Source organism: Lacicoccus kunmingensis DSM 17847 (assembly GCF_059568765.1).
The window spans coordinates 346,030-448,771 of record NZ_JCANUC010000001.1; the positions used below are offsets into that span (position 1 = coordinate 346,030).

At 40.3% G+C, this 102,742-nt stretch carries 115 protein-coding genes, 1 other RNA gene, 2 pseudogenes and 1 riboswitch; of the genes and pseudogenes, 103 read left to right on the forward strand and 15 right to left on the reverse strand.

Features of this window, described 5'->3' with window-relative positions; translation table 11 throughout:
* Nucleotides 1–50: 50 nt before the first annotated feature.
* From comGA to gcvT, 8 genes are all read left to right on the forward strand, one after another.
* Nucleotides 51–1,043, forward strand: coding sequence for a competence type IV pilus ATPase ComGA (comGA, locus tag BO48_RS01780; RefSeq protein WP_496365712.1), 993 nt, complete (start codon nucleotides 51–53; stop codon nucleotides 1,041–1,043).
* Nucleotides 1,003–2,061 carry a competence type IV pilus assembly protein ComGB gene (gene comGB, locus BO48_RS01785; protein ID WP_496365713.1) on the forward strand — a complete coding sequence of 353 codons (1,059 nt, stop codon included), beginning with the start codon at nucleotides 1,003–1,005 and terminating at the stop codon, nucleotides 2,059–2,061. Before comGA ends, comGB begins: the two co-directional genes overlap by 41 nt.
* 14 nt (nucleotides 2,062–2,075) lie before the next feature.
* Nucleotides 2,076–2,420 (forward strand): competence type IV pilus major pilin ComGC, encoded by a 345-nt coding sequence (gene comGC, locus BO48_RS01790; protein ID WP_496365714.1) that lies wholly within the window; start codon nucleotides 2,076–2,078, stop codon nucleotides 2,418–2,420.
* On the forward strand, nucleotides 2,410–2,829 hold the full coding sequence (locus BO48_RS01795) for a prepilin-type N-terminal cleavage/methylation domain-containing protein (protein WP_496365831.1): 420 nt from the start codon (nucleotides 2,410–2,412) through the stop codon (nucleotides 2,827–2,829). Before comGC ends, BO48_RS01795 begins: the two co-directional genes overlap by 11 nt.
* Nucleotides 2,830–2,863: 34 nt before the next feature.
* A complete protein-coding gene (locus tag BO48_RS01800) occupies nucleotides 2,864–3,091 on the forward strand; it encodes a hypothetical protein (RefSeq protein WP_496365715.1) in 228 nt (75 codons plus the stop codon).
* Nucleotides 3,048–3,482 (forward strand): competence type IV pilus minor pilin ComGF, encoded by a 435-nt coding sequence (locus tag BO48_RS01805; RefSeq protein WP_496365716.1) that lies wholly within the window; start codon nucleotides 3,048–3,050, stop codon nucleotides 3,480–3,482. The genes BO48_RS01800 and BO48_RS01805 overlap by 44 nt, the downstream gene beginning before the upstream one ends.
* A gap of 158 nt (nucleotides 3,483–3,640) precedes the next feature.
* Entirely contained in the window at nucleotides 3,641–4,144 is a 504-nt protein-coding gene (locus BO48_RS01810) for a shikimate kinase (RefSeq protein ID WP_496365717.1), read from the forward strand.
* A gap of 87 nt (nucleotides 4,145–4,231) precedes the next feature.
* Nucleotides 4,232–4,321, forward strand: a riboswitch (glycine riboswitch).
* Nucleotides 4,322–4,395: 74 nt separating this feature from the next.
* Entirely contained in the window at nucleotides 4,396–5,478 is a 1,083-nt protein-coding gene (gene gcvT / locus BO48_RS01815) for a glycine cleavage system aminomethyltransferase GcvT (RefSeq protein WP_496365718.1), read from the forward strand.
* A 49-nt stretch (nucleotides 5,479–5,527) separates the two neighbouring features.
* On the opposite strand, the gene BO48_RS01820 is transcribed toward gcvT, so the two are convergent.
* From BO48_RS01820 to BO48_RS01835, 4 genes are all read right to left on the reverse strand, one after another.
* The gene (locus BO48_RS01820) at nucleotides 5,528–5,914 is read right to left on the reverse strand and encodes a rhodanese-like domain-containing protein (RefSeq protein ID WP_496365719.1); all 387 of its coding nucleotides are present in this window, start codon (nucleotides 5,912–5,914) and stop codon (nucleotides 5,528–5,530) included.
* A gap of 203 nt (nucleotides 5,915–6,117) precedes the next feature.
* Complete coding sequence (locus BO48_RS01825) at nucleotides 6,118–6,336, reverse strand: SA1362 family protein (protein ID WP_496365720.1); 219 nt, start codon at nucleotides 6,334–6,336, stop codon at nucleotides 6,118–6,120.
* Entirely contained in the window at nucleotides 6,333–7,241 is a 909-nt protein-coding gene (locus BO48_RS01830) for a DUF1385 domain-containing protein (protein WP_496365721.1), read from the reverse strand. Before BO48_RS01830 ends, BO48_RS01825 begins: the two co-directional genes overlap by 4 nt.
* 17 nt (nucleotides 7,242–7,258) lie before the next feature.
* Complete coding sequence (locus tag BO48_RS01835) at nucleotides 7,259–7,825, reverse strand: hypothetical protein (protein ID WP_496365722.1); 567 nt, start codon at nucleotides 7,823–7,825, stop codon at nucleotides 7,259–7,261.
* Nucleotides 7,826–7,927: 102 nt separating this feature from the next.
* Here BO48_RS01835 and BO48_RS01840 point away from each other — a divergent pair, with 102 nt between their 5' ends.
* The 13 genes from BO48_RS01840 to recN all read left to right on the forward strand — a co-directional run bounded on the left by BO48_RS01840 (nucleotide 7,928) and on the right by recN (nucleotide 19,592).
* Nucleotides 7,928–8,983 carry a M24 family metallopeptidase gene (locus BO48_RS01840; protein ID WP_496365723.1) on the forward strand — a complete coding sequence of 352 codons (1,056 nt, stop codon included), beginning with the start codon at nucleotides 7,928–7,930 and terminating at the stop codon, nucleotides 8,981–8,983.
* Nucleotides 8,984–9,002: 19 nt separating this feature from the next.
* Complete coding sequence (gene efp / locus BO48_RS01845) at nucleotides 9,003–9,560, forward strand: elongation factor P (protein WP_496365724.1); 558 nt, start codon at nucleotides 9,003–9,005, stop codon at nucleotides 9,558–9,560.
* A gap of 94 nt (nucleotides 9,561–9,654) precedes the next feature.
* Complete coding sequence (accB, locus tag BO48_RS01850; RefSeq protein WP_496365725.1) at nucleotides 9,655–10,092, forward strand: acetyl-CoA carboxylase biotin carboxyl carrier protein; 438 nt, start codon at nucleotides 9,655–9,657, stop codon at nucleotides 10,090–10,092.
* Nucleotides 10,092–11,438, forward strand: a complete 1,347-nt coding sequence (gene accC, locus BO48_RS01855; RefSeq protein WP_496365832.1) for an acetyl-CoA carboxylase biotin carboxylase subunit — start codon at nucleotides 10,092–10,094, stop codon at nucleotides 11,436–11,438. Before accB ends, accC begins: the two co-directional genes overlap by 1 nt.
* 21 nt (nucleotides 11,439–11,459) lie before the next feature.
* Entirely contained in the window at nucleotides 11,460–11,810 is a 351-nt protein-coding gene (locus tag BO48_RS01860) for an Asp23/Gls24 family envelope stress response protein (RefSeq protein ID WP_496365726.1), read from the forward strand.
* Between the two features lie 18 nt (nucleotides 11,811–11,828).
* Nucleotides 11,829–12,224, forward strand: a complete 396-nt coding sequence (gene nusB, locus BO48_RS01865; RefSeq protein WP_496365727.1) for a transcription antitermination factor NusB — start codon at nucleotides 11,829–11,831, stop codon at nucleotides 12,222–12,224.
* Between the two features lie 2 nt (nucleotides 12,225–12,226).
* A complete protein-coding gene (xseA, locus tag BO48_RS01870; protein ID WP_496365728.1) occupies nucleotides 12,227–13,567 on the forward strand; it encodes an exodeoxyribonuclease VII large subunit in 1,341 nt (446 codons plus the stop codon).
* Nucleotides 13,560–13,766: an exodeoxyribonuclease VII small subunit gene (gene xseB / locus BO48_RS01875; RefSeq protein WP_496365729.1), complete on the forward strand. Its 207-nt coding sequence runs from the start codon at nucleotides 13,560–13,562 to the stop codon at nucleotides 13,764–13,766. The genes xseA and xseB overlap by 8 nt, the downstream gene beginning before the upstream one ends.
* Nucleotides 13,759–14,634, forward strand: coding sequence for a polyprenyl synthetase family protein (locus BO48_RS01880; protein WP_496365730.1), 876 nt, complete (start codon nucleotides 13,759–13,761; stop codon nucleotides 14,632–14,634). Before xseB ends, BO48_RS01880 begins: the two co-directional genes overlap by 8 nt.
* A 79-nt stretch (nucleotides 14,635–14,713) precedes the next feature.
* On the forward strand, nucleotides 14,714–16,603 hold the full coding sequence (gene dxs / locus BO48_RS01885) for a 1-deoxy-D-xylulose-5-phosphate synthase (protein ID WP_496365731.1): 1,890 nt from the start codon (nucleotides 14,714–14,716) through the stop codon (nucleotides 16,601–16,603).
* Entirely contained in the window at nucleotides 16,584–17,366 is a 783-nt protein-coding gene (locus BO48_RS01890) for a TlyA family RNA methyltransferase (RefSeq protein ID WP_496365732.1), read from the forward strand. Before dxs ends, BO48_RS01890 begins: the two co-directional genes overlap by 20 nt.
* Before the next feature lie 84 nt (nucleotides 17,367–17,450).
* Nucleotides 17,451–17,903: a transcriptional regulator AhrC/ArgR gene (gene ahrC / locus BO48_RS01895; protein ID WP_092984970.1), complete on the forward strand. Its 453-nt coding sequence runs from the start codon at nucleotides 17,451–17,453 to the stop codon at nucleotides 17,901–17,903.
* A gap of 18 nt (nucleotides 17,904–17,921) precedes the next feature.
* Nucleotides 17,922–19,592 (forward strand): DNA repair protein RecN, encoded by a 1,671-nt coding sequence (recN, locus tag BO48_RS01900; protein WP_496365733.1) that lies wholly within the window; start codon nucleotides 17,922–17,924, stop codon nucleotides 19,590–19,592.
* Here recN and BO48_RS01905 read toward each other — a convergent pair.
* A complete protein-coding gene (locus BO48_RS01905; protein WP_496365734.1) occupies nucleotides 19,589–19,849 on the reverse strand; it encodes a DUF2627 domain-containing protein in 261 nt (86 codons plus the stop codon). The two genes, recN and BO48_RS01905, sit on opposite strands and share 4 nt — an antisense overlap.
* Before the next feature lie 153 nt (nucleotides 19,850–20,002).
* On the opposite strand from BO48_RS01905, the gene BO48_RS01910 reads away from it, so the two are divergent.
* The 8 genes from BO48_RS01910 (at nucleotide 20,003) to BO48_RS01945 (ending at nucleotide 28,322) form a co-directional block, all read left to right on the forward strand.
* Nucleotides 20,003–20,893 (forward strand): phosphate acyltransferase, encoded by an 891-nt coding sequence (locus BO48_RS01910; protein ID WP_496365735.1) that lies wholly within the window; start codon nucleotides 20,003–20,005, stop codon nucleotides 20,891–20,893.
* A 27-nt stretch (nucleotides 20,894–20,920) separates the two neighbouring features.
* Nucleotides 20,921–22,015, forward strand: a complete 1,095-nt coding sequence (locus BO48_RS01915; RefSeq protein WP_496365736.1) for a Leu/Phe/Val dehydrogenase — start codon at nucleotides 20,921–20,923, stop codon at nucleotides 22,013–22,015.
* Between the two features lie 10 nt (nucleotides 22,016–22,025).
* Entirely contained in the window at nucleotides 22,026–23,090 is a 1,065-nt protein-coding gene (buk, locus tag BO48_RS01920; RefSeq protein WP_496365737.1) for a butyrate kinase, read from the forward strand.
* 12 nt (nucleotides 23,091–23,102) lie between these two features.
* A complete protein-coding gene (lpdA, locus tag BO48_RS01925; protein WP_496365738.1) occupies nucleotides 23,103–24,518 on the forward strand; it encodes a dihydrolipoyl dehydrogenase in 1,416 nt (471 codons plus the stop codon).
* A gap of 11 nt (nucleotides 24,519–24,529) precedes the next feature.
* Entirely contained in the window at nucleotides 24,530–25,525 is a 996-nt protein-coding gene (locus BO48_RS01930; RefSeq protein WP_496365739.1) for a thiamine pyrophosphate-dependent dehydrogenase E1 component subunit alpha, read from the forward strand.
* A complete protein-coding gene (locus BO48_RS01935) occupies nucleotides 25,518–26,501 on the forward strand; it encodes an alpha-ketoacid dehydrogenase subunit beta (protein ID WP_496365740.1) in 984 nt (327 codons plus the stop codon). The genes BO48_RS01930 and BO48_RS01935 overlap by 8 nt, the downstream gene beginning before the upstream one ends.
* A 28-nt stretch (nucleotides 26,502–26,529) precedes the next feature.
* Complete coding sequence (locus tag BO48_RS01940; protein WP_496365833.1) at nucleotides 26,530–27,783, forward strand: dihydrolipoamide acetyltransferase family protein; 1,254 nt, start codon at nucleotides 26,530–26,532, stop codon at nucleotides 27,781–27,783.
* A 107-nt stretch (nucleotides 27,784–27,890) separates the two neighbouring features.
* Complete coding sequence (locus tag BO48_RS01945; protein ID WP_052257037.1) at nucleotides 27,891–28,322, forward strand: BrxA/BrxB family bacilliredoxin; 432 nt, start codon at nucleotides 27,891–27,893, stop codon at nucleotides 28,320–28,322.
* Between the two features lie 34 nt (nucleotides 28,323–28,356).
* On the opposite strand, the gene prli42 is transcribed toward BO48_RS01945, so the two are convergent.
* A complete protein-coding gene (prli42, locus tag BO48_RS01950; protein WP_496365741.1) occupies nucleotides 28,357–28,458 on the reverse strand; it encodes a stressosome-associated protein Prli42 in 102 nt (33 codons plus the stop codon).
* An 82-nt stretch (nucleotides 28,459–28,540) separates the two neighbouring features.
* Between prli42 and BO48_RS01955 the strand changes: the two genes are divergently transcribed.
* From BO48_RS01955 to BO48_RS01970, 4 genes are all read left to right on the forward strand, one after another.
* Nucleotides 28,541–29,659, forward strand: a complete 1,119-nt coding sequence (locus tag BO48_RS01955; RefSeq protein WP_496365742.1) for a M20/M25/M40 family metallo-hydrolase — start codon at nucleotides 28,541–28,543, stop codon at nucleotides 29,657–29,659.
* A gap of 281 nt (nucleotides 29,660–29,940) precedes the next feature.
* The gene (locus BO48_RS01960; protein WP_496365743.1) at nucleotides 29,941–30,747 is read left to right on the forward strand and encodes a hypothetical protein; all 807 of its coding nucleotides are present in this window, start codon (nucleotides 29,941–29,943) and stop codon (nucleotides 30,745–30,747) included.
* 20 nt (nucleotides 30,748–30,767) lie between these two features.
* A complete protein-coding gene (locus tag BO48_RS01965) occupies nucleotides 30,768–32,231 on the forward strand; it encodes a TcaA second domain-containing protein (RefSeq protein WP_496365744.1) in 1,464 nt (487 codons plus the stop codon).
* 47 nt (nucleotides 32,232–32,278) lie between these two features.
* Entirely contained in the window at nucleotides 32,279–33,766 is a 1,488-nt protein-coding gene (locus BO48_RS01970; protein ID WP_496365745.1) for a hypothetical protein, read from the forward strand.
* A gap of 61 nt (nucleotides 33,767–33,827) precedes the next feature.
* Here BO48_RS01970 and BO48_RS01975 read toward each other — a convergent pair whose 3' ends face one another.
* The gene (locus BO48_RS01975) at nucleotides 33,828–34,691 is read right to left on the reverse strand and encodes a helix-turn-helix domain-containing protein (protein ID WP_496365746.1); all 864 of its coding nucleotides are present in this window, start codon (nucleotides 34,689–34,691) and stop codon (nucleotides 33,828–33,830) included.
* Nucleotides 34,692–34,784: 93 nt separating this feature from the next.
* On the opposite strand from BO48_RS01975, the gene BO48_RS01980 reads away from it, so the two are divergent.
* A complete protein-coding gene (locus tag BO48_RS01980) occupies nucleotides 34,785–35,720 on the forward strand; it encodes an MBL fold metallo-hydrolase (protein WP_496365747.1) in 936 nt (311 codons plus the stop codon).
* On the opposite strand, the gene BO48_RS01985 is transcribed toward BO48_RS01980, so the two are convergent.
* Nucleotides 35,653–36,606, reverse strand: a complete 954-nt coding sequence (locus BO48_RS01985; protein ID WP_496365748.1) for an alpha/beta hydrolase — start codon at nucleotides 36,604–36,606, stop codon at nucleotides 35,653–35,655. The genes BO48_RS01980 and BO48_RS01985 overlap by 68 nt on opposite strands.
* Nucleotides 36,603–37,514, reverse strand: a complete 912-nt coding sequence (locus BO48_RS01990; RefSeq protein WP_496365749.1) for an aldo/keto reductase — start codon at nucleotides 37,512–37,514, stop codon at nucleotides 36,603–36,605. The genes BO48_RS01985 and BO48_RS01990 overlap by 4 nt, the downstream gene beginning before the upstream one ends.
* A gap of 154 nt (nucleotides 37,515–37,668) precedes the next feature.
* On the opposite strand from BO48_RS01990, the gene BO48_RS01995 reads away from it, so the two are divergent.
* The 4 genes from BO48_RS01995 (at nucleotide 37,669) to deoB (ending at nucleotide 40,843) form a co-directional block, all read left to right on the forward strand.
* On the forward strand, nucleotides 37,669–38,217 hold the full coding sequence (locus BO48_RS01995) for an NUDIX domain-containing protein (RefSeq protein WP_496365750.1): 549 nt from the start codon (nucleotides 37,669–37,671) through the stop codon (nucleotides 38,215–38,217).
* Between the two features lie 105 nt (nucleotides 38,218–38,322).
* On the forward strand, nucleotides 38,323–38,784 hold the full coding sequence (fur, locus tag BO48_RS02000; RefSeq protein ID WP_496365751.1) for a ferric iron uptake transcriptional regulator: 462 nt from the start codon (nucleotides 38,323–38,325) through the stop codon (nucleotides 38,782–38,784).
* The gene (gene xerD, locus BO48_RS02005) at nucleotides 38,780–39,664 is read left to right on the forward strand and encodes a site-specific tyrosine recombinase XerD (protein WP_496365834.1); all 885 of its coding nucleotides are present in this window, start codon (nucleotides 38,780–38,782) and stop codon (nucleotides 39,662–39,664) included. Before fur ends, xerD begins: the two co-directional genes overlap by 5 nt.
* A gap of 6 nt (nucleotides 39,665–39,670) precedes the next feature.
* Nucleotides 39,671–40,843: a phosphopentomutase gene (gene deoB / locus BO48_RS02010; protein ID WP_496365752.1), complete on the forward strand. Its 1,173-nt coding sequence runs from the start codon at nucleotides 39,671–39,673 to the stop codon at nucleotides 40,841–40,843.
* Between the two features lie 155 nt (nucleotides 40,844–40,998).
* On the opposite strand, the gene BO48_RS02015 is transcribed toward deoB, so the two are convergent.
* Nucleotides 40,999–41,520, reverse strand: a complete 522-nt coding sequence (locus BO48_RS02015; RefSeq protein WP_496365753.1) for a DUF309 domain-containing protein — start codon at nucleotides 41,518–41,520, stop codon at nucleotides 40,999–41,001.
* Nucleotides 41,521–41,548: 28 nt separating this feature from the next.
* Here BO48_RS02015 and BO48_RS02020 point away from each other — a divergent pair, with 28 nt between their 5' ends.
* The 9 genes from BO48_RS02020 to BO48_RS02060 all read left to right on the forward strand — a co-directional run bounded on the left by BO48_RS02020 (nucleotide 41,549) and on the right by BO48_RS02060 (nucleotide 49,995).
* The gene (locus BO48_RS02020) at nucleotides 41,549–42,256 is read left to right on the forward strand and encodes a segregation and condensation protein A (RefSeq protein WP_496365754.1); all 708 of its coding nucleotides are present in this window, start codon (nucleotides 41,549–41,551) and stop codon (nucleotides 42,254–42,256) included.
* 5 nt (nucleotides 42,257–42,261) lie between these two features.
* Nucleotides 42,262–42,804, forward strand: a complete 543-nt coding sequence (gene scpB / locus BO48_RS02025; RefSeq protein WP_496365755.1) for an SMC-Scp complex subunit ScpB — start codon at nucleotides 42,262–42,264, stop codon at nucleotides 42,802–42,804.
* A complete protein-coding gene (locus BO48_RS02030) occupies nucleotides 42,794–43,519 on the forward strand; it encodes a pseudouridine synthase (RefSeq protein ID WP_496365756.1) in 726 nt (241 codons plus the stop codon). The genes scpB and BO48_RS02030 overlap by 11 nt, the downstream gene beginning before the upstream one ends.
* Nucleotides 43,520–43,607: 88 nt before the next feature.
* A complete protein-coding gene (gene resA / locus BO48_RS02035; protein WP_496365757.1) occupies nucleotides 43,608–44,141 on the forward strand; it encodes a thiol-disulfide oxidoreductase ResA in 534 nt (177 codons plus the stop codon).
* 11 nt (nucleotides 44,142–44,152) lie between these two features.
* Nucleotides 44,153–45,796 carry a cytochrome c biogenesis ResB family protein gene (locus tag BO48_RS02040; protein ID WP_496365758.1) on the forward strand — a complete coding sequence of 548 codons (1,644 nt, stop codon included), beginning with the start codon at nucleotides 44,153–44,155 and terminating at the stop codon, nucleotides 45,794–45,796.
* 5 nt (nucleotides 45,797–45,801) lie between these two features.
* Nucleotides 45,802–47,001 carry a c-type cytochrome biogenesis protein CcsB gene (gene ccsB, locus BO48_RS02045; RefSeq protein ID WP_496365759.1) on the forward strand — a complete coding sequence of 400 codons (1,200 nt, stop codon included), beginning with the start codon at nucleotides 45,802–45,804 and terminating at the stop codon, nucleotides 46,999–47,001.
* Nucleotides 47,002–47,019: 18 nt separating this feature from the next.
* Nucleotides 47,020–47,730, forward strand: coding sequence for a response regulator (locus BO48_RS02050; protein WP_496365760.1), 711 nt, complete (start codon nucleotides 47,020–47,022; stop codon nucleotides 47,728–47,730).
* Complete coding sequence (locus tag BO48_RS02055) at nucleotides 47,727–49,433, forward strand: HAMP domain-containing sensor histidine kinase (RefSeq protein ID WP_496365761.1); 1,707 nt, start codon at nucleotides 47,727–47,729, stop codon at nucleotides 49,431–49,433. The genes BO48_RS02050 and BO48_RS02055 overlap by 4 nt, the downstream gene beginning before the upstream one ends.
* A gap of 10 nt (nucleotides 49,434–49,443) precedes the next feature.
* Entirely contained in the window at nucleotides 49,444–49,995 is a 552-nt protein-coding gene (locus BO48_RS02060; RefSeq protein ID WP_496365762.1) for an ECF transporter S component, read from the forward strand.
* A gap of 32 nt (nucleotides 49,996–50,027) precedes the next feature.
* On the opposite strand, the gene BO48_RS02065 is transcribed toward BO48_RS02060, so the two are convergent.
* Complete coding sequence (locus tag BO48_RS02065; RefSeq protein ID WP_496365763.1) at nucleotides 50,028–50,282, reverse strand: ferredoxin; 255 nt, start codon at nucleotides 50,280–50,282, stop codon at nucleotides 50,028–50,030.
* Nucleotides 50,283–50,453: 171 nt separating this feature from the next.
* On the opposite strand from BO48_RS02065, the gene BO48_RS02070 reads away from it, so the two are divergent.
* Nucleotides 50,454–51,542: a LysM peptidoglycan-binding domain-containing protein gene (locus tag BO48_RS02070; RefSeq protein ID WP_496365764.1), complete on the forward strand. Its 1,089-nt coding sequence runs from the start codon at nucleotides 50,454–50,456 to the stop codon at nucleotides 51,540–51,542.
* 16 nt (nucleotides 51,543–51,558) lie between these two features.
* Nucleotides 51,559–52,536: a YpdA family putative bacillithiol disulfide reductase gene (locus BO48_RS02075; protein ID WP_496365765.1), complete on the forward strand. Its 978-nt coding sequence runs from the start codon at nucleotides 51,559–51,561 to the stop codon at nucleotides 52,534–52,536.
* Nucleotides 52,537–52,566: 30 nt separating this feature from the next.
* Here the strand turns inward: BO48_RS02075 and BO48_RS02080 are convergent, their stop codons facing one another.
* Entirely contained in the window at nucleotides 52,567–53,520 is a 954-nt protein-coding gene (locus tag BO48_RS02080) for an asparaginase (RefSeq protein ID WP_496365766.1), read from the reverse strand.
* Between the two features lie 121 nt (nucleotides 53,521–53,641).
* Here BO48_RS02080 and cmk point away from each other — a divergent pair, with 121 nt between their 5' ends.
* The 32 genes and pseudogenes from cmk (at nucleotide 53,642) to nth (ending at nucleotide 82,195) form a co-directional block, all read left to right on the forward strand.
* The gene (cmk, locus tag BO48_RS02085; RefSeq protein ID WP_496365767.1) at nucleotides 53,642–54,301 is read left to right on the forward strand and encodes a (d)CMP kinase; all 660 of its coding nucleotides are present in this window, start codon (nucleotides 53,642–53,644) and stop codon (nucleotides 54,299–54,301) included.
* Between the two features lies 1 nt (nucleotide 54,302).
* On the forward strand, nucleotides 54,303–54,875 hold the full coding sequence (locus BO48_RS02090; protein WP_496365768.1) for a lysophospholipid acyltransferase family protein: 573 nt from the start codon (nucleotides 54,303–54,305) through the stop codon (nucleotides 54,873–54,875).
* Between the two features lie 74 nt (nucleotides 54,876–54,949).
* Nucleotides 54,950–56,233 (forward strand): 30S ribosomal protein S1, encoded by a 1,284-nt coding sequence (rpsA, locus tag BO48_RS02095; protein WP_496365769.1) that lies wholly within the window; start codon nucleotides 54,950–54,952, stop codon nucleotides 56,231–56,233.
* Nucleotides 56,234–56,323: 90 nt separating this feature from the next.
* Nucleotides 56,324–57,637, forward strand: coding sequence for a ribosome biogenesis GTPase Der (der, locus tag BO48_RS02100; protein WP_496365770.1), 1,314 nt, complete (start codon nucleotides 56,324–56,326; stop codon nucleotides 57,635–57,637).
* Nucleotides 57,638–57,651: 14 nt separating this feature from the next.
* Entirely contained in the window at nucleotides 57,652–58,710 is a 1,059-nt protein-coding gene (locus BO48_RS02105) for an NAD(P)H-dependent glycerol-3-phosphate dehydrogenase (RefSeq protein ID WP_496365771.1), read from the forward strand.
* Nucleotides 58,711–58,740: 30 nt separating this feature from the next.
* A complete protein-coding gene (locus BO48_RS02110) occupies nucleotides 58,741–58,911 on the forward strand; it encodes a DUF2768 family protein (protein WP_496365835.1) in 171 nt (56 codons plus the stop codon).
* The gene (locus BO48_RS02115; protein WP_496365772.1) at nucleotides 58,912–59,637 is read left to right on the forward strand and encodes a YphF family lipoprotein; all 726 of its coding nucleotides are present in this window, start codon (nucleotides 58,912–58,914) and stop codon (nucleotides 59,635–59,637) included.
* Nucleotides 59,638–59,755: 118 nt separating this feature from the next.
* Nucleotides 59,756–60,028, forward strand: coding sequence for an HU family DNA-binding protein (locus BO48_RS02120; RefSeq protein WP_052256329.1), 273 nt, complete (start codon nucleotides 59,756–59,758; stop codon nucleotides 60,026–60,028).
* 24 nt (nucleotides 60,029–60,052) lie between these two features.
* The gene (locus BO48_RS02125; protein WP_496365773.1) at nucleotides 60,053–60,595 is read left to right on the forward strand and encodes a hypothetical protein; all 543 of its coding nucleotides are present in this window, start codon (nucleotides 60,053–60,055) and stop codon (nucleotides 60,593–60,595) included.
* Nucleotides 60,588–61,283 (forward strand): demethylmenaquinone methyltransferase, encoded by a 696-nt coding sequence (locus tag BO48_RS02130; protein WP_496365774.1) that lies wholly within the window; start codon nucleotides 60,588–60,590, stop codon nucleotides 61,281–61,283. The genes BO48_RS02125 and BO48_RS02130 overlap by 8 nt, the downstream gene beginning before the upstream one ends.
* A gap of 2 nt (nucleotides 61,284–61,285) precedes the next feature.
* The gene (locus BO48_RS02135; RefSeq protein WP_496365775.1) at nucleotides 61,286–62,239 is read left to right on the forward strand and encodes a polyprenyl synthetase family protein; all 954 of its coding nucleotides are present in this window, start codon (nucleotides 61,286–61,288) and stop codon (nucleotides 62,237–62,239) included.
* 63 nt (nucleotides 62,240–62,302) lie between these two features.
* Complete coding sequence (gene ndk, locus BO48_RS02140) at nucleotides 62,303–62,749, forward strand: nucleoside-diphosphate kinase (RefSeq protein ID WP_496365776.1); 447 nt, start codon at nucleotides 62,303–62,305, stop codon at nucleotides 62,747–62,749.
* Nucleotides 62,750–62,814: 65 nt separating this feature from the next.
* Nucleotides 62,815–63,981, forward strand: a complete 1,167-nt coding sequence (aroC, locus tag BO48_RS02145; RefSeq protein ID WP_496365777.1) for a chorismate synthase — start codon at nucleotides 62,815–62,817, stop codon at nucleotides 63,979–63,981.
* A 2-nt stretch (nucleotides 63,982–63,983) separates the two neighbouring features.
* The gene (locus BO48_RS02150; RefSeq protein WP_496365778.1) at nucleotides 63,984–65,036 is read left to right on the forward strand and encodes a 3-dehydroquinate synthase; all 1,053 of its coding nucleotides are present in this window, start codon (nucleotides 63,984–63,986) and stop codon (nucleotides 65,034–65,036) included.
* Nucleotides 65,033–66,319: a 3-phosphoshikimate 1-carboxyvinyltransferase gene (gene aroA, locus BO48_RS02155; RefSeq protein ID WP_496365779.1), complete on the forward strand. Its 1,287-nt coding sequence runs from the start codon at nucleotides 65,033–65,035 to the stop codon at nucleotides 66,317–66,319. The genes BO48_RS02150 and aroA overlap by 4 nt, the downstream gene beginning before the upstream one ends.
* A 13-nt stretch (nucleotides 66,320–66,332) precedes the next feature.
* Nucleotides 66,333–67,604, forward strand: a complete 1,272-nt coding sequence (locus tag BO48_RS02160) for a tetratricopeptide repeat protein (protein WP_496365780.1) — start codon at nucleotides 66,333–66,335, stop codon at nucleotides 67,602–67,604.
* Entirely contained in the window at nucleotides 67,585–68,061 is a 477-nt protein-coding gene (locus BO48_RS02165) for a YpiB family protein (protein WP_496365781.1), read from the forward strand. Before BO48_RS02160 ends, BO48_RS02165 begins: the two co-directional genes overlap by 20 nt.
* Nucleotides 68,062–68,065: 4 nt before the next feature.
* Entirely contained in the window at nucleotides 68,066–68,491 is a 426-nt protein-coding gene (locus BO48_RS02170) for a DUF2487 family protein (RefSeq protein WP_496365782.1), read from the forward strand.
* A gap of 149 nt (nucleotides 68,492–68,640) precedes the next feature.
* Nucleotides 68,641–69,141, forward strand: coding sequence for a Rieske (2Fe-2S) protein (locus BO48_RS02175; RefSeq protein ID WP_496365783.1), 501 nt, complete (start codon nucleotides 68,641–68,643; stop codon nucleotides 69,139–69,141).
* Nucleotides 69,142–69,153: 12 nt separating this feature from the next.
* Nucleotides 69,154–69,828 (forward strand): menaquinol-cytochrome c reductase cytochrome b subunit, encoded by a 675-nt coding sequence (qcrB, locus tag BO48_RS02180; RefSeq protein ID WP_052256318.1) that lies wholly within the window; start codon nucleotides 69,154–69,156, stop codon nucleotides 69,826–69,828.
* 22 nt (nucleotides 69,829–69,850) lie between these two features.
* Complete coding sequence (locus tag BO48_RS02185; protein ID WP_496365784.1) at nucleotides 69,851–70,654, forward strand: c-type cytochrome; 804 nt, start codon at nucleotides 69,851–69,853, stop codon at nucleotides 70,652–70,654.
* Between the two features lie 48 nt (nucleotides 70,655–70,702).
* Nucleotides 70,703–71,290 (forward strand): DUF1405 domain-containing protein, encoded by a 588-nt coding sequence (locus BO48_RS02190; RefSeq protein ID WP_496365785.1) that lies wholly within the window; start codon nucleotides 70,703–70,705, stop codon nucleotides 71,288–71,290.
* Nucleotides 71,291–71,330: 40 nt separating this feature from the next.
* Nucleotides 71,331–72,029, forward strand: a complete 699-nt coding sequence (locus tag BO48_RS02195; RefSeq protein WP_496365836.1) for a zinc metallopeptidase — start codon at nucleotides 71,331–71,333, stop codon at nucleotides 72,027–72,029.
* A 110-nt stretch (nucleotides 72,030–72,139) separates the two neighbouring features.
* Nucleotides 72,140–72,517, forward strand: a complete 378-nt coding sequence (mgsA, locus tag BO48_RS02200) for a methylglyoxal synthase (protein WP_496365786.1) — start codon at nucleotides 72,140–72,142, stop codon at nucleotides 72,515–72,517.
* A gap of 4 nt (nucleotides 72,518–72,521) precedes the next feature.
* Nucleotides 72,522–73,655 (forward strand): N-acetyl-alpha-D-glucosaminyl L-malate synthase BshA, encoded by a 1,134-nt coding sequence (gene bshA, locus BO48_RS02205; RefSeq protein WP_496365787.1) that lies wholly within the window; start codon nucleotides 72,522–72,524, stop codon nucleotides 73,653–73,655.
* 2 nt (nucleotides 73,656–73,657) lie between these two features.
* On the forward strand, nucleotides 73,658–74,860 hold the full coding sequence (locus BO48_RS02210; RefSeq protein WP_496365788.1) for a CCA tRNA nucleotidyltransferase: 1,203 nt from the start codon (nucleotides 73,658–73,660) through the stop codon (nucleotides 74,858–74,860).
* Nucleotides 74,820–75,788, forward strand: coding sequence for a biotin--[acetyl-CoA-carboxylase] ligase (locus BO48_RS02215; RefSeq protein WP_496365789.1), 969 nt, complete (start codon nucleotides 74,820–74,822; stop codon nucleotides 75,786–75,788). Before BO48_RS02210 ends, BO48_RS02215 begins: the two co-directional genes overlap by 41 nt.
* Before the next feature lie 16 nt (nucleotides 75,789–75,804).
* A complete protein-coding gene (locus BO48_RS02220) occupies nucleotides 75,805–78,321 on the forward strand; it encodes a helicase C-terminal domain-containing protein (protein ID WP_496365790.1) in 2,517 nt (838 codons plus the stop codon).
* A 44-nt stretch (nucleotides 78,322–78,365) separates the two neighbouring features.
* Nucleotides 78,366–79,554, forward strand: a pseudogene (locus BO48_RS02225) (pyridoxal phosphate-dependent aminotransferase).
* Between the two features lie 2 nt (nucleotides 79,555–79,556).
* Nucleotides 79,557–80,846: an asparagine--tRNA ligase gene (gene asnS / locus BO48_RS02230; RefSeq protein WP_496365791.1), complete on the forward strand. Its 1,290-nt coding sequence runs from the start codon at nucleotides 79,557–79,559 to the stop codon at nucleotides 80,844–80,846.
* A gap of 76 nt (nucleotides 80,847–80,922) precedes the next feature.
* Nucleotides 80,923–81,540, forward strand: coding sequence for a DnaD domain-containing protein (locus tag BO48_RS02235; RefSeq protein WP_496365792.1), 618 nt, complete (start codon nucleotides 80,923–80,925; stop codon nucleotides 81,538–81,540).
* Nucleotides 81,533–82,195, forward strand: coding sequence for an endonuclease III (gene nth, locus BO48_RS02240; RefSeq protein ID WP_496365793.1), 663 nt, complete (start codon nucleotides 81,533–81,535; stop codon nucleotides 82,193–82,195). The genes BO48_RS02235 and nth overlap by 8 nt, the downstream gene beginning before the upstream one ends.
* Nucleotides 82,196–82,244: 49 nt before the next feature.
* Here the strand turns inward: nth and BO48_RS02245 are convergent, their stop codons facing one another.
* Nucleotides 82,245–84,695, reverse strand: a complete 2,451-nt coding sequence (locus BO48_RS02245; protein WP_496365794.1) for a transglycosylase domain-containing protein — start codon at nucleotides 84,693–84,695, stop codon at nucleotides 82,245–82,247.
* On the reverse strand, nucleotides 84,695–85,306 hold the full coding sequence (recU, locus tag BO48_RS02250; RefSeq protein ID WP_496365795.1) for a Holliday junction resolvase RecU: 612 nt from the start codon (nucleotides 85,304–85,306) through the stop codon (nucleotides 84,695–84,697). Before recU ends, BO48_RS02245 begins: the two co-directional genes overlap by 1 nt.
* Nucleotides 85,307–85,398: 92 nt before the next feature.
* On the opposite strand from recU, the gene BO48_RS02255 reads away from it, so the two are divergent.
* The 22 genes from BO48_RS02255 (at nucleotide 85,399) to BO48_RS02360 (ending at nucleotide 101,837) form a co-directional block, all read left to right on the forward strand.
* On the forward strand, nucleotides 85,399–85,725 hold the full coding sequence (locus tag BO48_RS02255) for a hypothetical protein (protein ID WP_496365796.1): 327 nt from the start codon (nucleotides 85,399–85,401) through the stop codon (nucleotides 85,723–85,725).
* Nucleotides 85,722–86,264 (forward strand): SLOG family protein, encoded by a 543-nt coding sequence (locus BO48_RS02260; RefSeq protein ID WP_496365797.1) that lies wholly within the window; start codon nucleotides 85,722–85,724, stop codon nucleotides 86,262–86,264. Before BO48_RS02255 ends, BO48_RS02260 begins: the two co-directional genes overlap by 4 nt.
* Nucleotides 86,265–86,275: 11 nt before the next feature.
* On the forward strand, nucleotides 86,276–86,602 hold the full coding sequence (gene gpsB, locus BO48_RS02265; protein WP_462420822.1) for a cell division regulator GpsB: 327 nt from the start codon (nucleotides 86,276–86,278) through the stop codon (nucleotides 86,600–86,602).
* Between the two features lie 11 nt (nucleotides 86,603–86,613).
* Nucleotides 86,614–87,001, forward strand: an RNA gene (gene rnpB, locus BO48_RS02270) — RNase P RNA component class B.
* Nucleotides 87,002–87,098: 97 nt separating this feature from the next.
* Nucleotides 87,099–88,220, forward strand: a complete 1,122-nt coding sequence (locus tag BO48_RS02275) for a THUMP domain-containing class I SAM-dependent RNA methyltransferase (RefSeq protein WP_496365798.1) — start codon at nucleotides 87,099–87,101, stop codon at nucleotides 88,218–88,220.
* 3 nt (nucleotides 88,221–88,223) lie between these two features.
* Nucleotides 88,224–91,598 carry a dynamin family protein gene (locus tag BO48_RS02280; RefSeq protein ID WP_496365799.1) on the forward strand — a complete coding sequence of 1,125 codons (3,375 nt, stop codon included), beginning with the start codon at nucleotides 88,224–88,226 and terminating at the stop codon, nucleotides 91,596–91,598.
* Nucleotides 91,599–92,447 (forward strand): sulfurtransferase, encoded by an 849-nt coding sequence (locus tag BO48_RS02285; protein WP_496365800.1) that lies wholly within the window; start codon nucleotides 91,599–91,601, stop codon nucleotides 92,445–92,447. It begins immediately after the preceding gene.
* Nucleotides 92,440–93,312, forward strand: a complete 873-nt coding sequence (locus BO48_RS02290; protein WP_496365801.1) for a 5'-3' exonuclease — start codon at nucleotides 92,440–92,442, stop codon at nucleotides 93,310–93,312. Before BO48_RS02285 ends, BO48_RS02290 begins: the two co-directional genes overlap by 8 nt.
* A gap of 9 nt (nucleotides 93,313–93,321) precedes the next feature.
* Complete coding sequence (locus BO48_RS02295; protein WP_496365802.1) at nucleotides 93,322–93,717, forward strand: ribonuclease HI family protein; 396 nt, start codon at nucleotides 93,322–93,324, stop codon at nucleotides 93,715–93,717.
* A gap of 60 nt (nucleotides 93,718–93,777) precedes the next feature.
* A complete protein-coding gene (locus BO48_RS02300; RefSeq protein ID WP_496365803.1) occupies nucleotides 93,778–93,951 on the forward strand; it encodes a zinc-finger domain-containing protein in 174 nt (57 codons plus the stop codon).
* A gap of 13 nt (nucleotides 93,952–93,964) precedes the next feature.
* Entirely contained in the window at nucleotides 93,965–94,252 is a 288-nt protein-coding gene (locus BO48_RS02305) for a NifU N-terminal domain-containing protein (RefSeq protein ID WP_496365804.1), read from the forward strand.
* Between the two features lie 35 nt (nucleotides 94,253–94,287).
* Nucleotides 94,288–95,079, forward strand: a complete 792-nt coding sequence (locus BO48_RS02310) for a virulence factor (protein WP_496365805.1) — start codon at nucleotides 94,288–94,290, stop codon at nucleotides 95,077–95,079.
* A gap of 1 nt (nucleotide 95,080) precedes the next feature.
* Nucleotides 95,081–95,518: a BrxA/BrxB family bacilliredoxin gene (locus BO48_RS02315; protein WP_496365806.1), complete on the forward strand. Its 438-nt coding sequence runs from the start codon at nucleotides 95,081–95,083 to the stop codon at nucleotides 95,516–95,518.
* A gap of 186 nt (nucleotides 95,519–95,704) precedes the next feature.
* Entirely contained in the window at nucleotides 95,705–96,661 is a 957-nt protein-coding gene (locus tag BO48_RS02320; protein WP_496365837.1) for a thymidylate synthase, read from the forward strand.
* 14 nt (nucleotides 96,662–96,675) lie between these two features.
* Nucleotides 96,676–97,152, forward strand: a complete 477-nt coding sequence (locus BO48_RS02325; RefSeq protein ID WP_496365807.1) for a dihydrofolate reductase — start codon at nucleotides 96,676–96,678, stop codon at nucleotides 97,150–97,152.
* A gap of 12 nt (nucleotides 97,153–97,164) precedes the next feature.
* The gene (locus tag BO48_RS02330; protein ID WP_496365808.1) at nucleotides 97,165–97,719 is read left to right on the forward strand and encodes a DUF2140 family protein; all 555 of its coding nucleotides are present in this window, start codon (nucleotides 97,165–97,167) and stop codon (nucleotides 97,717–97,719) included.
* Between the two features lie 11 nt (nucleotides 97,720–97,730).
* Nucleotides 97,731–98,252: a peptide-methionine (S)-S-oxide reductase MsrA gene (gene msrA, locus BO48_RS02335; RefSeq protein WP_496365809.1), complete on the forward strand. Its 522-nt coding sequence runs from the start codon at nucleotides 97,731–97,733 to the stop codon at nucleotides 98,250–98,252.
* Nucleotides 98,252–98,680: a peptide-methionine (R)-S-oxide reductase MsrB gene (gene msrB, locus BO48_RS02340; RefSeq protein ID WP_496365810.1), complete on the forward strand. Its 429-nt coding sequence runs from the start codon at nucleotides 98,252–98,254 to the stop codon at nucleotides 98,678–98,680. The genes msrA and msrB overlap by 1 nt, the downstream gene beginning before the upstream one ends.
* Before the next feature lie 16 nt (nucleotides 98,681–98,696).
* Entirely contained in the window at nucleotides 98,697–99,203 is a 507-nt protein-coding gene (locus BO48_RS02345) for a PTS sugar transporter subunit IIA (protein ID WP_496365811.1), read from the forward strand.
* Nucleotides 99,203–99,424 (forward strand): YozE family protein, encoded by a 222-nt coding sequence (locus tag BO48_RS02350; protein WP_496365812.1) that lies wholly within the window; start codon nucleotides 99,203–99,205, stop codon nucleotides 99,422–99,424. Before BO48_RS02345 ends, BO48_RS02350 begins: the two co-directional genes overlap by 1 nt.
* 16 nt (nucleotides 99,425–99,440) lie before the next feature.
* Nucleotides 99,441–100,154: a purine-nucleoside phosphorylase gene (gene deoD, locus BO48_RS02355; protein WP_496365813.1), complete on the forward strand. Its 714-nt coding sequence runs from the start codon at nucleotides 99,441–99,443 to the stop codon at nucleotides 100,152–100,154.
* A gap of 123 nt (nucleotides 100,155–100,277) precedes the next feature.
* On the forward strand, nucleotides 100,278–101,837 hold the full coding sequence (locus BO48_RS02360; protein ID WP_496365814.1) for a S41 family peptidase: 1,560 nt from the start codon (nucleotides 100,278–100,280) through the stop codon (nucleotides 101,835–101,837).
* A 72-nt stretch (nucleotides 101,838–101,909) separates the two neighbouring features.
* Here BO48_RS02360 and BO48_RS02365 read toward each other — a convergent pair.
* A pseudogene (locus BO48_RS02365) lies at nucleotides 101,910–102,692 on the reverse strand (ISL3 family transposase).
* Nucleotides 102,693–102,742 lie beyond the last annotated feature (50 nt).

The following is a 102,742-nucleotide window of genomic DNA, read 5'->3' on the forward strand; positions in this document are numbered from 1 at the left end:
AAAAATCAAAATCGCAGTTTTTAGGATTATATATAGTAGGAGGGAAAATAATGAAAAATAAAATTATAACCATTTTAGAAAATGCACAGGAAATTAATGCCACTGATATTCATATTATACTCGAAAGCGAGTGTGGCAGAATTAAATTTCGGCGTAAAGGCAAGATGACTGATTTTCAGGAAATATCAAAAGAAGAGTTTAAGCGATTAGTGAATTTCTTAAAATTTATCGCTGAACTTGATATTAATGAACATAAAATCCCTCAGAGTGGAAAAACAACTTTAAAAGTTAACAATGAGGATTTTGCTTTAAGAGTCAGTACATTGCCGATAACACTGATGGATGAAGTCGTAGTGATCAGAATACTGGATGCACTGGATAAGCGACCTGCCAAATCATTATTCATAAATAATAAGGAATTTGATTTTTTTAAAGATTATATGGAGCTGTCACAAGGTCTGATTCTGTTTACGGGACCGACAGGCTCAGGAAAATCCACATTGATGTCCAACCTGATCAATGAAGTTGTAAAGGAAGGTTCGAGACAGATCATAAGTATAGAAGATCCAATCGAATATGAAATTGATGGCATGGTACAGGTGGAAATCAACGATAAGGCCAATATATCTTATGAACCTTTGTTAAGAGGAGCTTTGAGATGTGATCCGGATGTTTTAATGTTTGGTGAGATAAGGGACAAAACCATTGCGAGAGAACTCATTCGTGCGAGTTTATCAGGACATCTTGTATTCAGTACTTTTCACAGTAAGTCTGCTGTGAGCACAATCAGCCGGCTGAAAGATTTTGATTTATATGATGAGGAACTTAAACAAAGTATCTCATTAATAGTGAACCAGAGAATAATCCATACGAAGTCGAAAAGTTTTATCATTTATGAATATTTAACTGCTGCTGACATCAATGATTATTTGCTTGACAGACAGGTGAATTACAAAACTTTGAATCACCAGTTACTGACACTTAAAAATGAAGGACATTTAAATGATGAAGAATTTTCATATTACAATCAAAAATTCAAATAAACTCGGTATCTATGACGGTCACTTTTTATTAAAACTAAGCACATTGATGGAAAATGGTTTTACCATGTATGATGCTTTGAGATTTTTAATTGAACAGTATGATGTTTTAAAAACAACTACAAAAGAGGAGGCAGAGCATCTTATAGATAGTGGAGAAAAGCTCAGCGATATTTTAAAAATGCTCGGCTTTAGAAAATCGATTATCATCCAGGTCACCTTTGCTGAGATTCATGGGGAGATGATTAATAACTTGAAGGAATCTGCCCTTTATCTCGATAACAGACGGCAGACCTTTTCAAAACTGATTAAGTCAATACAATATCCGCTTCTTCTGGTCAGCATCTTCATCGTGATGCTGATCATTTTAAATTATACAGTCATTCCGCAGTTCCAGTCACTTTACAATTCCATAGGTACTGAGGCGGAGGGGATTGTCAGTGTACTTACAGTCATGCTTGAGCTGCTTCCCAACATCGTTATCGGATTGATAGCAGCATTTACTCTGTTGTCCGTTGTCATAGTCCTGATAATAAAATTTGCGCCGGTTGAAATGCAGGTCAGAATTTTACTTAAGGTGCCGCTGTTAAAATTTTATGTGGTCCATTACCACACATACAGGTTCTCAAGAGAGTTCGGCTATTTTATAAATAATGGGCTGGAAGTAAAAGAGATTATCGGGCTATTCAAAAACCAATCTTTAAGCGACTACTTAAACTACATTGCAATTAAAATAGAACAGAAACTCAACCAGGGCAACTCAATGTCGGCGGCGGTGAAAGACATTCCAATACTGGATGAAAAATTATCCGTATTCATCAGTCACGGAGAGTTAAACAGTGAAGTAGGTAAAGAGCTTGTTATTTTCAGTGAGTACACTCTCGAAAAAATAATCATGCGCATCGAAAACTTAACCAAGAGAATACAGCCGGTTATATTCAGCATTTTGGGAGTGCTGATCGTCTGTCTGTATCTGGTCATCATGCTGCCGATTTTTCAGATGATGTCTACATTAAACTAAAAAGGAGATTTACAATGAGAAAACTATTTATAAAAAAAATTATTAAAAATGAAGATGGATTTACGTTGATTGAGATGCTTTTGGTACTGCTGGTGATATCAGTACTGATCATACTCATCATTCCGAATATCGCCGCTCAGAGTTCAAATGTTCAGGACACAGGATGTGATGCTCAAGTGAAGATGGTACAGAGCCAGATTCAGGCTTATAAATTAAATGAAGGATCAGACCCTGCCGATATTAGTGCCCTTACTGGTAAAGGATATATCACAGCGGATCAGATAGAATGTGCCAATGGCGTAAAAATTACGATTATAAACGGAGAGGCACAGAAAGAAGGATCAGGAACTGGAAGTTAAAGGGTTCACAATGATTGAAATGATGCTGACACTTTTTGTGCTCAGCGTCATTCTACTTATCTCTGTCAATACGATACCTGACTACAACGGCGGTGATAAAGAAAATGAAATCAGCAATATTTCATACTTTTTTAAAGCGGCACAGACGAGAAGTATTCATCAGGAAAAGGTACATACTGTTTTAATCGATCACGCGAATAATAAATTAGTCGTCCGTTCCCAGGACCGTGAAGATATTTATGAATATCAATTGACGACATGCAGTCTGAAGAGCGGTGGTCTTAAAAGATTCAACTATCTTTCATCAGGTAATACAAATGCGTTTGGATCGGTAATCTTAAACTGCAGCGGGGAGGCTGTTCGATTTGTATTTCAAATTCAAAAAGGACAATTCAGAATTGAACAATGATGGGTTTCTATTGGTGGATTCTTTGCTATCGCTGATGACTCTGTTAATAATTACGAACATACTGCTGCCTGCACTGCTCGTTCTCGTGCAGTTTGACAGTACCAGTCAATCACAGTTGAAATTTAACCGAGAGGTGTACATTTCACTATCGGGTTATGAAACTTTTGAAAGTTTTAAAAAAGATAATGATAAATTTTTGGTGAGGCAGGGTGAGATTTGTGACAAAATTGATGGAAGTCTTTGCGTCAGCATTAAAAAATAATGGCTTTACTTATTTGGAAACACTATTTTCACTTTCAGTAATCAGTCTGATTGCATTTATCTTACCGGCAACATTCGGCGTCTTTTCACAATTTGGAATGATAGACACAGATCTTGAGGGGGACATCTTCATCATGGACATTGTTGAAACGTCGAGGTCTTCTAATGAAGTTGAGATAGATGATAAGAAGTCGATTACTTTTGAAACAGAAGCCGGAAAAATAGAATATCAGCTTAATAATTCAAGAATTATAAAAAGTATAAATAAAGAAGGATTTATTACGATGTTGTTTGGTGTGACGACATGGGAGATTACAGAAGAAAAGAAATTTATAAAAATTAAAATAAAAACCGATGGAGAATTCGATGAAAAAATTCTTATTAAACAATGACGGCTTTATCAGTTTTTCACTCTACATCATATTAATTTATTTGATATCTGTTTATTACCACTTCTATAATAGGTACATGATGGTGATTGAAATCAGAACAAATTTAATACTCATTTATGAGAATTACATCAATAGAATAATCGGAACAGGGTGAAAATATGATTTTAACAGGTTTTATGGGCAGTGGTAAGACGACGGTAGGTGAACTTCTGGCACATAGTACAGGTAAAAAATTCATAGATCTCGACCACTATATCGTCGAACAGGCTGGCAGACCGATTCCTGAGATTTTCGAATCGGACGGGGAGAGCGGCTTCAGAGAGATTGAGAGGGAGTCATTGAAAGAAGTGATCGAAAGCACTGATGTCGTTATCTCCACAGGCGGCGGCATCATTACATACGAAGAATCTAGAAACCTTCTTAAAGAAAATAACAATCATAATGTTTATTTTCTGTCAGCGCCGTTTGATTTACTATATGAACGAGTTAAAAATGATGAAGGACGGCCGATGCTGAAAAACGGTTATGATGCTACTAAAGCATTATACGATTCGCGGCTGAAATTCTATGAAGAAACTTCAAACTATCAGGTAGATGCCAGCCTGGATATAGGTGAGATAGAAGCGATACTGCTGGAAATGGAAGGTCTTGGCAGCAACTGATGACAATAGGAATGTTAAAGCTTGCCTAACAATTCGACTTATTGATATAATGAGGACGTATATTGTTGGAACAGCAACATTTTGCGTATGATCAATACTGGAGAGCACGTTGAGTCGTCGCCGAAGGAGCAAGCCCTAACAGGTGAATCTCTCAGGCAAAAGAACAGTATTGTGACGCTTTCCTGAAGGTTACTCAACAGGGCAACGAATCAGTTGTTCTGTTTCATTTATTTTAAGGAGGAAAACAATTTATGGCTGAATTAAAGAAAACACCATTGAATGAATATTATCATGAAAGTGGTGCAAAACTTGTTGATTTTGGTGGTTGGGAAATGCCCGTACAATTCACGAGCATCAAAGAGGAACACAATGCAGTAAGAGAAGATGTAGGAATCTTTGATGTAAGTCACATGGGTGAAATCAAAGTTTCAGGTAAAGAAGCTGTGCAGTTTCTAAACCATGTTCTTACAAACGACATCACTAAACTCACGGATGTTAAAGCACATTATACTTTCCTGTGTAATGAACAAGGTGGAGTAATCGATGATTTAGTTGCTTATAAATTAGGTGAAGATGAGTATATCCTTGTTGTGAACGCGGGTAATACTGATAAAGACCTTGAGTGGTTGAACTCAATCGAAGGTTTCGACGCAAAAGTTGAGAACGTATCTCCTGAATACGGCCAGATTGCTGTACAGGGACCGAATGCAAGAGCAATGGTTCAAAAGCACGTTGAAGAAGATATCAGCGATATCAAAATGTTCCAATTCAGAACAGATTACAAAGTTGACGGCAAAGATGTAATTCTTTCACAAACAGGCTATACAGGTGAAGATGGATTTGAAATCTACTGTAAGAGCGAAGATACTGTAGCACTTTGGAAATTGTTCAAAGAAGAAGGCGCTGTAGAATGTGGTCTTGGTGCACGTGATACTTTAAGACTTGAAGGCGGACTGCCACTTCACGGTCAGGATCTGACTGAAGAAATCACACCGGTTGAAGCAAAAATGGGCTTCGCTGTAAAAGTCGACAAAGGTGATTTCATCGGTAAAGATGTATTACAGAAGCAAAAAGAAGAAGGCGCAAAGCGTAAACTTCAAGGCTTTGAAATTACGGGCAAAGGTATCGCACGTACAGGCTATGAAGTGTTTGACAAAGAAGGCAACCAGGTTGGTGTAGTGACAAGTGGTACACAGTCACCAGCTACAAAACGTTCAATCGGTTTTGCGATGGTCGATACAGACTTCCATGAACTTGAAAAAGAGTTCATCATCAAAATACGTAACAAAGATGTAGAAGCTAAATTCGTTAAGGCACCATTTCATAAAAACTAATTGAATCAGAAATTAAAAAAGCAATTCTCCATTCATTGGAGAATTGCTTTTATTTATTTTTAGACTTGATTTTACCTGTCCATTTACTGATTCCATTTTTCAGCATGTATACATCTGTATATCCTTTTTTCTTCAACATCTTGGCAGCCCGGATTGAAAGCCTGCCTGTCTGGTCATATAAATAGATAGGTTTGTCTTTTCTCAATGAACCCATTTTAATCGACAGGTTCATCATCGGTATGTTTCTTGCCCCAAGAATATGACCGTGTTCATATTTCTCTTTTTCCCGCAGATCGATCAATTGTACTTTTCTCATATCTTTTTTAAATTCGTCTTCCGGCAATGACTTAACATTTCTCATGTTAAGAATACCATTGACCAATAACAGAGCGATGAGTACAACTAATACGATTAATATAATTAACCAAGTATCCAATTTTCGTCCTCCTCATAAATACATGCACACCTAACATTATAATTAACTTTTATATAATTTAAAAGAGGGAACTGAAGGAAGAAGTTTCGTAATGGTGAAATGAATCTGCATTAAAAGCATTAATAAGTATTATGACGATGGTTGAAGCATTGCCGGGTAAAATACGCATCCATTAAAAAAAGCATCCGGCCGGATGCTTTCAACTATTTCTTTCTGTATTTTCTTCTGGACTTTCTGAGTGCCCGTTTATATTTCCTCTGGCTCGGTGTCTGTATAAAGAAGTAATATATCCCGTAAAGGACAGCGCCGAGCACCAATATGAAAATGAGAGAGCTCAGAATCATATTCATAACCATATCAAGATTAAATATCAACCCAATGATGGCAACGGCTATAAACAAGTAGAGCAAAATTTTCTTCAAGCTTTATCCCTCCGTAATAATTGATTGAATGAATGGATTGCCACTTCAACCTGGTCATTCTCGGGCTGCTTTGTCGTCAGATACTGTAACCATAACCCCGGGAGTCCGAGCCACTTCAGGACCGGGATATCCCTTAATTTATTGGTCAACTGCAGCACTTCAAATGATAACCCTAAAACGACAGGTATTAATAATATTCTGTTCAGTATTCTAACGTAGAAAGGGTCTACAGGTACGAACATGTAAACGACAAAACCGACCAGTACTGTAAATAAAATGAATGAGCTGCCGCATCTGTAGTGCAGCCTTGAGTGTTCCTGTACATTATTTACTGTTAATTCCTTATCAGACTCGAATGTATTGATGACTTTATGTTCGGCTCCGTGATACTGAAACAGCCGCTTGATCATCGGTGTAAATGAAATTGCATAAATATATCCGAGAAGCAGCAGCAGTTTGAAAAAGGTTTCCAGAGCGACTTGTCCGAAATGGCTTGTTATGATGCCTGAAAAAAGTTCTGCTACGAAAACGGGAATGAGCGTAAATAAAAATTTGCCGATAAGAAAAGACAGTATCCCGACCAGGACGGTGGATAATACTATTTTAGCCATGTTCGCAGACTGTTTCTCGGACTCTATCTGAACATCATCTTCCGGATCTCTTTCATAGCGGTCTGTCGCGTATTCCATATGCTTCATGCCGAAAACACTCGACTCGATGATGGCAACATTTCCGCGTAAAATCGGTATTTTCTTTAATTTTTGCACCCAGTTCTTCTGGGGTCGCTTCATTTCAAAGTATTCAATTTCATCATTGTTTCTGCGTATCGCTGTGACCATGTCGTTTCCGGACTGAAACATTACGCCTTCGACGACTGCCTGACCGCCAAACTTAGTTTTTTCCATTTCCTCGCTACTTTCTATTAATAGAATTCACTAATACTGTTTAAAGCTGTTATGCCTTCTTTAACAGCTTTCGTATCATTGTTTGCAGCACCGGTTTTTATTTGTTCTAGAGCACCGGTCATGTCTGCGTGTGCAACATCAAGTGAGGTATGCTTCCTCATCAAGGTTTCATTCAATTCAAGATTGCCGACTTCGGATTCATAAGTGCTGATTGTGTCATCGATATTTTGAATGATCGGGTCGATGTTCTCATTTAGATTATTGTAATTGTCTGAACCACTGTCTTTCTGGATCAGGCTATTGAGTGATTCCAGCTCAGCGACTAATGAATTTGAATATTCATCAACGATATCTATATATTGTTTAACATTGTCATCATTTTGTGATGTCTCTGCCTGAGAGATTTCATTTTCCAATGTTTCCAGCTTCATGGAGTTTCTTTCCAGCTTAACTGTTTCGGTTTGAAGCAATTCTTCCAATTCTTCTTTCTCGGTCTCGGCAGATGACAGCTGTTCTTCAGCAGATGGGCTGCCGCACGAAGCGAGAGTGAATATTACTGTGAATAAAAAGATTGATTTTTTCATACTTTATCTCCCTAACATCATTTTATTATTTTAACATGTTATGTCATACTTATAAATGAAAAAGGATATTTGAAACTGCAAAATCTATTTTGAGGTGAAAAGATGATTAAATACGAAAAAGTACATGATTTGATTAAGAGAGAAAAACTGGATGCGCTGCTTGTGATGAGCCCGTACAACAGAAGATACCTTTCTAATTTCACAGGTTCCAGCGGCGCGGTCATCATAACTGAAAATGAAAAATATTTAATATCGGATTTCAGATATAATGCCCAGGCTCAAAATGAGGCTGAAGACTTTGAATTTGTATTGCAGCAAAAAGGTCTGATAGATTTCATCATCAAATTTCTAAAAGAAAAAAATCTAAAAACTGTCGGTTTTGAAGGCGCACATGTCAACTTCAACACATACAAGAAGTTTGCCGATAACTTCGATCTTGTGCCCTTGACTAATGAAGTGGAAAAAATCAGGATGTATAAAACTTCGGATGAATTGGAACTGATCAAGAAGGCATGTGAAATTGCCGATGAATCCTATGAGTATATTTTAAAGTATGTTCAACCGGGTATTAGTGAGATGCAGGTCAAGAATGAACTTGAAGGTTACATGACCAAATTGGGAGCAAGCGGTGCGAGTTTTGACACGATTGTCGCGAGCGGTTACCGCGGTGCATTGCCACACGGCGTTGCTTCGGATAAAATAATAGAAGTCGGCGATATGGTCACTTTGGATTTCGGTGCATACTACAAAGGATACGCCTCTGATATCACCCGTTCTTTCGGTGTGGGCGAGGTTTCCGATGAAATGGAAAAAATATATGATATAGTACTCGAATCACAGCTGAAGTCGCTGGATGATATTAAAAATGGAATGACAGGTTCAGAGGCTGATAAAGTTGCGCGTGATATCATCACATCTTATGGTTACGGAGATAATTTCGGACATTCACTCGGTCATGGTTTCGGGCTTGAAGTTCATGAAGGGCCGGCACTTGCCAAAAGCAGTGAAACCATTCTTGAAGAAAACATGTGCGTTACGATCGAACCGGGTATATATGTCGACGATGTAGGCGGAGTCAGAATAGAAGATGACTGTCTGGTAACGGATAAAGGTCTTGAAAAACTGACCCACAGTTCAAAAGATTTATTTATTATATAAACTTGAGGAGGAAGATACAGTGATATCAGTAAATGATTTGAAAACAGGATTAACAATTGAAACAGACGGCAGTATTTGGAGGGTTGTAGATTTCCAGCACGTAAAGCCAGGTAAGGGTGCTGCTTTTGTACGCAGTAAACTTAGAAACTTAAGATCAGGCGCGATTCAGGAAAAAACTTTCAGAGCAGGCGAAAAAGTAGGCAAAGCCCAAATTGATAACAGAAAGATGCAATATTTATATGCGGACGGAAACAGCCACGTGTTCATGGATAACAATACTTATGACCAGGTTGAGCTTCAGGCCGACCAATTGGAACATGAGCTGAAGTTTCTACAGGAAAATATGAATGTCACTATCATCATGTATGAAGGTGAAACTCTGGGAGTCCAACTGCCGAAAACGGTTGAACTGAAAGTGACAGAGTCTGAACCGGGCATCAAAGGTGATACTGCAACAGGTGCTACAAAAGAAGCGACACTTGAGACAGGTTTAACGATCCAGGTCCCACTTTTTGTCAATCAAGGTGATGTTTTAGTAATTAATACAGACGAGGGTGCGTACGTATCCAGAGCATAAAAGCAGAGTTTTCTCTGCTTTTATTATTTTTACTTGAATTGGTATGACCACTGAAGTAAAATTATATAAAGAAATTTCCTTAAGGAGTATTGCTATGAATATTGATAATCTTGATAAATTAATTGAACGTATGGAAAAAGCATCTTTGTCGGAACTGTCTTATAAAGACGGTGACGTCGATATCAAATTGAAAAAAGAAGCACCGCGGGAAGTAATGGAAGTACCTGCAAAACAGGCTACAAATGTCGCACCGCAGCAAACCAGTCAGGCGCCTGAAAGTGAACCGGCTGAAAAAGAAGGCAAGTTGATCAAAGCGCCGATGGTAGGTACTTTTTACAAGGCGCCTTCTCCGGAGTCTGAGCCTTTTATAGCAGTTGGCGACAATGTGTCCAATGACTCAGTAGTGTGTATTTTGGAAGCGATGAAACTATTCAATGAAATCCAGGCTGAAACTTCCGGTGAAATTGTAGAGATTCTTGTTGATGACGGAGATATGGTTGAATACGATCAGCCATTGTTCAGAGTCCTATGATTAAAAAAGTATTAGTTGCCAACCGTGGCGAAATTGCAGTACGAATCATTCGTGCATGCAGTGAGCTGGGGATTGAATCCGTAAGTATTTATTCTGAAGCAGATAAAGACAGCCTTCACCGGAAACTTGCCACAGAATCGTACTGCATAGGACCAAAGCTGTCGAAAGACAGTTATCTGGATATGATCAGCATCATTACCATCGCCAATAAAACAGGCTGTGATGCGATTCATCCCGGTTACGGTTTCCTTGCTGAAAACAGTGACTTTGCAGAAATGTGCGAAGCATCAAATCTGATATTCATCGGTCCGATGTATGAAACGATTTCGCTCATGGGCGTCAAAGACATTGCCAAGAACACTATGGAAAAGGCAGGCGTTCCGACGGTACCGGGAAGCGACGGGGTCGTGCAGTCGGTGGATGATGCAAAAGAGATTGCATCTTCAGTAGGCTATCCGGTCATAATTAAAGCAAGCTACGGCGGCGGCGGTAAAGGTATCCGTGTCGCTCGTAACGAAGAAGAACTCGTCCAGAATTATAAGATGACGGAGCAGGAAGCTGAAAGTGCCTTTGGCAATAAAAGCCTGTATATAGAAAAGTATATTGAAAACTTCCGTCATATAGAGATACAGGTGCTCGGTGACTACCACGGAAACGTCGTTCATCTGGGCGAACGCGACTGTACGATACAAAGAAGAATGCAAAAGCTTGTTGAAGAGGCACCGAGCCCCATCCTGTCAGAAGAAAAACGGAAAGCGATGGGCGATACTGCAGTGACTGCGGCGAAAAGCATAGATTACATCGGTGCGGGAACAATAGAGTTCATATATGATTTGAACGATGATGAATTTTATTTCATGGAAATGAATACAAGGATACAGGTTGAGCATCCGGTAACAGAGATGATTACCGGAATCGACCTGGTCAAAATGCAGATTAAAATCGCAATGAGGGAAGAGATTCCTTTCAAACAGGAAGATATCACATTCAACGGTCATGCAATCGAATATCGTATCAATGCAGAGAACCCGTCTAAAAACTTCATGCCTTCCGCTGGTAAAATTACAAACTTCATCACCCCCGGCGGGTTTGGTGTCAGAATGGATACGGCATGTTACAGCGGTTATACGATACCCCCGTATTACGACTCCATGATTGCAAAATTGATCGTCCACGGTGAATCACGTGAAGAGGTCGTTCAGATTTCAAAACGTGCACTAGGGGAGTTCATTATCGGCGGCATCGATACGACGATACCGTTCCACCTGAATTTATTGAAAAATGATGACTTTATCAACAATAATTACAACACAAATTTTTTAGCCTTAAATGATATCATGTTATAATAATATCAAGAGGTGATGACAGTGAAGATTTCAACACAAAATTCCAATTTAGGTGTTATTAATATTTCTCCTGAAGTGATAGAAGTGATAACAAGCATCGCGGTGACAGAGACACCGGGTGTACACAGTTTACAAAACAATTTCGCAAGTGGTAATATAGAAAAGCTCGGAAAAAAATATCGCGGCCGCGGTGTGCGTGTCGATATAAAAGACGATGAAGTTATCTTATCGGCATACGTAGTATTAAAAGAAGGTGTAAACGTTCATAAAGTTGCTGAGAACATCCAGTCTAATGTCAATCAAACTTTACACACTATGTTGGAGCAACAGGTTAAAGAAATAAATGTTCACATTGTGAATATCATTAAATAAAGATGGATTGGTGTTTTTATGAACAGACATGAACAACGGAAAAAAATATTTCAAATACTCTTTCAAATAGATCACGATGCCGTGCAGCTGAACGAAGCAGCATTTTATGATCTTCTTGACGACAACCCATATATAAAAGATGTTGTCAGTTATTATGTAGACAACAAGGAAAATGTTAATGACAATATCAGCAAACATTTGAAAAACTATACTTTGGAGAGAATCTCCAAAGCTGAACGAAATGTTTTACGAATGGCAATATCTGAATTATTGTTGCAGGATTCTCCGCCAAGAGTGGTAATTAATGAGGCGGTTAAAATCATAAAGTTATATGGCGATAAAGACAGTTATAAATTTGTAAACGGAGTGCTTAAAAACTTTCCTGATTTATTAGAAGAAATGGATGAAAAATAGTGATGGAAAACAATAAATATTTATCCGTAAAAGCTTTAACAAAATATTTAAAATATAAATTTGACCAAGACCCGTATTTACGACGGGTCTTTGTTACAGGTGAATTATCCAATGTTAAGCTGCATTCGAGCGGCCATTTATATTTTGCCCTTAAAGATGGACGTGCTGTCATCCGGGGTATAATGTTTAAATCCGCTGCGGACAAACTTACATTTGAACCTGTTGAAGGACAGAAAGTACTGATATCCGGCAGAATCAGCATTTTTGAAAACACCGGTCAATATCAGATTTATGCGGAAGATATCCAAATAGACGGCGTGGGCCAACTTTTTGAACAATTGGAAAAAGATAAAAAGGAGCTTTCGCAAAAAGGGTATTTCGATCAGGCGCATAAAAAGCCGATACCCGAATATCCTGAGAATATCGTTCTGATCAGTTCAGCCACCAGTGCGGCTGTAAAAGACATGATTACAACGTTTGAAAGACGTTATCCTCTCGTAAAGCTACAAGTGTTAAATACTCTTATGCAAGGTTCGGAAAGTAAAAATGATGTGATTGATCAATTGGCATACGCAGATACACTAGATGCTGATCTGATCATACTTGCACGCGGCGGCGGTTCTATTGAAGACTTATGGACCTTCAATGAAAAAGAAGTGGCGCTCACGGTCTTTAACACGACAACTCCTGTTATAACCGGCGTGGGACATGAAACGGATACAACTCTGGTGGATTACATTTCAGACTTAAGAGCGCCGACTCCGACTGCTGCTGCAGAACTGGCCGTCCCTTTCTATCAGGACATTATCCAGCGACTTAAAGAAACTGAACTGAAATTCACACGGGATATTATGCAGAGCATACAATATAAGAAGCAGTTGTTAAGCAGTCTTGCAGATTTTTATAAATTTAAGACGCCTTCATTGTTGTATGATCAGCAGACCGAGCGGCTCATTAATCAAAAGGACAAATTATTTTCAAACTTCAATCAATCTTTTAAAGAACATACATATGGATTGAAACATATTCAATCCAGTTTAAATCATCTGTCTCCAATGCCGAACATCAATGTGTATAAAAACGAGCTGTCGGGATTGTACGACGACTTAAATCATTCAATGGTTCAAATCAATAAAAACAGCAGAAGAAATTTATTGAATAAAATTGAAATGCTTGATTCATTAAGTCCGACATCTGTATTGAAGCGGGGTTATTCATACACTACTAAAGATGATGAAGTCATTAAAGATGCTGGTAATATTAAAGAAGATGATATGATTATGAGCCATTTCCATAGAGGAAATATACTATCCAAAGTAATAGAGGTGAACAATGATGAGTGAACAAAAGACTGAATCCTTTGAGGAAAAAATGAATAAGCTGGACGGTATTGTTAAAGAATTGGAAAATGATGATGTATCATTGGAAAAATCACTTGAACTATACAAAAAAGGTGTAGAACTGTCCCGTGAATGTGAAAAAATACTGAAAGATGCAGAGTTGAAAGTGGAGACTCTGAATAAGGACAGCAATGATGAATAATATCGATTACCATATTAAGAAAATAGACGATGTCATATTGACACACCTTGAAGAAAATCATGTTTCTAAGACTATAATGGATGCGAGTAAGTATTCCATTAAATCAGGCGGCAAAAGATTCCGTCCGTATTTGCTTTTTGCAGTCCTGGATGCTTTCGGTGTACCGCTTGATTCCGGGTTGAAAACAGCTGGTGCGATAGAAATGATTCATACATACTCTCTAATACATGACGATTTGCCGGCAATGGATGATGACGATCTGAGAAGAGGAAATCCAACCAACCATAAAATTTTTGGTGAAGCTGCCGCGATACTTGCAGGGGATAATCTGCTTACGGAGAGTTTCAATTTAATCGCCAATGATAAGAAATTATCCACAGCTGATCAATTGGAACTTATACAGATGATTTCAAAATCTGCCGGCCAAAATGGTATGATAGGTGGACAGATGCTTGATATAGAAGCAGAAAATAATAAAATATCATTTGAAGAGCTGGAACAGATACACAGCTACAAGACTGGTAAATTAATCAGCGCCCCTGTAAAAGCTGCTACAATCATTGCAGATGCAGATGAAAAAACAGCGTTTCATCTTTTGAAGTTTGCTGATCATCTTGGTATCATTTTCCAAATCAGAGATGATATTCTGGATGTCACCGGTGATGTTGAACTCACAGGTAAGAATATCGGCAGCGATGCGCGTAAGGATAAAGTCACTTATGTCAGCACCTTTGGACTTGATGGTGCCATGGAACAGATGGACAGGAGAGTTTCTCTCGCCAAAAAAGAATTAGAATCTGTCAGTGACGTAATTAATGTTGATGAACTTGAAAATGTACTTAATAAATTTGCAGTAAGAGACAATTAAATTGTCGGAACTTATTGTATCTTAGATACTGTTAGTAATGTTATAATTAAAAACAGTAAATTTAAAGGTTGGATGTATTATGAATCTTTTTAAAATTGAAGATCCAAAATTTTTGAAAAATATGAATGTAAATCAGTTGGAATCACTGGCTCAGGATGTCAGGGAGTTCTTGATTCAATCGTGTTCTCAAACCGGTGGGCACATTGGTGCAAACCTGGGAGTTGTCGAACTTTCAATCGCACTCCATAAGCATTTTAATTCACCAGAGGATAAATTTATATTTGATGTTGGACACCAGGCATATATTCATAAAATTTTAACAGGTCGTATCGATCAATTCGAGACACTTAGACAATATAAAGGTTTATGCGGATTTCCTAAATTAAGGGAATCTGAACATGATGTATGGGAAGCTGGGCACTCAAGCACTTCCTTATCAGCAGCAATGGGCATTGCCAAAGCGAGAGATATCAAAGAAGAAGATTATCAAGTCGTTCCGATTATCGGGGATGGCGCGCTGACCGGCGGAATGGCCCTGGAAGCTTTGAACCATATTGGTTCAGATAAGACAGACATGACAATCATTTTGAATGATAATGAAATGAGTATCGCCCCGAATGTCGGTGCAATGCACAATATGCTGGGCAGAATCAGAACAAATACCAATTACAACAGATTCAAATATGATATAGAAGATGCAATTCAAAAAATGCCGCAGGTCGGATCAAGGTTAAGAGATGTTGCCGACCGGATAAAAGACAGCTTGAAATATTTGGTTGTAGAGGGCATTTTCTTTGAGGAGCTCGGAATTAAATATATCGGCCCGGTAGACGGTCATGATTTTGAAGATCTTGAACAGGCGATGCAGTCTGCCAAGGATTATAAGGGCCCGGTAGTCGTCCATGTTATTACTAAAAAAGGTAAAGGGTATCATCCCGCAGAAGATGATAAACTTGGCACATGGCACGGCCTCGGTCCTTATAAAATTGAAACAGGTGAAGTGCTCGGCAGTAAACCGACTGTTTCCTGGAGTGAGTTTATGTCAAACTCCGTTCTGGATAAAGCGAAAGCTGATAAAAGGATTGTAGCAATTACGCCTGCAATGCCTGTCGGCAGTAAATTGACAAAATTTCAAAATGAGCTGCCGAACCAATTTTTCGATGTCGGCATTGCTGAACAGCATGCTGTTACAATGTCCGCAGGACTTGCGACTAATGGAATGAAACCTTACCTTGCGATATACTCCACCTTTTTACAGAGAGGATATGACCAGCTGCTGCATGACGTAGACCGTCAAAATTTGAATGTCTTCATCGGCATTGACAGAAGCGGTCTGGTTGGTGCGGACGGCGAGACCCACCAGGGAGTCTTTGATATAAGTTTCATTTCGCCGTTGCCGAATATGACATTAATGATGCCAAGGGATGAATTCGAAGCTGAACAGATGATTGAGCTCGCTTTCAGTCATGAGGGACCGGTTGCCCTAAGATATCCGCGAGGCAATGTAAAAGGTGTGGATATGAATATCCCGAGAGAACCATTCAGTGTAGGTGAGTGGGAAACACTGCAGGAAGGCTCTGAGGTACACATCATCTCATTCGGCCCGACCGTATCACTTGCAACAGAAGCTGCAAATTACCTTGAGAAGAAAGGTATTGAAGCAGGTGTGGTGAACGCAAGATTCATAAAACCGCTTGATGAGGACTATCTTCATAAAATCGGCCGGGCCGGAACACCACTCGTCGTCGTTGAAGAATCAATGCTGACGGGCGGACTCGGCAGTATGATAGCTACATTCCTGAGTGATAACCACTATACAAATAAAATTAAAAGAATTGGTATAGATAATGAGTATATCGAACACGGGGATGTCAACCTGTTACTTGAGGATATCGGCATAAGTGCCGGCAATGTTGCTGATCAGGCTGTCAGACTAGTAGGAACAAAACATGAAAAAAGTACGTATTGATGATTTTATCGAATCCAATTACAATATCGGCACAGTAGATGAAATCAGAAGGATCATAATGGCCGGCAAAGTATTGAACAATAACCAACCGGTTTATAAACCTTCTGAGATGATACGTCCGGACAAAGCAGATATCAGGTTTAAAAATATCAAACCTTTTGTTTCCAGAGGGGGCCTGAAATTTAAACATGCGATCGAGTCTTTTAATATAGAACTGGCCGGTAAGGTCATGGTCGATATCGGGAGTTCAACCGGCGGGTTCACCGACTGTGCCCTGCAAAATGGCGCATCACTTATTTACGCAGTGGATGTCGGTACAAACCAACTGGATTATAAATTAAGAGTGCATCCTGATGTCATTGTAAAAGAGCAGACGAATTTCAAAAGTACAGTAAGAAAAGATTTCATTCACCGCCCAGGTATAATGACGATTGATGTTTCTTTTACATCAATCGTTCCCATATTAAGGCATATCAGTGAGTTATTTGATCACGAATTTGAAATTGTTGCCCTGATTAAACCCCAATTTGAGAGTTTTCTTGAAGAACGGGAGGAAAGCGGCATAATTACATCTTTAACGACTCATAAAAATGTAATTGAACGGGTAATAAAAGAATGTAATGCGTTGGAATTTCATCCTGAAGCGATTGTCAGATCAAAAGTGAAGGGAACGAAAGGCAACCAGGAATACCTACTTTATTTAACTCATGAAAAAAGCATAAAAAATCATATTACTGATAAAGACATTCAATCTATTTTATAGGTGAATGTCTTTTTTAGTGCACTTTTTTAGTGAGCTGTGATATTATATGTATAAATATACATGCTTTTAATATGGGGGATAACGATGTCAAACAAATCAATCAGACAAATAAAGATCAGAGAGATCATTACAAACAATAAGATTGAAACTCAGGAAGATCTCGTAACAATGCTCAATGATTATAATTTTAATGTGACACAAGCAACTGTTTCAAGAGATATTAAGGAGCTTCAGCTGATAAAGGTGCCGACACCTACGGGGGCGTATGTATACAGTCTGCCAAAAGACCGCAAGTACCATCCTTTGGAGAAATTGGGGCGGTATTTGATGGATAGTTTCGTTAAACTGGATTATACTGAGAATCTCCTCGTTTTGAAGACACTTCCCGGCAACGCACAATCCATCGGTGCAATCATTGACCAGCTGGAATGGGAAGAAGTCATCGGAACAATTTGCGGAGATGATACATGCCTGTTGATCTGCCGTAACGAAGATTCACAAAAAGCAATCAGAGATCGGATATTTAATCTGATCTGATAAATAGGAGTGTTGTAAGTGCTCTTACGTTTAAATATTAAAAACTTTGCGATACTGGAGAATATAGAACTCGATTTTCATAATGGCCTGACAGTATTATCAGGGGAATCGGGCGCGGGTAAAAGTATGATTATCGAAGCGATCAATTACTTGTATGGCAAACGAGCTTCACAGGATGATATAAGATATGATACCGAAGGTTCTTTGATAGAAGGTGTGTTTGATTTTCCGGATACACCACGTATCAGTGATTTACTGGATCAATTTAATATTGGTCAGGATGAGCTTTATATCGTTCGTCGTGAAATAATGCAGAACAAAAAAAGTATTATAAAAATCAATAATCATATGATTACTTTGACCCAGCTGCGTACTATCATGGAAGAAGTTGTGAGTATTTTTGCGCAGTCTTCACAGCAGGATGCGCTCGATAAAGGAAAGCACATACTTTATCTGGACAAATTTTTGGATATTCAGAACGAAGCTATTTTTGACAGCTATCAGAAAGACTACAGTGATTATCTGGCCATCACACAAAAGATAGAGGAACTGGAATACAGGGACCGTAACAGAATTGAGTCGCTGGAACTTTATCAACATCAATTCCAGGAAATTTCCGCACTCGAATTGAAAGAGAATGAAGAGAGTGAGCTCGAAGAAGAACTGGAATATCTGATGAATTTTGAAAAAGTATTCGATTCATTAAGGTTTATAAAGGATATCCTTTCATCAGAGAGAAGCCCGCAGGGGACATTGTATGATTTGAATCAACAGCTGGAATCCCTGTCCCAATATAATTCAGAATTTAAACAGTACGGTCCTACGATTATGGACAGTTATTTCATCATTCAGGAACTGGAGTCACATATTACATCAAGTATTGCTTCGATGGACTATGATGAGCAGAGACTGAATGATATTCAGACGAGATTGAACAGTATCAACTTTTTAAAGCGGAAGTATAATAAAACATATGAAGAGTTAATCCTATATATGGATGAGTTGGATGATAATATTCAGGAGCTTGAAAACATATCCCATTCATTTGAAAAATTGAATTCTGAAAAAGAGGCGTTGCTTGATAATATGGAACAAAATGCCAAGGCACTTCATAATTTCAGGAATGAACGAAAGCACTTTTTGGAAAGCAGAATTCAAAAAGAGCTGATGGATCTGGAAATGTCCGAGGTTGATTTTGAGATAAAAATCAAGCAGGGCAAATTTCATCAATTGGGATACAGTGACATTCAATTCATGATTTCCACCAATAGAGGTGAGCCGTTAAAAGAGATGAATAAAGTCGCTTCAGGCGGTGAAATGTCCAGAGTAATGCTCGCCATCAAATCAATATTTACGGAGTATGATCAGCAGTCACTGTTGATTCTGGACGAAATCGATACAGGTGTCAGCGGCGGGGTAGCTACGAAGATGGCAGAGAAAATGAAGATTCTTTCAAGAGGCAGGCAAGTGCTTGTTATTTCTCATCTCCCTCAGGCGGCAGCCATTTCCGACCAGCATCTGTATATTTCGAAGGATAGTGAAAAAGGCCGTACGATCACCAATACTGAGTATCTGACGGATGACGACCATGTTTATGAAATCGCAAGAATGCTGAGCGGCCAGGATGTTACAGAAGCAGCACTCCTGAATGCCCGTTCTTTAATAAAAACAAACACAACTGTTGATTAATCTTTATCAACAGTTGTGTTTTCTTTTTTCTGGAAACGTTCTGCGGCCCGTTTATTTTTTTGTTCGCGGTGTAAAATATATCCGCCGATGAACCATATACCTGCGATTGACAAAACGAGCCCGACAATGAACTGCACCGCAGTCATTGTAAATGGATCATTCAGGACCCCGAACATGCTGTCACGCATTAATTTCACGCCCACACCTGCGAGTACCGCGGGTATGACCAGTATTAACAGTGCTATTATTTTTTGCATTCCACTCACCCAATCTTAATGTCCTAGTCATTATACAATGTTCAATTAATTTGTTCAATTCAACAAAAATTCTTAATATTCCACATATCGGGTTTTTTGTGTAATTTCCGGTTTGAGTATGTATAATAAAAATAAAAGGGGGGAAGGAAGTTAATGGAATTCGATGAAATTTTCAGTCAATTTAATACTGAAATGGTTGCGCTTTCAGTTTCTCGCGCAGCATCCGAAGATGTGCTCCGTCCGGTATTTAAGCTGGTCGATTCATATGGAATTATCGCTCATCTCGTGGATGATGAAAAGACGCTCAGAGAACTGATTGAGTCGATAGATGGAAAATACTTGAATCATCCAAATATTATTATACATAATGTTGAAAATGATCAGGAAGCAGCAACATATGCAGTGAAACTGGTGGCGGATAAAACTTGTAATATATTGATGAAAGGTCTGATTTCCACTTCGGCCATTTTGAAAGAGGTGCTGAATAAAGAACACGATCTGATTGACAGCAAACTGCTCAGTCATATTGCGGTTTTTGATTTGCCGAATTACCATAAATCAATTTTACTCACAGATGCTGCGATGAACATAACACCGGGGACGGAAGAGAAGAAATTAATTATAAATAATGCAGTGGATTTTGCTCGAAAATTAAATATTCAACTGCCTAAAGTGGCTATACTTTCCGCAGTTGAAAAGATTAATCCTAAAATATCGACTACTTTAGAGGCCGAAAATATAATTAATAGTTATAATGGAGATGAAGCACTTATAGATGGGCCGCTTCAATATGACCTGGCTGTCTCTAAAACAGCAGCGGCGACAAAAGGAATCCGGTCCGAAGTCGCGGGCGATGCCGATATACTCATCGCACCTCAAATTGAAGCCGGAAACATATTGTACAAGTCTTTAGTCTATTCTGCCGGTTCGAGAGTAGCCTCCACAATTCTTGGCGCTAAAATTCCAATTGTTTTAACTTCCCGGGCCGACAGTGCGGAAGATAAATATAATTCGATATGTCTGGCGATGAAATCTATAACTTAATTATTCATATACAAGGAGAGTTTTATAATGATATTCGAAGAAATGGCACACAATGATTATGAGCAACTGGTTTTTTGTTACGATGAAGTGAGCGGCTTGAAAGCAATCATCTGTATACATGATACTACTCTTGGACCTGCACTCGGCGGTGCAAGAATGTGGAATTATGAAACTGAAGAAGAAGCCATCACAGACGTTTTAAGACTGGCAAGAGGGATGACATATAAAAATGCAGCAGCAGGACTTAATCTTGGCGGCGGTAAAACTGTCATTATCGGAGATGCCAAAAAGGATAAATCAGAAGCGTTCTTCAGAGCGCTGGGCAGATATATAAACAGTCTTGGCGGCCGTTACATCACTGCTGAAGATGTCAATACCACTGTACAGGATATGGATCTTATTTATCAGGAGACGCCATATGTCTGCGGCATCAGTGAGTCATACGGTTCCGGCGGAGACCCGAGCCCTAAAACTGCACTTGGCGTATACATGGCGATGAAACGTACTGCCAAAGAAGCGTTTGGCGACGACTCGTTAAAAGGGAAAACCATCGCAGTCCAGGGGGTCGGCAATGTTGCTTATACGATGTGCGGATACCTGCATGAAGAAGGTGCAAAACTCGTCGTCACGGATATCAACCAGGAAGCCGTCGATCGTGCTGTTGAAAGTTACGGCGCTACAGCGGTCGGACTGGATGAAATATACGGTGTAGAAGCTGATATATTTGCACCATGTGCACTCGGCGGCATTTTAAACGACGACACAATTCCTCAGATGAAAGTAAAGGCAATTTGCGGAAGTGCGAACAACCAGCTTGAGGATGATGTGAAGCACAGTGAAAAGTTGGCTGAAAAAGGCATCGTGTATGCACCGGACTATGTCGTCAACAGCGGCGGCGTCGTTAATGTTGCAGATGAACTTGAGGGGTACAATGAAGAAAGAGCGGTTCAAAAAGTCAAAGAAATATACAATCAGATGGATAAAATCTTCAGCATTGCAAAAGAGGACAACATCTCCACTGCAGAAGCTGCAGACCGTCTGGCTGAAAACCGCATCGATCAGATGATGCGCGTGAAAAGCACATTCTCACTGAATGAGAAGAATCAATTCCACAAAGGATAATAAAAAGCTTATGACTTTTAAAATATTAGTATTGAACTTAGGAAGCACATCCACAAAGGTCGCATACTTTGAGGATACGAAAGGAGTCAGCAGTGATACTTTAAGACATGCGACATCACAGGTCAGGATGCCGCTGTTGGAACAGGTGCCCTTCAGGTTGAAATCAATCCATGAATTTTTGGAGGACAATAATATCGACATTGAACAAATGGACAGCATAAGTGCCAGAGGCGGGTTGTTAAAACCGATCGATGGCGGCACTTACGGGGTGAATAAACTGATGGTGGATGAACTGACAGGCTTTACCCACGGGGAACATGCGTCCAACCTGAGTGCCATCATTGCCCATGACCTCGGCAAGGAACACGATATCGAGGCAACGATAACGGATCCCGTAGTCGTCGATGAACTGATTGACGAAGTAAGGATGACGGGTTTAAAGGGTATTAACAGAATTTCCATATTCCATGCACTGAATCAAAAGGCAGTGGCACGTAATTTTGCAAAGAAAATCGGCAGGAATTATACTGAGGTCAACGTCATTGTTGTTCATATGGGCGGCGGTATTACTGTCGGGGCCCATGAAAAGGGCAGGGTCATTGATGTGAATGACGGCCTGTATGGTGATGGACCGATGAGTCCGACAAGAAGCGGTGCACTGCCAAACCGTGCTTTTGCAAAGTATGTACTGGATAATCAGCTGACTTTGGATGACATCAGTACAATCATCAGCAAACAGGGCGGTTTCATATCGCTTAAAGGCACAGAAGATGCCCTTGAAATAGAACAGGAAGCACTGGCGGGTGATCAATATGCACTTGATATATATCACTCGCTCAGTGTACAGATTGCCAAGGAAATAGGCTCCAGAGCCGCTGTATTAAAAGGGGACGTCGATGGTATTTTATTTACTGGGGGTCTCGCCTACAGTAAATTTCTGATCGATCTGATTACACCGTATATTGAATTTATCGGTGATATTGAAATTTATCCGGGAGAAGAAGAAATGCAGGCACTGGCAGAAGGTGCTTACCGTGTACTCACCGGAGAAGAAGAACTGAAAGAATATACCTAAGGGGGACAACATATGGCAAATCAGTATGATTTAGTCGTTTTAGGCGGCGGAACAGCAGGTTATGTCGCAGCAATCAAAGCCTCTCAGCTCGGGATGAAAACAGCAGTGGTTGAAAGCGCCAAATTGGGCGGGACATGTTTACACAAAGGATGTATCCCGACAAAATCATTTTTAAAATCAGCGGAAGTCGTATCTGTCATGAAGAATGCTTCTGAGTTCGGGATCGACAGTGAAAGTCCGACTTTTCAAATGAAGAATATTGTTGACAGTAAAAATAAAGTGGTCGACCAGATGTATAAGGGCATCCATTATTTGATGAAAAAAAATAAAATAGATATCTTTGAAGGCCATGGCAGAATTTTAGGTCCTTCACTGTTTTCTCCGATGGCGGGAACGGTTGCGGTCGAAGATCCGTACGACGATGAGGCCGAGAGTGAAATACTGGTCAATCAGAATGTACTGATCAGCACCGGCTCAAAACCGCGTGAACTGCCATTCCTGCCATTTGATCATGACCTGGTCCTATCCAGTGATGATATGATGGAGCTTGAGGACATACCTGAAAGGATTGCAATTATCGGTGGCGGCGTCATCGGCCTTGAGTTTGCAAGTTTATTAAATGACCTTGGTTCAGAAGTGACGGTGCTTGAAGCGGGCGATAATTTACTGCCGGCTGAAGATAAAGATGTGAGCAGCACGCTGAAGAAATCACTGACGGACAAAGGCGTTCACTTTGAGACCGGCGTCAGCCTGGATGAAAACAATGTGAAGCTTGAGGACCGCTCAGTAAAATTCAGCTTGGATAATGAAATGACATTTGATAAAGTGCTGGTGGCGATAGGTAGAAGTCCGAATATTGATGATATCGGTATTACCAATACTAAAATCGAAATGGACAATGGCTTTATTAAAACAAATGAGTATTATCAGACCAAAGACAAAAATATATATGCTGTCGGTGATTGTATAGGCAATCTTCAGCTTGCTCATGTCGCTTCAAAAGAAGCGATTAATGCGGTGACACACATGACTGACAGTGAACCGTACCAGCTGGATTACAACCAGGTGCCGAGATGTATCTACACTTCTCCGGAAGTCGCGTCGATCGGCCGCACCGAAGCAGATTTAAAGGCACGGGATGTCTCTTACAAGTCACATAAGATCCCATTGAATGCAATAGGAAAAGCTGTGGTCGAAGGTAATAAGAATGGGTTCGGAAAAATTCTGGTTGATCCGGAAACAAAGGATATACTGGGTGTCAGCCTGGTAGGGCCAAAAGTGACTGAATTGATAAACGAAGTTGCCCTCGCGCAATTTTTAGATGCTTCAGCATTGGAACTCGGAACCAGTGTTCATGCCCATCCGTCTATTTCTGAGATTTTAATGGAACTTGGGCTGGATGCTGAAGGAATGGCTATACATGTTTAAGGAGGTAAAGCATGAGAGATCATAAAGAAGTCGGCTTAACAACGGATGATGTTAAAGAAATGTACCGTACAATGTTACTGTCGAGAAAAATGGATGAAAGAATGTGGCTGTTGAACAGGGCGGGGAAACTGCCATTTGTAATATCATGTCAAGGGCAGGAAGCGACCCAAGTCGGTGCGGCTTATGCACTCGATAAGGAAGTGGATGTACTCAGTCCTTATTACAGAGATCTGGCGCTGGTCACACATTTTGGCATGACACCACTGGAAACGATGTTATCTGCCTTTGCAAAAGAAGGTGACATCCAAAGCGGCGGCCGTCAGATGCCCGGTCATTTCAGTAAAAAAGAGAACAATATTTTGACTCAAGGTTCAACAGTGACCACTCAGGTTCTCCATGCTGTCGGGGCAGCATATAAATTTAAGATGGATAATGAAAAAAGAGTGGCGCTGACCACTTTAGGAGAAGGTTCGACGAGTCAGGGTGATTTTCATGAAGGTCTGAACTTTGCAGGCGTGCATAAACTGCCTGTCATCTGTTTAATCGAAAACAATGAATATGCAATCAGTGTACCGGCGAAACTCCAATATGCCGCTGAGAAACTTTCAGACAGGGCCATCGGCTACGGCATACACGGTGAACGGGTGGACGGCAATGATCCGTTCGCTGTTTATGAAGTGATGAAAAAAGCACGTGAAAGAGCCATCAAGGGAGAAGGGGCTTCGCTGATTGAAGCAATGTCCACAAGACTGACTGCCCATTCATCTGATGATGATGACTCTTACCGTGCAATCGAAGAACGCGAGAAAAACAAAGAAGCGGACTGTATCGTCCATTTGAAAAAATACATGGTTGAAAATGATATAGCTGAAGACTCCTGGTTTGTGGAAATAGAAGATGAGCTGAAAGTAATTATCAAAGACGCGACCAAAGAAGCGGAAGCTGCACCATATCCAAAAGCGGAAGATGCGCTTAAGAATGTGTACGAGGAGGTAAACAATGGCTAAAATATCTTATCTCCAGGCAATTCATAATGCTTTGGATTTTGAAATGGGGAAAGACGATGATGTTTTCATCCTTGGTGAAGACATCGGTAAAAAAGGCGGAGTGTTCAAAGTCACAGATGGTCTGCAGGAAAAGTACGGTGAAATGAGGTGTATGGATACACCGCTTGCGGAATCAAATATCGTGGGTACCGGTATCGGTGCTGCCATGATGGGGAAACGCCCCGTAGCTGAGATTCAGTTCGCAGAATATATCTTGCCCGCAACCAACCAGATTCTCAGTGAGGCCGCAAAGATCAGATATCGTTCCAACGGTGACTGGAATTGCCCGATGGTCATACGCGCACCATTCGGCGGCGGTATTCATGGCGCACTGTATCATTCACAGTCAATCGAATCCATATTCGCATCCACGCCGGGCTTGAAGGTGGTTATTCCGTCAACTCCGAGCGATGCGAAAGGTCTGCTGATATCTGCAATCAGAGATAATGACCCGGTACTTTATTTTGAGCATAAGAAAGCCTACCGACTACTAAAAGAAGAGGTGCCGGAAGGGGATTACACGGTGCCGATCGGAAAGGCTGATGTTAAGCGTTCCGGTGAAGATATTACTGTCATCACTTACGGTCTGTGTGTCAATTATGCACTCCAGGCCGCCGAACGGCTTTCAAAGGACGGCCATGATGTTGAAATACTGGATTTGAGAACCGTTTATCCTCTGGATAAGGAAAGTATCATCGCTTCTGCTAAAAAGACCGGAAAAGTATTGCTGGTCACTGAAGATAATCTTGAAGGAAGCATCATGAGTGAAGTATCGGCCATTATCGGTGAAAATTGTTTATATGATTTAGATGCGCCGATTATGAGACTAGCCGGTCCCGACGTACCGGCTATGCCATATGCACCGCCAATGGAAGACTTTTTCATGGTGAATCCTGAGAAAATTGAAGAAAAAATGCTGGAATTGATCGAGCACTAGAGGAGGGGAAACAGTGACAGAAATTAAAATGCCGAAACTTGGTGAAAGTGTTACTGAAGGTACGATTGAAAAATGGCTTGTGTCACCGGGAGATACGATTGAAGAGTATGATCCGATATGTGAAGTCATCACTGATAAAGTGACAGCCGAAGTACCTTCAGTATTTGACGGGACTATCGGTGAAATACTCGTACAGGAAGGTGAAACGGTAGAAGTCGGTGTGCCGATCTGTACAATAACAACAGATGGTGAGTCTGAAGAAGAAACAGATACTGATGAAGGTCCCATTGATGCGATACCGGAATCAGAGCCGGCTGAAGAAGATGCTGAAGAAAAAACATCAGTATCAAAAGTGGAAAAGCCTGAAGGTGCACGGATTTCACCTGTAGTAATGCGTCTTGCAGGTGAGCATGATATCGATTTGAATCAAGTTAAGGGCACAGGCTTTAACGGCCGTATTACCAAGAAAGATATTTTAAAAGTAATCGAAGATCCATCATTGGCTAAAGGGAAAGCTGAAAAAACGTCTGAGCCGGTGAAAAGTGAAACTTCTCCAGTGACGGAAGAAAGTACCCGTGTAACGCCGGAAGAGGAAATCCCTGTGAGTGGTGTCAGGGCTGCGATAGCTAATAAGATGGTCCAATCCTCTACGGAAATCCCTCATGCCTGGCTGATGATGGAAGTGGACGCAACGAATCTGGTGAATACGCGCAATCAGTTAAAGAATAAATTCAAGGAGACTGAAGGTTTTAATTTAACTTTCTTCAGTTTCTTTGTAAAAGCCGTTGCAGAGACACTTAAAGAATATCCGATTCTGAACAGTTCGTGGCAGGGTGATAAAATAGTTGTCAATAAGGATATTAATATATCCATTGCTGTAGCAAGTGACGATAAACTTTATGTGCCTGTCATTAAAAATGCAGATGAACTGACGATTAAAGGCATAGCCAAGCAGGTGAATGAACTCGCATCTCTTGGAAGAGAACACAAGTTGACGAGCGCTCATATGTCAGGCGGAACTTTCACCGTCAATAATACCGGCGCATTCGGTTCTGTCCAGTCGATGGGGATTATCAATCATCCTCAGGCCGCAATTTTACAAGTCGAGTCCATTGTTAAAAAACCGGTAATCATCGATGATATGATTGCAGTCCGCGACATGGTGAACTTATGTCTGTCAATCGACCACAGAATTTTGGATGGTCTTGTTGCAGGTCAATTCCTGAAGACTGTAAAAGAAAAAATAGAAAAGATTTCAGCTGAACATACTTCGGTGTATTAACCTTTACAAAGCATATTTTTAAAGATAAACTAAATTTAAAGATAATATTATAAACCTTATCCTATGGTAAGGTTTATTTTTATAAGGAGAGATTCGATATGAGCAATATGGATTTTAATTTGTATATGAACGACATTGTCACTACAGCCCGCAGTGAAATGCGCGAGTCCGGATACACAGAACTGACAACACCTGATGAAGTTGATCAGTATTTGAATAAAGAGGGTACCTCACTTGTAATGGTCAACTCTGTCTGCGGTTGTGCCGGCGGTATAGCACGTCCTGCTGCAAAACATGCATTGAATTATGACAAGTTGCCAACACAGCTGCTCACTGTATTTGCAGGACAGGATAAAGATGCTACAGAACACGTCCGGGACAAAGCACCTGATTATTTACCGTCATCACCATCATTTGCACTGTTTAAAGACGGCAAAGTTGTCGATATGATTGAAAGACACGAAATCGAAGGTCATGAGACGATGAGCGTAATTACAAATTTACAGGCATGGTTCGAAGAACATTGTGAAGAAGTATAAAAAAAGAGGTCCTATAAGGACCTCTTTAATTTAGTTAAACAGCTGTCAGCATGCTGATACCGAACAATAAGCCGGATATAACAATCAGAAATACCATAAACCAGATAATAAACAGTCTTACTTTCTTGTTTTGCATTAATATCATCCTCAAATAAATTACTATAAATAGTATATTACACTCGTATATGACAATCAATATTTATCGGAAAGGAACTGCTATGAATAACGACCGTTTAATCAATCAATTTTTCGAAATGTTAAAAGTGGATTCAGAATCAGGGAATGAAAGGAAAATCGCGGATTATTTAAAAGACTATTTCAAACGATTTGATGTCGAAGTCATAGAAGATGACACGACAGAAGAGACAGGCCACGGTGCCGGGAACCTCCTCATCAGATTAAAAGGGGAGCCGGATATCGAACCGGTTTATTTTACAGTCCATATGGACACCGTCACTCCCGGACTCGGCATCAAACCACAAATTGACGGAGAATATATCGTTTCAGATGGTACAACTATTCTGGGCAGTGACGACAAAGCAGGGATTGCTGCAATTATAGAAGCACTTCACGTCATCACTGAAAACGATATGCCGCATGGAGACATTGAAATCGTCATCACTGTCGGGGAGGAATCCGGACTTGTAGGGGCGAAAGCTTTTGATACCAGTCTCTTAAAAAGTAAATTCGGCTACGCTATAGATTCAACTGGCAAGGTCGGCACTGTTGTAACGACAGCCCCGACACAAAGTAAAGTAGAAGCGCATCTTCATGGTAAAACAGCCCATGCCGGTGTAGCGCCTGAAGAAGGTGTCAGTGCAATCAATATTGCAGCTAAAGCGGTCAGTCAGATGACACTCGGAAGAATAGATGATGAAACAACCGCTAATGTCGGACGGATCGAAGGCGGCAGCGCAACGAACATCGTTGCCGATTACGCCTATGTTCTTGCAGAAGCACGCAGCTTGAGTCCTGAAAAGATGGAGCGGCAGGCAGCACATATGAAAGAGGCGTTCCAAAACGCAGCAGAAAACCTCGGCGGAAGGGCAGAAGTCAGTATTGAGCTGATGTATGATCACCTTCATGCAGAATTGGATTCAGAAGTGGTCGCCACAGTTCAGCAGGCTATTGAAAATATTGGCCGCAAGGCTGATTTCATCTCTCTTGGGGGCGGCAGTGACGGCAATGTCTTTAACGGCAAGGGAATTCAAACGGTAGTTTTAGGACTTGGGTACGAAAACATTCATACGACTTCTGAAAGGATTCCTGTTGAGGAACTGATCAAAGCATCAGAATTAGTTGTTGAGATAATAAAAGTTCAACATCAGAAAAAATAAAATTATATAACTTATCATAAAGTCATTAAAATCAGATAATCATCCAAAACTCATTGAGCGGCAATTCATATATTTCATGAATTGTCGCTATTTTTTGTCAGAAATTATATGCTTTCTTCATGCAATGGACATCATTAAATGTTTAAGATGCAACCTCCATATATAATTAACAGATAATTTATATCTTATTAATATAAAGACAAACATTAGTTTTATTTACATATTGTCCTGTAAATATTTTACTGGTATACTTTATCATGACTTTAATAAAGAGGAATATTATGATATGCCCTAATTGCAGTGCCGAAGTGTTTGAAGAGGATAAGTTTTGCGGTGAATGCGGTCAAGATCTTTCAAAGATGGAACCCCTCGAAGGTAATCCTGACCCTACTGTTAATAACAATAACCAGGATAGAAATTTAAAAGAATCAGAAAAAATTAATAATTATAATGCCTCGACAGGTCAGGGCAGTGAAAGAGCGAAAACATATTTTTCTGAAGTATTTTCATTTTACAAAGATGCAGTGCTGTCGCCAGGAAGATCAATCGGCCGTGGATATGATATTTCAATTGTTGCAGGTACAGTCGGCTTACTGATGTTGATTGGTTCTATAATTGCTTTTATACAGATGAGATCTGCGCTTGGTGATGTTGTCGTTCCTATTTCATCACTTTTTGAATATATTTTCATAATGCTGATAGTGTTCGGCATTTTCTTCGGAATTACATATTTGCTTATTCTTATTGTTATTAGAGAGAGTAAGCATTGGAAAGAGATCTTCAGTGACTTTTCTATACCCGCGGTCATTGTATTTTCATTATTTGTATTCGCTTCTTTACTGAACTTGATTACACTTTATGAAATTGGATTTTTAGTGAGTTTGATTGCGTTTCTTTTATTTATCACTACACCAGTTTATATACTGCTCAGATATGCTGAAAACAATAATGTGAAATTTGACAGTTTCTATGCTTTGATTGTCTATTATGTACTGGCTGCCATCGTTTTTTATATTACGGGCAGGTTGGTAATCGGTATTTTCATAGAAAACTTTATTTACGAATTAAACAACATGATGATGTTTTAAGTAGAAAAGAGGAAAATTAAATGAAATTCTGTAAAAATTGTGGTGAAGAAATACGCCCTGATGCAAAAGTATGTACGCACTGTGGCCACAAAGTGGAAACAGCTGCAGAAAAAGTTGAACCTGCAAAGCAGCCTGAACCGAGGGAACCGATGGACCCGGCGAAGAAAAAACTGCTAATCATTTTTGCAGCGGGCCTCGCTATGGTCGCAATTATCATAGTAATCGTATACAACCTGATAGCAGGCGCTCTGTCGCCGGATAATAAACTGGATACTATTGCTGAAGCCGTAACCGAGGAAGATGCTGAAGCATTGAAGAAAGCTGTGGACAATGACATTACACTTGAAGAAGCTCAAGCTTATATCACTTATGTTGACGAAGTATCCGGATTTTCGAAATACAAATCATGGGTGGGGGATGTGAAAACAGCCCTGGGTGATGGTGCTCCGGGATCTGACATATTTGATGGTATTTATACATTATTATCCGTTAACAAAGATGGTTCTCAATATTTGCTTTTCGATGATTACAGTTTCACGATTCCAAGGACCAATATATATATGTCAGAATCATATGATATGGATGAATTCAATTACACAATGGATGAAACAGAACACAAGTGGACATCAGGCAGTGATAAATTTGCTGAACTGATACCGGGTAAATATCAATTTAACGGTAGTGCGATTATTGATGAGAAAGAGTTCCCTTCCTCTATAAATATAGATTTTCAGAATAGCGAGTCGGCAGTTTTAGACCCGGGCTATTATTATCTGACAATCAGTGAATCCGTGACTTCCATGTACTATGAAGATGTTTCCGAGGATAGTCTTACTGTGACTGTCGGCGGAGAAGAAGTTGAAGTTAACACAAATGATTACTCTGACAGAGTCGGTCCTTATCAGTTTGAAGAAGAACTTGATGTGAGTGCGACAGTGGAGCACGCAGGCGAAACGTTTGAAAGTAAAAATGAGCCGCTTAATTTGAGTTATGATGAAGTCGGCATGGATTATTCAACAGAAAATGCTGCTCCTGTCCACTTCGTGGAGCTCGAGTTTGATACGGATGCGATTTATGATGCCGGTGAAGCTGAACGTAATGCTGCACAGCTGGAAGAAGAGCGTGAAGCATTCGAAAATGATATGGAAGATAATGTTGAATCATTTTTGAGTAACTATCTTTATGCTCTTGAAACGATGTATATGTTTGAAGATATTGATTATATTGAAGATTATGTCAGTGATGAAACAGAAGCATATGCAGCACTTGAGTCCAACATTGATGCGGGTACATTCGAAGGCATGTTTATTACAGACGTTAAATACTCAGATTTTTCACGTGACGGCAGTACAATAACGGTTAATGTGGAAAGCGAGAGAGATTATGATCTGCTCGATGAACCTGCAGAAATAGTTACACAATATACGCTTGAATATGATTCCGAGGAACTGGATTTTGAGATCACAGGTTTCCAGGATATTTAATGACTTGCACCGGAGTATACTCCGGTGCTATTTTATAGGAGGGAAATATGAAATATCTATTGATGCTTGCCGTAATGCTGATGTTATCACGGTGTGGCACTGATGATGAAAACAAAGAAGTCGTTGTTGTCGGTAGTGACAGCCGATCGGAAACTGAACAGAATGAGCCGGGAGAAACTGAAGTTGAGAGTGTTGATGAGAATTTAGAGAATGTTGCTGTTGAAGACGAGTCAGACGTTCAGGATGAGGAATCTTCAGAGGAAGACGCTGATGATAAAAAGGATGAAGTTACCGGACCAGAAGAGGATGAATCTTTGATCAGTAATCTGGAGCCGAATAAAATTGCTCAGATGGTCAATGAAGAAAACTTCGAAATAGCTTCAGAGGAAGACAGAGATTATTTTGAGCGGATTACAGACATTGACGGGGATGGCAATGATGAAACTGTTCAAATATTGAACAACACTCGTGTTGATGAAGATGAAGTTCAGCTCGGTCATTATATACTTGCGATCTTCGACAGTAACTCAGAAGCAGTTTATGCAGAATATACATATAATTTTTACGGTGGAGCAGCACCGAGGATTTTGGATGTCATAGATCTGGACGGCGACCGCGTCAGTGAAATCATAATGGAAAATTTGATGTCATCCACAGCCACGGCATCTACCGGACTGCAGTCACCTTCACGTTTTATATATAAATACGATGAAGCAATCAACCAGTTCAATACGGTGTCGACTCTGGGAAGGTTTCTTCAGAATGAGGCAACGGATACTTATGGGATTAACATCAACGACTTCATAACGGGCCTGGATTATAATTATTCATATGCTTCTGCCGTAGAGATGGAGGAAAGTGAAGGACATTTAACAGATTTGGTCGGCTTTGGAATTATGGATAAAGAGACGGGTGGATTTGCAGACGGTTTTGTCGAGAATACTCACGGTAATCACCGTTATCAGTTTCCATCATACTTAATGCAGCTAAATGGGATGTCCAATATAGGTGTCGTCTACAATGATCCGGTATTCCCTGCGCGCTGGCTGACATTGAATGCAACAACGCTGTATGAATATAATTCCGATTTTAACTGGTTGGAAATAGTTGGTATAGACGGTGAATTCGAGGTGGAAGCGACAGTAGAAAAAGAGCGGGAACCCTTTACCGTTTCCGACTTCAGCAGCAGATTCGATACTTACGATGTTTCAAAAAGCGATTACATGGGTGAGTGGACCATGGTTATAGACGGAAGGATACAGGCGTTCAATTATATGACAATCGATATCGGTGATGAACAGATAACCGAAACGCATGTTGAAAGCGGTGATGTTGCCGGTCATAACAGTGAGGTTGTCGTAGATACTATGGAGCTGGTCAATGATACGAATCAGTTGAAAGTTTCCGGAGAAGTTAAAGATAATGATGCGACAGAAGTGAATAACTCATATCACAATACGTTTACAATCATTTATATTGAAGGTACCGGACATATGATGGATAAGTATGGTAATTTATATTTACAATTGGATTGATAAAATAAAATCCCCCATAATCAATGCTGGAATAAAGCATTGATTATGGGGGTTCAATTATTTATTCGAGAGACTGCCACACTTGTATTTTGGATTCGGAGTAATCCACGTTAAAGGGACTTTTAATCACTTCTATTGAGAAGTTGCAATTCAAGTCCCTATTCATTTTAAACCGCCATCTTCTGAAGATGTACTGATACATATCTTCAATTAATACACCGGCTCTGCCCATACCTTCAAAAATTGTAAAATCACTGGATTCGGTATAAGTTTCATTGAACGGTGTTGCATCTAATGAACTGACGCCGATCATCAGCTCCATCTCATCCCTGACGACCCTTTCGTGTAAAATAATGCCTTTTACATGACCGGTGTTGTAATTCAGCAATTCATCTATCACGCCGTCTTTTTCAAGTTCTTTTAAAACTGCGAGTTTTTTCTCCCTGCTGTAATCATTGATAGAGAAATATTGTGTGATACCTACAATTCTGAAACTGTCCATGTATATAGTTCTTGTTGGATATTTTGGTGAATCGACGGGCACAATTTCAAAAGTGATTCTTTCTAATAAATCTAACTGTCTGATGTGCCTTTCTGTTTCATAGGGTGAGATTCCCATTGTCTGCCTGTATAAATCTTTAAATTCATCTACATTTCTATATCCATAATATTTGGCAATATCTATCAGTCTGCGGTGACCTTCGTATAGCTCATAAGCGATTTCAGTCATTCTTCTTTTTTGCTGATACTCATAAGGAGTCATACCGACTAAAGAAGTGAAAATGGTTATAAAGGATTTTGGTTCTACACCGAGATCATAAAGTGCTTCATTATAGTCTATTTGCTCTCTTAAGTGATCTTCTATATAAATTATAAATTTTTCAATGAAATTAACAGTTTCCATACTGCCTGATGCCACCTTCATAATTCTTATTCTCTTATAATTATTATTTCACTGTCACCTTAAAAACACAATAATTATGATATAATTGAGCAATCAATATAAAAAGGTGATTTTATGCAGTTTACAGTCCTTGGGTCAGGTGCAGGCTTACCTTCAAAAAAGAGCAATACACAAAGTTATATATTGGATGTCATTGATGAAATCAACCAGTATATACTGATAGATGCCGGCGAAGCACTTCAGCACCGAATTTTACATACTAATATAAAACCATCAAAAGTTAAAAATATTTTTATCACTCATTTACACGGTGATCATATTTATGGTCTGCCGGGATTTTTATCTTCCAGAGCACATCAGGGCGGCGAAAATCTCCCGCTTACAATATATGGACCAAAAGGATTGAAAGAATGGCTGACTGTTACATTTGAAATCAGCAGCTCCAGATTGAACTATCCACTCAATATCATTGAAGTAGAGCATAATTCTCAAATAAATATTGAAGGCTTTAATATCAGCGCATATTTATTGGACCATACGATTGACAGTTACCTGTATATTTTCAAGGAAGATAATAAAAAAGGCGCTTTAAATACGAGTAAACTTAAAGAGATCGGCATTCAGCCCGGACCGATCTATGCAGACATTAAAAATTCTTCCGTCTTTGAATATGAAGGAATATCTTATAGTACGGAGGATTTCATTGGTCCGGAAATAAAAGGTCGAAAAATATCAGTACATGGTGATACATGTGTTGTTACAAACAAAGAATATTTCACTCTGATCGATAACAGTGATCTGATTGTCCATGAAGCGACATATCTGGATAATGAGAATGAAAAAGCACACCAGTATTTCCATTCGGAAATATCAGATGTGCTGAATAATTTTAGCGATATCAGTTACAACCATCTGTTGCTTTCTCATTTAAGCAACCGGTATGAAGATGACTTTCTTGCGGGGATTGAGAAAAAGCTGCCTTCTAATGTTTATCTTGCTCATGATTTTTTTCAACTTCCCATCCCACATAGTTCTCGAGGAAGTAAGTAACTTTTTCTGTATAAGTTTTTTGATTGCGGTTGAAACTTTCAACGTGACCGCCGCGTGTAGGGTACCAAGCGAACTTGGGCCCCTCTTTTTTATTATAAAGCTCTATAGTCTGCTGATAAGGTATGAACCTGTCATTTTTAGAATGGATAAACAATATCGGCTGTTTAATTTTATCAATTACTCTTATCGGCGACACTTTATATAAAGAAAATTTACTTCTGAATCTGAAAAACAGATTGGTCACAAGCAATACTAATGGTGATGCAATTCTGGAGTACTGCCCGAAAATGAATGTCAGCTGGTCTGCAAACTTAGAAAACGATGCATCTGAAATGTAGAATTTTGCCTTGTTGGAAAGCTCTCCGGCATAAAGCAGCACAGTCGCTGCCCCCATGGACTCCCCGTGAATACCGAACTCGATATCTGCGCCGTAATGTTCGTGGAGGTAATCGACAACCGTTTCCAGATCGTACTTCTCGTAAAATCCGTACGTAGAGTGGATGCCGCCAGTGTTGCCATGTCTTCTGGCATCATAGATGACACAGTTATAACCCATCTCTACAAACATATTTAAATATTTTATGGAGCTGACTTTATTTTCTGTAACGCCGTGACAAAGCACCACCCACTTATTTGTATCATTTGGATAGACGAATATCGCATTGATACTGTAATTAAATCTTGAAGGGATGAGTTTGTCATCCTGCGGCAATTCTTTAAATTCATCCAGATTAATTCTTTTTGCTCTCGTTTCTCTGCGTTTTATGACTTCCACATCTCTCAGTTTAAAAAACAATGTCTGAGTTGAAGCATAATAACCAAGTGAGACTACAATAGTGATAATTGACAGGAGACCTGTCCAAATCCATATACCTATATTTTTCATATTCTATGTTCCTCATATCTTAACATTTTTAATTTTTGAAAGATGTCGGTGAAGTCTGCACTGTTCATTTCCAGTGCCTTATTGTAACTGGCCACATTATCCTCAAGCTGCTGTAAAGTGCTGACGCCGCTCACAATGATGTCAGCACTATCAAGGATGTAACGGTAGGACAGGGCACTCAGATCACCCGAGACTTCCATGAATTCATTTAATATTACATATAACTCTTCGGATGAATAACCAAACATACCATCAGGAAATTTCTGTTGCAACACTTTCGCAAATTTCTGGGTGAATAACCCTTTCATCAAAGGGCCTCTCGCCATTAACACGACATCTTGAAGTGAGTCCATCAGTTCAAGCGGTCTGTTATCTATCGGATTAAACTGCATCATCAACGTATCAATATTACTGTTTTTAATAAAATAATCAATGACATTCGGCCGTATGGAGGAGAGGCCGTAACTTTTGATGATTCCTTCTGCTTTCAAATCTTCGAATGCAGATATCGTCTCATCTTTAGGATCCTCAATTGTTCCACCATGCAGCTGATAAAGGTCTATACTATCCACATCCAGTCTGTGAAGAGAATTTTTAACCTGTTCTTTAATATATTTTGCTGTTGGATTCCAGCCGGTTTTCTGCTGCAGCTGTTTATCGAATTCGTTGCCGACTTTGGTACCTATCGTAAAATTGTTGCGGCTGCGGTACCTGCTTAGAATCTTTCCGACGACTTCCTCATTTTTGCCAAATTGGTATAAATCAGCAGTATCAAAATAATTAATATTTTGAGACAGAGCATATTCTATAATTTCCTCTGTTTTTAATTCATCTTTCAGGGGCAGATTCATACATCCCAGGGCGACTTGAGAAAACTCTAGATTATTATTGGATTGAATAGTTTTCATCTTAAAAAACTCCTTCATTTGATTCAATATAATAATTATATCAATAGTTCAATAAAAAATTGAATAGTTTCACCATCTTTTTATTTTAACTGTCTTTTTAAAGCGATATATTTAATGGTATAGTTAAGAAAATAAACAGTCTAGGAGCATACATATGACTAATGATGAAGCATTTGATCACTTGAGAGAGAAAGTGACCAACTCAACAGAAATATTTAATGGTAAAATAATAAAAGTGACACATGATGATGTATTACTTCCAAATGGGCACACTTCTAAAAGAGAGGTTGTCCATCATAACGGGGCAGTAGCAATTATTGCTATGCATGAAGGACATTTATATTTCGTCAGACAATATAGAACACCGACGGAAGAAGTGATTTTAGAAATCCCGGCGGGTAAGGTTGAAGAGAATGAGGCACCTGATGAAACTGCGAAGAAAGAATTGAAAGAAGAAATTGGCGCTGTCAGCACCGATATCAGGAAGCTTTATGAATTCTATACCGCTCCAGGATTTGCCAGTGAATTGATTCATCTGTACATTGCCGAAGATATTAAATTTGAAGATCAGGCGCTTGAAAATGATGAGTTTTTGGACATTGTCAAAATCCCTGTCAGTTCATTAAAGGAAAATCTGGAAAAAGGGCATTTTCGTGATGCTAAAACCATAATTGCTGTACAATATATATTATTAAATTTATAATTCTCAATTAGAATAGCATTTATTTATAATTATTATTAATAACTTTTAATCCATATAAAAGTTTTGTATAATATGTATTGATAAAAGATTAAAGTAGGTGGCGTCGTGGAAAAAAGAATACAGCATATAAAAGAAGCCCTTCATGATGCGCGATATAAATTGACACCACAGCGTGAAGTGACACTGCGGGTATTACTGGAAAATGAAAGTGATCATTTGAGCGCAGAAGATGTTTTCATGAAAGTTAAAGATAAATACCCTGAAATTGGGCTCGCTACTGTATATCGTACATTAGAACTGCTTAATGAATTGAAAATATTAGATAAGATAAATTTTGGAGATGGTGTTTCAAGATATGACCTCCGTAAAGAGGGTGCCGAACACTTTCATCATCATCTCGTCTGTATCAACTGTGGTTCTGTTGAAGAAATTGAAGAAGATCTGCTTGGTGATGTGGAGAAAAAGGTTGAAAATGATTTCCAGTTTAAAATCACCGATCATCGTTTGACGTTCCATGGCATATGCAGGACGTGCACATCAAATTCGGAGATTAAGGAAAATGATTGATGTATATGTAGACGAATATATCACCTTCCTGAAAATTGAAAAAGGCCTGAGCACAGCCTCACTCAGTTCATACAGACAGGATTTGAAACACTATTCAACTTATCTGGCAGACAATGAGATACGTTCTATTGATAAAGTAGACACTGAAGTTTTGATTCAGTTCATTAAATACCTTACAGAAAAAGGGCTTAGTCCAAAAACCATCTCAAGAACACAATCCACGTTAAGAAATTTTCATCAGTTTTTACTCAATCAGAATATAATAGAAGTGAACCCTGCGGTAAAGTTGACAGCTGTCAGGGGGGGAAAGAAGCTTCCTGAGTATTTGACGATTGAGGAAATGGAAATTTTACTCAATACACCGGACAATTCACCGGCCGGAATGAGAGACAGCACTCTTATGGAAGTATTGTATGCTTCCGGAATTCGTGTGAGTGAATTAATCAACATTAAAAAGGCAGATGTGAACACTGAAATGGGTTTTATCCGGGTAAGCGGTAAGGGCAGCAAGGAAAGAATTGTTCCGATCACTGATTTCGTTGCAAAAAAGCTGGACCATTATATTGTTGAAGTCAGGCCTCAACTGCTTAAATCGGATGACAACGAAGATCTCTTCATTACTAACAGAGGGCGGGGCTTTACACGTCAGGGTCTATGGAAAACAATAAAGAAATATGAACTGTTGAGCGGCATCAGGAAAAATATTACACCGCATACTTTCAGACATTCTTTCGCCACGCATCTGATTGAAAACGGTGCAGACTTAAGGGCGGTCCAGGAAATGCTGGGTCACTCGGATATCAGCACAACTCAAATATACACACAAATATCAACCACTAAAATTCGTGAAATGTATAAACAATTTCACCCAAGAAAGTAGGATTATATGTTTAAAAGAATACACTTAATTGTATTGGATTCAGTCGGCATCGGCGCACAGCATGATGCAAAAGAATTTGGAGATGAAGGGACCCATACACTCAAACACTTATTGGAAGACTCTCCTGTAACTTTGGGGAACCTGGAAAAGCTGGGTCTGGGCTGTATTGATAAACTGCCAGGTATCGGCTGCCCGGAAACGACTCAGGCTTTTTACAGTAAGATGGCAGAACTTTCACAGGGTAAAGATACTATGACCGGCCATTGGGAAATCGCCGGCCTGCATATCGATAAACCATTCAAAGTCTATCCAGAAGGTTTCCCTGAAGAATTATTGGATAAAATCCGGGAAGCAACCGGCCGTGGAATTGTGGGGAATATCCCTGCAAGTGGTACCGAAATCATTAAAGACTACGGTGAGCATCAACTGGAAACCGGAGATCTGATTGTTTACACATCAAATGATCCGGTGCTTCAGATCGCAGCGCATGAAGAAGTGATTCCTCTTGAAGAACTGTATGATATATGTGAAAAAGTCAGAGAGATGACTAAAGATCCCGAATTCCTCGTCGGCAGAGTCATTGCAAGACCATTTGTCGGAACGAACAAAATGGACTTCACACGTACAGAGAACAGACATGACTATGCATTGGAACCGTTTGGCAAAACTGTGCTGAATGCTTTAGAAGAAAATAGTAAGGACGTTATCGGCATCGGTAAAATTAATGACATCTTCACAGGTTCAGGCATTACAGACTCTGTCAGAACGAAAAGCAACGACGATGGGGTAGACAAACTGCTTGAGGTCATGGATCGTGATTTTGAAGGCATGTCATTTTTGAACCTGGTGGACTTTGATGCACTTTATGGTCACAGAAGAGACCCGGCTGGCTATTCAAATGCATTAAAGGAATTCGATGAACGTCTGCCGGAAATTACTGCTAAACTGCAGGATGACGATCTTCTTATTATCACAGCAGACCACGGCAACGATCCGACACATACAGGAACAGACCACACCAGAGAATATGTACCATTACTTATGACTTCCAAGAGAGACTTGAACTATGGTCCTTTACGCAACAGTGATACTTTCAACGATCTTGCTGCAACAATCGCAGAAAACTTTAATGTGCAGTATGAGTCTAAAGGTAAAAGCTTGCTGGGCGAGTTGAATTAATATGAAAAATAGAAAATTGGTTTTTCTTTTAATACTACTCTTTGCATTGGTTTGGGGAATATCGTACTGGGTGTTTTTAGTATAGGAAAAATGAAAAAACTGCGGACAAATAATCATTGTTTGTCTGCAGTTTTTCATTTGTAAGTCAGTCGTTACTATTTACGTCGATTGAGACGATTGTCATTTCTGACTTTGATTATTTCACTGCGGTCTCTTAAACGATGTTTTTCCACCAGCATAATATTTGTTTTATGAAGGTCTTTTATATAGGTGAAAAACTCTTCCAATGATACGTCCAGCATGGCAAAGGAATGCAGTGATTCGTACATGTCATCAGTGAGAGGCAGCTGTAACGGCTTGAAGTTTACATAATCAATATTATGTAAACGATTTTCGATAAGAGATTTTATTTCACTTTTTAATCCGTATTTTTTATAGTCTATCGGGTTTTGGTGGAGTCTGTTCACAGCTCGGCGATATATTTTCTTAGCACCGTAAAGGTTGTTCCTGCGGTAGTGATATTCAGCAGTGGACACTTGAATGAAAAACACTTCATCAAGATTTTTAGTAAAATTTTCTTTTGATTTCCATGAGTCTTCCATGATTTCATGGCATTCAAAGTAATCTTGTTTTATAATAAATTCGTTGTAGTATTTTAATAAAGTAATTTTATCCATAATCATTCTCCAAAATTGAGGTTTTAATATGCTTACCTATGAGGTTAGATTAGATATCTTTGAAGGTCCTCTCGACTTGTTGTTACACTTAATCAAAGAACTTGAAATTGATATATATGATATTCCGATGGCAACATTGACGGAACAATATATGGAATATATAAATCAGATGAAAGGCCTGGAAATAAATATAGCAAGTGAATATTTAGTGATGGCCAGTGAACTGTTGAAAATAAAAAGCTTCATGCTGTTGCCGGAACCTGCAGTGGTCGAAGAGGATTATGAAGATCCAAGAGAACAACTGCTTGAACAGTTGTTGGAATACCAGAATTATAAAGAATACGCTGAGGAACTTCACAACCTCAAGCTGGAAAATGATAAAACATTTATCAAACCGCCGCATGACCTGGAGGAAAGTGATGATAACAATGATGATCTTTCATTAAATTTATCACACTTGCTGGAAGCATACCAGAAAGTGAAAATGCGTATTTCATTGAATCAGCCCCAGAAGGTGACAATCAGACGGGAGGTTGTTTCAAGGGAACATGCAGAGTCATATATTGACAAGAGATTTTCAGAAAAGAAATCTCTCGGCTTTCTGGACCTTTTCAGTCTCGACGAATCGAGACCAATGGTAGTGGCGGTCTTTATTGTCATCCTTGACTGGGTGAAATCACATAAGATGATGATTCACATTTCAGATGATGGTGATTATCAATTCGAAAGGCAGTAATATTCATGGAGAAAATAGATATAATTGAAGGTCTGTTGTACATCGCGGGTGATGTCGGACTGACTGAAGAACAGCTGATCATGCATGTGCCGATCACTAAGCAGCAACTGCATAATGAGGTGGACCAGTATGAAAAGGCGCATTTGGCCATCAGCCGGCACGATCAGCGATACTTTTTAAAGACAACTGCTGATATGGAAAAATACATCGACAGAATACTTCAGGATAAGCCTAAAAATAAACTGTCACAAGCTTCACTTGAAGTGTTGTCCATTATTGCATACAACCAGCCGGCGTCCCGCGCCATGATAGAAGAGTTGCGCGGTGTGCAATCAGACGGTCCGATTTCAACATTGATGAATAAAAATCTGATATTAAAAAAGAACCTGGAGAACGAACGTGCAGCGCACTTTGTCACAGGTGAAACATTTTTGCAGGTCTTTGGTCTTGAAAGCCTGGAAGACTTACCGACTCAGGACGACATTAAAGAGCAGGAAGAAATCGATCTGTTCTTTAATAATTTAAAGGAGGAAGAACATGACAAATGAAGTACGTTTACAAAAAGCAATAGCCAACAGCGGAGTGACTTCACGCCGTAAAGCCGAAACTCTTATTACCGAAGGCAGAGTCAGTGTAAATGGCACGGTTGTAACAGAGCTCGGCACGAAAGTGACAGACAATGATAAAGTTGAAGTGGACGGCATACCGTTAACAAAAGAAGAGAAGACATACATTTTATATTATAAACCAGCCGGTGAAATATCTTCGGTCGAAGATGACAGTAACCGCAGAACGGTCACGTCAAAATTTGAAGGGCTGAACTTAAGGATATATCCGGTCGGAAGGCTTGATTACGACACTTCAGGCATTTTACTTTTGACGAACGATGGTGAATTTACCCAGTATATGACCCACCCGAAATTTGAAGTGACCAAAACATACAGAGTTAAAGTGGACGGTATTCTGAAAAGACATCAGCAGAGAGAAATGATGAAAGGAATACGTCTCGAGGATGGAATGACCGCTCCTGCAGGCATCGAAATCATCCGTGATAAAAAAGACAGAAATATGATATTGGACATAACGATTCATGAAGGCCGAAACCGCCAGGTTCGCAGAATGTTCGAGTATTTCGACCTTGAAGTGCTCAAATTGACTCGCATAAAATATGACTTTTTAAACTTGGATAATCTGAGTGAAGGTGATCATAGATTTCTCAAACCGCACGAAGTGAAAAAACTGATTGCGAATGCAAAAGGCTAACTTATGAATTGTCATAATACTGTCAAACCGTACTAATATATGAATGCTATAATAAATAGAGCTAAAATTGTTACGGTAGGTGAAATTTATGAAGAAGAAAACGAGAAATATACTTCGTATCAGTATCATTTTAAGTATAGTCATATTATTAGGCGTTACATTATGGTTTAACCTGACCTCTGATTCACAGGCAGTACAAGTAGGGGACGAGGCAGTGGATTTCCAGCTCGAAACTTTAGATGGAGAACAGTTAAAGCTGTCGGAAATCAACCAGGATAAAGGTGTCATATTGAATTTCTGGGGAACATGGTGTGAACCATGCCGTGAGGAAATGCCCGATATGAATGAAATATATAATGAGGGACACGAAGACTACGAGATTGTGGCTGTCAACGTTTCTGAAGGAAATCAGCAAATTAACCAATTCTTATCCGGACTGGATGAAAATTTAAGTTTTCCAATTGCATTGGACAGTAACAGAGACGTGACCAAAGCTTACCAGGTCGGTCCTTTGCCCACGACCATCGCAATAGATAAGAATGGCATGGTAGTTGATAAACAGGAGTATCAGCTGACGACTGACGATATTTACAACTTTATAGAACAATCGACTTCGGAATAGGATGAAATTCAATGGAACTAAAAGAAATAAAATGTGAATCCTGCGGTCATGTGAATCCGGCCGGGACCCAGCTGTGCCAGTCCTGTGGAAAGATGATCAACAGTGACTACGATAAAAAGAAAATAAAAGACCTTATGCGGTATGACGGCAGTGCGATACGCTCCAAAACGCGCTCCAAAAGTATTTTTGATAAAATATGGATGTTTTTCACTTCCATAAAAGTCGGAGTTTCGATTATTTTAATCATCGCAATATCGGCATCAGTGGGGACCCTTTTCCCACAAGAGTACTTTATACCGGTCGGAGTCGACCCTTTACAGTATTACACTGATAACTACGGTACATTAGGCCGCCTTTATTACGAACTTGGTTTTCATAATTTATATTCCTCATGGTGGTTTATCATACTGATCGGTATGCTTGCTTTATCCCTGATTGCGGCAAGTATAGACAGAGGGCTGCCGTTACTTAAGTCACTGAGAAACCAAAGGGCTAAAAAGCATCCGACGTTTTACAAAAGACAACGTTTAAATCTACACCAGCAGAAAGCTGAACATACCGAAAGTGTCATTGAAGATCTTAAGAAAAAAGGTTACAAGCATAAAAGTGACGGCAACCATCATTTACTGCAAAAAGGCTGGCTTTCCAGATGGGGCCCCTACATAAACCACACCGGACTCATCATTCTGTTGTTCGGCAGTATGCTCAGGTTCTTCCCGGGCATGTATGTAGATGAGCTTGTCTATATCACCGAGGGAGAGACAGTCCAGCTTCCTGAAACGGAGGGCCAGTATTACGTAGAAAATAATGACTTCATCATAGATACGTATGATGAAAATGCAGGTACGGTTTTTGATGAAACACTTCAAAATACAAATGAAATAGTCACAAGCAACTACCAGACGAACATCACTTTTTATGAAAATCAAAACAAGGATGTAATAGGATCAGCACCGGATTTACAGGAGATTGAAGATCACAGCATACGTGTGAACCACCCGTACAGTTTTGACCAGTTTGAACTTTACCAGTCCAGTTATGATAACTCGCAGATGAAATCCATGACTTTCCAGCTTGAAGACAGCAATGGAGAAGTTATTGGTGATCAGTTCACCGTCAATCTGGACAACCCTGATCAAAATTACGACATTGGTGAAGGTATGGAAGTAAACATGCGTGCCTACGCACCGGACTTCGTGGAAATTGACGAAAATGGAGCTCTGATCTCTGAAACACCGGTCGCAACGAATCCGGCATTTGTTTTTGAGGTGACTGATGGAGAATCCACTGAACTCAGCCTGCTCCAGGTCATGCTTTCAACCGATATCACCGAGGATAACGAGTATAGCGTCAAGTTCGTTGAAAATGAAAACCATTGGGCCACGGTACTGACTCTTAAGAAAGATTTGACCCTGCCATTTATAGCGACAGGCTTCATCATCTTCTTAATCGGTCTAGCCATTGGTTCATACATCAACCATAGACGTATATGGATCAATGATGAGGATGGATTCAGTATCAGTGCACACACGAATAAGAACTATTTTGGATTGAAGAAAGAACTCAATCCGATATTAGACAAAAATGGATATGAACACATCTTTGACAGAGACGCCAAAGATCAAAACGAGAGCGTCAACACTGATGAGGAGTAATAATTATGGAATCAACAATGTTATCAATAAGTAATGGAATGATTACCACAGCGTTCTTTATTCTTTTAGTAGCGCTGATCCCACTGGCAGTAAGTATTAAGAGTAAAAGTAAAAGGTCAGAATATATTGCGATTACTATGACTGTAGTAGCTTTTATTATGCAAATTGGGTATTTTATACTAAGATGGGTAGCAACAGGACATGCTCCGGTATCCAACATGTACGAATTCATTGCAACGTTCTCTATAATGCTGATATTAGGTTATTTAATCACCTATCACTATTATAAATCCAAAATTTTAGGGTTGTTCGCAATACCTATTTCTTTATTGCTGATTGCATACGGCAGTTTATTCTCAACTGATGTGAATCCGCTGATTCCTTCTCTGCAGAGTAACTGGCTGGCAATTCATGTAATCACGGTGACAATATCATATGGTATTTTATCTATGAGTGCTGTTGCCGGCTTAATATATTTACTTAAAGCAATTCCTGAAAATGAAAAATCGTTGAGAGCGCGTACGCTTGAGCTGATCATGGCCGGCATTGTAGTCGTACTTGTTTATATTGGTACGACATTAGTCATGCAAGGTGCAGTCGGTTACAGCGATGAATTCATGTATACCGATCAGCGCGGGGAAACCATGGTTGCAGATTACCATCTGCCAAGCCTGGTCAATTATTCCGAAGCAATACCTGTAGAACATCTCGGCGATGAACAATATGAACAGGCTGACCATTTCCATACAGGAATCAACCTGCCGCCGGTGATAAACTCGCAATCATTGAATACTGTAATCTGGTCACTCATACTCGGGTTTGCTGTTTACGGCATCCTGCGTCTGATATTGAGAAAACGACTGCTTTCTTTTGTCAAGCCGCTTGCAAGCAGAGCTGATCTGAACTTGATGGATGAAATTGGATACCGTTCGGTAATTATAGGTTTCCCACTGTTTGCTCTTGGAGGTATCTTCTTTGCAGCCATATGGGCGCAAATAGCATGGAGCAGATTCTGGGGCTGGGACCCGAAAGAAACATGGGCTTTCATCACATTCATGTTCTACACCGTATTCCTGCACTTAAGACTGAACCGCGGGTATGAAGGTGAAAAATCTGCATGGCTGGCAGTCATAGGTTTCATATTGATACTCTTTAACCTGATTGCGATAAACTTGATTGTTGCTGGACTTCATTCATATGCATAGCTAGAAAAGAGGGTTGAAATGACTGAAAAAATTCTAATTGTTGATGACGAAGAAAGAATAAGAAAACTGCTGAATATGTATCTTGTCCGTGAAGGCTATGATATTACAGAAGCAGAGAATGGCGAGGAAGCACTTGAACTCGCAATGGAAAATGATTATAACTGTATATTGCTCGACCTCATGATGCCGAAGATGGATGGGATTGAGGTCGCAGGCAGACTTCGACGTTCCAAGTCGACACCAATTATCATGTTGACTGCCAAAGGTGAGGAGAATAATCGTGTGGAAGGTTTTGAAGTCGGTGCAGATGACTATATTGTAAAACCATTTTCACCGAGAGAAGTCGTCCTGCGTGTCAAAGCAATACTCAGACGTTCTTCTGAAACCACGTTCATCAATCAGGAGGCAACTGCAAAAGATGTCATCGTCTATGAACATTTAGTCATAGATAATGATGCACACCGCGTCCTTGCTGATGATTATAAGGTTAACCTGACACCAAAAGAGTATGAATTATTACTGTTTCTTGCTAAAAGTCCCGACAAGGTCTTTGATCGTGAAGAGTTATTAAAAGAAGTCTGGCATTATGACTTCTATGGCGACTTAAGAACGGTGGATACACACGTTAAACGCTTGAGAGAGAAATTGAACAAAGTATCACCGGAAGCAAGCCGCATGATTCATACTGTCTGGGGCATCGGTTATAAGTTTGAGGTAAATGAATCGTGAAATCTTTAAATAGTCTTGTTTCTAAACTGTGGTTGACCATTATTTTAATGGTAACTGCAGTTTTAATTATATTAACGCTCGTTTTAATATTTTTCTTCAGAAGCTATGTTTTCAATTCGACTGAAACCATTTTAGAGGAAGATATTGAAAGAGTAGAGGAACTGCTGCTTACCGAACACGATATCAATGCCTCAGACACCAGCAATACGAACCTGCTGATGGAGGATAACCTGCTCATCCTTTATGATAATGAATCTATTTTGCCGATGTCTGCGATGGATGAGGAAATTTATAACAGGATCAATATTGAAAATATGTCTGAATCCACGTTTATCCTGGACGATTTATATGACAGCATGTACATGATCAAAACTTCAAATTTAACCAGGTATTTTGACGAAGATATAAAAATTATCAAATACCGCGATTTGGATGCTGTAAATCAGTCGATCAGTGCAATAACGATGATCATGTTCATTACCACCGGAATATTAATAATCGGTACGACAATATTCGCATTCTTATTACTTAACAGAATTACCCAGCCGCTTACCAAATTAAAAACTGCCGCCTATGACACTTCCCAGGGTAAATACAAGCCACTGAAAGTGCGCAGCAGAGATGAAATCGGTGAGCTGACGCTGGCATTCAATAAAATGAACCAGGATATTAAAAATAATATCGAAACAGTACTTCATGAAAAAAACCTGAGAGAAGAAATATTCTCTTCCATGGAGGAGGGCGTATTATATTTTGATACTGAAGGTGAACTGATCTACAGCAATGCAAAGGGCAAATCAATTTATGAGACACTCACTTCAAAAGAACATGAAAAGGAAATGTTCATGGACAGTGTTCTGAATATTGTTGAAACCAAAACTTCACAGATTGAAAGACTGAACATTACTAATAAGCATTATCAGGTTTCTTTCACGGCTGTAGTCAGCGGTAATAAAACATATGGGGCAATCATTCTGATCAGAGATATCACCGAGATTGTCAAAACAGAAACGATGCGTTCTGACTTCATAGCAAATGTTTCACACGAGCTCAAAACACCTATGGTTATGCTTAGTGGATATTCCGAAGCGATTTTGGATGAAATTGTCACCGAACCGGAAGAAGTCAAGGAAATGATGAAAATCATCAAAGATGAGTCGGACAGAATGAATAAGCTTGTAAATGAACTGATTACCATTGCAAGAATGGACAGCGGTGCAGATCTGCTGAATATTTCAAATAATGATCTCATGATGCTGATCAATGACGTCAGTTTCAAATTCAAACATGAAATGAACAATAAGGAAATCCAGTTTACTGTCGATGCAGAAAAAGACAGTGTAATATTTGACTTTGATTATGGTAAAATAGAGCAAGTCATAAATAATTTGCTAGACAACGCAATACGCTATACTGAGCCTGCTGATAAAATCACTTTGAAAGTCCGTGAAGCCGGGGATGAAGTGATCATTTCAGTCGAAGACACCGGAATCGGTCTTAAAGAAGAGCATCAAAACCGTATTTTCGAACGCTTTTACAAAGTCGATGAGTCAAGAACACGCGGTAAACACGGAACCGGTCTCGGCCTGTATATCGTTTCTTCGATTATAAAAAGACATGAAGGGACGATTGATTTGAAAAGCGAGTACGGCCAGGGCACCATATTCAATATCACCCTGCCGAAAAATCACAGTAAGGAATAGAGGAATGCCAATGGACAGAAACCGTTTAAGAAAATTAATCATCATCAGTATACTTTCAGCAATTTCATTTGTATTGCTGCTGCTGCAGTTCCCGATACCTTTCATCCCTCCTTATCTGACTGTAGATTTATCTGATATTCCTGCTTTTATAGGGTTTATGATGTACGGGGGAGCAGTGGGGTCGCTTATCATCATTTTAAAAATATTAATATACGGTCTGCTTGCTGCCAGTGAACCCATTGGCCCGCTTGCAAACCTGCTTGCATCATTTTCATTACTGCTGCCGGTGTTCTTTATTTACATGCGGAGCAGAACGACCAAATCTTTAGTTATAGGGTTTATAGTTGGGACGATTTCTCTGACGATAATGCTTTCGATTTTAAACTATTTCGTGCTTCTGCCTCTGTACGGCATGATTGTCGATCAGACAGATATAATCGAAAATCTGCGCATTATTGTCACTGCGGGTATTATTCCATTCAATATCATTAAAGGAATCATCGTCGGCCTGGTAGCATTCATCATTTATAAAAAACTGCTGCCAAAACTGAAAAGATTATAAAAAAAGAGGCGGATAATCCCCGCCTCTTTTAACTATTCAAATTTTAAAGGGTCACCGTCAAAAGGCTCTTCCGCCACTTTAATGGAATCTGTCGGACATCCGTAAAATGCATCGTCCAGATCATCATACAGTTCCTCGGGCACTGCTTTTGTCCCTTTATTTTCATCTAAAATAACATATGCGATGCCGTCATCATCATAATCATATATATCTGGCGCAGAGGCGCCGCACGCTCCACATGCAATGCATGTATCCATATCAACGATGGTATACTTTCTAACAGACATGCTTTCACCTCATAACAAAGACTTCTTCATAATTTTAAGATGAATATCCATCTTTTTCAAATAAAGGATGTTTATTTCGAACAAAACATACTTTAGACCGATAATGCTTTAAAATGCACACAAATAATAATATAATATACTTGTAAGATTCAAGGTTGAGGAGAATGTCTAATGAAAGACGATTTTTATAAAGATATAGAACATAAACGTTCGCAGGAAGAGTCGGCACAATCCAAAAAGAAAAGTAAAAATAAAGAGAAAAATGATAATGTCAAAAAAGAAAAACCAACAATGAAACGCAGTGCAAAATATAAAGAAAAAGAAAATACGAATGATCAATCCAAACAATTCTCCGATAAATTTAAAAGTTACTTCAACAAAGAGAATTTAGATAAGGGCAAAGCCTTTTTTGCCGGTAAATTCGCTACTTATAATAAGCGGTTCAATAATGAATTGAAAGTCACCAAAGAAAAATTGAATGAATTAAGAAAAAAACCGCAAAACCAAAATAATGCGGCTGCAGATGAACAGTCTGAAGATGAAGAATCAAAGAGAAAAGGGCTAATCCCGATGATCATCGGCGGAATCATCATTGTTCCAATTACAATTATCCTCGCATTTCTGATCATCAGCAACTCCTGGCCGTCCAATGACGGAATGGAGCTTGCAACCGAAGAGGAGAACACGGAAGAAAATCAGGAAGAGGAAGAAGTAAATGAAGATTTGGATGAGCAGCGCTATGAAATGCAAAGACGCATGGCCGAGTCCAGAGAAGAAGGCGGCGAATCGGAAGACAGTCAAAGTGACGACGGCGGAAGTTCAGAGGAGTCGGGCAGTGCTGAAGATGATCTATCCACCGGCAGTATAGAAACAGACTACAGCGATGAGGAAGTCTCCATGCTGGAGGATGCTGCTGATGATGCTATTGAAGGTAAAGAAAATGAAGATTCAGAGGATAGTTCCGAAGAAGACACTGCTGAAGAACAGCAGTCTGAAGACGATTCAGAGCAAGAGACAGAAGAGAATCAGGAACAGTCAACAGAGTCTGATGAATCAGCAGAAGAATCAGAGAGCACTGAAGAAAGCTCTGATGAAGAATCTGTAGGTGCCACTCATGTCGTAACAAGTGATGATAACTTATTTCAAATTGCCAAAAGATACTATGGCGACGGTTCTGCAGAATATGTTCAGAGAATACGTGATGCAAACGGCATCAGCGGCAATAATATAAACGAGGGTCAGGAACTTATAATCCCTTGATGAATGGAACAGTGAAATGAAATATTATGAAACCATTGTTGTCGGTGCGGGACCGTGCGGTCTCGCTGCGGCCATTGAACTGAAACAGAATAACATTGAATATCTTGTGATTGAAGAGGGCAACATAGTAAATGCCATCTATAACTATCCAACACACCAGACATTCTTTTCCTCCTCAGAAAAACTGGCAATCGGGCAATTTCCTTTTATAACCGAGGCGCACAAACCTAAAAGGAACCAGGCGCTTGTATACTACAGGGAAGTGGTCAAACACTTTGACCTGAACATCAATACCTATGAAAAAGTCACTTCTTCAAGAAAGACTGAAGCTGGTTTTACTGTAGAAACTTCAAAAGGCCAATATACATGTAAATATTTGATTGTAGCGACCGGTTATTACGGCCAACCAAATACACTTGATGTACCTGGCGCACGTAAAGATAAAGTGTTCCATTACTTTAAAGAAGCCCATCCTTTTTTCAATCAGCATGTGCTTATCATAGGCGGTAAGAACTCCAGTGTCGATGCCGCTATCGAGCTTGAAAAAGCGGGAAGCCATGTGACGATCATCTATCGTGGCGATGATTATTCCAAAAGCATCAAGCCATGGATACTGCCCCAGCTGAAATCGCTCATTAAGCATGGGAAAGTAGACCATTATTTCAATGCGGATATGATTGATATAAAAGATGATGCTGTTATTTTCAATACAGACGACGGCACAGTCGAGATAAAAAACGATTTTGTATTTGCAATGATCGGCTATCAACCGGATTACCGCTTTTTAAAATCACTGGGTATTGAACTTGAAGCATACAAAAATGGTCTTTCGCCGGTACATGATCCTGAAACGATGGAAATGAATGTCGAGGACTTATATATTGCCGGTGTCATTGCAGCGGGCAATGATGCCAATATGATCGTTATCGAAAACGGCCGCTTTCACGGCGCACGCATAATAAAAGATATTTTAAAAAAGAAATCGAAAAAATAAAAGAAGTCCGGAATGTTCCGGACTTCTTTTTTATGATTCGAATGCATGTTTAATCTGATCTTTTTCCAGATTGGATAAAACAAGCATTAACTTGAGCCTTGCTTTCGGCCCGTTCAGACCATTTGAGAATATGAGACCTTTTTCTTTCAGTTCATAGCCGCCGCCGTGATAATCATAATAACTGCCGACAATGCCATTAAAAGATCTGGAGACGATAACAGTCGTAATATTCGCTTCTGTCACAGCGAGCAAACCATCCATGGCGCTTGGCGGAAGATTGCCCTGCCCGAGAGCTTCTATAATCAGACCGTCGTATTCCGACTCGACTATGGCGTTGAAGAAAGTGTCATCAAGTCCGACGTGCGCTTTTATCAGGCCGACTTTAATATTACTGTCGACTGTTTTGTACTTATCCTGGTGTTTTATGGAATGATGATAGTAAACTTTATCTTTCGTTAAAAAGCCGATCGGTCCGTGGTTCGGACTTTGGAAAGTTGCGACATTCGATGTGTGTGTTTTTGTTACAAAGCGTGCGGTATGAATTTCGTCATTAAACACTACCAGCACACCTCTGTCTTTGGATTCGTGGCTCAAAGCCGCGCGCAATCCTGATAAATAATTATACATGCCGTCACTGCCGAGTTCGTTTGAAGAACGCATTGCGCCTGTAATGATGATCGGCTGTTCAATATTCAGCGTCAGATCGAGAAAGAAGGCTGTTTCTTCAAGTGTGTCGGTGCCATGTGTAATAACGAATCCTTCATAGCGGTCTTTATTTTCTTCTATGATTGTTTTAATTTCATCCATGTCATCGATGGTGATGTGCGGTGATGGTTTTTTAATCGGATAAATTTCTGCGATGTTCACATCATCATCCAGATGACCTTCAATCTTCAAAGGGTTTTCTTCGTTCTCACTGATGATTCCATCGCTTTCAGACATACTGATTGTACCGCCTGTATGTATCGCAAGAATGTTTCTCAAGTTTATGCACCTCATAACTGTATTTATTTGAAAATTAATAAAAGCATATCTATTATTAAGTTTAAGTATGAATCTATGATAAAATAAACAAGAATAATGAATCAAGGTAGGTATACATCTCATGAAAAATAAAATCAATATAGCCATTGACGGCCCGGCTGCAGCTGGTAAAAGTACAATATCCAAGCGCGTTGCCGAACAATTGAACTACATTTACATTGACACCGGTGCAATGTACAGGGCAATAACATTATTATACATAGAAAACGGCAAAGATATCATCAATAATCTGAATGATGTTGAGATTACTTTTAAAAGAGAAGATTCAAACAGGGTATTTTTGAACAGCCGGGATGTGACTGATGAAATCAGATCGCAGGCGGTGACCTCTAATGTCAGTGAGGTTTCAAGTTTTGAAGCGGTAAGGAGCTACCTTGTCGCCATGCAGCAAAAAATCGGTCTTGAAAAAGGTGTGGTCATGGACGGCAGAGATATCGGCACGACTGTTCTGCCGGACGCTGAATTGAAAATATTCATGCAGGCCTCACCGAGGGTGAGGGCCGAGCGTCGTCTTGCCGAAGAAAAAGAACGGGGGAATGATATCGATCTGGATCAGCTGACCTCACAGATAATCAGACGTGACGAGCTCGATATGAATCGTGAGATTTCTCCGCTTGTCCAGGCGGATGATGCTGTACTTTTAGATACTACGGAATTATCCATAGAAGAAGTCGAAGCACATATTTTACATCTGGCAAAGCAGAAGATAGGAGTCGAGTAATATGTTATACAAAACGGTTAGAGCCATTGTCAAAAGATTTTATCATACAAGATTCAAAGTGAAGGTCATCGGGGAAGAGAGAATACCGGATTCCGGTCCGGTATTAATATGCAGCAACCACATGTCGGAGTTGGATCCGCCGCTTGTTGCAATCAGTACAAAACGGGAGATGTCCTTCTTTGCAAAGAAGGAACTTTTTAATATACCCGTTCTCGGTAATCTCATCGGACGTCTGAATGCGATACCGGTGGACCGGGGCAAAGGCGACCGCCAGGCACTGAAAAAATCCGTCGAAGCATTGAAAGAGGGCAATATGCTTTTAATATTCCCCGAGGGCAGCCGTACCAAGGACGGTAAACTGCAGGATCTTCAGCAGGGAGCAAGTTTTATGGCAGTCAAAGGCGGCGCTAAAATCGTACCAGCAGCCATCAAAGGAAAATACAACCGTCAAAAAGGGATAACACTGGTATTCGGCAGACCTATGGATGTCAACGAAATGGTGGCAGAGGGGAAAAACCGTAAAGATATAACAGTGGAACTGAAAGAAGAAATTAATAATTTGTTATTATCATAACAATTACTTGACAAATCAGCATATTTATAAGAAGTTAGGTATATAGTCTATAGTAATGTAATGGAGGCAGGCACATGACGACAGATAATATCTTGAACGAAGAGAACAACGAAGAAGAAAATTCACAGGTTGAAGAAAATTCTCCTGAAGAAGAGAATGCGGCACCGGAAGAATCACAGGGAGAAACGTCAAATTCGGAAGAATCAGCTGATCAGGAAGCTTCAGTCAGCAGTTTCAACGAAGGTGACAAAGTAACCGGAACTGTGTTTAAAGTCGAAGAGAAATTTGTTAGAGCTCATATTGATGGTAGTGACTTTGAAGGTATTATTCCAATCAGTCAAGTGACTAACAAGAGAATTGAACATCCTGATGAAGTTGTCGCAGAAGACGATACAATCGAGGCTGTTGTTATTAAAGTAGAAGATGAGAGTGAGCGTCACAATCTGATCCTTTCAATCAGAAAATTGGAAGAAGATAAGAGCTATGACGACCTGATTGCATCCAAAGAGAACGATGAAACAATCTCCGGTACAGTTATGGAAGTTGTTCAGGCCGGTCTTGTAGTGGATGTCGGTGTAAGAGGCTTCATTCCTGCATCACTTTTATCAGATGAGTATGTAGAAGATTTAGACCAGTTTGCGGATCAGACTTTAGAAGTTAAAGTTGAAGACATTGATAAAGATAAAAACCGTGTCATCTTAAACCGCAAGAAAATCATTGAAGTGGAAAAAGCAGCAGATCGCAAAACACAGCTTGAAAAACTTGATACCGGATCGATTGTAGAAGGTGAAGTTGTCAGAACAACTAATTTTGGTGCATTCATCAATTTAGGTTCTATAGATGGTCTGGCTCATATTTCCGAACTGAGCTATGAAAGAGTGGAAAATGTTGAAGATGCTGTAAATATCGGCGATAAAGTGGATGTCAAAATACTTGATGTCGATATCGATAATGAGCGTGTCAGCTTATCTATCAAACAGGCTCAGGAAAGCCCGTTCGAGTTGTTCATAAAAGAACATAACAGCGGAGAAACACTTGATGGCACTGTGAAAAGACTTGTTGACTTTGGTGCTTTCGTTCAAGTGGCTTCCGGGGTGGAGGGCTTGGTTCACGTATCTGAAATCAGCCATGACCATGTCGCACATCCTTCTGATGTACTTGATGAAGGACAGGAAGTACAGGTTAAAATCTTATCCTTGAGCGAAGACAGCGGGAAAGTTTCATTATCCATTAAAGAAACGACAGAACCTACCGAAACAACTGAACAATCATCAAAAGTCTACAAAGATGAAACTGATGAAGATCAACCAACATTAGGTGATGTGTTTGGTGATAAATTTAAAAATTTAGATTTATAAACCGATAAAACATTTGATGATAAAGGGCGATGAAAATCGCCCTTTATTTTATTTTTATGGTAAAATAATTTAAAGTAAGGAGGCGAAATCATGTATAAACCGACAATTGCTGTTGTTGGCCGTCCAAATGTTGGAAAGTCAACTTTATTTAACAGAATTATAGGAGAAAGAAAAGCGATTGTGGAGGACACGCCTGGAGTAACTCGTGACCGACTATACGCGGATGGTGAATGGTTGAATCATGAATTTAATGTTATCGATACCGGCGGTATCGAAATAAAGGATGAACCTTTTCAAGAACAGATTAAAATGCAGGCTGAGATTGCCATCTTAGAAGCAGACGTCATACTGATGATTACAAACGGTAAAGAAGGTGTGACGAACGATGATATGCATGTGGCACGCATACTGCAAAAATCAGAAAAGCCAACTATATTATTAGTGAATAAAATAGATAACTTTGAAATGCGTAATGAAATTTATGACTTTTATCAGCTGGGTCTTGGTGACCCGTATCCTGTTTCAGGGTCCCATGGACTGGGACTTGGTGATGCACTGGATGCCGCTGTTGAATACTTTAAAAATATAGAAGTGGAACTTGAGGCGGACGATTCCGTAAAGGTTTCCCTTATCGGCAGACCGAATGTCGGTAAATCCAGTCTGATCAATGCCATACTGAATGAAGACAGAGTTATCGTTTCTGATATTGCAGGGACAACAAGAGATGCAATAGATACAGAGTATGAATTTGAAGATGAAGAATATACATTGATAGATACCGCAGGTATGAGAAAGCGCGGTAAAGTATATGAATCTACAGAAAAGTATGCCGTTCTGAGGGCAACACGGGCGATAGAACGTTCAGATGTTGTTCTTGTCGTCATTAATGGCGAAGAAGGCATTATAGAGCAGGATAAACGAATTGCGGGTCTTGCACATGAAGCAGGCCGCGCAATTGTCATTGTAGTCAATAAATGGGATGCTGTAGAAAAAGACGATAAAACTATGAAGAAATTCGAAGATGATATCCGCCAGCAGTTCCAATTCCTGGATTACGCACCGGTGACGTTTTTATCAGCGAAAACAAAATCACGTCTCACAACATTGTTCCCGCTTATAAAATTGGTCAATGATTCCCATAAAAAACGTGTTCAATCAAGTACTCTCAATGAGGTAATCGTTGACAGCGTCAGCATGAACCCGACGCCGACAGACAAAACCGGGCACCGCCTGAATATTTTCTACGGTACCCAGGTCAGTGTCGGACCGCCGACATTCGTCATGTTCGTCAATGATACCGAACTGATGCACTTCAGCTATAAGAGATATTTGGAAAACCAGCTGCGGCGCGCGTTTGATTTCCATGGGACACCCATCCATATCATTAGCCGCAAAAGAAACTAAAGGAGCGTGTACTTGTGAACATTTCAGTTTTAGGTACTGGAAGCTTTGGTACAAGCCTGGCAATGGTCTTAACAGATAATAATCACGATGTACAGATGTATGGCAGAAATGAAGCTGTCGTTAAAGAAATCAATGAAGACCACACAAATCACCATTACTTGAAAAATATTGATCTGCCCGCAGCATTACAGGCTACAAATGATTTGACGGCAGCAGTGGACCATGCAGAGCTTCTCGTAATTGCAGTACCTGTCAAAGCAGTGAGGAAAATCACTAAAGATATTCAAAAGATATTAATTGAGAAAAATAAAAAAGTCCTTATTGTCCATGTGGCAAAGGGACTGGAGCTCGACAGCTATTTAAGGGTTTCAGAAGTCATCGAACAAGAGACAACACCTGAAACCGTCGAAGATATTTGTGTGCTGAGCGGCCCGAGCCACGCTGAGGAGGTTGCTCTGAAATCTCCGACGACAGTCAGCACAGCATCTCTTCATAATAAAGGCGTATCCACCATACAGGATGTATTTATGAGCAAATACTTCAGAGTATATGTAAATGAAGATCTTGTCGGCGTTGAAATCGGAGGCGCTCTGAAGAATATCATCGCTCTTGCAGTCGGTACTTTACACGGACTGAAATTCGGAGACAATGCAAGAGCGGCAATCATTACCCGGGGGCTGCAGGAAATTGCCCGACTCGGTACAAAAATGGGGGCCGATCCGCTGACCTTCTTAGGTCTTTCGGGTATTGGCGACCTGATTGTGACTGCAACAAGCCATCACTCGCGTAATTTCAGATGCGGCATCATGCTTGCGGACGGTTTGAGTCTGACAGAGGCAGAGAACAAGATGGGCATGGTAGTGGAAGGTGTGAACACCACCCGTGCGGCTTATGAATTAAGTGAGAGTTACGGTGTGGAAATGCCGATAACAAAAGTTCTGCATCAGTATCTTTTTGATGATATCAGTGAAGATGAAGCATTTTATAAGCTGATGATGAGAGAAAAAACTTCTGAATCAATCGGTCTGAAGGAACTTCTTCATGAACAATATAAAGATTGGAGTAATCAGTAATCTATGTTTGGAATATCTGCAATGGATCTTATGTGGTTGTCTTTTATATCAATGGGGTCAATGGCAGTTGCTGCAGTACTGATATATGTGGCACGCTATGTCATTAAAATCAGGGTTATAAGCATTATTGTCTCTATTTTTGCATGGGGGCTGCTACTGCTTGCCTTTATTCTGATGATACCTGTTTTAGGAGGCAGCTAGATGAAGTTGAAATATAAATTTAAATTTTTAACAGTTCTTTTTTCAGTTTTATTTTTAAGTGCTTGTCTGTATCCGGAATCCGAACAGCCGAATCAGATGCCTGATGAAACACAGATTGAAATGGTTCAGCAGGCTGTGGAAGAGTACCAGGAAGATACAGATGGACTATTACCGATTAAAACTGTTTCTGGAACACGTGAATACTTTGAGTATCAGGTGGATTTCGACAGACTTGTACCGGACTATCTCGATGAAAGACCGTCGATTTCATATGAAGGCGGCGGCTACTATCAATTTGTAATTCTCGATGCTGAAGAGAACCCGACAGTCAAACTGGCGGATTTGAGAATCACTGAAGAGATACGCTCACTGCAGCTGAGAGTCAATGGCATGGGAGACCATGTCCAGTTTGAAGAAACGATCGGTCCAAACGTTTATAAACTGGATCTTGATTTTTACAACCTGGAAGAGAACCCGACAGTGACGAGTCCGATTTCCGGCGGTGCACTGAATGTATACTACAGCGGCGGGGAAAATTTCATCGTCGACTACAGGGAAGATATCGGCAGAATCATTGAGGACAATGACCTGCAGTTTGAAACTGGTGATGATGTCCGGGAAGTATTATATGAATATACACCAATCGTTCCTATATATTCTCCTGAGATTACAGTTGATGAAAATAATGACCCTATTTTTATGACTAATGTGCATAAAAGTGCATAGTAAAGCCATTTTTCTGGCAAAAAACCATAAAATTCATTGCAGTGGTTAATCGACTGTGTTAAAGTCAAAACATAATGATAAAACTTATCATTATACTCATTATGGGAGGTGGAATAGTATGAACAAGACTGATTTAATCAATGCTGTCAGCGATAAAGCTGATCTTACTAAAAAAGAATCAGGTGCTGCAGTTGACGCAGTATTTGAATCAATTCAAGATTCCTTAAAAAAAGGTGAAAAAGTGCAACTGATCGGCTTCGGTAACTTTGAAGTCCGCGAGCGTGCTGCACGTAAAGGCCGCAATCCACAATCTGGTGAAGAAATTGAGATTGCAGCTTCAAAAGTACCAGCTTTCAAAGCAGGTAAAGCACTTAAAGACGCAGTAAAATAATTAATGAATTAGGCCTAACGGTTGATGTTAGGTCTATTAATTTATAAGGTGATATTTTCCATGGAAGCTCTTATACAACAAATAGAAAAAGATCTGAACAATAACAGTCTGAAATTACATAATGAGCCTTTCTTCACCTTCTTTACAGATGAAGAAAATATCATTCGGGATGCTCACATCTGCCATGCGGTTTTATTTTTCAATAAAGCTTTACAGGTTTTAGATGAAGAACCAGAGGATGCAGATAGGGAAGAGCATGTTTTGACCGGCGATTATTTTTTCAGCCAGTTTTATAAAATTTTAGCACTACATAATGAGTATAAAGTGATAAACGATGTGTCCAGTATATCCAAAAAAATCACTTCGATAAAATCAGCCTATGCCACATCTGATAAAAACCCCTCTTATGCTGAATTAAAAAGACTTTTATTTGCACCTCTTATTTATCTTGTAGATAATGGTTATGCACATACCAGCCTATTACAATTGATAGATCAATATATTAACAGCATTAATATTAAAAATTTACCATATATAACAAAGAGTTCAGGTGACAATAATGGATAAAGAACAACGTGTACATAAAATATTCAACGCTATATCAAAAGATTACGATCATATGAATAACATCATCAGTTTCAATCAGCACACACTCTGGAGAAATAAAACCATGTCTCACATGTTTTTAAATGATGACATGAATGTGCTTGATGTATGCTGCGGCACAGGCGACTGGACAATCCAGCTTGCTGCGAGCGGGGCAGATACTACCGGTCTCGATTTCAGCGAGAATATGCTTGAAGTCGCAAAAGATAAAACAGAACAAATGGATAATATCTCTTTAATTCACGGCAATGCAATGGACCTTCCTTTTGAGGGTGATCAATTTGATTATGTGACTATAGGATTCGGCTTAAGAAACCTGCCTGATTATGGTGCTGCCATCGCTGATTTTTATCGTGTATTGAAGCCGGGAGGTACGCTGGTCATTTTAGAAACATCCACACCGGAAAATAATTTGATCAATTCAGGATTTGAACTTTATTTCGGTAAAATCATGCCGGTGCTTGGCGGAATCATTGCCAAGAAGAGGGATGAATACGCATGGCTGCATGAATCCACCAGTTCATTCCTGTCCAAAAAAGAGCTTAAGAACATGCTGGACTCTACAGGGTTTACAAACATTAAAATAATTCCCCACACTTTAGGTACAGCAGCCAGTCATTTTGCAATCAAACCGATTGATGGGGACTGAAAATGGCCTCTATAAAAAAATATCTTGCTCCTGATTTCATGAAGGTCGACAGACTGATCAAAGAAAACTTAGAGCCAAAAGGTGTGTTATCGAATGATCTCGGTCTGGACCTGTATAAATCAGGCGGTAAAAAGTTACGTCCGACATTATCAATTCTTGCGGGGAAGCTGGGGAATCCCGATAAGATGAATGATGTCTACAAAGTGAGTGCCAGTCTGGAACTGCTTCATATGGCCACTTTAGTCCATGATGATATCATTGATGACAGTGACCTAAGAAGAGGCAAACCGACCGCATACTATAAGTATGGCTATTTCCAGGCAGTGAACACAGGTAATCTGCTGTTATCCACTGCTGTTCAAATGGTCAGTGATATAGAGCATGAAGAATTTCATAAAACATATTCCGCTGCGATAGAACAAATTGTCAGCGGGGAACTGCTTCAGTTCAATCATCAGTTTAATGAAAACCAGACATACGATGACTACTACAAGAAAATTTATCGTAAGACTGCACTGCTGATTGTTCTTAGTGTCGAGCTTGGAAGTTACGCCAGTCACCTGGATGAGGTAACGATGAGACATCTGACTGAATTCGCACATCATATCGGAGTCAGTTTTCAAATTATCGATGATTGTCTGGATTTTACCGGGGAGGAATCAGAACTCGGCAAACCGAAGTTTTCAGATCTCGCCAACGGCCATTATACTTTGCCGGTCCTTCTTCTGAGGGATAAAGATGAAGGATTCCGACAGCAATTGACAGAATTTAAAAATAATCCTGAGATGCTTGATTCACTGATAGAACAAATATTGAATTCAGACGTTCTTCATGAATCACTTAAAATCAGCTCTGAACATTACGATAAAGCGATCGGGCATTTAAGTGATATTGATCAGCCAGTCAGAGGATATTTACTCGAAATAGCAGAAAAATTGAAAAAACGTCTGAAATAAATTAACAATAAAATTAATTAATGATAATATAAGACCATAACTAATTTATAAGGAGATTTAATAATGGAAAAAACTTTTCTAATGATTAAACCTGATGGGGTACAAAGAAATCTTATCGGGCCGATTGTTTCAAGACTTGAGAATAAAGGTTTCAAAATTGCTGGTGCAAAATTGATGAATGTTTCTGAGGATCTTGCAAAAACACATTATCAGGAACACCAGGACAAGCCTTTCTTCGGAGAACTGGTTGACTTCATTACTTCAGGTCCGGTTTTCGCAATGGTATTGGAAGGTGAGAACGTAATCTCTACTGCAAGATTAGTAGTAGGTTCTACAAACCCTCAGGAAGCAGCGCCGGGAACTATCAGAGGCGACTTTGGTTTAACTGTTGGAAAAAACATTATTCATGGTTCAGACTCATCTGAAAGTGCTGAAAGAGAAATCAATCTTTTCTTTGATGAAGCTGATGTACTAGACTACAGCCTTATTAACAAAGACTGGATTTACTAAACAAACAAGGAGCTGGGTTATTACTCAGCTTTTTTTAATATAATTTTAGAGGAGAAGGTGGAATTATGAGATTTTTAACATCAGGCGAATCACATGGTCCAAAACTAACTGCGATAATTGAAGGCTTTCCATCAAACATGCCTATAGATAAAGAGCGTATGGAAGCTGAATTGATAAGAAGACAGGGCGGATATGGCCGCGGCCGCAGAATGAAAATCGAGAAGGATACATTCACATTCGGTGCAGGCGTCCGTCACGGAAAAACTCTCGGCAGTCCTATAATGATCGAATTGACTAATGATGATTTTAAGAGCTGGACGACGATCATGGGCAGCGATCCGCTAACTCCGGAAGAAGAAGAGAAAATGAAGCGTGTAATCACCAAACCGCGTCCGGGACATGCAGACCTTGTCGGCGGTATTAAATACAATGCGCGTGACTTGAGAAATGTTCTTGAAAGATCGTCAGCAAGAGAGACTGCCGCACGTGTCGCTGTTGGAGCACTTTGTAAAGAGCTGCTGCATTCACTCGATATAAATATGACGAGCCGTGTCACTCAAATTGGTGAAGTCAAAGATGAAGGTGAATATTCATACTCAGAAATCTCAGAAGGTGCGAACCAGTCTTCTGTACGTATGATTTCAGAGGAGCAGACAAAGAAAACAGAGGAACTGATTGATACAGCTAAGAAAAATGGGGATACCATCGGCGGAATCGTCGAAGTGATCATTGAAAACCCGCCGGTCGGCCTTGGTTCATATGTTCATTACGACAGAAAGCTTGATTCTAAAATTGCAGGCAGTGTCATCAGCATCAATGCGTTCAAAGGTGTGGAATTCGGTATGGGTTTTAAACTGGCACATACACCAGGTTCACAAGTTCAGGATGAGATCCTCTACAGCAGTGAAGAAGGATATACCCGCAAAACGAATAACCTCGGCGGTTTTGAAGGCGGAATGTCTACAGGCATGCCGATTGTTGTTCGTGCGGTGATGAAACCTATCCCGACTCTTTATAAACCATTGATGAGTGTTGACATCAATTCCAAGGAACCGTTCAAAGCTACAGTAGAACGCAGTGATGCGTGTGCAGTACCAGCAGCCTCCATCGTCTGTGAGCACATGGTTGCAATTGAAATGGCAAAAGCAGTATTGGATAAATTCCCACATGATAACTTTGAAGAACTGAAACAGGCTGTCGAAGACTATAAGGACAGAGCTAAAAACTTCTGATTATGAAAGAGTTTAAAACGACTTACCCTGATAATAACTACACAGTCCATGTGGGACATGATATTTTCAATGAAGTGATGAAACGTTATACATCTGAATATAACGATGTGTTCTATATTGTGGATAGAACAGTCTATGAACAATATAAAGAAGGACAGTTGCGTGATATTGAAGGTCCTATTCTTATAGACAGCGGAGAAGCAGCAAAATCTTTCAATTCATTTATCGATCTGACTGAGAGTCTGCTTGAACAGGGCATCAAACGCTCGAGCCTCGTTGTCGTCATTGGCGGCGGTGCAGCGGGGGATGCTGGGGGCTTTGCAGCTGCTGTGACTTTAAGAGGCGTGGACTTCATCCAGGTGCCGACGACTATTTTGGCCCATGATTCCGCAATAGGCGGTAAAACGGCCATCAATTCAAGCCAGGGTAAAAATCTGATCGGCGCATTCCACCGCCCGGTTGGTGTTGTTTATGACCTGGCATTCTTGAATACTTTACCGAAAAGTGAAGTTTTAAGCGGGTTCGGAGAAGTTTTTAAACATGCACTTTTAAACAGTGAAGAAGCTGTCACTGAACTGATGCGCCAGACTTCAGCCGGTCTCAGTATTGGAGCCATTGAAGGAAGCATCATTGACGGTATTAAAACTAAAATGAAATATGTCTCACAGGACGAGTTCGAATCAAGCTCGAGAAAATTTTTGAATCTTGGCCATACGTTGGGCCATGCCCTCGAATATCAATATAAGATACCGCACGGTCAGGCGATCATACTCGGTTTATATGCAATGATGTACATTTCCAACCAGACGGCTGAAAGTGAAGTTTTCGACCTGAAAAATTATCATGATTACTTTTCGGGGCTGGATTACCCGGTCGGACTGCTGGGTGAGATGGATATAGAGCAGATGATCGGCCTTATGAGACACGATAAGAAAAACACTAAAAATGAAGCAATCGGTTTTGTCTTAGTAAATGAAGATTTTTCTCCTTATTTTACTGAATTGAATATCAATGCGCTTGAAAATTATTTAAGCGGGATAAAGGAGTCCATATGAAATCATTATTAAATCATAAATTTGTCGGTAACATACAAGTACCGGGCGATAAATCCATTACACACCGTGCCTTAATGATGGCTTCCCTTGCTGAAGGGACGTCTACAATCAAATATCCTCTTGAAAGCGATGATACGTTCAGAACTTCAGAAATCATGTCTCAGCTCGGTGTAGAGATTATTGATGAAGAAGGGCAGATCACGGTCACTTCACCGGGAGCAGAAAACTTCAAGACACCGGGAGAGGTCCTGTATACTGGTAATTCGGGAACAACTACAAGGCTTCTTATGGGATTGATTTCAGGGCTTGGAATCAACGCAACGATGGAAGGAGACAACTCCATTGCCATCAGGCCGATGGACCGTGTTTCCGTTCCATTGGGAAAAATGGGCGCAGATATTTCCTTGAAAGAAGGTAAGTATCCGCCGATAAAAATAAAGCCCAGCGTATTAAACGCCATCGAATATAAGATGCCTGTTGCGAGTGCACAAGTAAAAAGTGCGATTTTATTTGCCGGTTTGTTTGCAGAGGGTGAAACGGTGATTCATGAGGAATTCAAATCACGGGACCATACCGAAATCATGCTTGAACAGTTCGGTGCGGATATCACGGTTGATGGTCTGACGGTTAAGCTTCAAGGCAACCAGACGTTAATGCCACAAGATGTTCTGGTGCCGGGGGATATATCGTCAGCTGCCTTTTTAATGGTGCTAGCGGCGATCACCGAAGGCTCTGATATTTTCATAGAGGACGTCTCTCTTAATGAATCCAGATCAGGCATCATCGATGTATTTAGACAGATGGACGCTGAAATTGAAGTCGAACAAACTTCCACTGAAGGTGAAGCGATAGGCAACGTCAGGGTGAGGCACTCTAAAAATTTAACTTCTTATGAATTGTCCGGAGATATCATTCCAAGGTTGATTGATGAGATTCCGGTCCTTGCGGTACTTGGTGCTTTCGGAAGCAAACCTAGTGTTATCAAAGACGCCAAAGAATTGCGTTTCAAAGAGACGGACCGTTTAAGGGCTGTAATAGATGAGCTGAGCAAATTCGGCATTGAATTTGAAGAATTCGATGATGGCTTTATCGTTCATCCACTTTCAAAAGTGAAATTGACCGATAATGACTTTAAAGGATATCATGATCACCGTATTATCATGATGCTCATGGTTATGGGTATCGCAGCAGGTAAGGACATCAACATTGATGACCCTTCTGCAATCAGTATTTCCTATCCTGAATTTTTGAAGGATCTGGAAAAGTTAAAACAGGCTAGATGAGAGGATATAAATAATGCAAGAACAAATTTATCAAGCCATAGATTTTTTAAATAGGGGAGAGTACCCGGAAGAAAAACTCAATCACATTATCAATAACTTGTCTCAGGTTCATGAAGAAGATGATCTGGATGCATTGTTCATACTGGGAGACGCATTAATTTCAAGCGGGCTTCATAATTATGCCGAAGAGGTATATGTTCATCTGTACAACCAGACAGAGCATGATGATGAAATTCTTGCCTACCTTACAGATCTGATGATTACTGATAATCGTCTGGACGAAGCACTCAGTTTAATCAACAGTTCAAAAAAGACGGCCACTGTCATGATGTTGAAAGCAGAAATCTTTCAACAGTTGAATATGAATGATATCGCCGTAAAGGCATTATTTGATGCAAAGGAACTGACTGATGATTCGATCATCGACTTTGCAATTGCTGAACTTTATTTCCATGATGGAGATCTGACGGAGGCCAACAGACACTACCAGTTGATGTTGAATCAGGAGATTGAACAGGTGAACCAGATTGATATCAATCTGCGACTGGCTGAAATCAACATGAATCTACTGAACCTTGAAGAGGCAAAAGCATATTTTAAAGCAGCTGATGAGGAGAACTTCACAAATGATGACTGGTATCGTCAGGCACTTTTGGAATATCAATTGCAGGAATATGATAATGCGATCATGCTGCTCGAAAAAGTTTTTGACAACGAACCATATTATATGAATGCATATATTCTATTGATGAATATTCATGAAACCCAGCATGATCTGCCTAAAGCAATTGAGATCATGCAGAAATCTCTGAAAGAAAATGATAAAAACCCCCTTGTGTATTTCCACCTTGGACGTCTGCATTTCAGAACGAATCAACCGGAAAATGCTTTGGAGTATTTTGAAAAGGCGATTGATATCGATCAGGACTATGACGATGCATACCTGATGCTCTTTGAGACACTGTTAAAACTGGACGTCACTGAAGATATCGATAATTATATAAAAGAATTCGATTATCATGCATTGTCCGGTGAATCTCTATACCTTCTCGCTAAAATATACTCTATTAATGAAGATGACGAAAAAGCGATGAAGTTTTATAAAGAAGCGTCGTCGTTGATAGGAGATTCACTGGAATTTTACGAAGATTACTTTTATTATTTAAGCGAAATCAGACATCCGCTGCGTAGAGACATCCTTGACAAACTCACAGAGCTTGAGCCGGGTAATATGAAATGGCAGGATGAAAAGGAGCGTTTGATAGATGAGGACGAAGAACCTTAAACGTGATTTTTTAGATTATGTTCTTTATCACTTTGATTTTGAAGACAGAGTCGCCGTGTGGATAATGAACTTCATAAAAGCTCATCCGACAATCATCGATTTTGTATCATTCAGTGATATGACGATAGACCGGAAACTGAGGATTGCCGAAAAAACGACCGGTCGTCCGACACTGGTATTTGAAAAAGGGTCGATAGTGACGACTGACGGTGAAGTCATTTTGCACGAACTGAACAGTAATGATAAAGAACCGGTGTTTCTGGAATTTGTTTTCGACACACCGAATAAGCGGTATGAAGAATTGAAAAATAATGAATATGACAGCAATTACAGTCATATTCACCAGCAGATTAAAAGTCTTGAAGAACAGATTGATGCAGCCCTGCTGAATAATGACAGAGATCTTTTTTATAGATTAGCTGAAGAACTCAAAAATGTCAGGGCATCTGAAAGGTGAAATCATGTTATACAATTTTAATGATATTAAGAATCTGAAGGACCAGCTCGAATTTGTCGATACTGCTGTCATTCCGTTTGTCAGTGGAGATATTGACGAACAGGCATTATCGCATGCAAACGATATTGAACTGGTGCAGCTGGTCTCAATCCAGCTAGAAAAACAGTTCAAAGGAAGAATATTCATCACTCCCGCATTGACAACTGTTTTTTCTGACACCAGCGTTTTAAAGCAGTACCATGAGCAGTTGTATGACTATGGCTTTAAAAACGTTGTCGTACTTACGCACTTGAATCTGGATGATGATTACAAGTCTATAAGACTCAATCAGATTCCATTACAGGACATGTCCAATGATATTAAGTTTGATTTGGTAAATGACGAAGTTAAAAAAGTGATGAAATCCATAATTTCCATTTGGAACAGTTAAATTTGAATACTTTTTACACAATTATCGCATAAAGCGAGCATGAAAAATTGTGAAAGCTTATTGACCGTCGGAATTTAATAGGCTAAAATTGATATGTCCTAGTTATATTTAATGTAAAAGAACGCATGTGTTTGAGGGGGGAAATTAAAATGTCGCAAAAAGTTACAAGACGTCAGTTCTTGAACTATTCCTTAATGGGTGTTGGATCATTTATGGCGGCTGGTATGATACTTCCAATGGGAAGAATGGCTCTGGACCCTTTGTTCCAGGATGAGTCAGCAGGATCAATGATAACGACAAGTGTTACAATTGATGAAATCACTGAAGAACCGATGCAGGTCGATTTCACATTTGAACAGGAAGATGCTTGGTATACAAGTGAGGTAACAGATTTTGCCTGGGTTTATAAAGATGGTGATAACATTATTGCATTCTCACCAGTATGTAAACACCTTGGTTGTACGGTTACTTGGGCTGCTGATGATAATAATCCAGATAGATTCTTCTGCCCATGTCATAACGGTTTATATGAGAAGAATGGAGATAACGTACCAGGAACTCCTCCAACAGGGCCATTGGATCAATTTGAAGTTGGCGAATCCGATGGGTTTCTTACAATAGGCCAAGTATTTCCAAATGAATTAGTATAGGAGGGAAACTAAATGTTCAATAGAATTTATGATTGGATAGATGACCGCATGGATATCACTCCTATTTGGAGAGATGTGGCAGATCATGAGGTGCCGGAGCATGTTAACCCTGCCTATCACTTCTCTGCGTTTGTCTATTGTTTTGGAGGTCTGACATTTTTCATTGTATTAATTCAGATATTATCAGGTATGTTCCTAACAATGTATTATGTACCGGATATCGTTAATGCTTGGAATTCTGTTTACTATCTTCAACATGATGTAGCAGCTGGTTTGATTGTCAGAGGTATGCACCACTGGGGTGCAAGTTTAGTTGTTGTAATGATGTTCTTACATACTTTAAGAGTATTCTTTACAGGTGCTTATAAAGCTCCGAGAGAGTTGAACTGGGTTGTCGGAGTACTATTATTCGCAACGATTCTCGGTCTTGCTTTCACAGGATATTTATTACCTTGGGATATGAAAGCATTATTCGCAACTAAAGTAGGACTGGATATTGCAGGCAGTGTACCGTTTATCGGTGATTGGATTCAGACACTGCTGGCTGGTGATGATACGATTATCGGTGCACAGACACTGACACGCTTCTTCGCTATACATGTATTCTTCCTGCCTGCTGCATTGTTTGTATTGATGGCAATTCACTTCATCATGATACGTAGACAAGGTATCGCAGGTCCACTATAGGAGAAATGGGAGGTAAAAATATATGAAACGTGGAAAAGGACTGACATTTGTCGGAGATTCCCGAATACAGAAATATGATAAACCAAAGCTCAATCGCGACTATTCAGAATTTCCCGGGCGCACAGAAGAATTTTACCCGGACTTTCTTCTAAAAGAATGGATAACAGGAGCAGTGTTCCTTATAGGATTTTTATGTCTGACAGTTGCGCACCCGGCACCGCTTGAGCGTGTTGCTGATGCGACTGATACAGGATATATTCCTTTACCGGACTGGTACTTCCTATTTCTTTATCAAATATTAAAATACACTTATGCATCCGGACCATTTAACGTTATTGGTGCAATCGTAATACCAGGTATCGCGTTTACCGCATTATTATTAGCACCTTGGCTGGATAATAAGAAAGACCGTCACTGGAAACGACGTCCAATTGCAAGCGGAATGATGCTTGTGGCAGTGGCAATTATTTTCTATACAACATGGGAATCAGTTGCTTACCATGATTGGGAACAACAGGATGCTCAGGGTCAGATTGTATTCTCGAACCTGGATGCTGAAGACCCCGTGTTTAACGAGCTGATACGTACCAACTGTACAAGTTGTCACGGTGGTGAACTTGCAGGCGGATCAGGTCCAAACCTTATTGAGCCTGAATATGACGCTGCAACTGTTGAAGCGTTCGTAAGAAACGGTGTAGGAGATGTAATGCCTGCATTCGAAGATCAGTTGACTGATGATGAGATTGTAGCAATTTCAGAATTTGTTGCAGATCTTGAAGAAGTTTCTGACGATGAAGCTCAAAACACACCGGATTCTGGTGAATAAACTTTTAAAACCCCTTTGTAAAAAGGGGTTTTTTTCTTAGGTGATTATATGAATAAAGTAATCGAATTAATGTACAACAAATGGTTTTTGGTACTATTACTAATCAGTAATTTCATAGGAACAATTTACGGTTATTACTGGTATGGCGGACAACTTTCTAACACCGAGTGGTACTTTATGCCGTTTGTCCCCGACAGCCCGACAGCCACTCTGTTTTTAAGTATATTGATCATTCTCATATTGATGAATAAAAAATGGGGACTTATTGATGCGCTCGCATTCACGACGCTGATCAAATACGGTCTATGGGCCGTGGCTATGAATCTACTGACCTTTATGGAAACAGAGTTCATCTCATGGATCGGATTGATGCTTGTCGCTTCTCACAGTATCATGGCAGTTCAGGCATTTTTATTCCTCCCTTATTTAGAAATAAAACCGATACATTTGTATATTACGGCAATATGGCTGTTCCATAATGATGTCATCGACTATGTTTACGGTCAGTATCCGGTCTATGGCCAATTGGCACAGTACAGCGATCATATCGGTTATTTTGCTTTCTGGTTGTCAGTACTTGTTCTGGTTCTGCTTTATCAGCTCGTTCCGAGGAGCAATTCGTTGACGAATGAGTGAAAATTAAAGTAAAATATAAGAAGAGATATTATAGGAGGGAATTGATTTAATGGGTATCATCATATATTTTGTAGTATTGATGATTGTTCCAATGCTAGCCCAGATGAACGTTAAATCCACTTTTAACAAGTATTCAAAAGTACGTTCTACAAGTGGTTTGACAGGCAGAGAGGTAGCAGAGGAAATTTTACATGAAAATGGTATTTACGATGTTGCAGTGGAAAGAGGACAAGGTTTTCTAAGTGACCACTATGATCCGAAAAACAAAGTAATACGTCTTTCTCCGCACAACTTCGATAAACCCAGTGTAGCAGGCACAGCCGTTGCCGCTCACGAAGTCGGCCATGCGATACAACATGCAACCGGCTATAAATTTTTAAGTTTCAGATCAGCATTGTTCCCTCTTGCACAGTTAGGCAGTAACTTTTCATACTTCTTAATCATAGCGGGTATGTTACTGACAATTGGTATGAATACTGAGTTCGGAGGATATCTGTTATGGGCCGGTATTGGTTTAATGGCTTTCGCTGTCCTATTCCAGCTTGTGACGCTGCCGGTTGAGTTTGATGCTTCCAGCCGGGCGATGAAGCAGATAGAGTCACTGAATATTGTGAATGAAAAAGAGTACAGACATGCTAAAAAAGTTCTGAATGCAGCTGCTATGACATATGTAGCGGCGACAGCAGTGGCAGTCGCAGAGCTTGTAAGATTTATTTTAATCGCAAGAAGCCAGAGCTAGACAGTTTAAACACAGTTAGATATATTCTAACTGTGTTTTTTATTTCGAAAATTTCACATAACAAAACATTTTATCTATAATAGTTATATAATAACTATTGGGGGACCATTATGAAAATTGCTTTGATTGCACATGATAAGAAAAAAGAAGCACTGATAACATTTGTTGAAGAATTTCTCGAGACTTTCAAATTGCATGATCTGTATGCTACAGGGACCACCGGCAAAAGGTTAGTGGAAGAAACCGGTCTGGAGGTCCACCGTTTTAAATCTGGCCCGCTTGGCGGAGATCAGGAAATCGGCTCAATGGTTGCAAACGGCAGCATTGATGTCATTATATTCTTCAGGGATCCACTTACAGCACAACCCCATGAACCAGATGTATCTGCACTTCTTAGACTGTCAGATGTCTATGATGTCCCGCTCGCTACAAACGAAGGAACGGCCAGTGCAGTTATTCATTACATCAACCATATAGATCGAGAGTGATAATATGAAAATAGGAATTACATGCTACCCGGGTGTCGGAGGCAGTGGTATTATAGCAACTGAACTTGGTATTCAAATGGCGAAAAGGGGCCATGAAGTCCACTTCATCACTTCAAAAGTGCCGTTCAGACTGACCATCGACCATCCAAATATATACGTCCATCAAACAGACGTGAACAGTTACAGTGTTTTCCAGTACCCGCCTTATGATATAACAATTTCCAGTAAAATTGCTGAAGTGATCAAGTATTATGATTTAGATATCATACATATGCATTATGCCGTACCTCACGCTGTTTGCGGCATACTGGCCAAACAGATGTCTAATAGCGAAGTGAAAATCATTACGACGCTTCATGGTACTGATATTACAGTACTTGGTCATGATATGACTTTGACAAGCGCCATAAAATTTGGAATTGAGTCATCAGATATTACTACTTCGGTGTCAAACAGCCTGAAAAAATATACTTATCATCTGATTAAGCCTGATAAGGAAATCACAACGGTCTATAACTTCATTGATGAGAATAAATTCAATATGGACAAAAAAGCGAGGACAGCCAGCGAGCTGAAAAATCGTTACGGCATTGATGAAGAGACGAAAGTCATTATGCATACTTCAAATTTCAGAGCAATTAAAAGAATCGAAGATATTATCAGGGCATTTAATATTGCCGTTTCACAAATCGACGCTGTTCTTGTTCTGGTCGGGGACGGACCGGAAATGAACCGGATGAGACAACTCGTTACTGACCTTGAGTTGACTGATAAAGTCATCTTTGCGGGCCAGCAGTCTGATGTCGTGCGATTTTATAAAATGTCTGATTGTTTTATGCTGTTAAGTGAGCAGGAAAGTTTTGGACTTGCTTTATTGGAGGCTATGAACTGCGGGGCTGTACCAATCGGTTCAACTGCCGGTGGTATCAGGGAAGTCATTCAGCATAAGGATACGGGTTTTATTTCCGAAATCGGTGACTTTAAAAAAGCTGCACAGTATATTGTGGAGTTATTAAGTGACGATGGAAAGTATGCAGAAATGCAGCATAGAATGCTCAATGATATCGAATCCAGATTTAAGAGTGAGAATATAATCGATCAATATGAAGACTTATACTTTTCATTAAAAGAGGATTAATGATGATGGAATTATTCAAAATCGGTGAAACAATAATAAAGAAATTGAACGATAATGGATTTGAAGCGTATTTTGTCGGCGGCTGTGTCAGGGATTTCTACATGGACAGGCCGGTGCACGATGTAGACATCACGACTGACGCGAAGCCGGGCGAAGTTGAAAAACTTTTTCAGAAAACAATCGATGTCGGAATCGAACATGGCACGATAATCGTTATGGCTGAAAACATTCCTTTTGAAGTGACTACATACCGGGCGGACGGGGCGGCTGCCGGTAATAGCGGACAGAACTCCGTCCATTTCAGCAAGCGGCTGAATGAAGATTTGGAACGCAGGGATTTCACCATGAATGCCATGGCAATGTCAAAAGACATGATATATCATGATCCCTTTTCTGGAAGAGATTCCATCGAGAAGAAGGAAATCATTACTGTAGGGGCACCTGACGACAGATTCGGCGAAGATGCACTCAGAATCATCAGAGCGATCCGGTTCATGTCCGTCATGAACTTCTCAATAGAATCAGCCACTGAACATTCAATGATACAAAACGCGTATGCAGTAGGTAATGTTTCTGTCGAACGCATCGTTTCAGAGCTTAAAAAGACATATTCCGGTACGGGGTTGAAACAGGCTAAAGAAAAGCTCGTTCAGACCGATCTGATAAAATATATTCCATTTTTTAAATATGTCAATCATGTGGACTATCTGCATTCCGCAACCGGTGACTTTTTGGATGAGCTCATCATACAATCGATAAAAGATGAATCATTGATTGAAAGGATCAATGATTTAAAAATTTCCAATGCAGAAAAGGATTTTGTGAAAAACAGCCGATCATTGTTTGTGGCTGTCAAAGACGGTGAGTCACCAAGAAAGATTGCTTATCAATACCTCGAAGACGTGATACTGAGATTTATAAAACTGGGACGGGACAATGATTTAAGTCAAAATATGTATGTACTGGACGACGCGCTCAGTTTACAGCCGTCACTTACAATCAGAAGTAAGAAAGACCTTAAGATCAATGGCAGACATTTAATCGAGCTGTATAATATGAAAAGCGGTCCCTGGATAAAGGAATGCTTGAATATAATTGAAAACGAAGTACTATTTGAAAGGATAAATAATAATCACAGCGATATTATCAATTGGGTGAAAAGACATGTTGAAATTGGACCAGAAAGTATTAAAGTTATTGAATAAAGAACAGTTTTTATCCGGACAAAAGATAGCTGATGAACTGGGTGTTTCAAGGACAGCTGTCTGGAAATCCATTCAAAGTTTAAAGAAAGACGGATATAAAGTGCGATCTATGACGAATAAAGGTTATATGCTGACCGAATCGTCTGATAAGCTGAATGAATCAGTGCTGTCTTCCATGGTTTCACAATCAAATTTATTTACAGATATCATTTACCGTGAATCTGTCGGTTCGACTCAGAAAGTCGCATTTCAGAATATCACGGAAAAACATGAACCTTTCATTGTCGTATCAAATGAGCAGACTGAAGGCAGAGGGCGCTTCAACAGAGAGTGGCTGTCACCGAAAAGTTCAGGATTATATATGTCTGCAGTGTTAAAGCCCGATATCAATCTCAATGAAATCATCAAGTTCAATTTATTCATTTCCCTGGCCATTGCAAGAGCTATAGAAAAATCATTCAACCTGAAGGCGGGTATCAAGTGGCCGAATGATATATATATCGATAATAGAAAAGTATGTGGATTTCTAACCGAGGTCATCAGTGAGAACAGCATGATTCAGACTATAATATGCGGCATCGGTATCAACCTTTATGAAACAGAAGTTATAAAAGAAATACAAAATGCCACTTCCATCGAGAGTGAATTGCTTAAAAATGATAGAATAGGTATTGGTATCGAATTGTTTTTGAATCATTTGGTCAAAGAAATTGAGCATTACTATGATTTATTTTTATCCGTTTCATTTTCGGCTGTTAAAGATGACTGGGTTTCCAAATCCATCATTTTCGGTCGTGAGATGAGAATTACTGAAGTGAATCGTACGTTCATGGGTAAACCCGTTGATATTACAGATGACGGCTTTTTAATTGTGGCTGATGAATCGGGTGAGATACATAAAATCATAAGTGCTGATATCGAATTTTAAAAATTGGTGATATTTAATGATTAATCAGAAGTTTGCTGTTGTGGATTTAGAAACAACAGGTAATAACAAAAGTAAAGACAGTATCATTCAACTGAGTATCGTATTTATAAACAACAGAAAAATCGTTGATCAGTATTCTACTTTTTTAAGTGACAATACCGATCTTTCGGTTTTTATTCAAGAATTGACAAATATCGATGAATCCATGCTGAAGGGTGCACCTGCCTTCAAAGATATCGCAGCAGAACTTTATGATAAACTGCATGACTATGTATTCGTTGCACATAATGTCGATTTTGACCTGGCTTTTCTGCAGAACCATTTCAGTCAATGTCATTTAAACTATTCACCAAATCTGTCGATTGACACAGTCGAACTGTCAAAAATATTTTTACCGGCGGAAAACAGTTTTCAATTAGCTGAAATCACATCCACAATAGGTATAAATTTATCAAATGCCCACAGGGCGGATGAAGATGCCTATGCCACCGCAGAATTGTTTTTATATTTGCTGGATAAGATGGAACAGACGAACAGTGAAACATTGAAGCAGTTGTATCACCTCTCCAAACACTTGAGGTTCAGCCTCGCAGATCTGATATTCAGCCTGCTGTCAGAATCGAATCTGGAAAAACCCGGAAAGGGCTTAAAATTGTACAATGACTTCTATATCAGAGAAACAGGATTTTCCAATTATAAAGTACCGGCAGTCACTGTCCGTGAACTCTATGATAAATATGTGAATTACAGAAATATTGAACATAGGGAAGACCAGCTTAAGCTGGCCAATGAAATATTCAGCCATTTTGAAAACAGGGAACACCTGGCAATCGAAGCATATACCGGTGTTGGAAAAACAAGCGCGCTTTTAATTGCTGCCATCAGTTTTTATTCCCTGTATGATGAACAGATACTCGTGTCCACATCCAGGAAGATCCTTCAGAACCAGATGGTGAATAATGAGCTGCGACTGCTGACGGAAGCACTCGATTTGAACATTGACTATGTGAACTTAAAAGGTCGTGAAAATTATTTGGATTTGAACGCTGTCAGTTCATTGCTCGAAACTGAAGACAATAATCCTGAAGTTGTACTGCTTAAAATGAGGCTGCTCACATGGCTGTTGGAGACAGAAACAGGAGACTTGTCCGAAATCGGCCTTAAAGGCCCGGAAGAAGCATATTATAAAACGATGCTGATACAGACCGGTAAAACCCATAACCATTATTATTTTGACCGTGCTTTTGAAAAGGCGGATAAAGCGCCTGTCGTTTTTACCAACCATTATTTCATACAGGACTGTATGGAACTGCTGAGTCATTCAAAGTATCTGATCATCGATGAAGCACACCAGCTGAACAATTCATTAAATCAACGTACACAGACAGAATATAATTATCAAAGTATGAAATTTTTCGTCGGGCAGGTGGGAACGCCGAGGCAGAACAGGCTTCTGAGTTCTTATATTGAAAACAATGATTTCAAGTCCGCATATTTATTGGAAGAATTGATGGAAAAGCTTAACCAGCATGTGGATATGCTTTTTGATGCGATACAGGCGAATAATATTAAAAGCGTTCAAATTATTATTAATCGATCAAAAGAGTTTTGTTCTATATTTTTAGGTACCATCCGGGGTACGAACCAGTACCAGGCTTTATATAACCATATACATTATTTTCAGACGACACTGGATGATTTGAACCGGGCGATTGAAAGTGGAAATTATAATGTGGTGAATGATAGGAATATACAGCGGGTCAAATTTTTTGTAACCAACCCGAAGTTTCAGCTGCTGCATGACGGGCACCATGTAAAGTCATTGGTCATGATGTCAGGTACTTTGGAAGTGAAAGGCTCGTTTAAACATCTGGATTATGTATTTGGCAGTACGCCGTTTAATACTTCTATCATCAAAGATGAAACACTTTTTAATAACACTAAGCTGTTCATTCCGGAGGATATACCCGCTTATGATCAGAATGATGATGAATATTTGTATGCATTAATAGACTATTTGTCCATGTATCTGATTGAGACCAACAGCAAGCTGCTCGTCATTTTTTCAAACTACGAACTGCTCAATAAAGTGTACGAAGTCACAAAAGAGGTTGAGCTGTTCAATGATTTTGTCGTGTTAAGACAGAACCGTTCAGCGTCACACGATAAATTGCTGCTTCAGTATAATCAGTTGGAAAATGTTTTGCTGCTGGCCACATCAAGCTTCAGTGAAGGTATCAATATTGAAGGAACGGATGATAAATGCATCATGCTGTCAAAGCTGCCTTTCCCCATTCCAAAATATAATGATTTCAAACACTTTTACAGTGATGACCTGCCACAGGCGGTGTTCCAGTTCAGACAGATGATCGGTCGTGTCAAAAGGAATAAAAAGGATAATGGCCTTGTTCTGTTGCTTGATAACAGGATTTTGTCAAAACCATACAGAAATGCATTTTTAAAGTATTTTCCCGAAGGAAATATAGTTAAAGGTTCACGCAATACTTTCAAACAGTACCTGAGTCATTTATAATTAGTATATCCAAATAAAATAACATAATTAAAAGGAGCAGAAATATGGAACTCTCTCAACGCATTCAAAATTTAACACCGAGTCAAACACTGGCTATCACTGCCAAAGCTGCAGAACTGAAAGCGAGCGGTGTTGATGTGATTGGTCTAGGCGCAGGTGAACCCGACTTTAACACACCTGATGAAATCATAGAAAAGGCATTTGAAGCTGTAAAAAATGGTGCAACCAAATATACAGCTGCAGCGGGCATTCCTGAGCTTAAAGAAGCAATATCCAAAAAGATGCTTAGAGATCACCAGCTGCAGTACGGTAAGGATGAAATATTTGTCGCGTCCGGTGCAAAACATGTATTATATAATGTTTTTCAGGCTTTGATCGACAATGGAGATGAAGTGATCATTCCTTCTCCTTACTGGGTAAGCTACACTGAGCAGGTTAAGCTTGCAGAAGGTACGCCGGTGCTTGTTTACACGGATGAATCCACTTCATTCAAACTGACTCCGGAGCTGTTAAAGGAGAATATTACAGATAAGACGGAAAGTACTTATGCTGAATTCGCCGAACAACCCGACAGGTATGGTCTATTCCAGAGAAGAACTGGCAGCACTTGCCGAAGTCGTTGCCGAGAATGACCTGATTGTAGTTGCCGATGAAATTTATGAAGTTCTAGTATACGGTACAGAACATTACTCGATTGCATCCATCAATGAAGATATGAAAGCACGTACGGTCGTCATCAACGGTGTGAGTAAATCACACGCAATGACAGGCTGGAGAATCGGTTATGCTTGCGGTGACAAGGCTCTGATCAAGGGACTGACAGGTCTTGCAAGCCAGTCGACTTCAAATCCGGCCACACCGTCACAGTGGGCGGCAGTGGCAGCTTACGAAATGGATTTGTCATTCCTGACTGAATTCAATGAGACTTTTAAACAGAGAAGAGACCATGCTTACAGTCTTCTTGAAGAAATTCCGTACACCACTTGTATTAAACCGGAAGGTGCATTCTATCTGTTCCCTAATTTTAAAGAGTGCACAGATAAGATGGGTTATGATACTGTAGATGATTTCGTCAAAGATCTGCTTGAAAATGTCCATGTTGCTGTTGTTCCGGGATCCGCTTTCGGCCTGGAAGATAATATACGCATCAGCTATTCTACTAGTGAAGAAGTCATGACAGAAGCGATTACACGAATTAAAAATTTTGTAACAGAAAGATTAGAAGGAGTTTAGGAATGAAGATTACGATTAAAGAATCACCGAAATATGAAGGACAGGAAGTAACAATCGGCTGTTGGCTCCTTCAAAAGCGAGGCAGCGGAAAACTTCAGTTTTTACAGCTTAGAGACGGATCCGGATTTATGCAGGGCGTCGTTGTAAAAGCAAATGATGAAGATTTGTTTGCAGTCGCAAAAGGACTCAACCAGGAAACATCAATGTATGTCACAGGAACTATCAAAAGTGATGACCGCTCATCTTTCGGTTATGAAATGGAAGTCAGCAATATAGAAATCATCCAGGAGGCTGATGGCTATCCGATTACGCCTAAAGAGCACGGTCCTGAGTTTTTACTGGATAACCGCCACTTGTGGCTGCGTTCAAGAAAACAGCATGCTGTTATGAATATCAGAAACCAGATAATCAAAAGCACGCATGACTATTTCTTTGAAAACGGCTTTAAGAAAATAGATTCACCAATTTTGACGAACAGTTCACCTGAAGGGACGACAGAGCTTTTCCATACGAAATACTTCGATGAAGATGCTTTCCTCTCCCAGAGCGGTCAGCTGTATGCTGAAGCTGCTGCGATGGCACATGGTAAAGTATTTACTATGGGACCGACTTTCAGAGCTGAAAAATCCAAAACACGCCGTCATCTGATCGAATTCTGGATGATCGAACCTGAGATGGCATTCTTTGAGCATGATGACAGTCTGGAAGTTCAGGAACAGTACATCGAATATGTAGTTCAAAATGTACTTGAACACTGTAAACTGGACCTGGAAGCGCTCGGCAGGGAGACTGCTGTATTAGAGAAAATAAAGGCGCCGTTCCCGAGAATCTCATATACTGAAGCAATTGATCTGCTTCACGAGAAAGGTTTCGATGATATAGAGTGGGGCGATGACTTCGGTGCGCCTCATGAAACGGAAATCGCTAATCATTATGACAAGCCCGTATTCATTGTCAACTATCCAAAAGCCATCAAATCATTCTACATGGAAGAAAACCCCGAAGATCCGCGTACCGTACTGTGTGCAGATCTGATTGCACCGGAAGGTTATGGTGAAATCATCGGCGGCAGTGAACGTATTCATGACTACGATACTTTAAAACAGCGCATCGAGGCATCCGGTCTGGATGTCGATGCTTATGAATGGTATCTGGACTTGAGAAAATACGGCAGTGTGCCGCATTCAGGATTCGGACTCGGCCTTGAGAGAACAGTTGCATGGTTATCCGGGGTTCAACACGTCCGTGAAACTTCACCGTTCCCTAGACTGTTAAACCGCCTGTATCCTTAATAAAACATGTAAACATAGAGCAGTGTGTAACAATACAATTGTACACACTGTTCTTTATTAGAAAGAAGGTTCAATTGTGATTGATAAGTATATACGCAATATAACTTTCCCGGTCAATAAAATACTCTTTGACCATTACAGCGAACTTGACCTGGATGAAAGTGAGCTGATCATACTGATTAAACTTATGCAGCATCATACTGATTCACAGCCGCTGCCTGATATAACCAAATTGATCGAAGGAACAACACTGAATACAAAGTCAATCAACATGATCATCCAGCAGCTGCTCACTAAGGAATTTATAAAAATATATAATGAAACCGACGGGCAGCAGCACTCTGAACTGTTGAGTGTTGAACCTACATATAAAAAGCTCGAAGAATTTCTGTCACTTGAAAAAAAGCCTGAAGCAGATGCCTCACAAATTCAGGAACTGTTTTCATTCATAGAAAATTTATACGGCAGGGCGCTGTCTCCGAATGAGTTTCAAAGAATGAACAGCTGGCTGGAAGATTCCGGATATTCGGTCGATATGATTAAAGAATCGGTCAATCTTGCCTATAAGAATCAAATCACTTCACTGCAGTATGTTGAAAGAATATTAAACAATCTGAATCATACGCCGCTCGAACCGAAAAAAGAGCGGCCGCCGATCAGAAATTGGCTGAAAGGAGAAAGTTTGGATGATTAGTGGTAAAAAGACTGTTGAAATGCTGGATGTTATCGACTCAATGTTCCCGGATGCAGAGGCGGAACTGAATCACGATAATACATTTGAACTGACCATCGCTGTACTGTTGTCGGCACAGGCAACGGATAACCACGTCAATAAAGTGACGAAAAGTCTGTTTGAAAAGTATAAGACGCCTGAAGATTATGTGGCGGTGCCGCTTGAAGAAGTCCAAAATGATATACGTACAATCGGACTGTTCAGAAATAAAGCGAAAAATATCCAGAAATTATGCCGGGATCTAATAGATAAATTTGATGGGGAAGTACCTGAAAATTACGAAGATCTTGTGAGTCTGGCGGGTGTGGGGCGTAAGACGGCGAATGTCGTGCTGTCCGTTGCATTTGATGTACCGAGAATCGCTGTCGACACCCATGTTGAACGGGTGAGCAAGAGGCTCGGTATTGCAAGATACAAAGACAATGTCACCCAGGTCGAAGAGACACTGATGAAGAAAATACCAAAAGACAGATGGAGTAAAGCCCATCATCAATTGATTTTCTTTGGGCGGTACCACTGCCTTGCAAGAACACCAAAGTGTGAGACATGTCCTTTACTGGATGACTGCAGAGAAGGGCAGAAACGTATGAAAAGAAAATTGAAGACAGAGAAATGAAAAAAGGTCCAAATCCTGTTCAATAACAGGGTTTGGACCTTTATTTATATTATGCTGCGTCATCTTCCGCTTCTTCTGAGGTGTCACCGTTACTTTCAGATTCTGCCGGCTCCTCCGGCTCGGTTTCTTCTTGTGTTTCATCCGTATTGTTCTGTGATTCTTCAGCCGCTTCTTCTTCGTTGCCACTGTTTTCAGCCGGTTCGGTTTCCTGAACCGGTTCCTCGGTTACATTGCTTTCTTCTGACTCTCCGCCGGTGACCGGTGTTTCCTCTTCTGCTTCATTATAATTTTCTTCAGAAGTATCATTGTTGTTTTCATTGTCATCGCTGTTCCAGTACCAGTTCCAGCTGTTCGAGTCGTCCGAACCGTTGTTTGATCCGTTTGACCCGTTGTTTTGTGATTCATACTGTTCAATATCTTCGCTGCCCTGAACGGCAAGTTCCCCGTTGCTCAGTCTGACGACACTTTCAGGCTGTTCGAAGTCCTGTCCGTTGTACGTGCTGATCGTCTGCATGATGTCCCTGAAGAACCACTGCGGTGTAATGTGTTCATCTGTGCCGACAAACGATGTTTCGCCGCCGTCTTTAGTCGTATTGAATCCTGACCAGACACTCAGCGTATATTCAGGTGTGTAACCGACGATCCAGGCATCTTTTGCCGCATTGTCCGGCAGGTTCTGTTCTTCACGCAATTCTCTTGAATATGAAGTCGTTCCTGTTTTTGCTGCAATATTCAAACCATCCATGGAAATGTAATCGGCACTGCCGTATGGCTGGAATGTATCTTTCAGCATGTCTGTCAGCATGTAGGCTGTATAGTCTTCCATCGCCTGGTGCGATTCGTGTTCAAACTCCACTGTATCTCCGTCATTCGTTACAATATGTCTTACTGCATGGGCTTCATTATACTCTCCGTTGTTGCCGAGCGTCGAATATGCTTCAGCCATCTGCAACGGACTGAAAGCAGACTGGTTACCACCGAGTACGTCGTTGAAGGACACATCATAGTCCCCGTCATTTTTATTCGAATAATCCAGACCGACTTCCGATGAAAATTCTTCCGGTGTACTGTCATTCGTTTCATCCTTGACCGTCTCGTATGCTTTGACCGCCGGAACGTTGTAACTTCTGCTGAGTGCATTGCGCATGGTCACCTGGCCGTGATCCTGCATATCGTAGTTATATATGCTGATCTGGTCGAATCCTTCCGGTGAGTATTCATATTCATCATCGATGGTCTGATCCGTGCGCCACTCAAGTTCTTCTATCGCCGGGCCGTAGGACAGAAACGGCTTCATCGTGGAACCTGTATTTTTTGCAACAAGCGCCTGGTTATGATCGACAACTTCCTGGTAGTCACGTCCGCCGGAAATTGCCACGAGCTCACCTGACTGCGTATCTAAAACAGTCGACGCGATATCAAAAGCATCATCCTGAAATTTCGGGTTGTAATAATATTCCCTGTTGTCCGTCAGATCCTGGAGATTTCTCTGTACATTGGCATCCATATTCGTATATACCTGAATACCGCTCGCCATCAATTCGCTGATATCTCTGTCGCTGAAACTGTCATGCTGTGAAATTTCATTTTTGATGAAGTTGATGTATGAAGCGTACTCCGGGTCTTCGGGTTCGGTCGATGCTCTCTCATCATCGCTGCGGTCTACAAGGTTTGAGTATAAGTCATGGTTCTGTGCTTCCTCGTATTGTTCCGGACTGATGCGTTCATGTTCGTTCATCAGTCTCAGCACTATCTGTGCCCTGTCGGCACCGCGGTTATCCTCGACATACAGATTGTATCTGTTCGGCAGCTGCGGCAGACCTGCAAGGTAAGCAGACTCCGCAAGATTCAGGTCTTCGAGTTCCTTGTCGAAATAATATAAGCTTGCTGTTCTGATGCCGTAAATACCGTCGGAATAATAGATTTTGTTCAAGTACATTTCGAGTATTTCATCTTTGGAATATTCCTGTTCCAGTCTGTAGGCAAGATATGCCTCCTGCGCTTTTCTCTCAAGGGACTTATCGTCGGTCAAAAACGTTCTTTTAACTACCTGCTGGGTGATTGTACTCGCCCCTTCGGAACCAAAACCGTCAAAGACGTTGCTCAGCACCGCAGATCCGAGTCTCCAGAAATCGATTGCCCCGTGTTCGTAGAACCGGTTGTCCTCGACCGCCAGTACCGCATCAATCACATGATCCGGCACATCTTCTATATCGACGAGTTCACGCTTTTGACCTTGATAGACCGTGGTGACGAGTTCATCGTTGCGGTCGTATATCTGTGCCGGCACCGGGTCCCTCAATTTTTCATCACTGAAGGCAGGCGCCCTTGAAGCGTAGTAGGCAAAGAGCATTGAGCCGAGCACTAAAAAGACAAGACCGATCAGCACCGTAAATATGATGACTCTTTTGATTATTGATTTTTTACTCATCTTCTCTTTACTGCCACGCTTTTCCCGGGATTGTTTGGACCCGGTACTTCGTTTATAGTTATCTTTCATTAAAATTCTCCATTCCGAAAATAAATTTCATCCACCGCAGCCAAATAATCGATGCGTGGATTCATACCTTGTTTAAGTATGTAACTGCCTGATTTAATATCATCATAGGCAATGGATTTGCGCGCGCCGTCAAGATAATTTTCCCAATGTGTCAAAAATATGCCGAACGGCATCAAATAAGTCTCATCGAAGCTTGAGAAGCGTATAATAAGAAATACGATTCCGCCGTGTTCATAACACTGCTTCATGTGATCCACCTGATGGGCATGGATATTTATAAAAGGAAAGCGCGTTTTATTCTTCGTTTCCTTAGCTTCAAAGTCGATATATCTGGTTTTATAAATTCCATTATAATCACTTGTCGACGGTGTTTTGAAATAGGCTTCATCAATCTTTGCCTTATTTCTCGACGGATAGTCCACATTGACGATCTGAACCGGTGTCGGTTTTTTATGGATGACCGCACGGGACGTCTGCAAGTAATAATTATTCGTGATATCCAAATCCTTTTCAAGGGTCATGCCACGCTGACCATATTTTACTCTGTTGTCAGGTTTTGATTTGCGGCTGTTAAAGTACTGTCTTGGTTTAATACCTTTCGGATACTTCATGTGCATCGCCTTTCATTATAATATATGTCATAATATTATACATTAATAAGCATCGATTAAACCAATGAATTATTATAAGGAGTGTGACATTTTTGTCAAGTAATCATACTAACAGCGCGTATGTTCAACTAATGGACACGATTTATGAAAGATATCATAAAGCACTGGACGGATATGAATTTGATTTTGAAACCGAGATTGAGCCGTTTTTAGAAGAAAATAAAGATCTCGCTTCCAATATATTGAATTTCGACACGGACTCAAGATTCCACGACAGCACCAGGGAAAAGGCATCCGGTGAACTGATGGAACTGCTGATGGCGTGCCATACGTCCAGATTCCGCGAGAGGCATTTCTACGAGAAGTATAAATTCATCAACCTGTGGCTGAAACATGCGAAAGAAGAGGGATTGATGTGAGAATACTGATCAGCGGCTACCGCCCGTATGAGCTGGGCATATTCAAATCGGACCAGGATGAGGTGAAAGTGCTGAAAGCTTTCATCCGTTCAAAACTGCTTGAATATATAGATGAAGGGGCGGAGTGGTTCATCATCCAGGGCAATACCGGCATTGAACTGTATGCTGCAGAAGAGATCCAAGAGCTGAAAAAGGACAACTACGATGTTAAGCTCGGGGTACTGATGCCGTTTTATCAGTATGATGAGCGATTCAATGAAAATGACCAGCTTATCCTTCAGTCGGTGCTGTCGAATGCAGACTTCAAAGATTATATATACAAGAAACCATACAGCAACCCGGGCATGTTTAAACACATCAACCGCTTTCTGATTTCCAATACGGACGGGGCGATGATCGTCTATGATGAAGCGGCCGATTCGAAAGTGCGTTTTCTTTATAATCAAATACTTGAATTCCTCGAAGATAATCCTTATAATATTGAAAGAATACAATTTGATGAGATAAACAGCTATATTGATTCCAGGTTTGATAATTAAGAGGTGAGGCAATGAGTGAAACGACTTTAAAATTGTCCGCAAAAGACATTTTTGAAAAAGAGTTCGAGAAGTCGGTCAGAGGTTTTAAACCCATCGAAGTGGACAGCTTCCTTGATGATGTCATCAGTGACTATCAAAAGATGTCAGACATGAATAATAATGTAAAACGGTTGGAAGAAGAAAATGCTCGCTTGAAAAAAGAAGTCGAGGATTTAAGGATACGGGTCGCAACAAATTCCCGTTCCCAGGAAAACCAAAGTCAAAATCATCAAATTGATATTTTGAAAAGATTGTCAAGCTTAGAAAAGAAAGTTTTTGGTCAATCAAAAGTAAATTAAATTAATTTCGGTATCTCGGATAATCGCTATATCTTTAAAGGTATAGAGGAAAGTCCATGCTCACACGCACCTGAGACGGGCGTAGTGTTCGTGCCTGATGAAACAATAAGTCAGGGCAGTTCGTGAATAACGGCTGACGGCAGTGAAATGACCTAAGTGTCACTATACGGTCAGAATAGCTATAAAGTGCCACAGAGACGAGCTTATTATGAAAATAATAAGATGGAACGCGGTAAACCCCTCGAGTGAGCAATCCAAACAAGGTAGGAGCACTCTCTGCCGGGAATTCAACCCAATGAGAGATATTACAGATGTAATATAGACAGATGATTATCACCAATGTGCGAGTGTGACTAGTACACGCCTGCAGCACAGCGGGACAGAACATGGCTTACAGAGATACCGGACTAGAGATAAGCTCTCCATTTTGATGGAGAGCTTTTATTTTATATAATGAGACTAATGCAATATAAATCAGTAAGTCGGAGGATAAATTATGAATTTTAAAATGCTTGCAAACACCCCCATGGGTCTGGAAAAAGTCGTGGCGAATGAAATTGAAACACTCGGGTATGAAACGACACTGGAAAACGGCCGTGTATATTTTGACGGCGATGAAGAGGCAATTGTCAAAGCGAACTTGATGATGCGCACTGCAGACCGCTTCAGAATCATCATCGGTGACTTCAAAGTGGATACGTTCGATGATCTGTTTGAAATGACGAAGGCCCTGCCGTGGTCTGACATACTCGGGCCGGATGCGGAATTCCCGGTGACGGGGCGGTCCCACAAATCCACTTTATACAGTGTGCCGGACGTTCAACGTATCGTTAAAAAAGCGATTGTCGAAAATCTGAAGGATGCATTCAGCTTAAGCGGCAAACTGAGTGAAACGGGAGCGCGCTATAAAGTCGACGTCAACATATTGAAAGACCGCGCAGTCCTCACGATTGATACAAGCGGGGATGCACTGCATAAAAGAGGGTACAGACGCGAGCAGGGCGAAGCGCCGATCAAGGAAACGCTTGCTGCGAGCATGCTGAAACTTGCCAATTACGACGGCACGAAGCCGCTGTACGATCCATTCGCAGGTTCCGGCACCATTGCGATAGAAGCGGCACTGATGGCGCTGAACATCGCACCCGGGGCAAACCGCACTTTTGACAGTGAAAGCTGGGATATCATTCCGGAGGAGCTGTGGGAAGAGACACGGATGAAACTTGAAGAGGCAGCACTCTATGATAAAGAAGTCATCATCCATGCATCAGACATCGACCCGCATATGATCGAAGTTGCCAAAACAAATATTCTGGAAATCGGCCTGCAGGATAATATCAAGCTTGCGATTACGGATATTCACGACTTATCGATTGACCATGACAATGTACAGCTTGTGACGAACCCGCCTTACGGCGAACGTATCGGGGAAGCAAAAGAAGTCGAGGCAATGTATACGAAAGTCGGGGAACTGATGTCGAGACATCAGGATATGAGTGTGTATTTAATGACATCCAATAAGGAATTTGAACATATTGTCGGTAAAAAGGCGACGAAGCGCAGAAAGCTGTTCAACGGTTATATCGAAACGACTTTTTATCAATATTGGGGGAATCGGTAAACAGTGAGCGAAGAATTAAAAACACTTAACGTTTTATACAAACTGAAAAAAGAGATTCTCAAATCACAGAACGAAACGCTCGTGTCTCAAATCGACCATGCGATTTTAAAAACATATAAAGACCAGTTGGTCTTCTCATTCATCGGCCATTATTCAGCGGGGAAATCCTCACTGATCAATTATTTGCTGGAACAGGATATTCTGCCGTCTTCCCCCGTGCCGACAACGAGCAACACTGTTGCGGTACAAATCGGGGATGATACGGAAATCAGCGCCTTTTTAAACCAGTATCAATACGTTGCGGTGAAGGATTACGAAGAACTCCGCACATTGAATACTAAGGACATCGATATCAGTGCAATCAATATCGATGTTCAGCATGATGATTTCAAAAACAATACGGTACTGCAGGATACACCGGGCGTCGATTCCAACACAGACAGCCACAGGGACGCCACAAACCGTTTTTTACTTAACAGTGACTTCATATTCTTCACAGTGGAATACAACCACGTTGAGAGCGAGCACAACATGGCACTATTGAAAGAATTATCGATGATGGGCATCCCTTTAATACTGATCATCAACCAGATTGATAAACATGATGACCGGGAAATTACGATGGACACTTTTCTGTCAAGAATAAAAAACACATTGAAGGACTGGCATATCAGCCTTCATGACATATTTACAACGAGCATTTATGAATCACCGTACAACCAGGTCGGCGAGTTGAAAACTTTCATACATGACCTTGAAAGTAAAAGGCGGGCGCTGCAGGATGATTATTTCAACAGAATTACAAAAACGATTGAAAACAGCCAGTTGGACTACCTGGCCGAGAAATTCGCCGATTTGGAAAGCGGTCTGGAAGAAATCGACACACATGATATCGAAGCGGTCAAAAGTCATATCAAGTTCCTCAACCAGGAAATGGAGAAATCGAAAGTCGAGTCCCTTCACAATGATGAAGCGTCTTTAAATGCCCATGTCAAAGAGTCGGCAAAAAAGATTGTAAGGGACAGCTACATCTTCCCTCATGAAGTCAAAAGTGCCGTCACCCACTACTTAAACCTCATGGCGGGGGAAGTCAAAATACCCGGGCTGTTCGGCAAAAAGAAAAAAGAAGCGGAAATGCTCCGCGAGTCGAAAGCGGATATCGAGCAGAATTTAAACAACATATTCAAAACTGAAATCAATGCGCCGATCAACAGTTTTTTCGGCAGTCTCGGGCTGACCGGTCACCCGTTCAAATATGAATTCAACAATGAGCTGCTGATCGAGGAAGAGATTACCCATCTGAACAACCAGTTCATTTTGAATTATTTGGATAAGTTCAAAGCGAACATCGTCAGTGATGTGTCGAACGCTGTCATGGCCCATCTGCCGCTGATGGAAAAATCGGATGCAGGTGAACTGAAAGAACAGTCACAGCTGGATGACAATCTCGACAGATATGAAAACATATTGAAACTGCTGACGCTTCAGAATTCGATAGAAACAACGAGCTACCGCCATTTTTACATTCATATGGATGATGAGATCGATAAGCTGAACCTGACTGAAGCAGTCGAATTGGACGCAGCTTCAGAAAACGCCGCCACCCAGGAAGATCTGACGGATGACTTTAAATTCACCGACGAAGGCGGGGTCGACCTCGATTATTATTATGCGGTCATCGACAAGCTGGATGATAAGATGCGTTACAGCGATTTCCACAGAGTGATTGGCGATAAGCTCGAACGCATCGACAAAGGCAAGGCGAACATCAGTGTATTCGGCGGTTTCAGTGCGGGAAAGACCACTTTCATCAATGCTCTGCTGAATAAAGCCCACCTTGCCATGAGTCCGAACCCGACGACGGCAACAATTACGGAAATCAATAACAACGAATCGAGCGAAATACTGTTCAAAACAGAGCAGGACCTGATCGACACGCTCGAAATGCTTTCCAATCAGAGCCATGATTCAGTGGAAGGATATTTCAAATGGATTAAAAAAGAACGCCAAAATGTACCGGAGACATACAAACCGTTCCTTGACGGCATTTTGAACAAGTACGAGGCATATAAATCAGACCTCGGCAAGAAGATGGAAATAGATACAGACAGTCTGATCAGTACAGTCAGTGCCGATGAAGATTCAACTTTTGTCCATAAGGCATATGTCTCCCTGCAAAATGAAATTACCGATAAATACACTTTGATCGACTCGCCGGGCATCAACTCGATCAACCAGAGACACACGAAAGAAACGAGAAACATTATTGCAGACAGTGACCTCATCATCTATGTCTCATATTACAATCATGTGTTCTCAAGAAGTGATGAAGCATTTTTAAAGTATATACAATCTATCAAAGGCGAAGATTTTCCGATCATATTCATTATTAACGCTGTGGATCTGATGCGGAGTGAAGCGGATAAAAACCAGGTCATCGACTACATGTCGAATGCTCTGATTTCTCTTGGCATCACCAATATGATCTTCCCGGTATCAAGTAAGCGTGCACTCAACTCCGAAGACCCCATGTTCGATGAAGCTAAAGAGAACATACTGAACATCACTGATAAACTCGCTTCCAATGTGCAGGTCCAGTCCATCAGAGAGACGGCACAACAGCTGAAGTTAAACATCGAGAGCAACATCCGTCAGTATGAAAATGCAGATCTTGAGCGGACACGTATAGAAACCGGCAGGCAGAATGTACTGTCAGACCTGGAAACATTCAGCGCATTCAGCATTCAGAGCAATCTGCACCAGGAGATTGATGTATTGCTGTCGTTTATCAATAAGCGGTTTGAACTGAAATTATACGATTATTTAAAAGGCCTGATAACCGTTTCTGACATGCAGGATAAAAACTATCTGGTCAAAAATGAATCGCTTCTTAAAAACGAACTGGAACATTTCCTGACGATTGAAATCAGTACCGTGTTCAACACCGTCTACCGTCAGGCTGAAGAACTGATGATTCAAAACATTACACAGTATAACGAAAGATTGAGTGCTGCCAATACGACGCACACACTCGTCTTCAACCGGCAGCCTGAAGATGAACCGGAAATCTCCGTCGATGTATCTGAATTCGCCAAATACGGCAAACTGCTTTACCAGGCCCGTAATAACCAGAAATCATTCAGGGACAACCTTCTCGATTTTGCCGGCCATATCAGCGGCTCACTGGACATCAATGGACTTAATACGGATATGGAGCAATTGATTGGTGAGTATTTAGACAAAGTTCAAAAAGATATCGCAGAGCAGAAAACCGTCATCATCGATGAGCTGAAAAAACCGCTGCCTGTAATAGAAGAAAGTGATTATGAAGAAGATCAGAAACTGCTTGAATCATTAACTGAAATTAAGGGTGATTAAATGACTATTATTAATAAAGAAGATTTGAACGAATTGGATAAGGCCGGGACCGTGCTTGCAGACTGCCGGAATATAATGGATAAGTTCGATGAATCTGAGCGCCTGGTGCAGTCAGATGGGATCACCGGTGCAGTGCATGTTCCACAGATGCCCTTTATGTTTAAATTTGATGGCATCAATGAAGGCAGACACCCTGTACCGGATCAGAGCGTCATAGATGCTCTGTACAGTACACTGTCTGCTGATGGTCAATATGAACTGCTGCTGTTTGCCGATTACAACAGCTTCTTCCATACGCGCTTATATTACCTTTTCATGTTGTATGGTTATGATGTTTATTTATTCAATGATGATTTAAATGTCATAAAAGAGTACTCCGGGGCATTTCATCAGGCGGACGTCGAGCTGCCGATCCAATTTGATTCGGCGGATTCTGTATTCAAATGTGACATCCATTATTCCATGGAAGCACTTGAAGAGAAGATGAAGCAGAATGTGCTGCTCATCGACGTCAGAAGCGAGGACAGATATCTCGGTATTACGGAACCAATCGATTATAAGAAGGGACATATCCCCGGCGCGGTAAACATACCGAACAGCCTGATATATCAAGACGGCCTGCTGGACTTCGGTGCATTGAATCACGCACTGGATAAATTTAAAGCGTTTGATGAAGTGATCGTCTACTGCGGCTCGGGCATGAGTGCGACACCAATGTTCACATTGCTCAACCATAACGGCATCAATGTTAAAGTCTATACAGGCAGTTTCTCCGAATGGATTACAGATGATTCCAACACAGTGGAGACATCGCCAAATACTCTGGAAGGTGTTCATTTCAATGACTAGTAAAACTTTGGTAATAGACGGCATGGCATTACTATTCCGCCATTTTTATGCAACAAGCTTCAGAAACCAGTTCATGGTCAACAATAAAAACATTCCGACAAACGGCATCCAGGGTCTCATCAGACATACGATGAAACTCGTTGAACTTACCCGGCCTGAAAATATGGTCATCACATGGGATATGGGGAAAGAGACGATACGTAATGAATGGTTCAAGGATTACAAGGCAAACCGGACAGCACCGCCCAAAGAGATGATTCCGCAATTTGACTATGTCAAAGAAATCATCCATGATATGGGCTTTTATCAGCTGGGGATACACGGTTATGAAGCGGATGATATCATTGGGACGCTTGCGGTGAATTATGATGATCTGATCATTGTCAGCGGTGACCGGGACCTGCTGCAGCTGCTTGGAAAGAATAATGATATATGGCTCACGAAAAAAGGCTTTACCGAATATCATTGCTATAACGAACAGAACTTTATTGATGAATATGATATCACTCCGGAACAGTTCGTCGATGTCAAAGCGCTGATGGGCGATTCCGGAGACGGTTACTACGGAGTAAAAGGCATCGGTGAAAAAACGGCGCTGAAACTGATCAGGGAATACAAAAATGTAGAAAGCATCATTGAAAATATCGATTCACTCAGCAAAGGCCTTCAGACAAAAATATTGAATGATATGTCGTCTCTTCAGATGTCTCACAAACTGGCCAAAATCATTACAGATGTAGAGTTCTCACATGATGAATATATAGACCATCGCAAACTGATTATCGATAAAGAGAAAATCGACCAGACACTGGTGGATCATGATTTACGCATCACTCAAAAATATATGCATACTTTAAATATATAGGAGGGCAATATGGCACTTATATATATAGATGCAGCGGCCAGGCAGAACCCTGTTTATGCTGCTGGGGCCGCAGTCATCAATGATGAGGGCACAAGACACGAATTCAAGTTTGATCTCGGAGCGCTCGATAACCATGAAGCGGAGTGGGCAGTATTGGATAAAGCTGTTGATGAGGCGATTGCATTAAATATAACATCTGTTATCATACATACTGATTCAAAAATAATCAGTGACAGCTTTGACAGGTATTTTGTTAAAAATAAAAAATTTCAACCATATTTCAACAGTGTCCGCAAAAAATCTGCGAAATTTGATCTGTTTCTGGTCAGCCATATGCCTAGAAACAGAAACAAATCAGCGGATCATCTTGCGAAAGAAGCACTTTATAAGTACACGAAGAAATGATGAAAGTCATTTCTTTTTTTATCTCGTGCTTTTCTGTATAATTAATTAAGGAGGTTGAAGATGAAACAGGAAACATTATATAAAATCAACCAACTTGAAGAAAAATATTGTCATGGCTGTTTATTGAAAAAATTAAACCGTGACCGCGGAAATCACACGAGTGCACATAAATTTTGCATCAGCCAGTGTTCTGTCGGTCTGAAAATCCGCAGCCACGGCAATCAATTACAATAGGAGGATTTATTAAATGGAAATTATAAGAATTGAACCGACACCAAGCCCTAATACTATGAAAATCACTGTGAGTGAAGAGAAAGAGGATATGAAATCAGCAACATACAGAAAAGCTTCTGATGAGGCTCCTGAATTCATTAACAGAGTATTGGAACTTGAAGATGTTACAAGTGTCTTTCATGCAATGAATTTCATTTCAGTGGACAAGTCGCCTAAAGCTGACTGGGAAACACTGATTCCTGAAATCGAAAACACTTTTAATTCAGACAACACTGATTCCGATGTAAAAAAAAACCAATAAATAATTCTCCCTTTGGTGAAGTGAATGTACAGGTATTGACTTTTAAAGGGATTCCTTATCAGATTAAGCTCAATGATGGGGCAGAACACAGAAAACAGCTGGATGACAGGTTCGTAAATGCAGTTGCAGAAGCCACACTGCCTGAAGATAATATCATCATGAGCCGGAAGTGGGAACAGAATTCCACACGTTACGGTACACCTGATGAAGTATTTACTGAAGTCATTGAAGAAATCAATGCTCTCTTTGATGAGGAGACCCTTACCAAGTTGGTCGAAGAAGCAAAAAGTAAACAACCGCCTTCTCCTAAACAATATCGTAAACTGAGTGTGCAGGAGTTCAAGGATGCCGAAGATTGGAAAGAGCGCTTGAATCTGCTTGACCATATGGAAAACCCGACAAAAGATGATTACGAACTTCTTGAACTGGCTCTGCAGGATGAAAAAATGCAGGTCAGACGGACAGCGGTATATTTACTTGCCATGATTGAGGATAAAGAAACATTGCCTTATTTGAAAAAAGGGCTGGAAGATAAAGCCGTACCTGTCAGAAGAACGGCAGGGGACGGATACAGTGATCTTGGACTGAAAGAAGGATTGAACGACGTCTATCCGCTGCTTGACGACAGAAGTCCAATCGTCCGCTGGCGGGCAGCTATGTTTATCTACGAAGTAGGCGATAAGGAAAGCTTGCCTTACTTGTATGAATATCAGGAGGACCCGCAGTATGATGTCAGATTACAAAAAGAAATTGCCATCGCACGCATAGAAAAAGGTGAAGAAGCTATGGGTAGTGTGTGGAAACAAATTCAGGAAAGGGAGAGATAAATTGAATCCTTATGAAGAGTACATGAAGGAAGTTGCAAAGCCGATGCGTGATGAACTGACCAACCGTGACTTTAAAGACTTGACCACACCCGATACGGTGGATGAATTCATGGGTACTGTAAAAGAAGATGAGACAGCATTCGTTGTCATCAACAGTGTCTGCGGCTGTGCAGCCGGTCTCGCTCGTCCGGCTGCCGTTACGGTCGCTGAGCAAAACCCTAAGCAGCCGCATCACAAAGCGACGGTTTTTGCAGGACAGGACAGAGAGGCGACTGCGCGCCTCAGAGAATTCATCGGTGAAGAACCGTCAAGTCCGTCATATGCCTTATTCAAAGGTAAAAACCTTGTTCATTTCATGCCCCGTGAGCAGATTGAAGGCCGGGATATCAACGATATTATGATGGATATAAAAGAGTCATTCGACGAAAATATTTCATAAAAAAAACCAGGAACGCTATTCCTGGTTATCGTTTTATCTTATTCAGTAATGCACAGTGAAACGAACCATGCTGCCATCAGGGCCAATCCAATTGAAAGTATCATTTCCATGAGTCAACACTCCAAGTAATCATTTTTATTATCATAATCAATTATATAGAAGTTTAGTGAAAAAGAAAAGAGGGGTATTATGAATAATTTTGACAAGGTCTACCACCAGCTGTTAGAACGGATTAAATCAGAAGGCTCTTTTAAAGATGACCGAACAGGGACGGGGACATATTCTGTTTTCGGACATCAGATGCGTTTTGATTTATCGGAAGGTTTCCCTTTACTCACTACAAAAAAAGTTTTATTTAAAATGATTGCTACAGAGCTTATCTGGTTTATACGTGGAGATACGAATATAAAGTTTTTACTTGAATATAATAATAATATTTGGAATGAGTGGGCTTTTAAAAATTGGGTTGAGTCTGATGAGTACAGTGGTCCGGATATGACCGATTTCGGCCGCAGAGCACTTCAGGAGGAAGCGTTCAATGAAGTTTATAAAGCTGAAATGGATAAGTTCAAAGAAAATATTTTGACGGACGACACATTCAGTGAAAAATACGGCAACCTTGGTAATGTCTACGGTAAACAATGGAGAGACTGGGTTGGTCCGGATGGTCAATCGACTGATCAGTTGAAAAACGTCATCGAATCTATTAAGTCCAATCCTGATTCGAGAAGACACATTGTTACGGCATGGAACCCTGCCGAGATTGATACGATGGCATTGCCGCCGTGTCATTCCTTTTTCCAATTCTATGTCAATGACGGCAGACTGAGCCTGCAACTTTACCAAAGAAGTGCAGATGTATTTCTCGGTGTTCCGTTCAATATAGCGAGTTATTCCCTCTTGCTCCTGATGGTTGCCAAAGAATGTGGTTTAGAACCGGGCGAATTCGTGCATACTATGGGTGACGCACATATATACTCCAATCATTTGGAGGCTGTGGAACAACAGCTGTCAAGAGACAGCTTTGAACCGCCAACATTAAAGATAAACAGCGATGCATCTATATTTGAAATTGAATATGAAGACTTTGAAGTCGTGGATTATGAATCCCACCCATACATCAAAGCAGCAATCGCAGTCTGATCAGGAGGAATAAAATGGTATCGTTAATCGTAGCACATGCAAATCAAAATGTAATTGGCTTCAATGGTGATATGCCCTGGCATCTGCCCGCAGATTTGAAAAATCTTAAAAGCCTGACCGAAGGCAATACGATTGTCATGGGACGTAAGACATTGGAAACTTTAAAGAAGCCATTACCGAATCGTAAAAACGTTGTACTGACACGAAATAAAGACTTTAAATTTGATGGTGTCGAAATCATCCATGATATCGATGACATTCACAATCTGGAAGGTAAGGTCTTTATTTTCGGTGGCAGTAATGTCTATAGACAGACGATGCACCTTGTAGATGAGATGTTCATCACTAAAATTCATGAGGCTTTCGCAGGAGATACATTTTTCCCTCAATATGATGTAACCGAATGGGAAATTGAAGAGATCACACCTGGAGTCGTCGACGAAAAAAATAAATATGCGCATGAATTTATGCATTTAAAAAGAACGCTGTGAAGTGGAATAATCATGAATATCTGGAAATGGTTATTTATTATTCTTTTGTTGCTGAATATACTTGTATTGGGTTCATTATATATTTTTTTATCGGGTAACTACGACGAGGTGGATACCGGTGAAAGTGAAGGTAGTTCAGGCGAACATGTTGTGATATTACAGAATCACACGGTAGAAACTTTGCTGAATTCTTTTTTACAGGAAGACTCAGCCAATGAGATTGCGGTTTCCATTGATGAAAACAACATTGAGCTTTTTTCCGAGAATGAGTATTTGAATATGAACTTTGATACGACATTCAATCTGAACCCGCAAATAACCGACAGCTCGATCATATTTGAAATCAGCGATATCTCTGTAGGGCAGCTGCCTTTAACAGAAGATATGCTGTACACATTAATCAGAACAAGTGCTGATCTGCCGGAAGGTATTGAATTCAGCACAGATTCAAAAGCATTGATAATCGATAAAATTCTATTCGATGACTACAGTGATCTGTCACTTGATATTGAAGAAATTGATTATCAGAATAATTCGTGGTATTTTTCCATTGAAAATTTAAACTGAGGTGAAATAATTTGGCAAAAGCAACATTGGGAGGCGGCTGTTTCTGGTGTCTCGTTAAACCTTTTGATCAATGGGATGGCGTAAATTCAGTCATTTCAGGTTATTCAAACGGTGAAGTGGACAATCCGACTTATGCACAGGTAAGTACAGGGACAACCGGCCATATAGAAGTTGTACAGATTGACTATGATGAAGATATTATTTCTTTTGAGGAGATTTTGAATATATTCTTTAAAACATTTGATCCAACTGATACAGAAGGACAATTCGGCGACCGTGGAAGCCAGTACATGCCTGCCGTCCTTTACCATGATGAACAACAGAAGGAAACAGCTGAAAAAGTGATAGAGGAATTGGATAACAGTAATGTTTTTGATAAACCGATCAATACGCCTGTTATGCCGCTGAAGTCATTTTATGAGGCAGAAGAGGAACACCAGGATTTTTACAAGAAGAACCAGGGCCATTATAATGCATATTATAAAGGTTCCGGACGTAAAGCATTTATAGAAAATCATTGGAGTGAATCGTAATGAGTATAAGAAAAAATATTGATGAATTAACTTCAACAGAATATAGTGTAATGAAGGAACAGGGTACTGAACCGCCATTTCAAAATGAGTATTGGGATCATTTCGAAGATGGTATCTATGTCGACAAGATAAGTGGAAAGCCTTTGTTTACTTCTAAAGACAAGTTCCACTCTTCATGCGGCTGGCCAAGTTTTGCTAAAGGGGCTTCTGATGATATTACCGAACATTTTGATGATTCCTTCGGCATGAGAAGAACCGAGGTACGCAGTACGGAATCGGACAGTCACCTTGGACATGTGTTTGAAGACGGACCGGAGGAACTCGGCGGTTTACGTTATTGTATTAATTCTGCGGCAGTAACTTTTATCCCTAAGAATGAACTTGAGGAAAAAGGGTATAAAGAATACGTAGATTACTTTAATAACTAAATAGGAGTTGATTCACATGTTCAAAAATTTATTTGGGAAAAAAGATGACTCGCCTGTCGAGAGTTCACTTGAAATTAAAAGTCCATTTAACGGCAAATATGTAAAGCTGGAAGATATTCCGGACCCTGTTTTCGCCGAGAAGATGATGGGAGAAGGATTTGGTATTGAACCTTCCGATGGTGAAGTTGTTTCACCGGCGGCCGGAGAAATCATGCAGGTCTTCCCGACGAACCACGCTGTCGGCATTAAAACGGCAAATGGTGTTGAAATACTCATTCATATCGGTCTTGAAACCGTGGCAATGGAAGGGGAAGGCTTTACAGGCCATGTCAGCGAAGGCGACAGTGTCGAAGTAGGAGATAAACTTGTCAGCTTTGATATGGACCTCGTTTCAAAACAAGCAAACAGTACCATTTCACCTGTCATCATTACAAACAGTGACATATTAAAGTCATTCGAAATTGTCGATACAGGAGAAGTCAGCGGCGCACAGACTGTTGTTGCCAAAGCTGAAGTGAATTAATGAAAGATTATTCATATTATCAATATATTAAAATCCGGACCGGTGAAAAATCGGATATCGGTATTTTAAGTGAATATATCAGAAAAGACAGTATGTTTCCCAAACAAGAAATTGACTACCATCAACTTAGTGATTATTTGGAAAGAAATCCTTACCCTGATCTAAAATTAAGTGCATTTGATGATTCTTATCAAGACTATCAAAATTGGTTAAACCATTGACAAAAGGAGATTTAAAATGAGTATTCATATTAACGCACAAAAAGGCGATATTGCAGAAACAATTCTATTACCGGGAGACCCGTTACGTGCAAAGTATATTGCAGAGAATTTTCTAGAAGACGTTACCTGCTATAACGAAGTAAGAAACATGTTAGGTTTTACAGGAACTTATAAAGGTAAACGTATCTCTGTACAGGGTACAGGTATGGGTGTACCTTCCATTTCAATCTATATCCATGAATTGATGGAAGAGTACGGCGTTAAAAATCTTATTCGTGTCGGCACGTGCGGCGCAATCCAAAAAGACGTAAAAGTCCGCGATGTAATATTGGCACAAAGTGCATCGACTGACTCCTTCCAAAACAGAAAATTGTTTGGTAACTTTGATTATGCACCGACGTCCGACTTTGATTTACTTCTTTCCAGCTACAATGAAGCGAAGAAAAAAGGGTTGGAAGTCAAAGTGGGTAACGTATTCACTGCAGACTCTTTCTATGATGAAAAGGGCGATGTGGAAATGATGGCTAAGTACGGTGTGCTTGCTCTTGAAATGGAATCATCCGCACTCTTTACAATCAGTAAGAAGTTTGATGCAAGAGCTTTAGCCATTTTAACTGTTTCAGACCACGTGTTGACGGGTGAAGCGACTTCAAGTGAGGAAAGACAGACAACATTCAATGAAATGATTGAAGTTGCCCTTGATGCGGCATTGCCATTTGCAGATGAATAATTTTTCAATAATTTATATTTTCTTAAAGAACAGTGGATTTTCCACTGTTCTTTTTCTTTTAATATTATCAACTAACTGATAAACTATAAGATATTATGCTCTTAGAAGTTAGGTGTGTGTAATTTGGACGAAAATAAAAATAATAATGAAACAAGCCATAAATCCAAAAGAATCAGTATTAATCCTTTTTGGCTGATTATAACCATATTGGCTGCTGTAATACTTTCCAGTGTAATCACAGCTTTAAGTCTGGAGGCGGGCTCTGAAAAGGCCGTCAATGTCGGCACGGATACGAGAAGTGAATTCTCTAAGTTATATAGTGTGTATGATACGATTTCCACTGACTTTTATGATGAAGTCAATAATGAGGAACTAATCGAATCCGCTATAGAAGGTATGGTCCAGGGCCTGGATGATCCGTACAGCGAATATATGAATGTTGATGACACTGAAGCATTCCAGGAAACTGTCACGGGGGATTTTGAAGGCATCGGTGCAGAAGTGATGCAGGAAGGCAACCGTATCGTAGTGACTTCACCTATGAGAGGCTCGCCGGCAGAGGCCGCAGGCGTCGAACCGGGAGACCAGATCATTGCAGTTGACGGTGAGAGCATAGAGGGCATGACCACTACTGAAGCTGTCCAGCTGATCCGTGGAGAAAAGGGAACGGATGTTGTATTATCAATCGTTCGCGGTGAAGGTGAACCGATAGACATAACAGTCACAAGAGATACAATTCATATTGAAAGTGTTACTTATGAAGAGATTGATAACGTCGGTCATATCAGCATAAACAGATTCCAGGAAGGCACAACAGAAGAATTTGAAGAAAGTATCAATCAGGCATCGGAAGATGAAGTCGAGGACATCATTGTCGATTTCAGGTACAACCCGGGCGGACTGCTTTCTGAAGCAGTATCGCTAATCAATCAGTTTGTCGCTAAGAATGAGGTGGCTCTCATGCTGGAAGACAGCAATGGCGAGAGAGTTGAACTGGAAACCGAAAATCGTCGTAATGACAATACAGAAGATATGAACGTATATATTTTGATCAATGAAGGTTCAGCGAGTGCTTCCGAAGTATTTACAGGTGCGCTAAATGATCATTTTGATGACGTTGTCATTGCAGGCACACAATCATTCGGCAAGGGTGTCGTACAGCAGACACAAAACTTCAATGACAATTCCATGTTGAAGTACACTAATACCAAATGGCTGACACCGGAAGGGACTTGGGTCCACGAAGAAGGTATTACACCTGATATAGAACTGGTCAACCCTGATTACTACAGAGTGGAAGTCATTAATGAAGATGATGTCTATACTGAAGGACAGGAAAGCGAAACAATTACTTCCATAAAAGTTGCACTTGATACGCTTGGCTATGATGTCGGGACAATCAATGAAACTTATGATGAACAGCTGACTGAAGCAGTCACAAGCTTCCAGGAAGATAATGATATTGAAGCAGACGGTAATGTCACAGGAGATACTTCAGTCGAACTGATGTCTGAACTCAGGGAATTCATCAACGAAAATGATGCTCAACTTGAATATCTGGTGGATTACATCAATGGTGAACACAGTGAGGAAGAAATAGAAAATATTGCACAGGAAAACGCGCAGAATATTGAAATTAAAACAATAGAAGAACTTCAGGATGAAGCTGAAGAAACAGAATAATAGTAATTTTGAGTCGCACAAAAATTTTGGCTCTACGTCAAATCAGGTTGATGGGCATTGAGATCCTTGAGTCTAGCTCGCTTTATGCGAGCTAGACTCTTTTTTTATTTGTGGTCGGTATAACCGGGTCATTAATAATATACGATCTCTGAAATGCGCAAAGTTACGATAGCCAAAAGCCACGCGTTTTAATGTTTTGATACTGTTATTGATGCCTTCCAGCGGGCCATTTGTGAGTGTTGGATAGGCCAGTGTGTTCTGGATATACGGACTGTACTTTTTAAACGTACGCAACACCCTGCGCATCCCCGAGGACAGTGGGTGTTCCGATGATGTGTGAATCAAGTGATTAAATCGCTCCATATTGCCGGTTTTCAATGCGTCCGTCAATGCATGGGCATATTCATGATTACTGTTTAATGTCTCATCGACCTCCAATAAATACGCCACAATCCCATGGTCGGATTTCCATTGTTTAAATAATGGATAGTTCTTATGTTGGATTCGGGACAAATCCTTTGGATGTTTTAAAAGCAGTTTCCAGTAGCGTTTAAATTTATTGTATAACGGCCGGTCTTTATGCCGCTACTGATTCATGACCTGGATGCGTGTCCGATTGACCTCACGATGGAGTGCCTGGACCAGGTGAAACTTATCGATGATGATTTTTGCGTTGGGAAAACAGGTCTGGATCACATTGATGTAAGGGGAATACATATCAATAGTCACTGTTTTCACCTGTTGTCTGGCTGGCCGGTCATAGCGTAAGAAATACTGAATGAGTCCGGACTGCTTTCGGTCTTCTACGATGTCAATCACGCGATGACTGACAGCGTCGCAGAATATAAAACTCATGGCCGCATCGACGGATTGCACACTTTTAAATTCATCAAATGAAAGATGTG

Coding starts and splice junctions, on each gene's coding strand:
- BO48_RS02065 (WP_496365763.1), bottom strand. CDS start 50,282: ATGTCTGTTAGAAAGTATACCATCGTTGATATGGATACATGCATTGCA.
- BO48_RS02030 (WP_496365756.1), top strand. CDS start 42,794: ATGACAAATGAAGTACGTTTACAAAAAGCAATAGCCAACAGCGGAGTG.
- ahrC (WP_092984970.1), top strand. CDS start 17,451: ATGTCAAACAAATCAATCAGACAAATAAAGATCAGAGAGATCATTACA.
- BO48_RS01835 (WP_496365722.1), bottom strand. CDS start 7,825: ATGAAAAAATCAATCTTTTTATTCACAGTAATATTCACTCTCGCTTCG.
- buk (WP_496365737.1), top strand. CDS start 22,026: ATGACTTTTAAAATATTAGTATTGAACTTAGGAAGCACATCCACAAAG.
- BO48_RS01985 (WP_496365748.1), bottom strand. CDS start 36,606: ATGAAAAATATAGGTATATGGATTTGGACAGGTCTCCTGTCAATTATC.
- accB (WP_496365725.1), top strand. CDS start 9,655: ATGAATATTGATAATCTTGATAAATTAATTGAACGTATGGAAAAAGCA.
- BO48_RS02090 (WP_496365768.1), top strand. CDS start 54,303: ATGTTATACAAAACGGTTAGAGCCATTGTCAAAAGATTTTATCATACA.
- BO48_RS02290 (WP_496365801.1), top strand. CDS start 92,440: ATGACTAGTAAAACTTTGGTAATAGACGGCATGGCATTACTATTCCGC.
- BO48_RS02190 (WP_496365785.1), top strand. CDS start 70,703: ATGAATAAAGTAATCGAATTAATGTACAACAAATGGTTTTTGGTACTA.
- prli42 (WP_496365741.1), bottom strand. CDS start 28,458: ATGCAAAACAAGAAAGTAAGACTGTTTATTATCTGGTTTATGGTATTT.
- dxs (WP_496365731.1), top strand. CDS start 14,714: ATGAATCTTTTTAAAATTGAAGATCCAAAATTTTTGAAAAATATGAAT.
- BO48_RS02170 (WP_496365782.1), top strand. CDS start 68,066: ATGTTATACAATTTTAATGATATTAAGAATCTGAAGGACCAGCTCGAA.
- BO48_RS01880 (WP_496365730.1), top strand. CDS start 13,759: ATGAATAATATCGATTACCATATTAAGAAAATAGACGATGTCATATTG.
- BO48_RS01970 (WP_496365745.1), top strand. CDS start 32,279: ATGAAATATCTATTGATGCTTGCCGTAATGCTGATGTTATCACGGTGT.
- BO48_RS02110 (WP_496365835.1), top strand. CDS start 58,741: ATGTGGTTGTCTTTTATATCAATGGGGTCAATGGCAGTTGCTGCAGTA.
- xseB (WP_496365729.1), top strand. CDS start 13,560: ATGAGTGAACAAAAGACTGAATCCTTTGAGGAAAAAATGAATAAGCTG.
- BO48_RS02020 (WP_496365754.1), top strand. CDS start 41,549: ATGCTTACCTATGAGGTTAGATTAGATATCTTTGAAGGTCCTCTCGAC.
- nusB (WP_496365727.1), top strand. CDS start 11,829: ATGAACAGACATGAACAACGGAAAAAAATATTTCAAATACTCTTTCAA.
- comGA (WP_496365712.1), top strand. CDS start 51: ATGAAAAATAAAATTATAACCATTTTAGAAAATGCACAGGAAATTAAT.
- BO48_RS01935 (WP_496365740.1), top strand. CDS start 25,518: ATGGCTAAAATATCTTATCTCCAGGCAATTCATAATGCTTTGGATTTT.
- BO48_RS01890 (WP_496365732.1), top strand. CDS start 16,584: ATGAAAAAAGTACGTATTGATGATTTTATCGAATCCAATTACAATATC.
- BO48_RS01955 (WP_496365742.1), top strand. CDS start 28,541: ATGAATAACGACCGTTTAATCAATCAATTTTTCGAAATGTTAAAAGTG.
- BO48_RS02305 (WP_496365804.1), top strand. CDS start 93,965: ATGGAAATTATAAGAATTGAACCGACACCAAGCCCTAATACTATGAAA.
- BO48_RS01945 (WP_052257037.1), top strand. CDS start 27,891: ATGGATTTTAATTTGTATATGAACGACATTGTCACTACAGCCCGCAGT.
- BO48_RS01960 (WP_496365743.1), top strand. CDS start 29,941: ATGATATGCCCTAATTGCAGTGCCGAAGTGTTTGAAGAGGATAAGTTT.
- BO48_RS02130 (WP_496365774.1), top strand. CDS start 60,588: ATGGATAAAGAACAACGTGTACATAAAATATTCAACGCTATATCAAAA.
- BO48_RS02015 (WP_496365753.1), bottom strand. CDS start 41,520: ATGGATAAAATTACTTTATTAAAATACTACAACGAATTTATTATAAAA.
- nth (WP_496365793.1), top strand. CDS start 81,533: ATGATTAGTGGTAAAAAGACTGTTGAAATGCTGGATGTTATCGACTCA.
- BO48_RS02220 (WP_496365790.1), top strand. CDS start 75,805: ATGATTAATCAGAAGTTTGCTGTTGTGGATTTAGAAACAACAGGTAAT.
- BO48_RS02330 (WP_496365808.1), top strand. CDS start 97,165: ATGAATATCTGGAAATGGTTATTTATTATTCTTTTGTTGCTGAATATA.
- BO48_RS01915 (WP_496365736.1), top strand. CDS start 20,921: ATGATATTCGAAGAAATGGCACACAATGATTATGAGCAACTGGTTTTT.
- BO48_RS02285 (WP_496365800.1), top strand. CDS start 91,599: ATGACTATTATTAATAAAGAAGATTTGAACGAATTGGATAAGGCCGGG.
- deoB (WP_496365752.1), top strand. CDS start 39,671: ATGTTTAAAAGAATACACTTAATTGTATTGGATTCAGTCGGCATCGGC.
- ccsB (WP_496365759.1), top strand. CDS start 45,802: ATGGAATCAACAATGTTATCAATAAGTAATGGAATGATTACCACAGCG.
- BO48_RS01975 (WP_496365746.1), bottom strand. CDS start 34,691: ATGAAGGTGGCATCAGGCAGTATGGAAACTGTTAATTTCATTGAAAAA.
- BO48_RS01940 (WP_496365833.1), top strand. CDS start 26,530: ATGCCGAAACTTGGTGAAAGTGTTACTGAAGGTACGATTGAAAAATGG.
- BO48_RS01995 (WP_496365750.1), top strand. CDS start 37,669: ATGACTAATGATGAAGCATTTGATCACTTGAGAGAGAAAGTGACCAAC.
- der (WP_496365770.1), top strand. CDS start 56,324: ATGTATAAACCGACAATTGCTGTTGTTGGCCGTCCAAATGTTGGAAAG.
- BO48_RS02050 (WP_496365760.1), top strand. CDS start 47,020: ATGACTGAAAAAATTCTAATTGTTGATGACGAAGAAAGAATAAGAAAA.
- BO48_RS02125 (WP_496365773.1), top strand. CDS start 60,053: ATGTTAGGTCTATTAATTTATAAGGTGATATTTTCCATGGAAGCTCTT.
- BO48_RS02275 (WP_496365798.1), top strand. CDS start 87,099: ATGAATTTTAAAATGCTTGCAAACACCCCCATGGGTCTGGAAAAAGTC.
- BO48_RS01800 (WP_496365715.1), top strand. CDS start 2,864: ATGACTCTGTTAATAATTACGAACATACTGCTGCCTGCACTGCTCGTT.
- aroC (WP_496365777.1), top strand. CDS start 62,815: ATGAGATTTTTAACATCAGGCGAATCACATGGTCCAAAACTAACTGCG.
- xseA (WP_496365728.1), top strand. CDS start 12,227: ATGGAAAACAATAAATATTTATCCGTAAAAGCTTTAACAAAATATTTA.
- ndk (WP_496365776.1), top strand. CDS start 62,303: ATGGAAAAAACTTTTCTAATGATTAAACCTGATGGGGTACAAAGAAAT.
- resA (WP_496365757.1), top strand. CDS start 43,608: ATGAAGAAGAAAACGAGAAATATACTTCGTATCAGTATCATTTTAAGT.
- aroA (WP_496365779.1), top strand. CDS start 65,033: ATGAAATCATTATTAAATCATAAATTTGTCGGTAACATACAAGTACCG.
- BO48_RS02245 (WP_496365794.1), bottom strand. CDS start 84,695: ATGAAAGATAACTATAAACGAAGTACCGGGTCCAAACAATCCCGGGAA.
- qcrB (WP_052256318.1), top strand. CDS start 69,154: ATGTTCAATAGAATTTATGATTGGATAGATGACCGCATGGATATCACT.
- BO48_RS01830 (WP_496365721.1), bottom strand. CDS start 7,241: ATGGAAAAAACTAAGTTTGGCGGTCAGGCAGTCGTCGAAGGCGTAATG.
- BO48_RS02070 (WP_496365764.1), top strand. CDS start 50,454: ATGAAAGACGATTTTTATAAAGATATAGAACATAAACGTTCGCAGGAA.
- BO48_RS01990 (WP_496365749.1), bottom strand. CDS start 37,514: ATGAAAACTATTCAATCCAATAATAATCTAGAGTTTTCTCAAGTCGCC.
- deoD (WP_496365813.1), top strand. CDS start 99,441: ATGAGTATTCATATTAACGCACAAAAAGGCGATATTGCAGAAACAATT.
- rpsA (WP_496365769.1), top strand. CDS start 54,950: ATGACGACAGATAATATCTTGAACGAAGAGAACAACGAAGAAGAAAAT.
- BO48_RS02295 (WP_496365802.1), top strand. CDS start 93,322: ATGGCACTTATATATATAGATGCAGCGGCCAGGCAGAACCCTGTTTAT.
- BO48_RS02300 (WP_496365803.1), top strand. CDS start 93,778: ATGAAACAGGAAACATTATATAAAATCAACCAACTTGAAGAAAAATAT.
- BO48_RS02160 (WP_496365780.1), top strand. CDS start 66,333: ATGCAAGAACAAATTTATCAAGCCATAGATTTTTTAAATAGGGGAGAG.
- BO48_RS01840 (WP_496365723.1), top strand. CDS start 7,928: ATGATTAAATACGAAAAAGTACATGATTTGATTAAGAGAGAAAAACTG.
- BO48_RS02185 (WP_496365784.1), top strand. CDS start 69,851: ATGAAACGTGGAAAAGGACTGACATTTGTCGGAGATTCCCGAATACAG.
- mgsA (WP_496365786.1), top strand. CDS start 72,140: ATGAAAATTGCTTTGATTGCACATGATAAGAAAAAAGAAGCACTGATA.
- BO48_RS01905 (WP_496365734.1), bottom strand. CDS start 19,849: ATGCAAAAAATAATAGCACTGTTAATACTGGTCATACCCGCGGTACTC.
- BO48_RS02115 (WP_496365772.1), top strand. CDS start 58,912: ATGAAGTTGAAATATAAATTTAAATTTTTAACAGTTCTTTTTTCAGTT.
- BO48_RS02120 (WP_052256329.1), top strand. CDS start 59,756: ATGAACAAGACTGATTTAATCAATGCTGTCAGCGATAAAGCTGATCTT.
- BO48_RS02150 (WP_496365778.1), top strand. CDS start 63,984: ATGAAAGAGTTTAAAACGACTTACCCTGATAATAACTACACAGTCCAT.
- BO48_RS02210 (WP_496365788.1), top strand. CDS start 73,658: ATGATGGAATTATTCAAAATCGGTGAAACAATAATAAAGAAATTGAAC.
- BO48_RS02040 (WP_496365758.1), top strand. CDS start 44,153: ATGGAACTAAAAGAAATAAAATGTGAATCCTGCGGTCATGTGAATCCG.
- BO48_RS01965 (WP_496365744.1), top strand. CDS start 30,768: ATGAAATTCTGTAAAAATTGTGGTGAAGAAATACGCCCTGATGCAAAA.
- BO48_RS02135 (WP_496365775.1), top strand. CDS start 61,286: ATGGCCTCTATAAAAAAATATCTTGCTCCTGATTTCATGAAGGTCGAC.
- lpdA (WP_496365738.1), top strand. CDS start 23,103: ATGGCAAATCAGTATGATTTAGTCGTTTTAGGCGGCGGAACAGCAGGT.
- BO48_RS02060 (WP_496365762.1), top strand. CDS start 49,444: ATGGACAGAAACCGTTTAAGAAAATTAATCATCATCAGTATACTTTCA.
- comGB (WP_496365713.1), top strand. CDS start 1,003: ATGATGAAGAATTTTCATATTACAATCAAAAATTCAAATAAACTCGGT.
- BO48_RS02075 (WP_496365765.1), top strand. CDS start 51,559: ATGAAATATTATGAAACCATTGTTGTCGGTGCGGGACCGTGCGGTCTC.
- bshA (WP_496365787.1), top strand. CDS start 72,522: ATGAAAATAGGAATTACATGCTACCCGGGTGTCGGAGGCAGTGGTATT.
- asnS (WP_496365791.1), top strand. CDS start 79,557: ATGAAGATTACGATTAAAGAATCACCGAAATATGAAGGACAGGAAGTA.
- BO48_RS02215 (WP_496365789.1), top strand. CDS start 74,820: ATGTTGAAATTGGACCAGAAAGTATTAAAGTTATTGAATAAAGAACAG.
- scpB (WP_496365755.1), top strand. CDS start 42,262: ATGGAGAAAATAGATATAATTGAAGGTCTGTTGTACATCGCGGGTGAT.
- gpsB (WP_462420822.1), top strand. CDS start 86,276: ATGAGTGAAACGACTTTAAAATTGTCCGCAAAAGACATTTTTGAAAAA.
- BO48_RS01980 (WP_496365747.1), top strand. CDS start 34,785: ATGCAGTTTACAGTCCTTGGGTCAGGTGCAGGCTTACCTTCAAAAAAG.
- BO48_RS02350 (WP_496365812.1), top strand. CDS start 99,203: ATGAAAGATTATTCATATTATCAATATATTAAAATCCGGACCGGTGAA.
- BO48_RS01930 (WP_496365739.1), top strand. CDS start 24,530: ATGAGAGATCATAAAGAAGTCGGCTTAACAACGGATGATGTTAAAGAA.
- BO48_RS02165 (WP_496365781.1), top strand. CDS start 67,585: ATGAGGACGAAGAACCTTAAACGTGATTTTTTAGATTATGTTCTTTAT.
- BO48_RS02175 (WP_496365783.1), top strand. CDS start 68,641: ATGTCGCAAAAAGTTACAAGACGTCAGTTCTTGAACTATTCCTTAATG.
- cmk (WP_496365767.1), top strand. CDS start 53,642: ATGAAAAATAAAATCAATATAGCCATTGACGGCCCGGCTGCAGCTGGT.
- msrB (WP_496365810.1), top strand. CDS start 98,252: ATGAGTATAAGAAAAAATATTGATGAATTAACTTCAACAGAATATAGT.
- comGC (WP_496365714.1), top strand. CDS start 2,076: ATGAGAAAACTATTTATAAAAAAAATTATTAAAAATGAAGATGGATTT.
- gcvT (WP_496365718.1), top strand. CDS start 4,396: ATGGCTGAATTAAAGAAAACACCATTGAATGAATATTATCATGAAAGT.
- BO48_RS01910 (WP_496365735.1), top strand. CDS start 20,003: ATGGAATTCGATGAAATTTTCAGTCAATTTAATACTGAAATGGTTGCG.
- BO48_RS02325 (WP_496365807.1), top strand. CDS start 96,676: ATGGTATCGTTAATCGTAGCACATGCAAATCAAAATGTAATTGGCTTC.
- BO48_RS01810 (WP_496365717.1), top strand. CDS start 3,641: ATGATTTTAACAGGTTTTATGGGCAGTGGTAAGACGACGGTAGGTGAA.
- BO48_RS02345 (WP_496365811.1), top strand. CDS start 98,697: ATGTTCAAAAATTTATTTGGGAAAAAAGATGACTCGCCTGTCGAGAGT.
- recU (WP_496365795.1), bottom strand. CDS start 85,306: ATGAAGTATCCGAAAGGTATTAAACCAAGACAGTACTTTAACAGCCGC.